Consider the following 111412-nt stretch of genomic DNA (forward strand, 5'->3'; position numbering starts at 1 on the left):
CTTGTCATTGTCGCGGGGAACGGTGATCTGCGCGCCCTGGCTGATCTGGCGGGCGCGGTGGCCGGCGAGCAGCACGAGTTCGAAACGGTTATCGACCTTGTCGATGCAATCTTCAACGGTTACGCGGGCCATGGACTGCCCCTTTCATGCGATGGATGTGGTGGAAAACAAGCGCGCTCCATAACAAGGACGCCGCCGAAATACAAGCATTATGGCGGCAGCGGCCGAAGCGTACGCCTCTGCCCGGCTCAATAACCGGACGCTATCCGTCGCTCAGATAGTGCCGATCACAATTGCTTGCAATCGGCGCCGCGCCCTTGGATATCCATAAATCTGGCGTTATCTCGAAAAGAGCGCAAATCGGTCCATTGCCGGGCCGGCTGATAGCACTCACGCATTTAGACGACCGCCATTTTCGAAAAAGGATATTTTTGCATGTTCGATCCCCGTGAAAAGATCGCCCTTTTCATCGACGGTGCCAATCTCTATGCCACCTCGCGGGCGCTGGGCTTCGATATCGACTACCGCAAGCTTCTGTCGAGCTTCCAGAAGCGCGGCTATCTGCTCAGGGCCTATTATTACACCGCGCTGGTCGAAGACCAGGAATATTCCTCGATCCGGCCCTTGATCGACTGGCTTGACTACAACGGCTTCAAGGTGGTGACCAAGCCGGCCAAGGAGTTCACCGACTCCACCGGGCGGCGCAAGATCAAGGGCAACATGGATATCGAACTTACCGTCGATGCGCTGGAGCTTGCCGATGTCGTCGACCATTATGTCATCTTCTCCGGCGACGGCGACTTCCGCACCCTGGTGGAAGCGCTGCAGCGGCGCGGCCGAAAGGTGTCGATCATCTCGACCATGGCCTCGCAGCCACCGATGATCTCGGACGATCTGCGCCGCCAGGCCGACCATTTCATCGACCTGATGACGCTGAAGAACGAAGTCGGCCGCGACCCGTCGGAACGGCCGGTGCGCCGGCCGGAACCGGCTGAAGTCGACGAGGACGAGTATTGAGAAGCGGCGGCCTTGATCGCCGCGCCTTCCCCGGAACCTGATCGCGACTGCCCGCTCTGTCCGCGGCTGCATGATTTCATCGCGGCCTGGCGCGAGCGCGAGCCGGGCTGGTTCAACGCGCCGGTGCCGACCTTCCTGCCGCCCGAGGGTGAAGACTCGGTCCGGCTGCTGATCGTCGGCCTGGCGCCGGGCCTGCGCGGCGCCAACCGCACCGGGCGCCCCTTCACCGGCGACTTTGCCGGCGACCTGCTCTACGGCACGCTGATCGCGCACGGTTTGGCGCGCGGCGAATTCAAGGCGAGGCCCGATGACGGCTTGCAGCTTGTCGGCACGGCGATCACCAATGCGGTGCGCTGCGTGCCGCCGGAGAACAAGCCGGCAGGCGCCGAAATCGCCACCTGCCGGACTTTCCTCAAGCCGACCATCGCGCGCTTCCCCAATCTGCGCGCGGTGCTGACGCTGGGCGCGATCGCGCATCAGTCGACGGTGCGGGCGCTGGGCGAGCGCGTCGCCGGCCATCCGTTCCGCCATGGCGGACGGCAGGAGGCCGGTGGCATTACGCTGTTTTCCAGCTATCACTGCTCGCGCTACAACACCAACACCGGCGTGCTGACGGAGGCTATGTTCGTCAATGTCTTCAAGGAGATAGCGTCGTTTCTGAAGAGCTAGGTTCAGGAGCCGAGGCAAACAGCTCCGAGAGTCTCGCCGGCCCGCCCTTCAGCACATTCAAGTCGACGTCGCCGTCGATGCCGTCGACCCGGCCGGTGTCGAGATATTGCCAATAAATCCAATCCTGCTCTTTCGGCACCATCGCAATCGAGCGCAGCCAGTGCTGACGAACCGCGATATGAGAGGCATAAATCGGCGCCGCCTCGTCGGTGATGTAGATGATCGCCGGCTTGCCGTAGGCCGCCTCGACAGGGCCCAGGAATGCAAGCAGTTCCGCGTTGAGTTCGGCGGGCGAAGGTCGATTCGGACAATTGCCGTGGAACTCGATGTCGACCACCGGCGGCAAAAGCGGCTCGCCGCGCGGCACAGCCGAAAGGAAGTTCTTCGCCTGGTCGGCGCCCGAACGGCAGAAGGTGAAGAAATGATACGCGCCAACCGCGAGGCCTGCCGCGCGGGCTTGGTGCAAATTCTCGGCAAAGGCATTGTCGACATGATCGCCGCCCTCGGTCGCCTTGATGATGGCGAAGGCAACATCGTTAGCCGCAACGCGATGCCAATCGATATTGCCCTGGTGGTGCGAAACGTCGATGCCTCTGATGGGGAATTCGGCGCGATCCGGTGGAAAAGCGCGGGACCGGAAAAAGCCCTCTGCCCATACGGCAAGCCCCAGAAAGACGAAAGCCAGGGCCAGGACAATCAAGCGGTTCCTCAAGCCTCGGTTCCCCTGCCCGCCTCGCCCGGATACAGCCGGCGCTTTTACCCGCGCTCCTTGAGCAACCGCCCCTTTTCGCGCGACCAGTCGCGCTGCTTTTCGGTCTCGCGCTTGTCGTGCAATTTCTTGCCGCGAGCCACCGCGAGCAACAGCTTGGCGCGGCCGCGATCGTTGAAATAGATCTTCAGCGGCACCAGCGTCATGCCCTCGCGCTCGACGCTTTGCGACAGCCTGGCCATCTCGCGTTTCGACACCAGGAGTTTCCGGCGCCGGCGCGGCTCGTGGTTGAAACGGTTGGCCTGCAGATATTCCGGCAGATAGGAATTGATCAGCCAGATCTCGCCGCCTTCGGCCGAGGCGTAGCTTTCCTGGATATTGGCCTGGCCCTGGCGCAAGGATTTCACCTCGGTGCCGGTCAGCACCAGGCCGGTCTCGATCGTGTCGAGCACCTCGTAGGAAAAGCGCGCCTTGCGGTTTTCGGCGACCGTCCTGTTGTTGGGATCGGCTTTCTTAACTTGATTCATAATGCGGAGAGGTGGCGCCTCGTCCCTAATTAATCAAGCCGGCGAATTTCATCGCCTGATCGATCTTGTCGGCCGTCGACTGTTCGACGGTGACCAGCGGCGAACGGACCACGTTCTCGACCTTGCCCAACTTCGACAGCGCATATTTGGCGCCGGAGACGCCGGGCTCCATGAAGATCGCCTTGTGCAGGGGCAAAAGGCGATCCTGCAAATCGAGCGCCCTGGCGCTGTCGCCGGACAGCGTGGCTTCCTGGAATTCGGCGCACAGGCGCGGCGCGACATTCGACGTCACCGAGATGCAGCCGACGCCGCCATGCGCGTTGAAGCCGAGAGCCGAGGCGTCCTCGCCGGAAAGCTGGATAAAATCCTTGCCGCAGGTGGCGCGCTGTTCCGAAACGCGCTCGACCTTGCCGGTCGCATCCTTGACGCCGACGATATTCTTGAAGTCGTGAGCAAGCCTGCCCATCGTCTCCGGCATCATATCGATGACCGAACGCGGCGGGATGTTGTAGATGATGATCGGCAGCTTGGTCGCCCTGGCGACGGCGGCGAAATGCTCATAAAGGCCGCGCTGCGTCGGCTTATTGTAATAGGGCGTGACGACCAGGGCGGCGTCGGCGCCGGCCTTTTCGGCATATTGCACCAGGCCGACCGCTTCCTCGGTGTTGTTGGAGCCGGCGCCGGCGACCACGGGGGCACGGCCCTTGGACACCTCGATGCAGACCTTGACGACATGGCGGTGCTCGTCATGCGACAGCGTCGGCGACTCGCCGGTGGTGCCGACCGGAACGAGGCCTTTGGTGCCCTCGGCGAGCTGCCATTCGATAAACAGGCGAAAGGCTTTCTCGTCGAAACGCCCGCTCTTTTCGAACGGTGTGACGAGCGCGGTCAGCGAGCCTCTCAGCATGTCGGGACTTTCCTGGGTTCATGCGTGTCGTCGCCCCAAAACCGGTACCCACTTTTGGGGCGACATGCATTGGTGTTTTGTCGTTTCGGTTATCTGCGCGCCTTCTAACCGAAAGCGAAGCGGCGCACCATAGTCTCGACATGGTTGCACGGCAAGCATCGCCTTGATGCCAGCAAGCGCAATTGGAACGGCCTCGGTAATCTTTTGTTCACAGGCCCTTCACGACCTGAGTTTAAGCTCCGTCGGGCTTTGAGAGCTCGCACCTGCTGGCGGTGAGCTGGGACAGAAGAATGCCGAAGAGGCGGCCTCATCTTTTGGCGCTTTTGGGAGCTGTCGTCGTGCTGGTGCCGGGCATGGCGATCAGCGGCAGCGCCGATGTGCGCATTACCGCGGCGGTCCCGACGCCCGGTGCGCCGCAGGCTCCAGGCCAGTCACAGCCCTCCCCGCCTTCGCAGAGCGTCGCCCAGTTGAAGAGCGGCCTCGATGCGCTCGCCGCCAACGACATCGCCGGCGCGCGCAATGCGCGCGATACGCTGCCCGCCACGTCGCTCGACCGGCACATCCTTGCCTGGGCGATCGCGCTCTACAGCGGCAACCAGGTGCCGAGCGGCGAGATCGCCGATGCAGCCAGGATGCTGCCGGGCTGGCCGGGCACGATCGAGCTGCGCAAGAACAGCGAACGCGCGCTCTACCGCGAAAACCCGCCGCCGCAAGTGGTGGTGCAGGCCTTCGGCCTCAGCCAACCGCTGACGCCGGAGGGCGTGATGATCCTCGCCCGCTCCCAGGTCGCGCTGGGCAATGCGGCCGCGGCGCGCGCGGTGCTGGTGCCGTTCTGGCGCAGCGAGAAATTGGCGGCAAAGGATGAGGCAGCCATCATCAAGGAGTTCGCCGCGCTGATCCCGGCGGCGGACCATCGTTACCGCATGGAGCGCATGTTCTATGCCGACCGGCCGGCCTCGGCGCTGCGCATCGCGGGCCTTGCCGGCGCGCAGCAGCTGGCCGATGCCTGGGCGGCGGTCGACAGAGGCGACAAGAACGCGGCCAAGCTGTTGAAGGCGGTGCCTGAAGCGCAGCATTCGGCCGGCTATTATTTCGCCGAGGCCGAATATCTGCGCAAGCAGCGGAAATTCGCCGATGCGGCTGCTGTCGTGATGACGGCGCCGACGGATCGCGATGCGCTGGTCGACCCTGACGCCTGGTGGGTGGAGCGGCGGGTTCTGTCGCGCGAGCTGGTCGATGAGGGCGACGTGAAGACCGCCTACAGAATTGTGTCCATGCATGCGGCCGAAAACCCGGAGAATGCCGCCGAGGCCGAGTTCCACGCCGGCTGGTATGCGCTGCGCGGCCTGAACGACCCGGCAACCGCCGCCACGCATTTCGCCAGGATTGCCGGCCTCGCCCGCGGACCGGTGTCGTTGTCGCGCGCCTATTATTGGCTCGGCCGCGCCGCCGAAGTCGGCGGCCCTGGCAACGCCCGGGATTATTTCGCCCGCGCCGCCGCGTATGGAACGACCTTCTATGGCCAGCTGGCGGGCGAGCGCGCCGGCCTTCGGACGCTCAATATCGCCTATCCCAAACCCAGCGCCGCCGACCGGCAGAGTTTCGAAGGCCGCGAGGCCGTCAACGCCATCAGGCGGCTGCAGGAAGCGGGCTACGACCGCTATGCCGAGACGCTCTATCGCGACCTCGCCGGGCAATTGTCCAGTCCGGGCGAGCTGGCGCTGCTTGCGATGCTGGCGGAAAAGCAGGACAACCACTTCATGGCGCTGAAGGTCGGCAAGATCGCCGCCCAGCGCGGCATTGATGTCGGCGCGCTGTCGCATCCGCTGGGCGTCATCCCCGACACGGCCGACATTTCCGGCTCCGGCAAGGCGCTTGCCTATGCCATTGCGCGCCAGGAAAGCGAGTTCAATATCGGCGCCGTTTCGAGCGCCGGCGCGCGCGGCCTGCTGCAACTGATGCCGGACACCGCCAAGCAACTGGCGAAGAAGGCCGGTATGATTTTTTCGCAGGCTCGGCTGACGAGCGATGCCGGCTATAATGCGACGCTGGGTTCGGCCTTCCTCGGCGAGCAGCTCGACCGCTTCGGCGGCTCTTATGTGCTGACCTTCGCCGGCTACAATGCCGGTCCCGGCCGCGCCGCCCAATGGGTGGCGAAATACGGCGATCCGCGCGGCAAGGACGTCGATGCCGTCGTCGACTGGATCGAGCGCATTCCCTACACGGAAACAAGAAGCTACGTGCAGCGCGTGGTGGAGAACTACGAAGTCTACAAGATGCGTATTTCGGGGAAATACGACATCGTTGGCGATCTGGTGAACGGGCGGAGTTGAGGCCTCTTTCCCTTCTCCTCTTGTGGGAGAAGGCGGCCGAGCGAAGCTCGGTCGGATGAGGGGTTTTGGAAGGATCGCTACTTTGAAGGCATAAGCACCTGAAAGCGCCAGATTCTTCCTTGCCTCGTTCCTTCGCGCATCCCTCATCCGTCTCGACGCTACGCGTCGATCCACCTTCTCCCGCAAAGGGAGAAGGAAAGGCATTTGACCATCACGGCCCTCGCCTTTAGCTGTCGGATCAATCCAGCGGGACAGCATGCAAATGGCGAGCGACGACGGTTTCTCCGACTTCTTCTACACCGCGCCCGACGGGCTCAGGCTCCACACTCGCATTTACGGCGAGGCCAACACCAGCGGCTGGCCGGTGGTGTGCCTGCCCGGCCTCACCCGCAATGCTTGCGATTTTCACGAGCTTGCGCTCTATCTATCCCAAGATGCGGAAAGGCCGCGCAAGGTCATCGCATTCGACTATCGCGGGCGCGGCCGGTCGGACTACGATCCCGATATCAGCCACTATAATGTCGGCGTCGAGGCCGGCGACGTGCTTGCCGGACTGTCGGTGCTCGGCATCGAGGCGGCGGCCTTCATCGGCACTTCGCGCGGCGGCCTGATCATCCATGTGCTCGGGGCGCTCAGGCCGGCCGTGTTGAAGGCCATCGTCCTCAACGACATCGGGCCGGTGATCGAGGCTGAGGGCCTTGCCTACATCAAGATCTATCTCGACCGCAGCCCGACACCGAAGTCATTTGACGAGGCGGTGGGCGCGCAACGACGTGTGCATGGCGGCGATTTCCCGGCGCTTGCCGACGCCGACTGGGCGCGGATGGTGGCCGCCATCTGCCGCGAGACCGAGGACGGGTGGGTGCCGGATTTCGATGCGGCGCTGGTCGACACGCTGGCCGGGGCCGATTTCAGCAAGCCGCTGCCGGATCTGTGGCCGCAGTTCGAAGCGCTCGCCGCCGTGCCGCTGCTGGCCATACGCGGCGGCAATTCGAAGCTGTTGTCCGCCGTGACGCTCGAAGACATGCAGAAACGTCACGCGAACATGGAGGCAATCACGGTCGAGGGCCAGGGCCATGCCCCGTTCCTCGAAACCGGCAATCTGCCGGAGCAGATTGCCGCGTTCCTCGATCGGGCCGAAAGCAAGTCATTTAACAGTAAAGCCTGAGACTAAATCAGTCCAAGGCTTTCTCATACAATATAGATTCGCCTTGAGAGGTGCCGCCCCGACGACCGGCCCTATTTGCCCTTCGAGCGCTTGCGAGGCGCCTTCGCCGGCTCCGATCCGCCCTTTTTGCGGGAGGTCGGCGCGGGTGACGGTGTGGTCAGGGGAGATGCAAACACCGAGTTTTCCGTCGAGCGTTGCGACTCATCGCTACGCGGTTTCTCGAGCACGACGACGCAACCATCGAGATCGTTGGTGGCAAGATGCGCGTAGCGCATGGTCATCGACAGCGTCTGGTGGCCAAGCCACATCTGCACGCGGCGGATGTCGATGCCGCCCTGGACGAGACGCGAGGCGCAAGTGTGGCGCAGGATATGCGGCACCACCTGGTCGTCGGCGCCGAGACCGATCTCGCCCTTCGCCTCATTCCAGATGGCGCGATACTGCGCCTGGGTGAGTTTGGTGAACGGGCCCTTCGGCCGGCGTCCTTCGGCGGTCGGCGGCAGCTTGATCACCTCCTTGACCCGTTCGGTCATCGGGATGGTGCGGCTGCGGCCGGATTTGGTGATCCAGAACGAGACGCGGTGTTCCTGGATGTCGTTCCAGATCAGGCCGAGAGCCTCGCCGAGACGGCAGCCGGTATCAACCAGGAAGACGGAAAGCCTGTAGGCATCCTCGCTGCGGCTCCGGATGGCGGCGAACAGCCTCGCCTCTTCGTCCCTTTCAAGGAAACGAATTCGTCCGGCCCGCTCCTTCTGGCGGCGGAACTCGGGCAGGCTGTGGATATCTCCCATCTTATGAGCCTTGCGCAGCAATTTGCTGAGGGCAGCCATCTTGCGGTTGATGGTTGCATTGCTGTTCCCGCGCTGGCGCAAGGTACCGATAAGATTGTCCAGGGTATTCTGGTCAAAGGTGCTGAAACGCTCTCCCAGAAGGATCTCGTCTATTTCACCGATGAACGAGCTGACATTGTATTTATGCCGCCCGTCATCCCAGAGAATATCTCGATAAGCTGTAAAAAGCTCTCCGATCTTGTGGGACTTTACTTCTCTGACCTTGTTGTAAGTGTACCTAAACTTCGAATTCTGAGAAGAAAATACCGCAAAATGACCAGAGGGCTCACCCTCTTGAATCGCTTCGTTCGACATTTTTAGCCACACCCCCTGTGGTTAAGCGATCAGCCCTAACCGTTCGGAGGCGTCCTTTCAAGAGTTTTCGAGTCCTATGGCCGACCTCATCCACCGATGGCGGATCCCACAAAATCGCTCCACAGACCCAATCAGCTTACCGTTTTCACCCCCATCCTTTCGTTTGCCTCGACCAATCGCGAAAACAAAACGGCCCGGGCATTGAGATGCCCGGGCCGGATTTCACCTGTGTAATTCCAGCCCTTAGAAGGAGCGCTGGAAGCGGAGGAGTCCGCCGACGCTGTTCTTCTTGTCGGCGTTGGTCCAGTTGCCGTAGATCGTCGGGCTGTCGAAGTTGCCGTAGTGGTCATAGTCCACTTCAGCCGTGATCGTCATGCCCTTAACGATGTCGTAGGCGATGTTCGCCGCAACGCCGTAGTTCTTGTCGTCGTCACCCGACACCTGGAGGTTGAACGAGGTCTTCTCGTTGAACTTGTAGGTGCCGCCAGCCCACCAGGCCCAGTTGCCGCCCCACTGCTTGTAGAAGCCGCGGCCATGGGCGTCGATGGGGTTGGTCGCGTCGTCGTTAAGCTTGCCATCATTGCCGTAGCCGAACATGCCGAACAGCGAGATCTGGTCGTTGACGTTGACGTCCAAGCGGACCTTGCCAGTCACTTGCTCGTAGTTGCTGTCGTAAGCGACAACACCGGTGATGGCGCCCCAGCCCTGCGTGTATTTCACGCCGCCGACGACATGCGGAACATAGCTGTCGATCGTGCCCTTGATGCCCGAACCTTCTTCGAGCGAGACGACGGCCGAGAAGCCGTTGCCGGCGTCGAAGTAGTACTGGACGACATTGGTGTCGAAGTCGCCGTAGGGGACCAGCGTGTCCTGGATGACGTTGCCGGCGTAGCCGATGAACGTATCGAAGGCCGATTCGTCCTTACCGACGCGCAGACCACCGAGCTGGATCCAGGCAAAGTTCAGCGAAACGCCCTTGTTGTGGGCGTAATTTAAGTCGCCATTGGTCCGAATGCCATAGTCGTTGTGGTCGCCGAAGTTGAAGCGGGTCTCGGTGTAGGTCTTCAACGTGCCGAGCTCGGTTTCCTGGCCGGTCCAGGTCTTCAGCGTGAAGCGGGCCTGCTTGTAGTAGGTGCCCTGCTCTTTCACTGGAACCTTCGTATGATCGAACGCCTTCGCGCCGTCGAACGAGCCGACGTCGCCGATGCCGATGTCGTAACGGACATAGCCGCCGATGCGCAGGCAGGTCTCGGTGCCGGGGATGTAGAAATAGCCGGCTCCATAAACGTCGCAGATCTTGACGTATTCAGCCGGTTCCGGCTCGGCGACGACGACGGCGTCGGCGGCGCGCGCACCGGAAACTGCGATCAGGGCCGCAGCTGAGCCGAGAAGAAGGCTCTTGATGTTCATTTTCTGACCTCCAGTCAAAAGTTAAAAAACGGGTCTGGGTATTTTTTGCTGAAGGACAGCGTTCCCTGCCCCATCCCCACTAACCGAAAAAGATGCGCACCGCGCCGCTCCTTCGAACCTGACATTACCCATGAGGCGGCGGCGTTCAACAACGATCGTACCGGCGGAAGGGCCGTCGGGACGCTATCCCCCACGGTTGTTGCACAAATGACACGATTTGGCCTCACTCTGAAAGCTCTCGTTAACCATCGAGGGCCGCGCACAGTTAATTCCAGCCGAATCCGGCGATGACCCGGCCGAATTGCGGCGCCTGGCGAGTCGCCGGCAGGCGAGCTGCCGCAGAATCGCCTTACGGAGCCGCCGCATTGAGCCGGTCCGCCGATTTTTCGGCGATTATGGCGCCCGCTTGTTGATTGTGCCGGCGCTTTTCTTTATCCAGCGGCGCGACGGAGAGGTGGCCGAGTGGTCGAAGGCGCTCCCCTGCTAAGGGAGTAGAGGTCAAAAGCTTCTCGTGGGTTCGAATCCCATCCTCTCCGCCATCCTGCTTCTGTACGGCCCGGAGACATAGGTAACAGTTCGTACCTAAGACATGGGTGACAATCTCGTGCCGAACGGATTGTCGATCGTCTGCAAGGTCCTCTGCTCCAGGTCGACATATCCCAGATCATAATGCATGAAGCTGACGAGCCAAATGCCGTCGTCGACTTCCTTGATTCCGAGCCTCTGACCGGCGAGCACGGTCGAGACGTTGATCTTCTTCCTCATCATGCAGATGCGGCCGCAGGCGGTGACCATGGTGTCCTTGTCATGGAAGGGGTAGGTCAGCTCCGGCAGGCCATCATAGGGCCGTGACGAGGGGCTATAGAGTTCGGCCGGCACCTTCATGGCGATGGCTTCGTGGGGCCGTTCCTCATTGAATTCGCTGATGAAAGCGTCGAACCTGGCCTGCTGCTGGAGGGCATTCATGCCCGGCGGCCGCGTGGTCTCCTGCTTCAAGGTGCGGTGCATGCGCTCGTGGCGGCCGTTCTGCTGCGGATGACCGGGCCTGATGCGCTCGATCGCGATCCCCAGCCGCAGCCACCAGACGGAGAGCCTCGAGAGGTTGTAGAGGCCGTTGGGGGAAGCGAAGGGGACGCCGTTGTCGGAGCGGATGGCATGCGGCAGGCCGCGTTCCTTGAAGAGCCGGACGAAGGCCTCGATGACCGGAGCTTCCTTTGTCGCTTCAAGCGCTTCGGCGAGAAGCAGGTAGCGTGAGGCCTGATCGGTGACCGTCAGGGGGTAACAGTAGCGGCCGTCGCCGAGTTTGAACTCGCCCTTGAAGTCGGCGCACCACAGGTCATTGGGCTGGACAGCCTGCGAGAGCGGCGTGCCCTCGGCCTTGTTCGCCCGGTTCCTCTTGCGGGCCTGGCTCACAAGGCCGTGACGGTCGAGCACCGCGTGCACCGTGCTCTTGGCGGGAATACGCACGTCCCCGGCCAGCTTGCGCACCAGGAGCTCTCTGATCTTGCGGGCGCCCCAATGCGGCTTGTCGCGCTTGGCCTCGACGATCAGCCGCTCGACCGGGTCGGGCAGCTGGTTGGCGTAGCGGACCGGCCGGCGCGAGCGGTCGCATAGGGCTTCGAGCCCTTCCTCCCTATAGCGGCCGAAGATCTTGTAGCCGGTCTTGCGGGAAATCCCGAACTCCCGACACACTTCGCTCATGCCTTCGCCATCCAGAAGGCGGGCGACAAAACGTAGACGTTCCTCCATCACCGAACACTCTCTCCACGGCATCAACACCTCCGGCCAAAAGCCAAAAGTGTTACCCATGTGTCCGGTACAAATCGTCACCTATGTCTCGGGTCGCTCATTCGCGCTGCGCGCTTCGCAGGACAAGCCCCAACGGTTCGTGCGAAGCAGGATGGCGGAGAGGATGCCCTCCGAAGCCTTGGCGAAGGAGGGCCGGTTCGTGTGGTATGTCTATCTGCTTGAGAGCGAGGCTTTGGAAGGCGAGCGCTATATCGGCATAACGTCCGATTTGAAGAGGCGGATTGCCGATCACAACGCCGGAAAGTCCAGTCACACTTCCAAATTTCTCCCGTGGCGAATCGTGACCTACGTGGCCTTTTCAAGCCGAGCAAAGGCGACTTCATTCGAGCGCTATCTCAAATCGGGATCCGGGCATGCGTTCGCCAGCAAACGTCTTTGGTAGCGTTCACCCGATCGAAAAGCCTAGCAATAACAAAGCATTGATAAGGATTATGATCGAGTGAATGGCTCTCCCTCGTTCGATTCTGACTGGAGGTCAGAAAATGAACATCAAGAGCCTTCTTCTCGGCTCAGCTGCGGCCCTGATCGCAGTTTCCGGTGCGCGCGCCGCCGACGCCGTCGTCGTCGCCGAGCCGGAACCGGCTGAATACGTCAAGATCTGCGACGTCTACGGCTCGGGCTACTTCTACATCCCCGGCACCGAGACCTGCCTGCGCATCGGCGGCTATGTCCGCTACGACATCGGCCTCGGCGACGTCGGCTCGTTCGACGGCGCGAAGAACGTCGACCACCAGGACGGCGATATCCACAGCACTTGGTACAAGAACACCCGCTTCACGCTGAAGACGTGGACCGGCCAGGAAACTGAACTCGGCACGTTGAAGACCTACACCGAGACCCGCTTCAACTTCGGCAACAACAATCGCGGCGCCTCTGTTTCACGCACCACTGGTGGCGCCGTCACCAGCTTCACCGACAATCCTGCGGGCAACAAGAACGTCTCGCTGAACTTCGCCTGGATCCAGCTCGGTGGTCTCCGCGTCGGCAAGGACGAGTCGGCCTTCGATACGTTCATCGGCTATGCCGGCAACGTCATCCAGGATACGCTGGTCCCCTACGGCGACTTCGACACCAACGTCGTCCAGTACTATTTCGACGCCGGCAACGGCTTCTCGGCCGTAGTCTCGCTCGAAGAAGGCGCAGGCACTGTCGGCACGATCGACAGCTATGTCCCGCATGTCGTCGGCGGCGTGAAGTACACGCAGGGCTGGGGCGCCATCACCGGCGTCGTGGCCTATGACAGCAACTACGAGGAAGTCGCCGGTAAGGTCCGCCTAGACGTCAACGTCACCAACGAACTGTCGCTGTTCGGCATGTTCGGCTATGGCAGCGACGACAACCTCAATGACCCGACCAATGTCATCGACGCTCGTGGCCGCGGCTTCTACAAGATCTGGGGCGGCAACTGGGCGTTCTGGGCCGGCGGCACCTACAAGTTCAACGAGAAGACCTCGTTCAACCTCCAGGTGTCGGGCGATGAGGACAAGAACTACGGCGTGGCGGCGAACGTCGCCTACGACATCGTTCCCGGCTTCACGGTCACCGCCGAAGTCGACTACGATCACTTTGGCAAGTTTGACGAATGGAACGCCGACCACTCATCGACCGTCAACTTCACCGGCGCCGACAAGAAGAACAGCGTGGGCGGACTGCTCCGCTTCCAGCGCTCGTTCTAACGGGCTTTGTCTGAGTGAAATCGAAAAAAACCCGGCGGACGTCCGCCGGGTTTTTCTCTGAATTGGATGGCCGTTAGATCAAGCTGCTACGACAGTATTGAAAACCTGACGGCTATCATCCACCAAAATCGAACTGCCAACTAAAACTTATGGTCAGGTGTCGGCCAGATCTCCCAACGCGTCGATCAAGGGCTGGATCTCGCTTTCGTAATTCTTCCATCGCTTGACGGAGGACGTATAGATCGGCTGGCGGACCTGCCAGTTGCTATAGGTGTTTACGGAGCCGCCCCTCTCAAAAAAACGCAAGCAGGCTTCGTCCCAGGGGAGTCCGAGATAATTTATTAGACGCCTCGATTGCTCCTCTTGATCTTCAATCAATGTCTCATAGCAGTTTTCGAAGATCCGACCCGGGAAAATTTTGTCCCAATGCCGCATCAAGCGATCATATTCCCTGTAGTAAAGCCCCAGCGTCTCGAGATCGACGCTGTAACTATGCGCTTCATTGAATTGCAGCACGAAGCAGGAGACGCAATTGTCGATGGCGTCGCGGCGACAATGAATGATACGCGCATTGGGGAAAAGAATGCCGATCAGGCCGATCAGCTCGAAATTGTGAGGCATCTTGTCGACAATTCGCAGCGCATCGGGAGCCCGCTCGCGCAGATAGGCAAGGTGCGCTTCGGCTAAAGTCCTGGTCAGATCGGGAGTGATCGTCGCGATCGATTTGCCGAGGTTCACGTTGGAACGGTCTGCAAGGCCGAGGCCATCGGCTGTTCGTCTGAGCTTGCTGAGCTCGCCGGCGCCATGAACATTGGGATGACTGGCACAGATCTGCTCGGTCAGCGTCGTGCCCGAGCGAGGCATGCCGACCACGAATACTGGCACCTCCGATGAATTGCCATAAACGGCCCCTGAAGCCACCAGTTCCGGTGTAAAAGTTTCGATCATGGCATCGACCCAGCGACGGTAGCCTTCCAGATCGAATTTTTGGGCCCCCGCTTGATTTCCTTTCTTATAGTGATCCATCGCCTCTTTGTAGCGACGGACGTCGGTGAGCACCTTTCCGGCGGCGTGGTGGAGCGCCGTCGCTCCTTCCGATCCGTGATCCGGGTCTTGAAGCTCCGTTAGGATTGCCGCGAGTTCCGGCGGCTCTTCGGCGAATTTGCGCGTGCGTACAAGCGCATTGTACGCAGCCGGCACCGCTATGCGCCGTGCTATTGCATCTTTCAGAAGAGCTGCCGCTTCGTCCATACGACCGAGGCTTGCGAGTGCACGGGGCAGCCCCAACCGGGCCTGAGGATGATCTCGATTGATCTTGAGCGCCTTCTCAAAAAGAGGCAGCGCCATTTCTCCTTTGTCAAACGAATTGTAGGCGTCGCCCAAGGCGCAAAGCGCTTCCACCAGATCCGGCTTCAAGGCCAAGGCTTGCTGAAAGTGCCTGATTGCCGGTGTAAATTCGCTGAGCTTCAGATAGGTTTCGCCAAGGCTAAGGTGGTAGTAAGGATTTCGCGGCTCCTCTCCGACCGCCCGAGCAAAATACCGCAAGGCTTTCTCGTTGTCGTATCCGATACCGAGAGTTCCCAGGATATAAAAAGCCAGCGGATGGTTTGGCGTTCTTGCCAGAACCTTGAGACAGAGTTCCTCGGCCTCCGGCAGCCGCTCGGCTTTTTGCAACTCGAGCGCCTGTCTCAATAGCATGTCGTCGGCGTGCGCTCGCGATGGACCGGCCTGCAGCGCGGCTTTCGGAGGTGCAGCTTTCGGCGATACCGCTTTCGCCGAGGGATGTGTCTTGAGGTGCTTTGCCCAGGCGGGCGGTAATCGATTGCTCATCCTGTCTCGCTAGCAAAATCGACCGGCGAAATCCAGCGCGGCATTGTCACCGACAACTTGCGCCAACTCGCCCGTCACGCTAGCAAGAAGCCCGTTTCAGTCGAGCCTTTGCCATGCGCCTACGCCCTCCCCTTACGCCGATTGTCGGCGCGCTTCCCACCACGGTGCCGTTCGTCGGTCCCGAAGCGCAGGAGCGCGACCGCGGCCGGTCCTTCCGCGCCCGCATCGGCGCCAATGAGAGCAGCTTCGGTCCTTCGCCGCGCGTCATTGCCCGCATGGAAAGCGTGGCGCGCGACCAGTGGATGTATTGCGACCCCGACAATTTCGACCTGAAGGTGGTGGCGGCCGCTCATCTTGGCGTCGGCGTCGAAAACGTGGTCGTCGGCGAGGGCATTGACGGGCTGCTCGGCCTGGTGGCGCGCATGTATGTCGCGCCGGGCAATGCGGTGGTGACCTCGCTCGGTGCCTACCCGACCTTCAACTTCCACATCGCCGGCGTCGGCGGCCGACTGGTCACGGTGCCTTACGCCAACGACAAGGAAGACCTCGACGGGCTGCTCGCCGCGGTGCGCCGGGAAAAAGCGCCGCTGGTCTATCTTTCCAACCCGGACAATCCGATGGGCAGTTGGTGGGAGACGCCGGATCTCGTTCGCTTCATCGGGGCGTTGCCGGAAACCACTATGCTGGTGCTCGACGAAGCCTATGGCGAGTTGGGACCAGCCTCGGCGCTGCCGCCGATCGACGTCTCGCGGCCGAACGTCATCCGCATGCGCACCTTCTCCAAGGCTTACGGGCTTGCCGGCATACGCTGCGGCTATGCCGTCGCCCAAGCAGAGGTGATCCGCGACTTCGAGAAGATCCGCAACCATTACGGCGTCAGCCGCATGGCGCAGATCGCCGGCGTCGAAGCGCTCGCCGACCAGGATTATCTGCAGAGCGTGGTGGCGCGCGTCGCCGCCGGGCGCCGCCGCATTGCCGGCATTGCCGAGCAGAATGGCCTGACGCCGCTGCCGTCGGCGACCAATTTCGTCACCATCGATTGCGGCAGCGATGGCGCCTTCGCGCTGAAGGTGATGCAAGGCCTGTTGTCGCGCGACGTCTTCATCCGCAAGCCGATGGCGCCAGTCCTCGACCGTTGCATCAGGGTCAGCGTCGGACTCGACCATGAGCTCGATATGTTTGCCGAGGAACTGCCGGGCGCATTGGCAGCAGCGCGCGGCAACTAGGAACGGCTGATCCGCGTCCAGCAGGCCATCTAACATATCGTCCTGTTATCGAGCCTTTGCCTTTGACGCGACCTGCTCCAGATTGATGGAATGCAGGGAGACACCATGCAGGACCAGCAGAGAGCCGTGCGGGCACGCATTTCCGGCAGGGTGCAGGGCGTCAGCTACCGGGTCTGGACGCGCGGCGAAGCCGTGCGTCTGGGGCTGACGGGCTGGGTCCGCAACGAAGGCGATGGCTCGGTGTCGGCGCTGATCGCTGGAACCGATACCGCCGTCAACGCGATGATCGACCGGCTTTGGCAAGGCCCGCGCGGCGCATCGGTTTCGAAGGTCGCGATCGAGCCGGTTGTCGACGATGATTTGCCGACCGACTTCCGGATCATTGCCTGAGCATCAGGGTGAAGTTGAATAATTCTTGAATTAATTGAACGTTCGTTTTATTATCGCCTCACGAGGCAAAGATGGCGCGCACCACAGGTTCCGACGGCGAAAAAACCGAGGCGGCGGTCCGCGAGGCGGCGATCAGCCTGATCGCGCGTCTCGGATACGAGGCGATGTCGATGCGCCAGCTGGGAGCGGAAGTCGGCGTGCAGGCAGCTGCGCTCTACCGCTATTTTCCGACCAAGGAAGAGCTGCTGTTCACGTTGATGCGCGAGCACATGGAAGGCCTGCTGGACGCCTGGGACAGGGCGCGCCCGGTCAGCGCGGACCCAATCGCACGGCTCTCCGCCTTTGTCGAAAACCACATCGCCTTCCACGTCGAGCGCCGCCACGCCACGCATGTCTCCAACATGGAATTGCGCAGCCTCTCGCATGAGAGGCTGACGCAGATCCTTAAGCTGCGCACGGCCTATGAGAAGGAACTGCGCACGATCCTGCGCGACGGCGCCGAAGCGGGCGTCTTCGAGATCGACGACACCGGGCTCACCGCCATGGCGCTGATCCAGATGCTGACCGGCGTCATCGTCTGGTTCCGGCCGGGCGAGAGGCTGTCGATCGCCGAAGTCACCGCGACATATCTTTCAATGACAATGCGGCTCGTCGGCGCGAAGATCGAAGGGAGGGAGGAACGTCATGTACACCAACACGCTGAGCTTCGGACTTGATGCCGATATCGAGGCGCTGCGCGACACCGTGCGGCGCTTCGCCCAGGACAGGATCGCGCCGATCGCTGCCGACATCGACCGCTCGAATGAATTCCCGGCGCATCTGTGGGCGGAGCTTGGCGCGCTCGGCCTGCTCGGCATCACCGCCGACCCGGATTTCGGCGGTACCGGCATGGGCTATCTCGCACATGTCGTTGCGGTCGAAGAGATTTCGCGCGCGTCCGCTTCGGTGGGCCTCTCCTACGGTGCCCATTCCAACCTCTGCGTCAACCAGATCAACCGCTGGGCAACGCCGGCGCAGAAGGAAAAATACCTGCCGGCGCTGTGCAGCGGCGAAAAAGTCGGCGCGCTGGCGATGTCGGAATCCGGCGCCGGCTCCGACGTGGTGTCGCTGCGGCTGCGCGCCGAAAAGCGCAACGACCGCTATGTGCTCAACGGCTCGAAAATGTGGATCACCAATGGTCCGGACGCCGAAACGCTGGTGGTCTACGCCAAGACCGATCCGGAGCGCCATTCGCGCGGCATCACCGCCTTCGTCGTCGAGAAGGCCTTTGCCGGCTTTTCGGTGGCGCAGAAACTCGACAAGCTCGGCATGCGCGGCTCCAACACCGGCGAACTGGTTTTCGAGGATGTCGAGGTGCCGTATGAGAATGTGCTGCACGAGGAAGGCCGCGGCGTCGAGGTGCTGATGTCGGGCCTCGACTATGAGCGCACGGTACTGGCCGGAGGCCCGGTCGGGCTGATGGCGGCCTGCCTAGACGTCGCGATCCCTTATGTGCATGAGCGCAAGCAGTTCGGCCAGCCGATCGGCGAGTTCCAGCTGGTGCAGGGCAAGCTCGCCGATATGTACGCGACGCTGAACGCCGCGCGCGCCTATGTCTACGCCGTTGCGGCCGCCTGCGACCGCGGCGAGACGACCCGCAAGGACGCCGCCGGCTGCGTTTTGTTCGCCGCCGAAAAGGCGACGCAGATGGCGCTCGACGCGCTGCAGCTTCTGGGCGGCAACGGCTACATCAACGATTATCCGACCGGCCGGCTTTTGCGCGACGCCAAGCTCTACGAGATCGGCGCCGGCACCAGCGAAATTCGCCGATGGCTGATCGGCCGCGAGATCATGGCGGAGGTGATTTAATGCGCGCGGCTCGTCACTTTCGTCGAGCCTTCGTCGATCCGCTTGCGTGCAGCTTCGGCGAGCGTGTCCGACACCCATTGATTAACGGATTTGCCGTCGCTGGCGGCCGCCCGGCTGACAAGACGGTGGACTTCCGGCGTGGTGCGCAACGCAAGCTTGCCGGAAAAAGGCTTCTGGGGGTCGATGCCACGCTCCTTGCAAAAGGCAAGGTAGTCATCGACGCTGTCGTGAAACGACTTTACCAGTTCTTCGGCAGTCTCGGCCTCGAACGTAATAATGTCTCGAATGCCAAGGATGCGGCCATGGAACACCATGTCCTCGTCGTCGAACTCGATCGATCCGGCATATCCCTTATAAAGCTTCATGGGCTTATTCCAATGTTCGTCAAAAACTCCCGAATGTCCCTGATTGCCCATCGTTTGGTGTCAGGCGATGGATGGGGCCGATGCAGGAACAGTTTCTGGCCCGCGATGATGAACCGCACCCGCGAGCCACTGCCTTCCGAAACCTCGGCTCCAAGCGCGACCAGCAACGCCTCGACATCGCGCCATTTGATCGAAGCGCTGACCGGATTGGAAAATATCTTATCCAGAGTCTCCCGGTGCGCGGCTTTCATTGCTTTCGCCCTCCCCAAATCGAATACCTTGATGGCCGGCTCCTCTCGGGTCAGGGCGAGAGCCAAGTGATAGTAAAATATGATATCATCCGAGGTTCGTCAATGCCTGCCCTGACCTCCCAGATCTCCCCCGCCTCCGACAGCTTCCGCGCCAATGCCGAGCGCATGCGCGCGCTGGTCGACGACATCGCGGAGACGGCTGCAACCGTCGAGCGCGGCGGCTCGGAGGAAGCGCGCGAGCGGCATGTCTCGCGCGGCAAACTTCTGCCGCGCGAGCGGCTGGCGCAATTGCTGGACACCGGCTCGCCCTTCCTCGAGATCGGCCAGTTCGCGGCTTGGGCGATGTACGGCGAGGACATTCACTCGGCCGGCATCATCACCGGCATCGGCCGCGTCGAGGGCACGGAGGTGATGGTCGTCGTCAACGACGCCACGGTGAAGGGCGGCACCTATTATCCGCTGACAGTGAAGAAGCATCTGCGGGCCCAGGAGATCGCGTTGCAGAACAACCTGCCCTGCGTCTATCTGGTCGACTCAGGCGGCGCCAATCTGCCCAACCAGGACGAAGTGTTTCCCGACCGTGAGCATTTCGGCCGCATCTTCTACAACCAGGCCAACATGTCGGCGGCCGGCATCCCGCAGATCGCCTGCGTCATGGGCTCGTGCACGGCGGGCGGCGCCTATGTGCCGGCGATGTCGGACGAGACCATCATGGTGCGCAACCAGGCGACCATCTTCCTCGGCGGGCCGCCGCTGGTGAAGGCGGCGACAGGTGAGGACGTGACCGGCGAGGAACTCGGCGGCGCCGACGTGCACACCAGGCTTTCGGGCGTCGCCGACCACTATGCGATTGACGACGAACATGCGCTGGCCATTTGCCGGCGCATCATCAAAAACCTCAATCGGAACAAGACAGTAAGGCTGAACTTACAGAAATCGAGTCCGCCCCTTCATGCCGCGGATGAGCTCTACGGCATCGTGCCGACCGACCTGCGCCAGCCCTATGATGTGCGCGAGGTGATCGCACGCCTGGTCGATGGCTCGGAGTTCGATGAGTTCAAGCAGAATTACGGCGCCACTTTGGTCGCCGGTTTTGCCCATCTGCACGGCATGCCGGTCGGCATCATCGGCAACAATGGTGTGCTGTTTTCGGAAAGCGCGCTGAAGGGCGCGCATTTCATCGAGCTCTGCTGCCAGCGCGGCATTCCACTGATCTTCCTGCAGAACATCACCGGCTTCATGGTCGGGCGAAAGTACGAGGCCGGCGGCATCGCCAAGGACGGCGCCAAGCTGGTGATGGCGGTTGCCAACGCCAAGGTGCCGAAAGTCACGGTCATTATCGGCGGCTCGTTCGGCGCCGGCAATTACGGCATGTGCGGCCGCGCCTATTCGCCTCGCTTCCTGTGGATGTGGCCGAACGCGCGCATCTCGGTGATGGGCGGCGAGCAGGCGGCAACAGTGCTGGCCATGGTCAGGCGCGAGGGCATCGAGCGCAAGGGCGGGCAGTGGAGCGCCGAGGAGGAAGCAAAATTCCGCAAGCCGATCCTGATGAAATACGAGCATGAGGGCCATCCGCTCTATTCCTCGGCAAGGCTTTGGGACGACGGCATCATCGATCCGGCAAAGACGCGCGAGGTGCTGGCACTCAGCCTGTCGGCCGCGCTCAATGCCGAGATCGAGGAAACGAAATTCGGCGTGTTCAGGATGTGAGATGAGCGATACCGGCGACAGGATCCGCATCCATACCGGCGACATCACCAGGCTCGCGGTCGACGCCATCGTCAACGCCGCCAATTCCTCGCTGCTTGGCGGCGGTGGAGTCGACGGCGCCATCCACCGCGCCGCCGGACCGGAGCTGGTCGCCGAGTGCCGTACGCTTCACGGCTGCAAAACCGGCGACGCCAAGCTGACCAAAGGCTATCGCCTGCCGGCGCATTACGTCATCCACACGGTCGGGCCTGTCTGGCAAGGCGGCGGCAAGGGCGAAGCCGAGCTGCTCGCCTCCTGCTACCGGCGCTCGCTCGAAATCGCCGGCGCTCATGATTGCCGAACGATAGCCTTTCCGGCGATCTCGACCGGCGTCTACCGCTTCCCGAAGGAGCAAGCGGCAAACATTGCCGTTGGCACCATCAGCAGCTTCATTGCACAAAATCCATTGCCGGAAATCGTGACTTTCTGCTGCTTCGACGAGCAGACCGCGGAACTATACCGGCGAGCCATTGCTGACCATGGGGAAAGCTGAACTCGATGGACCAATCGATTCATCAGCACAGGCAAATGCGATTTTTGTTTAACCAACTAGCGGTTGCAAAAAATATTTGCTATTGCTCACCCTGCATTGGGGATTCGGGGTGGGGAAGACATGATTTCGGAATATTGTGGCAAGTCGGCCGCGCCGATGCTTGCAGGGTTGCTAATGTTGGTAGCCCCGGCCGCCGAGGCGGCCGGATCGCTGGCCGGCAGCAAGGGTCATGTTCGTTTTCCGGTCTACTCCGCACCCGGCTCGACCGGCGGCTGCGGCAAACACTACCGGGAATACATCGCGGCCGGAGGCCATTCCGCATACGCAATGACGCCGTTCAACTGGGCGACGGAATTCACCATCTGCGGCATCTCGCTCAACGCGCCGTCGCAGCAGGCGGCCGAAGCCAAGGCACTCAACTCCTGCGAATCCGGCCGCAAAAAGTGGAAGGTTTCCACGGCTGGTGCCTGCAGTGTCGCCGCATCCAAATAGGCGGTTGGCCGCCAGCAGCTTTTTTTCGGGGGGAGCAGAATGAAATCCATCACCATCAAACGGGTGGTCGCAGCGGTGCTGGCTGGGGCGTTTATTTCAGCGATGCCGGGTGCCGAGGCGGCCGGTTCGCTGGCAGGCAGCGTGGGCGACAAGCGCTTTCCGCCGCCCTTGTCTGGAAATCCCAAGGACCAATGCACCAGCGCCTACAGGTCCTATGTCGCGGCGAGCGGCCATTCGGCCTATGCCACGACTTTCTATACGCGCGTGGTGGACCTGTATGTCGTTTGCGGCAAGGCGCTCAACGCACCGTCGCAGAAGGCCGCGGAGAACATGGCGATGGCCAACTGCCAGGGTGGCCTGAAGAAGTGGCGACTCAACACGGCAAGCGGCGGCTGCGCGATCGCGGCGTCGAAATAGGCAGGCGCCCGCCAGGCTGGTGCCGCCCGATGCAAAACGGGAGGGCACCATGTTCGGCAAGATCCTGATCGCCAATCGCGGCGAGATCGCCTGCCGCGTCATCCGCACCGCCCGCAAGCTCGGCGTGCGCACCGTGGCCGTCTATTCGGACGCCGACGCGCGTGCCCTGCATGTCGAGATGGCCGACGAAGCGGTGCATATCGGCCCCTCGCCCGCCGGCGAAAGCTATCTGCGCGGCGACCGGATCGTCGCGGCCGCACTCGCCACCGGCGCGGAGGCCATCCATCCCGGCTACGGCTTTCTGTCGGAGAACCCCGATTTCGTCGACCAGGTGACGGCGGCCGGGCTCATCTTCGTCGGCCCGTCGGCGGCCTCGATCCGCGCCATGGGCCTGAAGGACGCCGCCAAGCGGCTGATGGAAAAGGCCGGCGTGCCGGTGGTGCCCGGCTACCACGGCGAGGCGCAGGAGATCGTGCTGCTTGCCTCCAAGGCGCGCGAGATCGGCTACCCGGTGCTGATCAAGGCGCGCGCCGGCGGCGGCGGCAAGGGCATGCGGCGCGTCGACCACCCGGATGATTTCTCCGAGGCGCTATCCGGCGCGCGGCGCGAAGCCAAGGCCGCCTTCGGCGACGACCGCGTGCTGGTGGAAAAGTATGTCGACAAGCCGCGCCACATCGAGGTGCAGGTGTTCGGCGACAATTTTGGCAATGCCGTGCATCTCTACGAACGCGATTGCTCGGCGCAGCGCCGCCACCAGAAGGTGATCGAGGAAGCGCCGGCGCCGGGCATGACGCCGGCGTTGCGCAAGGCGATGACGGAAGCGGCGGTGAAGGCCGCCAAGGCGATCGGCTATTCCGGCGCCGGCACCATCGAGTTCATCGTCGATGCCTCGCAGGGGCTCAAGGCCGACCGCTTCTGGTTCATGGAGATGAACACGCGCCTCCAGGTCGAGCACCCCGTCACCGAGATGGTCACCGGCGTCGATCTGGTGGAATGGCAATTGCGCGTGGCGGCCGGCGAAAAGCTGCCGAAGGCGCAAGCCGAGATCGGGCTTGCCGGCCACGCCTTCGAGGCGCGCATCTATGCCGAGGACGCGGCGAAAGGCTTCCTGCCGGCGACGGGCACGCTTTATCACCTGAAATTCCCAGACGCGGCCCCGGAGGGTGCCGCAATGCGCATCGAGGCCGGCGTGCGGGCCGGCGATGCGATCTCGCCCTTCTACGACCCGATGATCGCCAAGCTGGTGGTGCAAGGCAAGGATAGGGCCGCAGCACTTGCCGCGCTGCGCAAAACGCTGGCGCAAACCGAAGTGGCCGGCTCGACGGTCAACACCGGCTTTCTCGCCGCCCTTGCCGCCGACGCCGATTTCCAGGCGGGCGACGTGGATACCGGCCTGATCGGCAGGCATCAGGAAGCACTGGTCGCCATACCACCTCCCGGCGACGAGGTAATCGCCGCGGCAGCGCTTGCGGCGACCGGCGCTGATGCGCCGGGCATCGCTGCCGATCCGTGGTCCGCGCTTGCCGGCTACGCGCATTTCCACACGCTGGCGCGGCGCACCCGCCTGCGCTACGGCGAGGAGAACATCCTGGCGCGGGTCTCGGCGCGGCCGGACGGACGCTTCCAGGTGGCGCTGGAAGCGCCGCATGACGCAATCAATTCACATGACCTCAGGAATATGCCGCGCGCCGCCCGCTGGCCCGGCCACGTCACCGTATTCGAAGGCGCGATCGGCTATGCCTTCGCGGTTCCCGATCCGCTCGCCAAGGCCGACGAAGCGGGTGCCGCGTCAGGCAGCCTGCGCGCGCCGATGCCTGGCCTTGTCAAGCTGGTGCGGGCGGCAGCGGGCGATGCGGTGATGAAGGGCCAACCCCTGCTGATTCTCGAGGCGATGAAGATGGAGCACACCATCGCCGCCCCGCATGACGGGGTGATCGCCGAGATTGCAGCCGAAGGCGCGCAGGTGAGCGACGGCACCGTGCTGGTGCGCTTCGAGGACGGCCAGGGCTAAAAGAAATGGCCGGGACGAGCCCGGCCATTTCCCATTTCCATTTGTTCTGCCGAAGCGATTACGGCTTGATCGGCGCGTATTTGCCGTCGTGCCACTGGTTGATGTCATAGCTGGCGTTCTTCAGGTCGCCCTTCTCGTCGAAGGTGACATCGCCGACAACGGTGCTGAACGGCGTGCCGTTCTTCAAGGCTGCGGCGACCTTGGCCGGATCGTCGGTTCCGGCGCGCTTGACGCCCTCGGCGACGGCCTGAATCACCGCGTAGGAGAACAGCGTGAAGCCTTCCGGCGTGAAGCCGCCGGCCTTGATCTTGGCGACGGCGTCCTTGGCTTCGGGCTTGGCCTGCGGGTCCGACGGGAACACGAACAGCGTGCCTTCACCGGCCGGGCCGGCGACCTGCCAGAATTCCGGCGAGGCGATCGAGTCCGGCATGATCAGCTGGAACTTGACGTTCTGTTCGGCCGACTGACGCAGGATGAGGCCGGCCTCGGGGTGATAGCCACCGAAATAGACGACATCCGCTTTGAGCTCCTTCAGCTTGGTGACCAGAGCCGAATAATCCTTCTCGCCGGCATTGATGCCTTCATAGTCGACTTCCTTGAGGCCATTGGCATTCATGGTCGCCTTCACGGCATCGGCAACGCCCTGCCCGTAGGCGCTCTTGTCGTGCAGGATGACGACGTTCTTGCCGGCATATTTCTTGGCGATCCACGGGCCGATGAAGGCGCCCTGCGCATCGTCACGCGTATAAAGGCGCATGATCGTCGGCCAGCCGGACTTGGCCGCGTCGTCAGTAAGCTTCGGGTTGGACGAAGCCGGACTCATCATCAGCGTGCCTGCCTCGGCATAGACGGCGGAGGCCGGAATGCTCGAGCCCGAACAGGCATGGCCGTCGACGAATTTGACGCTGTTGGCGACGATCCGGTTGGCGACCGACACCGCCTGCTTCGGATCGCACTGATCGTCCTCGATGTCGAGCTTGATCATCGAGCCGTTGACGCCGCCCGCCGCGTTGATGGCGTCGGCGGCGGCCTGCGCGCCCTGCTTGAACTGGTCACCGATGTTGGCGAGCTGCCCGGTCATCGGGCCGACCACCGCAATGGTGATGTCGTCAGCGAAGGCAACCGGCGCACTCATCATCAGGCCCAATGCGGCCGCGCTCAAAATACCCAATTTTTTCATGACAATAAGAACTCCTCCACTTGCGCGCGGCCGCCGGCCGCGCTTCTTCCAGAAGCCGGGACAATTTCACCCTTCGCTGAAACTGTCGAGAGGACAACTCCGCAGATTTTGGTTCATTGCGATGAGGATTTCTTGGGCCAAGGGCTTGGAAGCCGACCGGGCGCAAAATGCAAAAGCCGCGCCAGCCTGTTCCGGCCGGTCGCGGCTTTTTGCGATCGAGCTTCCCCGGCGCCTCGGCGCGTGAACCCGCTCGCTTCCCTGTTTTGTTGCACGGCTTGAGTTCGTCGAGCTGCCGCGTTCTTGGTCTTGATGATCGGCCGTCTTGTCGCGGCCTTGCCCCTGTTTAGCCTTCGGTCGTTGCGCCGGAGATCAGTGCATCGTCATCCATTCGCGCGCTTCGCGCAGCGCCCTGGCGATCTCGACCTTCGACATCGTGGCCGACAGTTCCGAGCGCAGCTCGGCGGCGCGGGCCGAGCCCTTGATCGCGGCGATGTTGAACCATTTGTGGGCGGCAACGACGTCGGCCGCGCAATCGCGGCCGGTTGCATACATTATGCCCAGTTCGAAAAGAATGTCGGCCTGGGCAGTTGCCCCCATGGCGCCGAAGCCGGCTTCAAGCATTTCAAAACGTGCCATTTCAATCCCCTGTCTGCTCCCGAGAGCTGCCTCCTTCTGTCCCTTGATTTCCCTTGGGGCGGGCCGCTCTTTCGATGCTTTGGAGGATGACGGCTGGCGTTGAATCCGTCGTTAAATGGCTTGCTTAATTTGAGGAAAACAAAGCTAAAACAAGAAGTAAACACGAAAAACTGTTAAGCATAGGAAGCGCGCAATTCTGCCTTTTCGCGTCAAATTCGACGAAAATTTCGAACCCGTGAATCAAGACTTCGCTAACCACGGAAACCGAAGACTTTTCCGCAGTTGGTTTGTTTCGAGCCCGTCGCCCACGCGAAAATCCCTGCAACCTTCCGTGGCGGCACCGCTTTCGTTTTGGCAACGGCTGGATTAGCCTTCCGTATGCGTAAGGGGCGGAAGGGCGGATGGAGTCCCGACGGAACCTATAGGGAGGACAGAGATGTTTCGAAAAGTGAGCCTGGCCCTGGCGGCCACCTTGATCATGGCAGGCGCAGCCTGGGCCGACCCGATCGAAGGCAATTGGAAAACGCAATCCGGCGAGACCGCCACGATCGACGGCGGCGGAACATTCACTATTACGCTCAAGACCGGCAAATATGCCGGCAAGACCATCGGGTCGCTGAAGGCGGCCGGCGACAACAAATATGCCGGCAACATCACCGATCCGGCCAACGACAAGACCTATTCCGGCAAGGCGACGCTCTCCGGCGCTTCGCTCAAGATGAGCGGCTGCGTGCTGGGCGGCCTCATCTGCAAGAGCCAGACCTGGCACAAGCTCTGAAAGCCTGTCCAAAGACGATGTGAAAACGGGGCCCGGGCGGCCCCGTTCTTCTTTATGTTTGAGGAGCGCCGGACAGGCATACCCGGTGCCCACCCGCGCTTAAAACCCTCATCAATCAAGTTGAACCGCGGATGAATACCGGTCTCAGAACCGGTTCAGAGGGGTTCGGGCATTCTCTCCCGCATCGAAGGAGAGAAACCCAATGCTTGCCCGCCGCTTCACCATCGTCTGTCTGCTGATGAGCCTGTTCGGCATGTTCTTCGCCATTCTGGTGGCCGAAGCCGGCCGGCCCGACCGCTCCTTGGACAGGCCCTGCCAGTTCGGCTGCATGAACCATTTCAGCCGCTGAAACGACCAATCCTCGAAACCGGGAAACAACCACCATGGACCGCATCGCCCCCAGTATAATCGACACTCTCCGGCTCCTGCCGCGGGCGATGCTCATCCTGATGCTGTTTATCGTCCCTGTATTGGCCGTGCCGATGATGCGCGCCGACACCGAGGCGCCGAAAAAGGGCGTCGGTTTTGTGCTGCTGGTCAGCCTGCAGCGCGGATAACACGGTCAAAGAAAAACGACACGCCAGGCCAGCTTCCCGTTCGCTACCCCTCCCAAGCGCTCGCCTAAGTCTCTATATTGGGCCATGGAAAAGCGAATCTACCCCCAAGCCATCGAATCGGTCGTCATGCCGGAGCCTTTCGGCAGGCAGAGTTTCGACAACGCCCGCAAAGCGGTCGAAGCGTTGCAAATGCTCTACGATCGCAACACCAAATTCCTGCGCGATTCCTTCGCCGCGCTTGCCGCCGGCGGCGACGAGAGCAAGCGCTACCGGGCTTTCTACCCGCAGATCGGCGTCACCACGACCTCGTTCACCCAGATCGACTCGCGCCAGGCCTATGGCCATATGCCGACGCCCGGCCACTTCGCCACCACCATCACCCAGCCGTTGCTGTTTGAAAACTACCTCATCGAGCAGCTTCGCCTGATCATGCGCAATCACGGCGTGTCGGTGACGGTCTCGGAATCGACTACACCGATCCCGCTGCATTTCGCCTTCCTTGAGGGCACCTATGTCGACGGCGCGGCTGCCGAGCGCATCAAGCGGCCGATCCGCGACCTGTTCGATGTGCCGGACCTCGACGGCACCGACGACCAGATCGCCAATGGCACGTTCGAGGTGGCGTTCGGTGAACCGAGGCCGCTGGCGCCGTTCACGGCGCAACGCATCGATTATTCGCTGCATCGCATGACGCATTACACGGCGACCAGTCCGCAGCATTTCCAGAACTTCGTGCTGTTCACCAACTATCAGTTCTACATCGACGAGTTCGTCGCGCGCGCCCGCGACCTGATGGAGAAAGGCGGTGACGGCTACAGCGAATTCATCGAGCCGGGCAATGTCGTGACCCGCGCCGGCGCCGGCCTGGCGAGCGAAGGCACGCCGCCGCAGCGCCTGCCGCAGATGCCGGCCTATCATCTGAAGAAACCCGACCATGGCGGCATCACCATGGTCAATATCGGCGTCGGCCCGTCCAATGCCAAGACCATCACCGACCATATCGCGGTGCTTCGGCCGCATGCCTGGGTGATGCTCGGCCACTGCGCGGGCCTGCGCAACACGCAGGCGCTGGGCGACTATGTGCTGGCGCATGCCTATGTGCGCGAGGACCATGTGCTGGACGACGATCTGCCGGTCTGGGTGCCGATCCCGCCGCTGGCGGAAATCCAGGTGGCGCTACAGGAGGCGGTGGCCGAAGTGACGGGGCTTTCCGGCTATGATCTGAAGCGCATCATGCGCACCGGCACTGTCGCCACCATCGATAACCGCAACTGGGAGCTGCGCGACCAGCGTGGGCCGGTGCAGCGCCTGTCGCAGTCACGCGCTATCGCGCTCGACATGGAATCGGCAACGATCGCCGCCAACGGCTTCCGCTTCCGCGTGCCTTACGGCACGCTGCTGTGCGTCTCCGACAAACCGCTGCATGGCGAGCTGAAGCTGCCCGGCATGGCGACCGAATTCTACAAGCGGCAGGTGGCGCAGCATCTCACCATCGGCATCAAGGCGATGGAGAAGCTGGCCGAGATGCCGATGGAACGGCTGCATTCGCGCAAGCTCAGAAGTTTTTCCGAGACGGCCTTCCAATAGCCGGCCGGCGCACCAAATCCAGCGAGGCTAATCGTCTTGCGAATTCGTCTTGCCGATTCGTCGTCTTGCTTGAGCCGCAATTTGGCCGATAAGCAGGCCGAACAGATTGCCGGCGGCATCAGCAGACCACGACCTCGATGACAACAGGCGGCGCGCGCTCGAATATGGTGGCTGGGGTGGCATTCCTGGCGATGATGGCATGCTCGGCCGCCTTGCTGGCCGGGTTCTTCGGCACGCTGCACCCGGCTTTCGATTCCTTCTCGCATTTCCGCATTCATCTCTGCGTGCTGACGGCGCTGCTGGCGCTGCCGCTGCTCGCCAGCTCGTATCGGCTGCAGGCGGCTGCGGCGCTCGTCTTTGCGATCGCCAGTCTCGCCACGACGATAAACGCGCTGCCCAGGCTGTGGCCGGTGCAGGCGGTCGCCAGGCCCGCCGACCAGATCGTCTACACCCTGCTGCAGATGAATTTGCGCTTCGACAATCCGACGCCGAAGAAAGTGCTGTCGCTGATCGGCCGGACCAATCCCGACGTGATCACCCTCGACGAGGTATCGGGTATGTGGACGACCGAGCTTGGCTACATAACCAGCGCCTATCCGTACCGGATCCTGTGCCCCTATCCCAACGGCATATTCGGCGTCGCTCTGCTCTCGCGCCGGCCCTTCGCAGCCGGGACAGAGCCGCGCTGCGAACCGCGCGGCGCGATGGCGACCGCGACGGTCGATTTCGGCGGCACCGGCGTCGATGTCGCCGCGATCCATTTGAGCTGGCCCTGGCCGCGCGAGCAGTACTGGCAAATCGGTGAATTGGCGGAGCGGCTTTCCTCGCTCGGCGACACGGCGATCGTGGCCGGCGACTGTAATGCGGCGCCGTGGAGCGCCGCGGTGCGGCGCGTCGCCTCGCTCGGCGGACTGACAATCATGCCCTCGGCCGGGCCGACCTGGATGCATCGGAAATTGCCTGACTTCCTGCGGCGCTATGCCGGACTGCCGATCGATCAGGTGTTCAGCAAGGGCGGCGTGAGGATCCATTCGTCGACGCGGCTGGAAGACACCGGCTCGGACCATCTTCCCGTGCTGGTCGAATTCTCGGTCGGATCAGCGGATAAAAAGCCCGGCGACGAGCATGAGACAGCACTGGCGGCGAGCGAAGTGTCGCAAAAATCAAAAACAGAGCCGCTGTGAGCCTTCACACCAGGGCGCCCCTCCAGCATCAACGATCCTTCAAGGCTTCCCCATCAGAGCCGCGATGAGGTGCTCGACATGCCCGCCGTCGCGATGTTGGCTGGCGTCGAAGGCGTTCTGTCTGGCTTCATACTCGGCGAAGACGTCCCTGATGCGGCGCTGCGCCTCGCTGCGCGTCTTGTAGCAAAACGGGTCGTCGGCAAGCCTGAGGCCGGTGATCGACTTCTCGGTGGCCTGCATCATCTGCCGGGCGATACGGCCATGGGTCTCCTCATGGGCACGAACGCCGGCGAAAAACCGGTTCCAGCGCTTTCTCAGCGCCGGTGTGGTGGCTGAAGCGACGCGCGGATAGGTGTAGAAGAGATTGAGCGTGCCATTGGCCCGGCGCAGCCGGCAGAAGCCGTTGTCCTGGCCGGTGTCGAAGTCCCAGTTGACTGTGTAAGCAGTTTGCGCGATGGCCCGCGTCGTGAAACCGTGCTTCGGCCCCTTGCTGTCCATCGCCTCGATCAGGGCGGCTCCGGAGTTGCCCGCGATATCGTAGTTCCGCGTCTGGACCAGCACCCTGGAGGCGGCCGAGGCCGCAGGTGCGCACAGGGCGCCGATCGCCACAAGGCATACCAGAACCGGCAGGCGCATGGCCGTTTCCTCCCTATCCGAGAAGAAGGGAACCACAAGCCGGTCGCAGTTTCAACAGTCCTGGCTTAAATGCCCTGACGGATCGGCCCTTCGATGGCTTCGGACGCGCCGCTCACACGCCCTGATAGATCGGCCTCCGGCTTTTCACTTTGGCGCGGCGGTCGAGACGGCCCGGTCGGACGCTTCGCTCACATGCCCTGATAGACCGGGCCTTCGCCGCCTTGTGGCGGCACCCAGGTGATGTTCCGGTTCGGGTCCTTGATGTCGCAGGTCTTGCAGTGGACGCAGTTCTGCGCGTTGATGACGAAGCGCACATCCTTCGCCGCCGGATCGGCGGCGGCATTGCCGTCCTTGTCCACCCATTCATAGACGCCGGCCGGGCAGTAGCGGGTCGAGGGACCGGCGAAGACGTCGTGCTCGGAGCGCTGCAGCAGCGCCGCGTCGCCGACGATGAGATGCACCGGTTCGTTTTCCTCATGGTTGGTGTTTGACAGGAAGACCGAGGAGAGCCGGTCGAAGGTGAGCACGCCATCCGCCTTCGGATAGGCGATCTTCTGATGCTTGGACGCGGGCTCGAGCGTCGCGTAGTCGGCCTTGCCGTGCTTCAGCGTGCCGAAGGGCGAGAAGCCGAACAGCGTATTCAGCCACATGTCGAGACCGCCGATTCCGACTCCGACGATGGTGCCGAAGCGTGACCACAGCGGCTTGACGTTGCGAACCTTTTTCAGATCCTTGCCGATGTCGCTGCCGCGCCAGGCTTCCTCGTAGGACGCAAGCTCGTCATTGGCGCGGCCGGCGCCGATCGCCTGGGCGACATGCTCGGCCGCCAGCATTCCCGACAGCACCGCGTTGTGGGAACCCTTGATGCGCGGCACGTTGACGAAGCCCGCAGCACAGCCCATCAGCACGCCGCCCGGGAAGGACAGTTTCGGCACCGACTGCCAGCCGCCCTCGGTGATGGCCCGCGCGCCATAGCCGATCCGCCTGGCGCCTTCGAAGGTGCCCGCGATCGCCGGATGCGTCTTGAAGCGCTGGAACTCTTCGAAGGGCGACAGATACGGATTCTTGTAGTTGAGATGGACGACGAAGCCGACCGCCACCTGGTTGTCTTCCAGATGGTAGAGGAAGGAGCCGCCGCCGGTCTTCATGTCGAGCGGCCAGCCGAAGGAGTGCTGCACCAGTCCCGGCCTGTGGTTCTCCGGCTTGACCTGCCACAGTTCCTTGAGGCCGATGCCGAATTTGCCCGGCTCGCGGCCGTCCGACAGCTTGTATCTGGCGATCAGCTGCTTGGCGAGCGAGCCGCGCGCGCCCTCGCCGATCAGCACATATTTGCCCATCAGCGCCATGCCCGGCGCGTAAGCCGGTCCGTGCGTGCCGTCCCTCTCGACGCCCATGTCGCCGGTGACGACGCCGGTGACCGCGCCGGCATCGTTGTAGACGAGGCTGGCCGCGGCGAAGCCTGGATAGATCTCGACGCCGAGCGCCTCGGCCTTGGCCGCCAGCCAGCGGCAGACATTGCCAAGCGAGACGATGTAGTTGCCGTGATTGTTCATCAGCGGCGGCATCAGCATGTTGGGCAGGCGGAACGAGCCGGCGGGGCCAAGCACCAGGAAATGGTCCGCCGTTACCGGCGTCTTGAACGGATGGCCTTCCTCCTCGCGCCAGCCCGGCAGCAGGCGGTCGATGCCGATCGGGTCGACGACTGCGCCGGACAGAATATGGGCGCCGACTTCGCCGCCTTTTTCCAAAACGACGACGGAAAGGTCGGGATTGAGCTGCTTCAGGCGGATCGCAGCGGCGAGGCCGGCGGGACCCGCGCCGACGATCACCACGTCGAATTCCATGCTCTCGCGTTCGATTTCGCTCATCGGCCCCTCACTGGCTTGCCTTTGCCGGGCATTTTGCTGGCTCACGCGCTGCATAGCGCATCAATTCGCGACGCGAAACCGGCGTTGGCGTGACAACGGGGATTTCGACAAAAAGCCGCGCTGTTTGCCGCGGATAGCCCATATTATGGGGCCGCTGCAAGCATCGGCCACGACAATCCGATTGGAAGGCCAGGCGCCGCCCGCACGTTTTTTAATTGTTCGGCGGCTTGCTTATCGGCAATACTTGGGTCCATGCGCACCCTCAAGCCATCCGGCTTTTCATCGAAGCGCTTTCTCTTGACACCCGGCACGCTTTGCCGCGCGGGTCTTCTCACCCTCCTTTCGCTCGGCACCGCCCATGCCGATCCGCAGAAAGTCTGGGCGACCGGCGCCTATTCCTTTTCCGACGAGCTTGGCGGCTTCCGCATCACCGGCGCTTCCGGCATCGGCACCAAGGAGGATCCGCTGGTCATCACCGAGGAATTGAACTCGGCGACGCCGGTAACGCTGACCATTCGCGCGACCAAGCCGATCGAGGCCTTCGGCAAAGCGGGCGACGTCGCCAATGGCATCATGTACATGCGCATCGACGTGCTCAACAACAGCGCCCTGCCTTGGGTGGAATTCCAGTTCGAGCTGCAGGAGATCCTCGACCAGCCGAGCGTGTTCGGCGACGGGCTTTCCTTCGACCAGCGCAACAAGACGCCCGATAATGTCTGGTCGAGCAACTTCGCCGATTTCGACCGCCAATTCGAACCCTATGACCGGCTGCTGTTCAAGAATGGCAAGGTCGATCCGCTGAAGACGGCGACCTTCGATTTCTTAGTCACCGACTACACGCCGCGCTGGACGTTTTATCTGGTGCAGGATCCACGCATACCGACCGGGTGAAGGGAGGCGGAAGGCGATTGGCGAAGCGGCGGAGCGCGTGATCTCCCCCCTCGAGGCAGGGCTGTCCGGGGAAAGTTATTCATAATCGAAGCCCAACTGGTTTGGGGATGTTCGATCCCTTCGGCGGCTCGAATTGATCGGAGGCGGCTTGTTGATGGCCTCGATTCTTCGGCGCTCGAGCAGGCATTGGCTAACCAGATCGGTGAAGCGCAGGATGGGCATGGCGATGCGGTAGGTCCGGGCGGCGATGCGCAGCAGCGCATAGGCGATCATGGCGGCGAAGAGCTGCAGGCGGATGGCGTTGTCGTTGTTGCCGAGGAACCTGCGTATCTTGAGATGCTGTTTGATCCAACGGAACAAGAGTTCGATCTGCCAGCGGCCCTTATAGAGCGCGGCAATCTCAACGGCCGGGCGCTTGAGATCGTTGGTCAGCAGCGTGATGGTGTCGCCGTCCTGGCGCTTGACGATCAGGCGGCGCAATTTGATCGGCAGCTTGCAGTGGGTTTTGCCGGCAAGGCTCACCTCAGCGTCGTCGAGAACGGTGAAGCCGTCGCCCCGCGCGACCTTGACGGGACGTTCGGAGAGCACCTCGAGCCCCATGTTGGATTTGGGTCGGGTGACGAAGAAAGCTTGGGCTGCGGCGATCTGCGTCGTCCACCAGCCGTAATGGCAATAACCCTTGTCGAACACATAGGTCGCGCCCTTCTCGATGGCGATCGTGCGGCCGACCTGGGCATCGTTGACGTTGGCATCGGTGATGTCGAGGATGCGCGGGCAATCGGCGTTGGGATCATAGACGACGTGCATCTTCATGCCGCGGATGCGACCGTTCGACTTGGCCCAGCCGCACAACTTGCCGAGCGGGATCGGTGTGGAATCGATCAGCCGCAGCATAGCGGTGCCCTCACGGCGTGTCTGCCGGTCGAGTTGGTTGGCGAGCAGGCCGAAGATCTCGGCAAAGACGGCGACGGGGCGCCTGCGGCCGGCATCCGACAAGGTCGAGCGCCGCAACACGTCACTGCCCAGATGGTAATGATGCTGGCCGTTGGCGTTCCAGCCGGCTTCCAGGCTGCGAAGGCTCGCACTACCGCTGAGCTGGGCATAGATCAGCACCATGAGATGGTCCCAACTTCTGAACGACTTGTCGTAGGCGTCCCCGCCATGGCTATCCACAATCGTCTGGAAGCGGCGGCGATTGATCGGTTCAACCAGCTTGCCAAGAATGCTAGGCGTAAAGCGCATGCCCCGTCCCCTTTCTGAGTCTCGACAACCAGAAGGTAGACGGAAAATCCCCGTCTTACGGGGCATGCGCCTGCGGCATTTCGATTCACCAAACACTTTCCCCGGACAGCCCTGCCCTCGAGGGAGAGATGGCCGGCAGGCCAGAGGGGGTCGCCGCGCGCAGAGCGCCAACCTCATCCGTTAGCGATTTGGCGTGGCGTCCAGTCGAACCGACCCCCTCTGTCGCCTTCGGCGACATCTCCCCCTCGAGGGCAGGGGAATCGCACATGAGTAGAAAAGGACTCTTGTGCGGCATGTGGAAATCGATTCTGAGGGACCTCTGAATGATCGGAGGTCGCGATGGTATTTCTGGATGTATTCGGCGAGGTCCCGGACCCGCGGGACTTGACCGCGCAGCACCCGTTGCCGGAGATTTTGTTCGTAGCGCTTGCGGCGGTGCTTTGCGGGGCCACGCACTGCACGGAAATGGAGCTGTTTGCCAAGAACCGGCTCGATCTGTTGCGGCAGTTCATCCCGCTCGAATGCGGCGCGCCCAGCCACGACACCTTCAGCCGGGTGCTGGCGGCTCTCGATCCTGTTGCCCTCAACGATGCCTTCATGCGCTTCATGGCCGCTTTCGGCGCGCAGGCGCGCATCGATGCGCCCACAGGCCAACTCGCCATCGACGGCAAGAGCCTCAGACGCGCCTACGCCAAGGGCCGCTCGCATATGCCGCCTCTGGTGGTGACCGCCTTTGGCTGCGACACCTTCATGAGCCTGGCCCAGACCGTGGCGCAGGAGGGCGGCGAGGTCCAGGCCGCAATCGCGGCGCTCGAACTGCTGTCGCTCAAGGGGTTGACCGTCACCGCCGATGCCTTGCACTGCCATCGACGCATGACCAAGACTGTGCGCGAGGGCGGCGGCCACTACGTGATCGCCATCAAGGGCAACCAGTCGAAACTGGCCACCGAGGCCAATGCCACGCTCGACAAGGCGGCGGCCAGCAAGGCAACCAAGTTCCATCAGACCGAAGAGCAAGCGCATGGTCGTCACGAGGTCAGGCGCGCCTTCGTCATTCCCTTCGCGCAGACGCCGGGCAAGAATGCCCTTCTCGACCTTTGCGCCATCGCCCGCGTCGAAAGCTGGCGCACCGTCGAAGGCAAGACCACACACAAGGTCCGCTGCTATGCGCTGTCGCGCAAAATGCCGGCACACGAACTGCTCGCCACAGTACGCCGCCACTGGAGCATCGAGAATGACCTGCACTGGCAACTCGACGTCCTGCTCGTCGAAGACAACATCAGAGGCCGCAAGAACAACACAGCCGCCAATCACGCCATACTTCGGCGCCTCGCCCTCAATGTTCTTAGAGCCGATCCCGAAAAGATTCCTCTCAGCCACAAACGTCTCAAAGCACGGTGGGCCGATCAAGACCTGCTCCGCCTCTTTACTCATATGCGATAGCCCTACCCTCAAGGGGGAGAATGCCGTCGCCAACCTTGCAAAATACTGCCACCCGGACGATGGTGGCGGCATGACTGCCGCCTCCCCCAACACCTCAGCCGACATCGCCGAGCTGCTCGCTTTTTATGCCAGCGCCGGTGTCGACGAGGCGCTGGAAGAGGCGCCGGTGAACCGCTTCGCCGAGGCAGCGCCCAAGCCGGCCGCGCGCCCGCCGGCACCGGCCTCAGCGCCGCGCCAAAGCAGTCCTCAGGACCGATTGGCATCCGAGCAACGTCTGACGCCGGAGCGGCCGGCGGCTGGATTCGACGCGAGCCGAGTTCCGGATGCGCCGGCTCGCCTGATGCCGGCCACCGCCGCGGTGCCCGATGAGGCGCAGGCGGCCCTGGCGCGGCAATTGGCGTCGAGCGCGGCGACGCTGGACGAGCTTCGCCAGCACATGGCGGCCTTCGACGGATGCAACCTCAAATTCACCGCCAAGAACCTGGTTTTTGCCGACGGCAACCCGGAAGCCGACCTGATGCTGGTCGGTGAAGCCCCGGGCCGCGACGAGGACCTCGAAGGCCTGCCCTTCGTCGGCCGCTCCGGCCGGCTGCTCGACCGCATGCTGGCGGCGATCGGGCTCGACCGCAATTCGGCTTATATCGCCAACGTCATCCCGTGGCGGCCGCCGGGCAACCGCACGCCGACGCCGCACGAGACCGAGATCTGCCGCCCGTTCATCGAAAGGCAGATCGAACTGGTCAATCCGAAGGTGCTGGTCAATCTCGGCGGCCCGTCGGCAAAAACCTTGCTCAACACCAGCGAGGGCATCCTCAGGCTGCGCGGCAACTGGCGCGTCCACACGACGGCGTCGGGCATCGCCATTCCAGCGATGCCGACGCTGCACCCGGCCTATCTCCTGCGCACACCGGCGCACAAGAAGCTCGCCTGGCGGGACTTTCTCGAGGTGAAGGCGAAGCTGGGGAGTTTGGCGACTAGCTGATTTCGCCCCTCGAGGGGGAGATGGCCGAGAAGCGGCCAGAGGGGCGCGGTTCGACTGGGCTCGACCCCTTGTCGCAGACGAAAGAGGTTGGCGCTCCGCGCGAGGCGACCCCCACTGGCCTGCCCGTCCTCCGCAGCAGCTGCGCTGCAGCTGCGGAGGGTGGTGTCCAGCCGATAGATGGGTAACACTTTGAACCGGATACATGGGTTACAGTTTTCTCCCTGAGTTGCTGTCCGCCGCAGTGCCGTCTGGTCGGGGTTGAACGGCACTGCGGCGGACCAGTTTCTTGTGTCGGCCGTCAATGAAGCCGAGCGGATGGGCATAGAAGTGGAGTGCCCATTCCCCATTCTCGGTCTCGGTTGCGGCAATCGCTTCACCGGCCAGCGCTTTTGAGACGTAGATGAAGTCGCCGTTCCACTTGATCTCGCCGTTTTGGCGCACGCTGCGCACCGCAGCTTCGGCCGGATAGTCCGGCTCTGGTGTCGTCTTCGGCATGGCGCGGGTCGAGGGGCGGTAATGCTGTGCCGGCGTGTCCATACCCAGCGCCTCGTGCGGGCGCTCCTCGTTATACTCGCGCCGGAAAGCCTCGAAAGCCCGAGCCTGGGCGGCCCTGTCGGCCTCCGGCGCCTTGGCCAGCGGCAGCATGGTCAGGTGGAAGCGCTCATGGCATCCGTTCTGCTGCGGTTTGCCCGGCTGAATGCGCTCCAGCACGATACCGAGCTTGATGAAGCGCACCGCAAGCGGCGTCAGCCCGGTGACGCCGGCTGACGCGAACGGCGCCCCATTGTCGCTTCTGAACCGATCCGGCAGGCCATGCTCCTCGAATGTCCGTTCAAACACCGGCCAGGCTTCACCCTCCGACGTCGAGCCGATCGCCGCCAGCGCCAACAGGTAGCGGCACGCCCCATCCATCACCGTCAGCGGCTCGCAGCGCCAGCCGTCGCCGGTCCGGAACCAGCCCTTGTGATCTCCCGTCCACAGCGCGTTCGCCGCCTCAGGCTCCGGCCATGGACCGTTGCCCGCCGCTCTCCAGCGCGCGCGCCGACGCGACGCCCGACAAGGCCATGCCGCTTCAGAATCTCGCCGGCTGTCGACACCGCCGGCCAGCTGCAGCTGGGCTCCGCCCGCTTCAGCCGGGCCATGATCTTCTTCGGCCCCCACAGCGGATGCGCTTCCTTCTGCGCCACGATCCGCTCCACCAGCTCCGCTGCCGTGGCACGGCCGTGCTCGAGCGGCGCCCGCGGCTGGTCGTGCAGGCCTTCCGGCCCGAACGCCCGGTAACGTCCAAGCCATTTGTAACCGGTCTTGCGCGAGATCTCGAAGGCAGCACAAAGCTGCGTCATCGTCTCCTCGCCAGATAGGCATTCCGCAACAAAACGAAGCCGCTCATCCATGAGCCCAGTCTCTCGCCAAACCATCGCCGGTCCTCCCGGCGGACAAGAAAACTGTCACCCATCTAATCGGTCCATTCTGTTACCTATCTATCCGGTTCGGACAGTGGACCGGCCATCTCCCCCTCAAGGGGGGAGATCCGGCGCCGCTGCCTTCGCCAATCTGCAAGGAAGAAGCTTTGCCCATAACCTCCCAGGTAATTGAATTGCTGCCCTCGCCACCTTAGTCATTCCCCCATGACCACATCCGAAACCTCCGCCGGCGGCCTCATCCGCGAATGGCGTACGCGTCGGCGCATGAGCCAGCTCGACCTCGCCATGGAGGCCGAGATTTCGCAGCGGCATCTCTCCTTCGTCGAGAGCGGCCGCGCCCAGCCGTCGCGCGAGATGGTGCTGCATCTGGCCGAACAGCTGTCGATTCCGCTCAGGCAGCGCAACCGGCTGCTGCTGGCGGCCGGCTTCGCGCCGAGCTTCAGCGAAAAGCCGCTGACCGACGCCACGCTGGCGCCCGCAATGGCGGCGGTGGAGACTGTGCTGCGAGGACACGAGCCCTTCCCTGCGCTGGCGGTCGATCGGCACTGGAACCTCGTTTCCGCCAATGCGGCGATCGGCCCGTTCTTGGCCGACGTGTCGGAGCCGTCGCTGCTCGAGCCGCCGGTCAATGTGCTCAGGCTCAGCCTGCATCCGGGCGGCGTGGCGCCGCGCATCGTCAACCTGGCGGAATGGCGCGCACATCTGCTGGAGCGGCTGAAGCACCAGAACGATGCGACCGGCGACCCGGTGCTGATCGAACTGGAACGCGAGCTGCGCGGCTATCCGTCAGGGATGAAGAGCGGCCTGCCGGCGCCGGTCGAGCCGAACGGCATCGTGCATCCGCTGAGGCTCGCGTCTGGCGATCAGGTGCTGTCCTTCATCAGCACGATCACGACGTTCGGCACGCCGCTCGACGTCACGCTGTCGGAACTGGCGATCGAGTCTTTTTTCCCGGCCGACGAGCAGACGCGGACGGTGCTGGTGCGGCTGGCGAAACAGCGGGCCGGATGATCACCCCTGCGGCGGTGCGGCCTTCCTGGTGCGCGTGCGCTCCAGACCGAGTTGCCGCTCGCGCCAGATGATGAAGATGCCGGCGGCGACGACGATCAGGCCGCCGGCCAGCGTGTTCACGGTTGCGATATCACCGAAGAGAAAATAGCCGACGACGACGCCGAGGATCATCGAGGTATATTCGAAGGGAGCGACGACCGAGGCCTCGGCATGGCGATAGGCGGCCGTCATCAGAATCTGCGCCAGTCCGCCGCAAAAGCCGGATGCAACCAGCAGCCCGGCCTGCTGGGTCGTCGGCGCCTGCCAGCCGAACGGCAGCGAAAACAGCGCCATGACACTCGCAGTGGCCGAGAACCACAGCACGATCGTCGCCGTCCTTTCGGTCTGGACGAGGTTGCGCACCAGAAGGATCGCATTGGCCGAGATCGCCGCGGAAGCGAGCGCCGCGACGACGCCAAGCACCTCCTGGTCACCGAGTGCAGCGCCCGACCGCAGCAGCGTCAGTTCCGGCCAAGAGATGATCAGCACGCCGACCATGCCGACCGCTACCGCGCTCCAGCGATAGATGCGGATGGCCTCGCCGAGGAAGAGCGAGGAAAACACCACCACCAAAAGCGGCTGGGCATAGTTCAGCGTGATCGCCTCCGGCAGCGGCAGCCTGGTCAGCGCGAAGAAGCCGAGGCCCATGGCGCAGACGCCGACGACGCCGCGGGCGATGTGGTTGAGCGGGCGCCTGGTCGAGAATGCGGTGCCGAGTTCCCCCTTGAAGGCCAGAAAGGCAATGATCGGGAACATGGCAAAAAAGGAGCGGAAGAAGACGATCTCTCCGGCCGGAACGGTGCCGGCCAGCTTGATACAGGACTGCATGCCGACAAACACCGTCACCGACATGATCTTGAGCATGATGCCGGTCAAGACGCGACCAGGGTGATCCGATAGTTTGGCGGCCGCTTCGCCCCCCGGCCTGGCGCTCACTTTGGCGATACGTCCCGCAGGACACCGTCAGGTCGAAAGTTGTCGCTACGGCGCCGCAACGCGGCGGCCACCATGCCGAATTTCAGTGTGACGACGATCATCATGCCTCATGAGATGAGTGGAAAACGCGGCCAGAAATTGGCCCTGGCGCAGTTTTGTCGAGTGAGCGTTTCGTGTAAAGAGCGCCGACTTCAATTTTCTTGGACCAGCGGACCAGAGCTTCCGCAGCGAAAATCGATAGGAAACGCCACGGAATGCGCACCGATACCGGCCAGGTCTTCAAGCTCGAAGACTACCGCCCCAGCGACTACCTTATTCCGCGGACCAATCTCCATTTCCGCCTCTCCCCCGATGCGACCCGCGTCACCGCGGTGCTCACCATCGAGCGTCGCGACGGCGTCGCCGTATCGACGCCGCTGGTGCTCGACGGCGACGGACTGACGCTGCTTGGCGTTTCCGTCGACGGGCAGGCGCTTTCGCCGGCGGATTATGAGGCAACGCCGGACCAGTTGATCATCGCGAAACCACCGGCGGCATCGCGCTTCGAGCTTCGCCTTGAAACCGAAATCGCGCCGGCCGGCAACGAAACGCTGATGGGCCTCTATCGCTCCAGCAATGTCTATTGCACGCAGTGCGAGGCCGAGGGCTTTCGCCGCATCACCTATTTCCTCGACCGGCCCGATATCCTGTCGGTCTACACGGTGCGCATCGAGGCCCAGCACAATGAGGCGCCGCTGCTGCTCTCCAACGGCAACCCCGTGGAACGCGGGGCGCTGGCCGACGGCTGGCACTATGCGGTCTGGCACGACCCCTTCCCCAAGCCGTCCTATCTCTTCGCGCTGGTGGCCGGCGCGCTTGGCAAGGTCGCGGGCAGCTTCATCACCATGTCAGGCCGCGAGGTCGAGCTCGGCATCTATGTCGAGCCCGGCAAGGAACGTCTGGCCGGGTATGCCATGGATGCGCTGAAGCGCTCGATGAAATGGGACGAGGATGCCTTCGGCCGCGAATACGATCTCGATGTCTTCAACATCGTCGCCGTGTCCGACTTCAACATGGGCGCGATGGAGAACAAGGGCCTCAACATCTTCAACGACAAATATGTGCTGGCCGACGAGGAGACCGCGACGGACGCCGACTTCGCCAATATCGAGGCGATCATCGCGCACGAGTATTTCCACAATTGGACAGGCAACAGAATCACTTGCCGCGACTGGTTCCAGCTCTGCCTGAAGGAAGGGCTGACCGTTTACCGCGACCATGAATTCTCCGCCGACCAGCGCTCGCGGGCGGTCAAGCGCATCGCCGAAGTGCGCACGCTGCGCGCGCACCAGTTCCCCGAGGACCAAGGTCCGCTGGCGCATCCGGTCAGGCCACGCCGCTACCGCGAGATCAACAACTTCTACACCGCGACCGTCTACGAAAAGGGCTCGGAGGTGGTGCGCATGATCCGCACCATTCTCGGGCCCGAGACCTTCCGCGCCGGCATTGACCTCTATTTCGAGCGGCATGACGGCGAGGCGGCGACCATTGAAGACTTTCTCAAAGTGTTCGAGGACGTCTCCGGCCGCGACCTGGCGCAGTTCGCGCTCTGGTATCATCAGGCCGGCACGCCGAACCTGACGGTGAGTTCCTCGCACAATGCGGCGGCAAAGGAGTTCACGCTCGAGATCGAGCAATCGGTGCCGCCGACGCCGTCGGAGAGCCGCAAGCGGCTGATGCACATTCCGCTGGCCTTCGGCCTGGTCGGCGCCGGCGGCAAGCCTGTCGCGTGGGCAACTGCCGAGGGCGCAACCGTCGAAGACGGCATCATCCATCTCCGCAAGCGGCGGCATCTGGTGCGTTTCACCGGCGTCACCGAGCGGCCGGCGGTGTCGCTCAATCGGGGTTTCTCGGCGCCGGTCACGCTCGCGGTCGAGCAGAAGGCCGACGACCAGTTCTTCCTTGCCAGCCACGACGACGACAGCTTCTCGCGCTGGCAGGCGTTCAACACGCTGCTCACCGATGCGCTGATCGCCGCCTTCCGCCAGATCCTCGGCGGCAAGATGCCGGTCTTCGCGGCACAGCTTGCCGAGCTTGCCGGCAGGATCGCCGGCGACGAGACGCTGGAGCCCGCCTACCGCGCGCTGGCGCTGGCGTTGCCGGGCGAAGCCGACATTGCCCGCGACATCGGCAAGGGCATCGACCCGGACGCCATCTTTGCCGCCCGCGAGGCGCTGGCGCGGGCGATCGCCCAGGCAAACCGTGGGGCCTTCTCGGCGCTCCACGCCAGCCTTGCCGACAACGGCCCGTTCAGCCCCGACGCGGCGAGCGCCGGACGGCGCGCGCTGCGCAATATCCTGCTCGACTATCTCGCGCTGCTGCCGGAAGGGGCTGCGCTGGCCGCCGGAGATTTCCGCTCGGCCACCAATATGACCGACCGGGCCGCGGCACTGACCGTGCTGGCACACCGCCATTCCGGATCGCCGGAAGCGGCAGAGGCACTGACGAGTTTCGAGGCGAGATACCGCGGGGATGCGCTGGTACTCGACAAATGGTTCCTGATCCAGGCCGGCGTGCCCGGCCCGCAAACCGTCGAAACGGTGCGCGCGCTGATGCGGCATCCGGCGTTTTCGATCGCCAATCCCAACCGGGTGCGCGCGCTGGTCGGCACCTTCTCAAGCGCCAACCAGACCGGCTTCCACCGCACCGATGGCGAGGGCTACCGCTTGTTCGTCGAGACGGTGCTGGAGGTCGAGAAGCGCAATCCACAAGTGGCAGCCAGGCTGGCGACGGCGCTGAGATCCTGGCGCTCGCTGGAGCCCATTCGGCAGGCGAAGGCAAGGCAGGCGCTACTCACGATGGCGAATGCCGAAAACCTGTCGGCCGATTTGCGCGATATCGTGGAGCGCACGCTGGCTTGACCCTCCCCTTTGAAGGGACGATGCCGAACCCGAAAGCCGCGCACTGCCGCAACGACCCCACCCGTCCATCCGCCTCCGGCGGCTGTCCACCCTCCTCTCAACGGTGAGGGAAAGACCGTTATTTTAGTCGATTTTTAATCTTTTTTGGCCGCGCCTCTGGACAAGGCGAATCACCTTTGATTCTTTAATGACGATTCGGACGTGCGGTGTAGCCGGATCGTCAAGAATGCGGCAAATCGGGGAGTGCCATTTATGGCCAAGACGGACGCGTGGGGCGCGCCCGGCGGGAAGGCCTTTGCGCGTCGTGCGGCAAGGGGCGACGGGCTTGCCGGCAATGCGCGTCTGATCGCCGAACCGGCCTATCAGCGGCTGCTGGCGGCAGAGCCGCTGCTGCGCCGCTCGATACCGGCGCTGATCATCATCTTCCTCATCGTCATCGCTGCCCTGCGCGTGCTGTCGCTGATGAACGAGCGCGACGAGGTCGAGCGCGACGCCAGAGCGGTGTTGGCGCTTGCCGCCGGCCAGATGGCGCAGGCAATTACCGCCGACCCCAACGCGGCTACCAATACGGCCATGGATCTTCTGGTGAACACCAGCCGTCAGGGCGCCATGGGCCGCGCCCATGTGCTGGCCATCACCGACGACGCTTTCAAGGTCATCGCGGTGTCGCCAATGTCGACGGGCTGGCAGGGCCGCACGCTGGACAGCCTTGTGCTCGGCGGCCAGCCGCTGTTCATGTTCGGCGACCGCGCCGGCGTCATGGACGTCAGCATCGGCGGACAGGACTGGTTCGCGGCCGTAAGCCTCACCGGCAACCGCAGACACGCCGCTGCCGCGATGGTGCCCAAGGAAGCGGTGTTCGACAGCTGGCGCAAAATGGTCTCGCTCAACGTCACCCTGTTCGTTTTGACCGCCGGCGTTTTGATCGTCATCCTTTACGCCTATTTCGGCCAGGCGGCGCGTGCCCAGGCCGCCGACCGTATCTACCTCGAAGCGCATCAGCGCATCGACATGGCGCTGGTGCGCGGCCGCTGCGGCCTGTGGGACTGGGACATGGTGCGCGGCAAGATGTACTGGTCGCGCTCGATGTACGACATGCTGGGTTACGAGCCCTGCGACACGATGCTGTCCTTCGGCGAGGTCGACGAGATCATCCATCCCGAGGATGGCGACCTGTTCGAGCTCGCCAACCGCATCGTCGAGCGCGAGATCGACCATATCGACCAGGTGTTCCGCATGCGTCATGCCGACGGGCAATGGGTGTGGATGCGGGCGCGGGCCCAGGTGATCGACCCGGAAGCGCCGGAGATCCAGCTGATCGGCATCGCCGTCGATGTCACCGAGCAGCGGCATCTGGCGCTGCGCTCGGAAGCCGCCGACCTCAGGCTGAGGACAGCGATCGAGAACATCAACGAATCCTTCGTGCTGTGGGACGCCGCCGAGCGGCTGATCATGTGCAATTCCAAATTCCAGAAGGATAACGGCCTATCGGACCGCGACGTGATGCCGGGCGCCGCCCGCACGGCGCTCGAGGAGCGGATGCTGGCCTTCGCCTCAGAGCGGCGGCTGGCCAATGCCAACGGGCCGCAAGGCGGCGTCACTTTCGAGCGCCAGCTTTCGGACGGCCGCTGGCTGCAGGTCAACGAGTTGAAGACCAGGGACGGCGGCATCGTCTCGGTCGGCTCCGACATCACCCAGATCAAGCTGCACCAGGAAAAGCTGGTCGACAGCGAGCGCCGGCTGATGGCGACCATCCACGACCTCAGCCTCGCCCGCCGCGCCGAGGAGGAACGCGCCAAGGAGCTGGTCGAACTCAACCGCAAATACATGAAAGAGACCGAGCGCGCCGAGGCTGCCAACCGGGCCAAATCCGAATTCCTCGCCAATATGTCGCACGAACTGCGCACGCCGCTCAACGCCATCATCGGCTTTTCCGAGCTGATGCAGCAGGGCCTGTTCGGGCCGCTGGGCTCGTCGCGCTACGAGGAATATGCCGGCGACATCAACGGCAGTGGCAAGTACCTGCTCGGCGTCATCAACGACATCCTCGACATGTCGAAGATCGAAGCCGGCCAGTTCTCGCTGGACCGCGAGGAAATCGACCTCTGCCCGCTGATCAAGGAGACGGTGCGCGTCATCTCGCTGCAGGCGGCGGAAAAGTCGATCACGGTGGAAACGCGCATCGCCGATACGATGCGGCTCTTCGCCGACCGGCGGGCTATCAAACAGATCGCCATCAATCTGTTGTCCAACGCGGTGAAGTTCACCGGCCAGGACGGCCATATCACAGTGCGGGCGCGCCACGCCTCAGGCGCGCTGGTGCTGACCATCGAGGACAATGGCTGCGGCATCCCCAAACAGGCGCTGGGCAAGCTCGGGCGGCCGTTCGAGCAGGTGCAGAACCAGTTCTCCAAGAACCACGCCGGCTCCGGCCTCGGCCTTGCAATTTCGCGCTCGCTGGCCGAACTGCAAGGCGGCGCGCTGAAGATCCGCTCGACCGAAGGCGTCGGCACCATCGTGTCGGTACGCATCCCGCTGAAGAAGTCGCCGCCGTCGGTGAAGGCGGCGGCGTAAATTTCATTGAAAAATCCGCTACGTCGGCGGGACAGCACCCCCTCTGTCCTGCCGGACAGATGGGGTGTGAAGGAATGAGACGTGGATTAACCTTGCGAAGTCGGTGCTCCCACGCGAAGCAGAATCTCGAAATCCTTTCTGACCTTCCGCGACGTCTCCTTGAGGTGTGCTTCCAGCACACCGAAATCCGGCAGGTCGGTGACCGCCAGAAGCAGATCCGACAGCCCCGGCGGGACATCGTCCCGCTGGAACTCACCGGTGAGGCAGAGCCTGATCATCTGGGTCAGCGCCAGATAGAGACTGTAGGCCTCGCAAAGCTCCTGCCGAACATCGATCCCTGCGAAACCGGGAGCCAGCCGCGCGAGCACATCGGCCGTTGCGGTCGCCCGGCGGCCGGGCTCGACATTGCCCGATATGACCGCCACCTGGGCGATGAATTCGAGGTCAATGAGACCGCCGGGAATGAGCTTGATGTCCCAAACGTCGTGCGGCGGCTTCTCCTTCTCGATCAGCGCCCGCATCTCGGAAGCTTCCGCCTTGACCCTAGCCGCGTCGCGCGGCAGCGCCAGAATCGCGGCCACCTCGGCGTCAAGCTCGGCGCAAAGCGCCGGATCGCCGCCGATGGCGCGTGCTCTTGCCAGCGCCATATGCTCCCAGGTCCAGGCGTCCTGGCGCTGATATTTCTTGAACGCATCGATATGGGTGGCGACCGGGCCTTTGTTGCCTGAAGGGCGCAGGCGCAGGTCGAGCTCATAGAGCACACCTTCAGCCGTCGGCGCCGAAACGGCGGCGATCAGGCGCTGCGTCATGCGGGTATAGTAGTGCGAGGGCGCCAGCGGCTTTTCGCCATCAGAGTCTTCCGCATCCGCATCGTGGTCATAGAGCAGGATGAGGTCGACGTCGGAACCGGCGGTCAGCTCACGGCTGCCGAGCTTGCCCATGCCGAGCAGCGCCACTCTGGCCCCTGCGATCCTGCCGTGACGCAATGCGAACTCGGCGATCACCGCGTTGAGCGCCGCCTCGATGGTGAGGTCGGCGAGATCGGAAAAGGCGCGGCCGGCGCGGGCCGGATCGATCGAGCCGGCAAGCAGCCTGACGCCGATCAGGAATTTCTGTTCGGAGGCAAAGATGCGCAGCCGGTCGAGCACGTCTTCATAGGCGCGGTCGCCCTCGATGAAGGCGGCAAGGCGTGCCGAGAGATAGGCGCGGTCCGGCAGCTCCGTCAGCAGCGCCGGATCGAGCAGTCCGTCGAAGACATGCGGGCGGCGCGTGATGATGGCGGCGAGCCGAGGCGCGGCGCCCATGATCGTCGCCATCAGCTTGAGCAGCGCTGGGTTCGACTGCAGAAGCGAGAACAGCTGGATGCCGGCCGGCAGGCCGGCGAGGAACTCATCGAAACGGATCAGCGCTTCATCGGCGCGGCGCGTCTGGCCGAAACTTTTTAGCATCGCCGGCGTCAGCTCCGTCAACCGCTCGCGCGCTTCCGCCGACCGGGTGACGCGGTAGCGGCCGAAATGCCAGCCGCGGATAACGCGGCAAATGTCGCTCGGCCGCTGGAAGCCAAGGCGATGCAAGGTCCGCAGCGTATCGGGATCGTCGACATCCCCGGTGAAAACGAGATTGCCGATACCGGCCGACAGTTCGGGCGCGGTTTCGAATAGCGCCGCATAATGGCGCTCGACCTGCTGCAGCGATGCGCGGAAAGTTTCGGCGAATTCCGCCTCGCCGGCAAAGCCGAGCATCAGCGCGATGCGCTCCAGCTCCTCGTCATCGTCGGGCAGGATATGGCTCTGCTCGTCGGCAACCATCTGGATGGCATGCTCGACGCGGCGCAGGAACCAGTATTGCCGGGCCAGCGCATCGCGCGCATCGGCGGTAATCCAGCCGCGCGCCGCAAGCTGGCCAAGCATCGGCACCGTCTCACGGCCGCGCAGCTCCGGGAAGCGGCCGCCGGCAATCAGCTGCTGCGTCTGGACGAAGAACTCGATCTCGCGAATGCCGCCGCGGCCGAGCTTGACGTTGTGGCCCTTAACCGCGATCTCGCCATGGCCCTTGTGGGCGTGGATCTGGCGCTTGATCGAATGGACGTCGGCGATCGCCGCATAGTCCATGTATTTGCGCCAGACATAGGGCTGCAATTCCTTGAGGAAGACCGCACCCGCGCGTCGGATCGCCGGCCACCGGCCGCGCCTTGATCATGGCGGCGCGCTCCCAGTTCTGGCCGCGCGCCTCGTAGTAGCGAAGTGCAGCCTCGACCGGGATGGCCAGCGGCGTCGAGCCGGGATCGGGGCGCAGCCTCAGATCGGTGCGGAAGACATAGCCGTGCTCGGTACGGTCCTGCAGGATGCGCACCAGCCGCCGCGTGAGACGCGAAAACAGCTCGGTAGCGTCGAGCGGATCGATGACGGCCGGCGCCTCGGGGTCGAAGAAGGCGATGAGGTCGATATCGGAGGAAAAATTCAGCTCATGCGCCCCGAGCTTGCCCATGCCGAGCAGGATCCAGCCCGAACCACGCGCGGGATGTTTCGGATCGGGCAATTTGAGCTTGCCTTGGCCATGCGCGTCGAGCAGCAGGAAATCGACAGCGGCGCGCGTGCAAGCATCGGCCAGTTCGCTGAGGCGGCGCACGGTAAGGCGGGTTTCGGCCTCGCCGGCAAGATCGGCCAGCGCAATCAGGAAATGCGCCTCGGTCTTCCACTGCCTGAGTTGCATCATCAGACTCGATTCCGAGACGGCATCAGCCTGCGCCACGCGGCCGACCGCCTCGCCGATGGCGTTCAGCCGCGCCTCGATGGACCCGTCGAACAATGTGTCGAGGATCGCGGGGCGTCTTCGCGCTATGTCGCGCAGGAAGGGCGAGAGGTCGAAGACGGCGGCGAGCAGATCCTGCCACGGTCCCTCGCCCGCCAGAAAAGCAGCGAGACGGGAAAGACCTTCTTCCTCCGCAGCGTCGGCGATTTCCGACAGTTCCCGCCTGGCATGGTCCTTATCTAGCGGACGAAGCGCCAGCGTTGGGCTGAGTTGCCATTCCTGTTGCCTGGGTTTTTTGGCCATCGTCACCGCCATCAGTGCGTCTCCCGTGCAGGGAAACTCATGACCACGGACAATCCGGGATTGGCTGGCAAAAGATCAAGCCTGCCGTTGTGAAAAGTCATGATGGCCTTGGCGAGGCTCAAGCCCAGCCCGGAGCCCGGCTGCGAGCGGCTCTTCTCCAGCCGCACGAAGCGCTCGGTGGCGCGGGCGCGATCGGCGTCGTCGGGGATACCATGGCCATTGTCGGTGACGGCAAGCTTGATCTCGTTGCCAGCGCGCTCCAGCACCACCCGCACTTTCGGCGTCTCGGCTGCGTCGGTCGAGTATTTGATCGCATTGTCGACGATGTTGGACAGCGCCTGGCCGATCAGCTCGCGGTTGCCGTTGATCGTGAGGGCCTCCGCTACGGTCGTTTCCAGCGCGACCCCCGCCTCCTCCGCCACCGGCTCGTAGAGCTCGGCGACGTCGCTTACCGTGGCGGCGAGATCGACGGGACCGGTCTGTTCGGAGGAGTAGCCGGCCTCCAAGCGCGAGATCATCAGGATGGCGTTGAACGTCTTGATGAGCTGGTCGGACTCCGCGATCGTGCCTTCGAGCGCCTGGCGGTAGTCCTCCGTCTTGTGCCTGCCGGCAAGCGTCGCCTCCGCGCGGTTGCGAAGCCTGGTCAGCGGCGTCTTCAGATCATGGGCGATGTTGTCGGAGACCTGCTTCAGGCCCTCGTTCAGCATGGCGATCCTGGCCAGCATCGAATTGAGGTTTTCTGACAGGCGGTCGAATTCGTCGCCGGCGCCGGTGACCGGCAGCCGTCCGCTGAGATCGCCGCCCATGATGCGGCGGCTGGCGTCGGAGACGCTGTCGATGCGCTTCAGCGCGGCGCGCCCGACAAAGAACCAGATCAGGATGCCGCCAAGGCCCATCATGCCGAGCGCCAGGGTCAGCGCGCGGCTGATGACGGCGCGGAAGCGCTCGGGCTCGCCGAGGTCGCGGCCGACCAGCATGATCATCTGGTTAGGCAGCCTCAGCACCAGCGCGATGGCGTTGTGACCCTTCTCACCTGTCGATTGTGGTGTGTTGCCCTCGTTGGCCGGGGGCGCGGACTGGTCCGAACCGCCGCTGCGCAGACGATCGAGCTCGCCCTCGCCGAAGCGCTGGTAGGAAAAGGGCTCGGTCGTCCAACCCTCCGTCTCGATGACTCCCGGCTCCAGGCTCTGCACATTGCCGGTCAGGATCTGGCCGTTGGCGTCGGCGATCAGATAGAGATTGGCGCCGGGCTGACGCGAGCGGGCTTCGACGACACGCACCAGCACCGGCAGGCCGCCGCGCTGATAGGCGCGGGCCAGGCCCAGCACCTCGTCGTTGATGGTCTCCTGCGTCTGCGCAGTCAGCATGCGCGCCGACAGCGACGTCATGTAGAGGACGAGCAGCACCGCGCAGAGCGCGAAAAGCAGAAGATAAAGCGCCGAAAGCCGGGCCGCCGTCGTCTTCATGATGGCCGGCAGGGAAAGAGCCATCTTGCTCCCTAGCCGCCCTTCAGCATGTAGCCGGCGCCGCGGATCGTGTGCAGGATCGGCTTGTCGAAGCCCTTCTCGATCTTGCCGCGCAGCCGCGAGACATGGACGTCGATGACGTTGGTCTGCGGATCGAAGTGATAATCCCAGACATTCTCGAGCAGCATGGTGCGCGTCACCACCTGGCCGGCATGGCGCATCAGATATTCGAGCAGGCGGAACTCGCGCGGCTGCAGCGTGATGTCGCGGCCGGCGCGCTTGACCGAATGCGAAAGCCGGTCGAGCTCGAGGTCGCCGACCCGGTAGACGGTCTCGGATTCACGTGCGCCGGCGCGCCGGTTCAGCACCTCGACGCGGGCAAGCAGTTCGGAAAAGGCATAGGGTTTGGTCAGATAGTCGTCGCCGCCGGCGCGCAGGCCGGTGACGCGGTCGTCGACTTCGCCCAGCGCCGACAGGATCAGCACCGGCGTGGTGTTGCCGCGGGAGCGCAGGGCTGCGATCACCGACAGGCCGTCGCGGCGCGGCATCATGCGATCGATCACCATGACGTCATAGTCGCCGGCATCGGCCAGCGCGAAGCCGGTCTCGCCGTCGCCGGCGACATGGGCGGTATGGCCGGCCTCGGCGAAGGCCTTCTGCAGATAGTCCGCCGCCTCGCGATCGTCTTCCATGACCAGAATCTTCATGGAGCCGTTATACGCGATTTCACTTGAAGGTTGAGGGGCAGCCATTGCACTGAGCCCTTTTGGCCGTCGTCGTCCTGAGCGGCGCCACGACATGCTCTTTGTCTCGCATGTCGTTATCCCAAAACCGGTTTCCACTTTTGGGCGACGTGCTTTGTTAAAGCGGCAGCGGGGATGGGAACCCGCTGCCGCCAGGAGCGAAACACGGTGACTGACTAACGTGTTCGGCCCCATGTTTTCCCGGCGATGGCTCGGGGGTGTTGATCCACCACAGGGAAAAGCCGCTTAGAGCGCCGCGCATCTCCTTGGGCGCGCAGCGCCCTAACATTTTGAAGCGATCAGCCTTTGCCGACCGGCAGCGCGACGAAGCGGTTCGAGTCGTCGCGGGTGATCTGCATCAGCACAGCCTTGCGGCCCGCCTTGGCGGCGTCCGCCATTGCCTTGGAGACGTCGTCGGTGCCATTCACCTCGACCGAATTGATCGAGGTGATGGTGTCGCCGGGCTGGATGCCGCGGTCGGCGGCGTCGCTGTCGGGATCGACATCGGTGACCACCAGGCCCTTGCCATTTTCCGACTTAGTGACGGTGAGGCCGAGATCGGCGAGCGTGTCGGCCTTGGCCGGTGCGGCTGGCTTGCTGTCGTTGTTCGAGGCCTGCTTGTCGCTCGACGGCAGCGTGCCGAGGTCGACCTTGACGGTTTCGGTCTTGCCGTCGCGCAGCACGGTGACATCGACCGACTTGCCCGGCGGGTAGGCGCCGATCAGGCGGGCGAGTTCCTTCGGCGAGGCAACGTCCTTGCCGTCGACCTGGGTGATCACGTCGCCGGCGGCGATGCCGGCCTTCTTGCCGGGACCGGCATCCTGGGCGCTCGAAACCAGCGCGCCCTTTTCCGACTTCAGGCCGAGCGACTCGGCAATGTCGGAGGTGACCGGCTGGATCTCGACGCCGAGCCAGCCGCGCTGCACGGAGCCGTTCTTCATCAGGTCTTCGACGACCTGCCTGGCGGTCGAGGCCGGGATGTCGAAGGCGATGCCGACGCTGCCGCCCGAGGGCGAGAAGATGGCGGTGTTGATGCCGATCACCTGGCCGTTGAGATTGAAGCTCGGGCCGCCCGAATTGCCGCGGTTGACCGAAGCGTCGATCTGGATGAAGTCGTCGTACGGACCGGCGCCGATATCGCGGCCGCGGGCCGAGACGATGCCGGCAGTGACGGTGCCGCCGAGGCCGAACGGGTTGCCGACGGCGACGACCCAATCACCGATACGGATCTTGGAATCGTCGGCGAAGTCGACATAGGTGAACTTGCTGCCGCCGCCATCGACCTTCAGCACCGCGAGGTCGGTGCGCGGATCGGTGCCGATCAGCTTGGCGTCGAGCTCCTTGCCGTCATTGGTGACGACGCTGAAGTTCGAGCCTTCCGAGACGACGTGATTGTTGGTGACGAGGTAACCGTCCTCGGAGATGAAGAAGCCGGAGCCTTGCGCGACCGGGCGCGGCTCGCCATTGCCGCGGTTGCGATGGCCGAAGGGCCGCATGCCGAACTGCTGGCCGCCCTGGTCGCCGAAGCCGCGGAACTCCTTGAAGAAGCGGCGCAGCTGCGGATTGTCGGGCAAATTGTCGAAGCCGTCCTGGTCATCGGAACCGTCATCGGCGGTCGGCTGGATCTTGGCCTTGACCTTGACGCTGACGACCGCCGGCGAGACGCGCTCGACGACATCGGCGAAGCTCGGTACCTGCGGAGCCTGGACGCGCACCGCATCGGCCAGCACGGGGGCGGTGCCGGTAGCGAGCGCGCCCGCGCCAACCGCGCCGACAACAGCCAGGGAGGCGACGGCCGCCAACAGGCGCTTGCGGGTACGGGAATATGAATCGGGGGCAATGTTCATGGGGTCTCTTATCCTCTTTAGAGTGGATGCGCTCAGGCGAAGCATCCTCGGGCAAGAGGATTAGAGAGCCGCACATTACGGCGCCATTTCCGATACATGAAAGTTTTGTAATGTTGAGGAGCGGCAGGGATGCATTGGGATCACGAGGTTCAAAATGACCAAAGGCCGTACGATGCGAATTCGAGTCTCAATCGATTCGGAGACTAAGATGATCGAAGGCATCAAGCGCGGGATAGCCGATGCAAAGGCGGGCCGTGTTGTGCCTCACGAAGTTGCGATGGTGGAAATCGACGCTGTGATCGAGGCCGTGGAAGCCGAGCGTAAAGACAAGGGATGAGGTATGCCGCGCTCTGAGGCTTGGCGGACGCACCCGCGACGTCGTCATCCCAGGGCAAAGCAGGAGCGAAGCTCCGTCGCGGAGACCCTGGGATCCATTCCGTTACCTCGCGCGAGGGGTGCCACGGAGCAGAATTCTGGACGGCCGCGACGCCTCGAAGTCACGGAATGGATCCTCGGGTCTGCGCCGCGTCGCTTCGCTCCTTGCTTCGCCCGTGGATGACGAGACGACGGCGCAGGCGTTTCGACTAACCTCCGCATTGCTCACTTCGTGCCCTAATCCCGCAGCATCTTGTCCAGCGCCGCCTGTTCCTCGGCGTTCAGGGGGCTATCGGGCGCGGCGCGGCGCGAGCGGGCACTGATGACGATGAAGGCTCCGCCGACGAGCAGCAGAAGCACCGGCGTGCCCCACAAAAGCGCGTTGCGCAGGCTGAAGCGTGGCTTCAACAGCACGAATTCGCCGTAACGCGAAACGATGTAATCCATCACCTGCTGGTCGGTATCGCCGGCAACGAGGCGCTGGCGCACCAGGACGCGCAGGTCGCGGGCGAGGTCGGCATCGGACTCGTCGATCGACTGGTTCTGGCAGACCATGCAGCGCAAACCTTCGGACAGCGCGCGGGCGCGGGCCTCCAAGGCCGGGTCCTGCAGCACCTCGTCGGGCTTCACCGCCTGGGCGACGCCGGCGAAGAGAAGCGCCAGCAGCAGCACCAGGGAGGCGAGCGAAAATCTCGCCTTCATATCGGGCTCGCGGACACGGCCGCAGTGGCTGTCTTGCGCCGCCTTGCGGGCGCTCCGACGCGCAGACGGCGGTCCATCAGCGACATGGCTGCGCCGGCCATCATCACCAGTCCGCCGCCCCAGATCAGCGTCACCAGCGGCTTCCACCACAGGCGCACAACGACGGAGCCGTCATTGGCCTCGTCGCCGAGCGACAGGTAGAGCTGGCTGAGGCCCAGCGTCCTGATGCCGGACTCGGTCGTCACCGTCTGCCGCACCGGATAGAAGCGCTTGGCAGAAGTGATCTCGCCATCCGGATTGCCGTCGGCGCCGATCAGCAGGAAGCGGCCGCGGTCCTCAGAGTAATTCGGGCCCTTCTGCGGGAAAAGCCCCTCGAAGCGCACCGAATGGCCGGAAAGTTCGATCGTCTCGCCGGGGCGCATGGTGGTGATCTTTTCGGTGCCGAAGGAGAGCGTGCCGACGATGCCAAGCAAGGTCAGCCCAAGGCCGAGATGGGCAAGCGCGGTGCCGAAGACCGAGCGCGGCAGTCCGGCAAAGCGCCTCAGCATTACGGCAGGCGCCACCAAGCCGGCCCCGGACTTCACCGCAAGGTCGGTCAACGCGCCGGAAACCAGCCAGACGGCAAGGCCGACGCCGAGCGCAGCAAACACCGAGGCGCCATCGATGAACAGGCCGGTGACCAGCATCGCTGCGAGCGCAATCGCGAAGGCCGCCATCAGGCGCTGTGAGGCGGCAAAGACATCGCCGCGCTTCCAGGCAAGCAGCGGCCCGAATGGCACGATGGCAAGCAGCGGCAGCATCAGCGGGCCGAAGGTGAGGTCGAAGAACGGCGCGCCGACCGAGATCTTGCCGCCGGTCAGCGCTTCCAGCGCCAGTGGGTAGAGCGTGCCGACCAGCACCGTTGCGGTGGCGGTGGTGAGGAACAGATTGTTGAGCACCAGCGCGCCCTCGCGCGAGATCGGCTGGAACAGGCCGCCGGCGGTGAGCCTCGAGGCGCGCAATGCAAACAGCGCCAGCGAGCCGCCGATGAACAGCGTCAGGATGCAAAGGATGAAGACGCCGCGTGTCGGGTCGGTGGCAAAGGCGTGCACGGAGGTGAGCACGCCGGAGCGCACCAGGAAAGTGCCGAGCAGCGACAGCGAGAAGGTGAGGATGGCGAGCAGCAGCGTCCAGATCTTCAGCGCCGAGCGCTTCTCCATGACGATGGCCGAATGCAGCAGCGCGGTGCCGGCAAGCCATGGCATGAAGGAAGCGTTTTCGACCGGATCCCAGAACCAGAAGCCGCCCCAGCCGAGTTCGTAATAGGCCCAGTAAGAGCCCATGGCGATGCCGCCGGTCAAAAACATCCAGGCGACCAGCGTCCATGGCCGCACCCAGCGCGCCCAGGAGGCGTCGATGCGGCCCTCGATCAGGGCGGCGACCGAGAAGGAAAAGCAGATCGAGAAGCCGACATAGCCGAGATAGAGCAGCGGCGGATGGATGGCGAGGCCGAGATCCTGCAGGACCGGGTTGAGATCGCGGCCCTCGATAGGCGCCGGGTTGAGCCGGATGAAAGGGTTGGATGTCGCCAGGATGAACAGGAAGAAGGCGGCGCCGATCATGCCCTGGACGGCCAGCACATTGGCTTTCAGCGTCGCCGGCAGGTTGGCGCCGAAGACGGCGACAAGCGCCCCGAAGAAAGTCAGGATCAGCACCCAGAGCAGCATCGAGCCTTCGTGGTTTCCCCAGGTGCCGGTGATCTTGTAGATCATCGGCTGCAGCGAATGCGAATTCTCCCACACGCTCGCCACCGAGAAGTCGGAGCCGGCATAGGCGGCCGCAAGTGCGGCGAAGGAGAGCGCGGTGAGCGCAAAGCCGGTGACGGCGACCGGGCCGCCGACCACCATCAAGCGCTGGTTGCCGGTGCGGGCGCCGACCAGCGGCACCAGCATCTGCACCAGCGACAGTGCGAAGGCCAGCACGAGGGCGAAATGTCCGGTTTCAACCATCTTTTACCTGTTTGCCGCAGGTTCTGATCGCAAAACCGCGTGGCACTTTTGCGGAACCCGCTTATTCACTCTTGCTTTCCTGCCACACGCCCTTGGCCTTCAGGCCGTCGGCGACTTCCTTGGGCATATAGCGCTCGTCATGCTTGGCCAGCACGCTGTCGGCGACGAAGACCCCGTCCGGGCCAAAGGCGCCCTCGGTGATGACGCCCTGCTCCTCGCGGAACAAATCTGGCAGGATGCCGGTGTAGGTGACCTTGACAGATTTCTGCTTGTCGGTGACCGAGAAGCCGACGGTAGCGCCCTGCCCGCGCACGAAAGTTCCCTTTTCGACCAGGCCGCCGAGACGGATGCGCTGGCCGGGCGGGATGGTTGCCGTGGCGAGATCGGCCGGCATGTAGAAATAGGACGCCTTCTGGCCGAGCGCGTAGAAGGTGAGCCCGGTAGCGGCGGCAAGAAAGGCCAGCCCCGCCAGGATCACCGACAATCGCTTCTGCTTACGCGTCATCCTTTACTCCGTCGCCGTCACGCCGAGCGAGGCGGCAAGGGCGGTTAATTTTTTTGCTTCCTCGCTGTCGGCGCCAAAAACGGCGACAGCGCGGCCGAGGGCGTCGCGCGCCTGGTCGGCCTTGCCGAGCACGGCATAGGAACGAATGAGCCGCATCCATCCTTCCTCATCGCGGGGATTTTGCTTCAGCCTGTCGTCGAGGCCGGCGACCATGGTTTCGATCATCGCCTGCCGGTCCTGCGGCGACATCTGCTGCGCCGCCTCGACTTGCTGGGCGTCTGGTCCGCTGGCCGGCGCGCCTGCTGCAACCGCGGGCTCCGTCGTCTCGGCCAGTGCCTGCTGGACGGCGCTGTGCCAGGGCGAATCCGGCGCAAGCTGGCCAAGCATTTTTTGCCAGGCTGCCGCGGCTTCGGCCTTCTTACCTTCCTGCGCCAGGCCCATTGCCAGATAGAAGCTCGCCTTGGCGTTGGCCGGGTCGAGCTTCAGCGCCGCCTCGAAGGCGGCCTGTGCGTCGGCCGAGACGATGCCGCCGGCAGCGTTGGCGATTGCCTCGCCAAGACCGGCCCGGCGGGTGGCGCTGTCGCCGTCGAGCCTGATGGCGTTGCGATAGGCCGTCACCGCGTCGGGGAAACGCTGCAGGCGCAGATAAACCGGCGCCAGTATGTCCCAGCCCCTGCCATCGGACGGGTTGGCGGCGAGATGCGCCTCGGCGCGGGCGACAAGCTCATCGACCGAGGAGTCTGCCGGGTTCTTGGCGAGCCGTTCGGCAAGCGGCTGCGACGGCAGGTCCGGCGAGCCGAGCTCGCCATAAAGCCCCCAGCTCACCAGCGGCACCGCCAGCACGGCGGCGGTGGCGATCAATCTTGCGGCGCGCGAGGATCGCCGCGCTTCTGCGCCGGGCTGAGCAGCCGCGCCGAGACGCAGGATGCGGCGGCCAATCTCGGCGCGCGCTTCTTCCGCCTCAGCCGGCTGGATCAGGCCGCGCGCTACATCGCGCTCGAGTTCCGACAGCTGGTCGCGATAGACTTCGAGGTCGTGGTCGCCGGCAGCCGATGCGCCCCTGGTGCCGCCGGCAAGCGGCAATAGCACCGCCAGGCTGGCGCCCAGCGTGAGGATTGCGGCTATGACCCAGAACAGCATGGTTCTTCCAATAAAGGCAGAGCCCCGCCCTGCCAACACAGGCGCACTGCGACGCTTTGACGGCGGATGCGCCGCCCGGCCTTGATCGACATCAATGGCGCCGACTAAAGCATGTCGCGTGAAAAAGGATTCACGCGACATGCTTTAGGTCTTATGCATGTCGTTGTCCCAAAACCGAGGTCACTTTTGGGCGACATGCATTAGACTGTGATGGCGTTTCGTTGAATCGCCATCACAGTCTAACTCTTTGTTGGAGCATGATCTTCTCCGAAAACCGGTTCCCACTTTTCGGGATCATGCTCTAAGGCGCCGTCAGGTCAGCGGCGTCCAGCTGCCGTCGGCATTGCGGCAGGCGGTGCCGCGTGCGGTGACGCCCGAGGTGCCGGTAAAGACGGTGTGGGTGTACTGGCGGCAATCCTGCGAGCCGACCCGGTAAGGCTGGGCGGCGACGACCTCGCCCGAGTGATTGGAACTGTCGCTCTTCCACGTCACCTTCTGGCCGCTGGTGTTGTATTCCAGCGCCTTGTACTCCGCCTCCAGCCCCTTGCGCTTTTCGGCGTCGCTCAGGCCTGAGCCGATCGATCCGCCGATGAGCCCGCCATTCATCGCCGAGACGATGCCGGTCGACACCTTGCCGCCGGCCGGCGGCGTGGCGACGGGCGTCAGCGGAGAGGCAGGGCCACCGCTGCCGAGCGTGGTGCAGCCCGAAACGGCCAGCAAAGCGGAAACGAGCGCGACGCAAATCTTCATGCCAGCAACCGGTTCTCTTGAGCGAGATGGACTTTTTGGTCGGGATGGATTTCTTGAGCGAGATGGACTGGCGGCCGCGCCGTCGGGGAAACTGGCGTGCGCATAGTATTGATATTTGTCGGAAATTTGGCCGCAGCTGCCCTCACGCAAATCGATAAAATACATTATTGAAGGCTCCGCAATCTCACCACCGCCCTCAAGCCGCCCATGCCGGACCGTTCCAGCGCCAGGGCGCCTCCATACTCGTTGACGAGGTCGGCGACAATGGCAAGCCCAAGCCCCGTCCCCGGCTTTGTCTCGTCGAGCCTCCTGCCGCGCTTCAGCACTTCCCGCGCACTGTCCTCGGGAATGCCCGGACCATCATCCTCTATAACGATGTCGAACAGGTTGGCGCTTCCCATCGCCGGAGCAACGGAAACGGCGACAGCGCTCTTCGCCCATTTCATCGCGTTGTCGAGCAGGTTGCCGAGCAACTCCTCCAGATCCTCGCGCTCGCCGGCAAAAATGATCTCGGCCGGCGGCAGCGACAGCGAAAGCCTGGTTTGCGGATTGAGCTTGCGCAGCACGCGCACCATACGCTCGACCAGAGGCGCCACCGGCGTGCGGAAAACGACACTGTCGCGCTGGGCCGCAACGCGCGCCCGCTGCAGATAATGGTCGACCTGCTTTTGCATCGAGGCCGCCTGTTCGGCGATGAGACTGCCCTTGGCGCCGCCGAGCGCGCGGCCCTCGTTGATCAGCACGGCAAGCGGCGTCTTCAGCGAATGGGCGAGATTGCCAACCTGCGTGCGCGAGCGCTCGACGATGCGCCTGTTGTTCTCGATCAACGCGTTGGTCTCGCTGGCCAAAGGCTCGATCTCGGCCGGGAAGCGCCCGTCGAGCCGCTGCGCCGTGCCCTCGCGCACCATGGCCAACGCATTGCGCACACGGCGCAAAGGCTGCAGCCCAATCAGGATGGCGATGGCGTTGATGGCGATCATGCCGACGCCGAACAGCGACAGATAGGTGAGCAAACGACGCTGGAAGCTGGCGATCTCCTGCTCGAGCTCGCTGTGGTTGCCCATGACGCGGAAGCGGGCGGCGCGGTTCTTGGCATCGAGCACGAATTCGCTCTCGAACACGTGCAACTGCTCGCCCTTGATGCCGTCTGAGGCGTAGCTGCGCTGGAAGTTCGCGTTGAAGGGCACTTCGGCGACGCTCGGCGACGGGATCGAGGTCGTCATCGAGGAGGAATGGATCTCGCCATGCACGCCCTCCGAGGCCGGCTCCACCGACCAGTACCAGCCCGAATTCGGTTCGGAGAAGCGCAGGTCGCCAAGGTCCGGCGAGCCGGTGAGCGCGCCGTTGTCGGAAATGCCGACAGAGCCGATCAGGTTGAACAGATGCGCCGACAGCAGGCTGTCGAAGCCGCGCTCGCTGGCCTGGCGGTAAAGCGTGGTAATCAAGGTGAAGATGACGACCAGCGTCAGTATCGCCCAGATGGTGGAAAAGGCGATGACGCGAAAGGTCAGCGAGCGCGGCCAGAGCCGCAGCACGCGTGTCCTCATGGTTGTCGGCTGCAGCGGTTCCGCGTCACGCCTCCGGCTCACGCATGCGATAGCCCATGCCACGCACGGTCTCGATCATGTCAATGCCCATCTTTTTGCGCAGCCGGCCAACAAACACCTCTATGGTATTGGAATCGCGATCGAAATCCTGGTCATAGAGGTGCTCGACCAGCTCCGTCCTCGACACCACCTCGCCCATATGATGCATCAGATAGGCCAACAGCCGGAACTCGTGCGAGGTCAGCTTCAGCGGCACACCGTCGACATCGGCCTTGGAGGCCTTTGTGTCCAGCCTGAGCGGGCCGCAGGTGAGCTCCGATGAGGCGTGGCCGGCGGCGCGCCGGATCAGCGCCCTCACCCGGGCCAGCACCTCCTCGATGTGGAAGGGTTTTGTCACATAGTCATCGGCGCCGGCGTCGATGCCCGACACCTTGTCGCTCCAGCGGTCGCGGGCGGTCAGGATCAGCACCGGCATCTTGCGGCCGCCGCGACGCCAGCGTTCGACGACGCTGATGCCGTCCATCTGCGGCAGGCCGATGTCGAGGACGACGGCGTCGTAAGGCTCGGTGTCGCCAAGGAAATGCCCCTCCTCGCCGTCATAAGCACGGTCGACCACATAGCCGGCATCGACCAGCGCATCCGCCAGCTGCCGGTTGAGATCCTTGTCATCCTCGACGACGAGCACGCGCATGGGTTGAAGCCTGTTGACGGGTTGAAATATAGGCCGATTCCGCCGGCCTGGGAAACTCGAGCCTGTTCAAAGGCAAAAGGAGCGTCAGTTCATCGGGACGACGATTTCCGAACGGCGCGGGCGCTGCCCGTCCTTGCCGGGAACCAGGACGACAATGACGCAGACCTGCTGGCCGCCGCGCGTCGACTGCGAGGCCTTGGCGAGCGTGCCGCCATTCTGCGCCGCGACCTGCTGACCGATGGCGTAGCAATCGCCGGCGGCGAGCACGACCGGCCGTTCGACCGACGGCTCGATGAGCGGCATCGCCCTCGCCTGCGATGCAAACAGTCCGGCTGTGGCAAGCGCCAGCATGGCGGTTCGGAGGTTAGAGCCAAAATTTTTCATGATCACGGTTCTAACGCATACGTGCTGAACGTGAAATGAACGGTGAACGGCCGAAAATCCATGCCCGCCATACCCCCGTAACGCGAGACAACCGATTGCATTCCTGCCGCCCAAATCCCTCAAGCCGGCTCCAGATTCATAACCGCAAAACCAGCTGCACGGCTATGATTTTTATGGTTTTCGCGTGCCGGGTCCGGCACTAGTTAACGTGCTGAACGCCGATGACAATGGAGCGCGCCGTGACGAGCGAGGAACTCGCCGACCTTTACAAAAGCTACATCGCCTGCCTGAACGCTGAGGACTGGGCCAGTCTCGGCCGCTTCGTCGGCGAGGAGGTGCAGTATAATGGCGAGACGGTCGGACTGGCGGGCTATCGCCGCATGCTTGAGAGCGATTTCCAGGCCATTCCGGATCTGCGTTTCAACATCGAGCTCCTGGTTAGCCAGCCGCCGCGCGTGGCCGCCCGCCTGCATTTCGACTGCAGGCCGAAGGGCATGCTGTTCGGCCTGCCGGTCAACGGCAAGCGCGTCGCCTTTGCCGAAAATGTCTTTTATGAATTTCACGACGGCCGAATCCGCGAGGTCTGGTCGGTCATCGACAAGGCCGCCATCCAGGCGCAGATTTAGAGCAATTCCAGGAAAAGTGTGACACGGTTTTCCGTCCGGAATTGCGTAAAAACAAACAGATAGAGTGTTTCGCCGTTTCCGTGAAACGGTGAAACGCTCTAGAGCGGGGAGTTGGATCGAGCTGGCTGTCAGGCGGTTTCCTGCGTGACGGCGCGAAAGCGCAGCAGCCCGTGATGGACGGCGAGGTCCTCGTCATAGCGCGCCTCGGCGAATTCCAGCGACAGGCGTGTTTGTCCGCGCGGGCCGATAGAAAGCGCAGCACCGTCGAGGCGCGACCTGATGCTATCCATGATCAGTCGCGTCTCGGCCTCGCCTTGCGCCTTCGACCAGACATGCAGCGTGACGAGCTGATCTTTGTCGTCATCGGCGCCGCTTTCGAGATCGAACGCGCTGGTGCGGCCGTAAGTGACATGCGGAAAGGCGGCATTCTGGCTTGCCCGCTCGAGCAGGCCAGCGCCGCCGAGCAGGGCCGACAGCGAGGAATCGCTTTTCAGCCTGAGGAACAAGGCCTGCATCAAATCGCCAGGCGCCGTCATTTATCGTCCCATCGCCTGACACGCCCTGAACAAATCTTACGCCGGCAGTTTCGCACCCACCGTAACCGCGTTGCGCTCACTTCGCCAGATCGACGGGCCCGATCCGAGACCCGCTTTCTGGAAGTCGGCGCGGCTCACCGCTGATCAACTCCGCGTGGTCCTTGATTACGGCGGCCACGAAGCGGATGACGGCGCGCACCGGCGCCTCATCACCGATCTCGCGGCGATAGACAAGCGAAACTGGGTGGCTGCCGATAATATCGGGGGTGAGCCGCACCATACGCGGTTCGGGTTCCGCCAGCATGCAGGGCATCGCCGCCAACCCGGCGCCGCCGAGCGCCGCCGCCAGCATCTCGGTCATTTCCGCAACGCGAAACACGATCGTCGCGCCGTTGCCGTACGCTTCGACCCAGCGGGCACCGGGCACGCCAGCAAGGTTCTCGTGAAAGCCGATGATGTCGTGCCCGAACAGTCGATGTGGATCGATCGGCATTGGATGGCGATCAAGGTAGACCCGGGAGGCGTAGAGCGACCAGCCCGAGACGCAAAGCTTGCGTGCAACAAGCGTTTCGTCGATAACAGGCCCAATCCTGACTGCGAGGTCGGCCTCGCCATGCTGGAGATCGACGGGGCGGCTGCCGCTGGTCAATTCGAGGCTGATTTCGGGACAGGCCTTGCGGAAAGCCGCCGTGCGCTCGGTAAAGAAGGGGCTGAACCCGGTCGGCAGCGCCAGCCTGACGCGGTGCGTACCCGAGCGGGCCAAGGCGGTCATCGCCTCAATGGCGCGTTCCAGATCCTCGCCGAGCGGCAGTAATTTCTGGCCAAGCGGCGTCACCTCGACGCCTTGCGGGCGGCGCACCACCAGCGCGACCCCAAGCGCAGCCTCGAGTGCGGCCAGGCGCCGGCTGACCGTGGTGTGCCGCACGCCCGCCGCGCGGGCCGCGCCTGACAGCGTTCCCGCCCGCGCGGTGGCGAGAAAGTAGCGCAGATCGTTCCAGTCGGGTTCGCCGGTTGTCATCACGGGCTCATTCTAGACCAGCTCGGCGCCGGATGCTTGTGCCGTTCCGCACAGGCTTGCGCGAAAATCGCCAATGGCGGGATCACGCCGGCGGCGCCAGAATCGGCATGATCCGTATCAGAAGAGCTGAGCCATGGGCATGGAAAACCTGCGAGCGGTAGTGGCGCGGCACGCGGCATCGTTAAACGCGCTCGTGGCGCTCGGCCTTGCGCTGGAGGCGCGGCTGCGTGGCACGGCACTGGACGATGAAGCGGCTCGGCGCACCGAAGCTGTACTCGGCAGCCTCGGCGTATCGGACGTGGTTGCCGACGCCAGCGCCGCCGAGCTTTTGCCCGTGCTGGCGAGCATCAAGGTCGACCTGTTGTCGGGCGGCAAGCTCCTGTCGGCGCCATCCGCCGGCGCGGAGACCGCGGAAGCCAGCCTGCGGCAGGCCCTCGGCGACGTTTCCGCCGGTTTCCCTGTGCTGCTCAAGCGATCAATCGCGCCGCAGCTTGCCGGTCTGCCGGAGAGGCTCGACAAGCCAGGTGCTGCTTTCCTCGATATAGGCGTCGGCGTCGGCGCACTGTCGGTATCTATGCTGCGGGAGTGGCCGGAACTGCGGGCCGTCGGCATCGACCCGTCGGCCGACGCCATCGCCCAGGCACACGCCAATGTGAAAGCGGCCGGGCACGCGGACCGTATCACACTGCGCATCGGTCTCGGCCAGGAGGTTGAGCTGGAGGAAGTGTTCGACCTCGCTTTCGTACCCAGCGCCTTCATCCCGGAAGCACATGTCAGAGCAATCGTCCCGCGCTGCCGGGCGGCCCTGAAGGCGGGCGGCTGGTTGCTGCTGGCAATGGTCAATCCCGGGCCGGATGCACTGGGACACGCGCTCGCAGGTTTTCGCACCACGATGTGGGGCGGCACAGTTTTCGAGAACGGTGCAGCGCAGGCCCTGGTCGAGGAATGCGGCTATGCCGACACAAAGCTGCTGCCCGGTCCGGCGGGAGCACCCGTCGCTTTCGTTGCCGGGCGCAAACCGCGCTGACGATAACCGGGAGACTGACGATGAGATTGTTGATCTTTGGCGCCTCCGGCGCGACGGGGCGCGGCCTCGTCTCGGCGGCGTTGGCGGAGGGCCACATGGTGACTGCCTTCGTCCGCACGCCGAGCAAATTTGCCGTCAGCGACGAGCATCTGAGGGTAATCATCGGAGACGTCGCTGACCGCCAGGCGGTGGACGGCGCGATTCGCGGCCACGACGCGGTGCTCAGTTGTCTCGGGGTCAGCGTGCCGCTGAAGCACGATGCGGCGGTGATTGCCGGCATCGGCTTCATCGTCGAGGCGATGCAGCGGACCGGTCCCGCGCGGCTCATCTATCAATCGTTCCTGGGCGTCAGCGACAGCCGTCGACAATTGGGGCCGCTGCTCGGCGGCATCATCGCGCCGCTCGTGCTGCGTCATGAGGTGGCTGATCACGAAGCGAAAGAAAGACTAATCGCGCAGTCCGGCCTCGACTGGACGATCGTTCGGCCGCCCAGGCTTGGCAATGGCCCCGCTACTGGCCGGTTCCGCCACGGCAACGGCATTCGGGCAAAATCGCTGCTGCCGATCCTGCCTCGCGCCGACGTGGCGGCCTTCATGCTTGCCCAGGTCAGCAACGCCACATATTCGCGCAAAGCCGTCTCGCTGCTCGACTGATCTTACGACACCGGAGCGGCCCCGCCCTCTTCGGTGCGCCGCGCGATGAACGCGTCGAGCACGCCGGCGGTGGCGGCGGCCGAAGGCGGCGGCTGGAAGTCGGCGAGCAGACGCTTCCAGATGCCGGTGGCGCGTTCGGTGGCATTTTTCGAGCCGGCTTGCGTCCAATTGCCGAAATTCGACCAGTCGGCGACCAGCGGCTCGTAAAAGGCGGTGCGGTAGCGGGCCATGGTGTGGCCGGCCGAGAAGAAATGCCCGCCGGGTTGCACCTCGGCGATGGCCTCGAAACCGATGGCTTCGGCATCGCCCGGCGTGCTCACGCAAAGCTCGGCGATCGTCTGCAGCGCTTCCATGTCGGTGATCAGCTTCTCGAAGGAGACGCTCAAGCCGCCTTCCAGCCAGCCGGCGGCATGGATGCAGACGGTGGCGCCGGCAAGCACCGAGCCCCACAGCGCGAACTGCGTCTCATGCGCTGCCTGCGCATCGGATGTGTTGGCGGCGCTGCCGCCGCCGGACCGCCAGGGCAGGCCGGTGAAGCGCGCCAGCTGGCCGGCGCCAAGCGTCGCCTTGACGTGCTCCGGCGTGCCGAAAGCCGGCGCGCCGGACTTCATGTCGACATTGGAAGAGAAGGAACCATAGACCACCGGCGCGCCGGGACGCACGATCTGGGCGAGGGTCAGGCCCGCCAGCGCCTCGGCATGCTGCAGCGTCAGCGCGCCGGCCACCGTGATCGGCGCCATGGCGCCGGCCAGGCAGAAGGGCGTGATGATCAGCACCTGGCCGGCCTTGGCAAAGTCGATGATGCCTTGCGCCATCGGGATGTCGAGCTGGCGCGGCGAGTTGGTGTTGATGACGGTATAACAATAGGCGCCGGTGCGGAACTCATCCTGCGAAAGGCCGCGCGCCAGCCTGATCATCTCGAAGCCGTCCTCGACCTGCGGCGTGCCGCGCGCGAAGATGAAGGGGAACTTGTCGGACAGGGTTAGCTGCGCCCGATTGACCGCATAGTGGCGGACACGATTGTCGACGTCCTGCGGCTCGATGCAGGGGCCGAGCATATGCAGCACGTCGAAATGCTGGATCAGCTTGGTCAGTTGCTCGAAGGCGGCGAGCGTGCCCGGCCTGCGGCCGCGTTCGAGATCGGTGACGTTCGGCGCGCCTGAGCCGGCCAGAAAGGTCATCGAGCCGAGTTCGAGCATCAGGTCGCGAGAGCGGTCGCCGCCGAAGGCGGGAATGGAGCGCGGCGCCGAGGCAAGGGCTGCCTCGACCATATCGCGGCCGATGCGCACCATCTGGCTGTCCTCGTCGACCAGCGCGCCGGACCTGGCAAGAATGGCGCGCGCCTGCGGCAGCAGCACCTTGATGCCTAGCTCTTCCAGCACCCGCAGCGCCGTGTCGTGAATGGCGGCGACCCGGTCGTCGGAAAAGACCGGCTGCGGCAGGAACGGGTTCTTCAGCGAGCGATAATTTGGACGGCGGCTCGATTCGCTGCCCGCCTCGCCGGCGCGTCCGCGCCGACGCTCGCGCCTAAGATCACGTGCGGCCTCATCAATCATGGCACAACCTCCTCATTGCCGCATCGCCTGCCTTGCGGGTTGTAGGGCGAGGCCGCAATACGCGCGCCGGCCGCTCGACGCCGACAATATGCACCGACAGCGCCGTCCCTTTCCCCGGCGAAATCGTCGTCCGCCAACGCCAGCGCGACGCCGCGGAAGTTCCCATCTGTTCGTTCAAGCGGACGGCGGTCGGAGACCCACGTCTCGCGGCCTTACGAAGAATCGGATGCATTTGGAACAATTGAAGATTGTTTCAGTTCAAGGTGCATCACAGACACGCAGTCATTTCAAGGCAGCGAGTTGACGGCATCCAATGGCGACGGACGAGGGCAAGACCAGTGATCAAACCCTGCAATGCCTCACGACCGAACATTTCGTGTTGCAGACGGCGCGGTCGGCCACCATCCAGGAGGCCAATTCGCGCGCCGTCCTTTTCCTGACCGCCGTTTCCAGCGCCACCGTCGCGCTGGCCTTCGTCGCTCAAGTGACGAGCATGGGCCAGCCATTCGTTCTTTTCAGCCTGATCCTGCTTCCCTGCCTGTATTTCATCGGCATCGTCACCTTCGTTCGGGCGGTCCAGGTCGCAATCGAGGACATGGTCCTTGCACGTGGCATGGCTCGCATCCGGCATTATTTCGTGGAGACGGCTCCCGGCGTGGAGAAATACTTGATCCACTCCCGTCACGACGACGAGGAGGCATTGCTCGTCAGCAAAGCCCTTCATTCCTCGCACTGGCAATCATTCATGAGCACTGCGGGGATGGTGAGCGTCATCGCCAGTGTCATCGCAGGTGTTTTCACCGGCGTGCTGGCGAAAGCCGTCGCAGTCCCGGGTATCGTCGCGGCAACCGGAATTGGCATGTTGGTGTTCGCCGTCAGCATCTTCGCCCTTCGTCAATACCAGGAGGCTAGATGGAATGCTGCCGAACATATGCTGGACGTGCGGTTCCCAAGCACCACAGCGGCCTCCCGTGGCGCCGGCCGTTCAGATGAACGGGGTCGAGAGCACCCCGAACCATAATGGTGGTCGGTGCGCTTCCAATCAACAAAGCTGTGCTGTGGCTTCGCTGCTCTTGTGAGCAGTGATAAAATGGTCGAATAGTTTGACAGGGTGCTCCCCCTGAAACTGCCCGCATCCTGTTTCGGGCGAAAGCACGCTCGGCGGGAAATCTGGAATGGCAAGTCCTTCGAAACCACGCAAGAGAAGAGGCCGGATCGCCTCCGCGCTGCTTGCCGTCGACGCTTGGCTCGATTCCTCGCTCTACGAGATCAGCTTCAAGGCGCGCGAGTTCTGGGAAGCCGCCACCATCTTTTCGCGTCGTTTCCGGCTGCATGGCTGGCGCCGCAGCATCATCGAGGTGCTGAGCGAAGGCTTCACCATGGGCGCCGGCGGCTTCGTCGTGCTGCTCGCGCTTGCCATGCCCGCCTTCCAGATCACCGCGAGCGACTGGCGCGGCCAGGGCGACTTCGCCGTCACCTTCCTCGACCGCTACGGCAACGAGATCGGCCAGCGCGGCATCATCCAGCGCGATTCCGTGCCGGTCGACGAGATGCCCGACCACGTCATCAAGGCGGTGCTGGCGACCGAGGACCGGCGTTTCTTCGACCATTACGGCATTGATATTCTTGGTCTCTCCCGCGCGATCTTCGAGAATGTGCGGGCCAATTCGGTCGTGCAGGGCGGCTCCAGCATCACCCAGCAGCTCGCCAAGAACCTGTTCCTTTCCAACGAGCGCACCCTCGAGCGCAAGATCAAGGAAGCCTTCCTGTCGTTGTGGCTGGAGGCCAACCTCTCCAAAAAGGAGATCCTGCAGCTCTATCTCGACCGCGCCTACATGGGCGGCGGCACGTTCGGCATCGAGGCGGCGGCGGATTTCTACTTCGGCAAGAGCGTCAAGGACCTGAACCTGGCCGAAGCGGCCATGCTTGCCGGCCTGTTCAAGGCGCCGACCAAATACGCCCCGCACATCAACCTGCCGGCGGCGCGCGCCCGCGCCAACGTGGTGCTTTCCAACCTCGTCGACGCCGGCTTCATGACCGAGGGCCAGGTGCTGCAGGCGAGGCTGCATCCGGCCGATGTCGTCGACCGCGGCGAGCAGAAGAGCCCGGACTATTTCCTCGACTGGGCCTTCGACGAGGTCAAGAAGATCGCCAAGCCCGGCCAGCACTCGCTGGTGGCGCACACCACGTTCGATGCCAACATCCAGAAGGCGGCGGAGGAGTCGGTCGAGTTCCACCTGCGCCAGTTCGGCAAGGAATACAACGTCACCGAAGGCGCGGTGGTGGTGATCGAGACCAATGGCGCGGTGCGCGCCATCGTCGGCGGCCGCGACTACGGCACCAGCCAGTTCAACCGCGCCACCAAGGCGCTGCGCCAGACCGGCTCCTCGTTCAAGCCTTACGTCTATGCCACCGCGATGGAGCACGGCTTCACGCCGGATTCAGTCGTGTCCGGCGGCCCGATCAGCTGGGGCAGCTGGTCGCCGCACAATTACAATGGCGGCTCGGCCGGCAACGTGACGCTGATCACGGCGATCGCCAAATCGATCAATACCGTGCCGGTGCGGCTCGCCAAGGATTATCTCGGCGTCGGCCCGATCAAGGCGATGGCCGAATCGATGGGCGTCGAATCGCCGCTGGAATCGCATAAGACCATGGTGCTCGGCACCTCCGGCATGACGGTGATGGACCAGGCGACAGGATATAGCGTGTTTGCACAGAACGGCTTCGTCGGCTCCCGCCACGGCATCACGCAGCTCGTCACGCGCACCGGCGAGGTGGTCTATGACTGGGCCAAGGACGCGCCGCCTCCGCACCGCGTGCTGTCGGAACAGGCGCTGAAATACATGAACACCATGCTGGCGGCGGTGCCGGCGATCGGCACGGCCAGACGCGCGCAGTTGCCCAATATCGTCGTCGCCGGCAAGACCGGGACGACGCAGTCCTATCGCGACGCCTGGTTCGTCGGCTTCACCGGCAATTACACGGCCGCCGTCTGGCTCGGCAACGACGACTTTACGGCAACCAACAAAATGACGGGCGGCACGCTGCCGGCAATGGTCTGGCAGCGGCTGATGGTCTACGCGCACCAGAACATCGACCTGAAGCCGATCCCGGGCATCGAGCATCCGTGGGTCGATCCGGAAGTCGCCGCCAAGGCCGAGGAGGCGGCGAAGAAGGAGGCTGACGCGGCGGCTGCGCAAGCCGAGGCCGAGCGCCCGCCGGTGCTTTCCAGCCGGACCACGCAGACGCTGAGGGAAATGACCAAGCTGTTCGAGGCTGCACACGTGCTCGACGCGCCCGCCCCGCGGGAGACGCTGTCGGCGCTCTAACCGGCCTCAAATCAAGCCGGCTTGCCACATGGCCCCGCGTCGCGATATCCCGAGCAACCTCCTCTGTTGCGGCCCCTCATGCTCAAGAATGCCTTCCTCACGCTGCTGTCGCTTGCCATGGCCATCGGGCTGGGTGGCGGCAGCGTCTGGTACGCGCTCAACGCGCAGGATGGCGTCGGCGCGATCCGCATCGGCCAATGGACAGCGTTTCCCGAAGTGGGCATGCTGGCCGCCGATCCCTATTCGAAGGCGCGCGTGGCGCGCGAGGGTGTTTTGGCGCTCGGCCGGGCCGAGGGCCTGTCCTTCGTGGCCGAGCGCGACGAGGCGGGCGAGCCGCTGAAGCGGGAATGCGCCTACACGATCGAAGGCGGCTATCCGACGGCCAGGTTCTGGACGCTTTATGCCGCCGACCAGTCGCTCGGCGTCATCGACACCGGCAAGGCAAGGCCTGCCGCGCTGCAATCCTACGAGGTGCTGCGCCAGCCCGACAATACGGTCGACATTTCGGTCGGCAATCGCCCTGCCCCCGGCAACTGGCTGCTCACCAACGGCTTCGGCCAGATGTATTTCGTGCTCACCTTCTACGATACGCCGATTGCCTCGAGCACGGGCCTCTCCGACGTGACGCTGCCGCGCATCCTGAAGGCGGGCTGCAATGCGTAGCCTGCTGCACGCCCTGATCCTCGGCCTGCTCGGCGCCGGCATCGTGCACATCGTCGTGCTGTTCCTGGTGCCGGAATTTTCCGAGCGCGACGCCTGGTCGCGGCTGGCGATGGCCTCCGATCTCTACAAGATGGCGCGACTGGACGCCGAAGCCGGCGGCGCGCCGGTGGTGAAGTCGGTCGACCCGCTGTTCTACGCCGCCGCCTGCCGCTTCGACCTGGCCGACGGGCTGGTGCGGATCAGGGCGCCCGGCGACGTGCCGTTCTGGTCGGCCTCGGTTTATGATCGCAACGGCCACAACATCTATTCCTTCAACGACCACAACGCCAACGGCGAAAAGCTCGACGCCGTGGTGCTGACGCCGGCGCAGATGATAGATGTCCGGCGCGATCTTCCGGAGGATCTGCAGGGCGCGATCTTCGTCGAAGCGCCGATCGAGGAAGGCATTTTCGTCGTCCGCGCCTTCGTGCCGGACGAGAGCTGGAAGCCGACCGTGTCGCGCTTTCTCGAGCAGAGTGCCTGCGAGCTACAGGACTACTGACAATCCAAGCCGATCAGTGGTGCGGGACTGGCGGTTGCGGCGAAACCGGCTTGTCCGCCGGACGCGCCTCGCCGATCAGCGGCTTCTGCTCGTAGCGAACGCCGGGGAAAATAATGACCGCCGACGCCGTGCCGGTGTCGTGACTTGCTCGATTGACTGGTGCCGGTCGCGGCACGAAAGACAGTACCATGCCCATGGTTCGCGCATTCCTCTCGGTTGCCCCGGAGCACAACGCTACGCCTCCAAGTCGATTAAGGCGGGCAGAGGGTTAACGGAGCGCTAACGGATCGTCGCTAAGTTGATCTTTGTTCCCTGGAGACGCCAAACCGGCACGGCTGGATTGCGCGGGCCAGGGTCGTGTCGAGTGTCGGGCGTATCTTCCGTGTCTTCTTCCGATTTCAGGCAAATCGCTATCCGGACCGAAGCGGGAAAAGCCGAAAGGCTGTTCCGCGCCGCCGTGTCGGCATTCTGCTCGCTGACACGCCCCTCGCGCCGCGAGATCGCCCAGCTCGAGGATCTGACGCTGCCGCTGTTCAACGACGTCTCGGTCGAATCCCGTCGCTATGTCGCCGCCGCGCTCTCCGAATGCGAATACGCGCCGGCCGCGCTGGTGCGGCGGCTGGCCGAGGAGCCGGTCGAGATCGCGGCCCCCCTGCTCACCCGCTCCAACGCGCTGAGCGACATCGACCTCATCGCTTTGATCGGTCGTCACGGCCTGCCGCATGCGCGCGCCATCGCGCGGCGCAAGGCGCTCAACCCGACGATTGCCGACCTGGTCCGCGCGCTGGAGAAGCCAACCCTGGTAAGGACGCGGCCGCCGGAGACCGTCGCCAAACCTGCGCCGGCGAAGCCGGAGCCGGTTGCCACTCGGGACACCGCGCGCCCGGTTCCCGGCGGGGCAGCGGAAAATGCGCGGCACCGGCTGCGCTCGATCATGCGCCCGGCCGGTGAAGGCGCCGCCGTTGATACGTTCCTCGGCCAATCGGCCTATGTGAAGCTGCGCGAGACCGCGCTGACGGGGAACGCCGCCTTCTTCCAGACCGCCCTTTCAGATGCCCTGGAGATCGACTTTCAAACCGCCCGTGCGGTGACCGGGCAGTCGAGCTACACTGCCTTGCTTGCGGCGCTCAGGGCGCTCGATCTGACCGAGGACAGGGCGTTCCTGATCGCGGTCGCCGTCTATCCCGCGGAGTTCCCGCATCCGCAGGCGATCCGGCTGTTCCTCGACCGCTACCAGCAGCTCAATCGCGAGGCGGCGCTGGACAAGGTGCGTGCCTGGAAGGCCGAGACGCTGTCGCGGGCAATCCGCGGCAATGCGCCGGAGGGCTCCGAGCGCCGCCAGGCGTCGAACAGCGACGAGGCCAGCCTGAAGGCTTCCTGATCCTGCCTCATTCAGTCTTGACGGATAGAAGCTCCTCGGCGGGAACGGCACCCGCCTCGATCTCGACCACCCAGATATCGGGATCGAATCTTTTTTCCTTCTCCAGGCGCGCATCGAAGGCGGCGCCTTCGTCGCCGGAGCCGAGCAAAGTGAAGAAGCGCTCGTCGGGCTTTGCCGAATCGTAGCTCGTCTGCGGCGCCGGCCCGTAGAGGGCAACCTCCCCCAGCCGGCCGCGCGACAGCACGAAGACGGCGCCTGCCTCGATCGCGCCGCGCTTGACCACGGCGGCAAAGCCGCCGGCGGCGAACACCCGGCGCAACAGGGCCGATACCCACAAATCGGTGGTCACGCGCATGACAGGGTTCCGGACGACATCCGCGGTTCCTTACAGCACTGAGCCGGTGACAGGAACGGTTGTCGCCGCTTGGCGCCGTACCTGCAGGATTGGCTCAGGCCTTATAACCGCTCCCCTAACAATTCCGGCGTGATGTTTCGCCCACCATAAAAGATGCCCAAGATCAGCACGCGTTCGCTCTCGACGGCAAAGGCGATGCTGACAGCGCGGCGATAGCCGACAATGCGCAACCCCTGCATAATCTCGGTCCGCTCGGTGCCCCGCGCAGGAAACGTTGAGAGGTTTTGGCAATGATCGCGAATACCGGCAACGAAATTCCAAGCGATTGTGGGCGAGGCGCGCTCCGCGATGTGCTCTAGAGTTCCTCCAGCTCTGCCTTTGCCTGAGGATGGAAAATTACCTCATGCCCCATCGTCACTTGGCTTTCGCCAACTTCACACGATGACGCGTTTCCAGTTCAGAAAAGACCTTGTCGGCCGGGATGCCCTTCGCTGGATCCTGCCGAAGCTCGGCAAGACGGGATGGGATTTCGACACGCAGCCACTTCTCCCGCTCCGCCTCGAAATCTTCCAGCATTCGCAGGCCCGCGCGGACCACTTCGCTGGCATTGTTGTAGCGGCCGGATTCGAGCTGCTTGCGGATGAAGTTCTCGTAGTGTTCGCTGAGGGCGTAGTTTGGCATGGTGACCTCCTGCCTGGACCGCCGCAATATAGCAATAGATGTCAACTATTGAAATCGGCTTCAGCGATTGCGTTGCCTTGCGACGGCTGCGTACCTGTCAGTTCGTCAGGCCGATCTCGCGCATCTTGACGTAGACCGCCTCGTCCGGCTCGCCGGTCTCCGGCAGGCCGAACAGCGCCTGGAATTCCTTAATCGCGGACTTGGTGCGGGCGCCGACCATGCCGTCGAGCTGCATGTCGTTATTGCCGAAGGCCTTGAGACCGGCCTGGATCTTGACGATGCGGGCGTCCGGAGCCTGCGTCGCGCCATTGGCCGTGGCGGAGACCGGGATCGCGGCCGGCTTGGCGGCCGCGGCGGTTGCGGTTGCGGCATCGACCGGGCGCGGCATCGGATGCGGGATGGCCGCCGTCGTCTGCCTGGCGCCGAGCTGGTCGAGCAGCGTGCCGTCAATCTCGCCGGATGCCGTCAGCCCGACCTTGATCTGGTAGGCCTGGATGGCCTTGCGCGTGGCGGGGCCGGAAATGCCGTCAACCGTGCCGTCATAGAAATTAAGATCTTTCAAAATGCCCTGCACCTGCTGGACGACCGGGTCGGGCTTGGCCGGCGGCGGCGGCGGCACCTGGCGCACGATGTTGATGGTGGTCTCCGGCTCGTTGGAGGCGTGCGGAAAATTCTCGATGCTGCGGGTGGCGAAGAAGGCGCCCGCGTGCGGAAAAGGCTGGTACCAGAGCGCGTTGGCGGACACGTAGAAGAGCGTCACCAGGAAGGCGGTCGAGCCGCCAACCAGCACCGGATTGCGCGAGATCAGCTGGCCGATGGCCACCGCCCCTTCGCCAAGGACCCCGCGCTCGGGTTCGACGACCTTAGGCCGTTTTGCGGAGCGCGCCATTTCTCTCCCCATTTGCATCCCCCTTCGGCTTAGCCGCGGGCATGGGCAGCACGCCTGAGGGCGCGCCCGAGCGCCGCTTCGGCCCGTTCACCGGCAGGCTGATCGTCACCGTGGTGCCCTCGCCCGGCGCGCTTTCGATCGACATCGTGCCCTCGTGCAGCGCCACCAGGCCCTTGACCAGCGACAGGCCAAGTCCGGTTCCCTCGAAACGGCGCGTGTAGTCACTCTGGATCTGCATGAACGGCTTGCCGAGGTTGGCGAAATCCTCCTCGGCGATGCCGATGCCGGTGTCGCTCACCCAAAAATGCAGCCGCGAGCCGACGCGCTTGGCGCCGATCACCACATTGCCGCCATCGGGGGTGAACTTCACGGCATTGGAAACGAGATTGATCAGGATCTGCTGCACGGCGCGGCGGTCGGCATTGATCTCGCCGGCATCCGGCGCGACCTGCGCGTCGAGCGCGATGCTCTTTGCCTGGGCCAGCGGCAGCATCATCGAGCGGCACATGTCAACCGCCTCGACGAAGCGGAACGGCTCCGGCTCCGTCGCATAGGCGCCTGCCTCGATGCGCGAAACATCGAGGATCGAGGTGACGACCGACAGAAGATGCTGGCCGGAATCCCGGACAAGACCGACATATTCCTTCTGGCGCGGATCGCTGAAGCCACCGAACATTTCATGCAGCAGCATGTCGGAAAAGCCGATGATGGCATTGAGCGGCGTGCGCAATTCGTGGCTGACCACCGCCAGGAAGCGGCCCTTGGCCACTTCGGCAGCGGCGGCTGCCTCTTTGGCGACGGCGACTTCCTCGCGCAATGCGGCAACGTCATCATTCTCGCGTAGCATCAGGGTGAAGAGGTCCTGGTCGAACTCGCCGCGCATCAATTCCAGGCGGAACGGCCGGAAATTGCCGGCGGACTGGCCGGTGCCGCCGTCGCGCGGCAGCCGGATGCGCAGGTCGAGCCGGCGCATCAGCACCCCGTCGCGCATGTCGGCGAGCGCGGTGAGGTAGGCGACGCGGTCGGAAAGATGGATGCGGTCGAACAGGCCGGTGCCGAACAGCAGCTCCGGCGCCAGCTTGAGGATCGAGCGTGACTTGGCGGAGGCATCGAGCACCTCGCCCTGGCGGGCGACGCGCAGGATAACGGCGTCGATGACATCCTCGAGGCGATCGCCGGCATGCTGCGCCGGCCGCGCGTCGACCGCATTGCTGAAAGCCGCCGCACGCGGAAGCAGCGTCAGCACCCAGGCGAGCGGCAGCAGCCAGTGCCAGGTGGCGATCTCCGTCGCGCCGAGCGGCGGGAGGTGGCCGGCCAAGGGCTGCAGCAGAATGGCGGCGAGTGCCGCAAGCACTCCCGATAAGGCCGCGCGGCGTGATCCGGTGATCCACCACGCTTCGACCGGTAACGCGACCGCCAAAAGAGCGACCGGCGAGGCAAGCCCGCCTGCCGACGTGATGGCGCCGGCAAGGGCGAGGCCGCCCATCGCGATCGCCGCCCGGCTGGCGAACGCCATGTGGCCGGTGGCCGCCACCAGAAGCGCGGCGAACCAGCACAGGCCGAAGGCGGCGAAGATCGCGGCGACCGTGACGGCCGCGCCGAGGCTCGACGTGACCAAAGTCACCGCCGCACCCGCCGCAAGGAAGGGAGCAGCGAGCATGACGCCGATGAAGCGGCGCTGGCGCAAGCGCTCGCCCGGCTCCGTGATGGTCGGGTGAACCATGCGTTCGCAGCCGGCAGCCATCGCACCAGGCAATTGAACGTATCTGGCCGAAATCGAACTCAACGCACTCGTACCCGGTCGTGAAACTGCCCTGCTCATGCAGGTGACTCTTAATTGGCTTGAAATTCGCATTCAGCGTTTAAGGAATGGATAAGGCTAACGCGGCGAACGCCTTGCCCACGTCAAATATCGGGACGCCGGACCAACAAAGCGCGTCGAGTTGCCGCCATGGTAAACGGAGCGTTAGCCGCGACGGGGTACCCGAGCCCTGCAAAGTTGGCCGATCGCTTCGTCTATTTCCATAAATTTCTCTTTATAATCAACTAGATATATGGTTATCATAAAGTTAATGCAATTGGTGAGATTTGAGACAAATCGATTGCAAAACCAGTCGTTTCGAATTTGCCTAAAATTTGAGGAAAATGCATGGCTTCTGCGCAAGCCGTCCTTTGCGCGCCCGTGCCATTATCCCCCCATAAAGAGGTCATGCCGATGATGCATGATCCGCTCACGGACGAGAGGCATTGAGATGGGCTTTCTGATCAGGATGGCTTTCTGGTTTTCGCTGGTGCTGCTGGCGCTGCCGCTTGGCGTCGGCTCCGACGAGGATGGCCGCGAGAGCGTCGGCCCGATCCAGGCGCTGTTTGCGGCGCGCGAGGCGGTCGGCGACATCGCCGGCATATGCGAGCGCAAGCCCGATGTCTGCGAGACGGGCAAATCGGCCATGCACACCATCACCGTCCGAGCCAAGGAAACCGCAAAGATCGCCGCCGCGATGCTGGACGACCAGCGGGCAGGCGCGCCGGAGACGAAGATTGCCGACACATCGGTTGAAACCACCGGCAGCGTCGCCGAAGACATCGTGCTGCCGGCCAAGGTCAACATCCCGGTGACGCTGACGGCGAAGAACTGATGTCCTTTTTCAGCCGCTCACCTGGCTCTTTAGTTTGGCGCGATCCCGGACGGAGAGTTACGGCGAAGTCGCCGAACCCAACCGTTTCACACTTTTCCTGGAATTGCTCTAACGCCGCGGACCCGTCCGACCTCTCGACGTCCGCGGCGTCTTTGTTTTTCCGTGACGCGGCAGCGCCGGGCCACTATATGCGGGGTAATGACGACCTCGATCCGAACGATCCGCGACGACTTTTCCCTGCTCGATGAGTGGGAAGACCGCTACCGCTATGTGATCGAGCTCGGCGAGGCGTTGCCGCCGTTCCCCGAACAGGAACGGACCGCCGCCAACAAGGTGCCGGGCTGTGTCAGCCAGGTCTGGCTGACTACCCAGCAGGGACCGGGTGCCGATCCGGTGATCGACTTCAGGGGCGATTCCGACGCCCATATCGTACGCGGCCTCGTCGCCATCATGCTGGCGCTGTTTTCGGGCCGGCCAGCGAGCGAAATCCAGAACACCGATGCGGAAGCGACGCTGAGGGAACTCGGCCTCGACGAGCATCTGTCGCCGCAGCGCGCCAACGGCCTTCGCTCGATGGTCAAGCGCATCAAGCGCGACGCGGAAGCGGCGTTGAAGCAGACCGCCTGATCTCCGCTATTGTTTTTGCGCAATTCCGGCCGGAAAACCGCTGCGCAGTTTTTCTGGAATTGCTCCGGCGCCCGCCAAAATCTTCCTCAAAGGCAAAACGGCGCCCGCAGGCGCCGTCGAATTCCGGAATTCCGGGCGGCTGCGGTCAGCGGCCCTTGCGCTTGCGGCCGAGGCCCATCTTTTTGGCGAGCTGCGAACGGGCCGCGGCATAGTTGGGGGCGACCATCGGATAGTTGGCGTCCAGGCCCCACTTCTCGCGGTATTCTTCCGGTGTGAGGTTGTAGTGGGTCATCAAATGGCGCTTCAGCGACTTGAACTTCTTGCCGTCCTCGAGACAGACGATGTAGTCGTCATGGACGGACCGCTTCGGATTGACGGCCGGCTTCTGCTTCTCGGCCGAAGGCTGCTCCGTCGTGCCGCCGACGCGGCCGAGAGCGGCATGGACATCGGCTATCAGGTTCGGCAGCTCGCCGACCGGCACCGGGTTGTTGCTGACATAAGCGGCGACGACATCGGCCGTCAGCTCGATCAGCGCGTCACTGTTTTTTGAAGGTGTTTCGGCGATATCCATTGTGTTCAGGCCCCAACGAGATTGTTTCTAACTGCGCCCGTTTTCTAGGATCGGGCATCGCGCGAATTTTCCCGCAGGAAAAGCCCCCTGCGATTCGCGTCGCGTTATCTTAATGCCGCTAGAAAGCAAGTAAGTCAATTCGCATATTGACTTATATTGAGCGATATTCATCAAACATTGCTGATTCAGCTTCAAAAATTCGTGTGGGGTGTAACTTAGCGAGATTTTTCTGGTCAGACCAGTGTAGCCTGACGCAGCGTCAAGCAAGCTTTAACGACGTGGCGACCATCAAGGTCGAACGCTTATGCTTGACCAATGCTTGCGCATCCATGCAACCGGCACAAGGAATCCGGCATATATCCCAGGTTGCCGAACATTGAAGCATTGAGGCCGTCGATCAATAAGGCATGATGCGCGCGTTGAGCGTGTCGCCGAACGGCACACCGGCCACTTGCCAGGCGGCAAACGCGGTTGCATGAGATTGGGCGGAAAAACTCAAGACAGTCACAGCGACGGCAAGAGCCGCGGCAACCAGAATACAGGACTTCGTCTTTCCCCCTCAACTTAGCTTCTGCAGACTTGAACCCCGCCCCTTGGACCGCTGCTGAGCGGTGTGTCCATTCGCCATTCAAGCCAATTCGACAGCGAGACGTAATGACCAGACCTTCCTTCCCGACCGCCAGCCCGCCGCAGCCCGAGAAGCACCCGATCTTCGATACGCATCACGGCTTCACCCGCACCGACGACTATGCCTGGATGCGGGCTGATAACTGGCAGGCGATGTTCAGGGATCCTTCCCTGCTCGACAGCCGCATCCGCGCCCATCTCGAAGCCGAGAACGCCTATCAGGCGACGCTGATGGCCGACACGACCGGACTCAGAAGCAAGCTATTCGCTGAGATGAAGGGGCGCATCAAGGAGGACGACTCCACCGTGCCGATGAGGGACGGTCCCTACGCCTATGGCTCGTCCTTCCGCCTGGGCGGCGAGCAGCCGCGCTATTTCCGCACGCCGCGCGACGGCGGGGCGGACGAGATCCTGCTCGACGGCGACGCGGAGGCCGAAGGCAAACCCTATTTCCGGCTCGGCGGCGTCGATCATTCGGCCGACCACAAAAAGCTGCTCTGGGCTTTCGACGACAAGGGGTCGGAATTCTACACGCTGCGCGTCCGCGACCTCGCCAGCGGCGGCGAGCTTGCGGACGAGATTGCAAGCACCGGCGGCGGCGGTGTGTGGAACGCCGGCGACGACGGTTTCTTCTACACCCGCCTCGACGACAACCACCGTCCCTCGAAAGTATTCTTCCACGCGCTCGGCGACGGCGCGGAGAACGACCGGCTGATCTATGAGGAGACCGATCCGGGTTTCTTCATGGATGTCGGCGGCACCCGCTCCAACGAGTGGATCATGATCGGCATCAACGATCACGAGACTTCCGAATACCGGTTGCTGCGGGCGGACGAGCCATTCGCCGAACCGAAGCTGGTGGCGATGCGCGAAACCGGCCTGCAATACGATATCGAGGAAGGCGGCGATATCTTCTTCATCCTCACCAATGCCGATGGGGCCAAGGACTTCAAGATCATGACGGCGCCGGTCGAAAATCCGGTGCGCGCCAACTGGCAGGAACTTGTGCCCCACGAGCCCGGCCGGCTGATCCTGTCGGTCCTCGGCTTCAAGCACCATCTGGTCAGGCTGGAGCGCAAGGACGGCCTGCCGCGCATCGTCGTGCGCGACCGCGCAAGCGGCCAGGAGCATTTCATCTCCTTCGACGAGGAGGCGTTCTCCCTCGGTCTCTCCGGCTCCTACGAATACGACACCGAGACGATGCGCTTTACCTATTCGTCGATGACGACGCCGGCGCAAGTCTTCGACTACAACATGCGCACCCGCGAGCGCGTGCTTCTGAAGACGCAGGAAGTGCCCTCCGGCCACGATCCCGAGCACTATGTCACGCGCCGGCTGATGGCGCCCGCCGCCGACGGCGAACTGGTGCCGATCTCGCTGATGCATCATCGCGACACGCAGCTCGACGGCTCGGCGCCTTGCCTGCTCTATGGCTACGGATCTTACGGCATTACAGTTCCCGCCGCCTTCAACACCAACTGCCTGTCGCTGGTCGACCGCGGCTTCGTCTATGCCATCGCCCATATCCGCGGCGGCAAGGACAAGGGCTATGGCTGGTATGACGATGGCAAGCGGGCGCGAAAGATGAACACGTTTACCGATTTCATCGCTTGCGCACGCCACCTGGTGTCCGAGCGCTACACAAGCCACGACCGCATCGTCGCGCAAGGCGGCTCTGCAGGGGGCATGCTGATGGGCGCGGTCGCCAACATGGCGCCTGAGAGTTTTGGCGGCATCGTCGCCGAGGTACCGTTCGTCGACGTGCTGACCACCATGCTCGACGCCAGCCTGCCGCTGACGCCGCCGGAATGGCCGGAATGGGGCAATCCGGTCGCCTCGGCCGACGATTACAACACGATCCGAGCGTATTCGCCCTATGACAATGTCGCAGCGCTCGCCTATCCGCCGATCCTGGCGTTGGCAGGGCTTACCGATCCGCGCGTCACCTATTGGGAGCCGGCGAAATGGGTGGCGCGGCTGCGCGACCGCAAGGCCGGCGACAATCCGGTGCTGTTCAAGATCAACATGGAGTCCGGCCATGCCGGCGCCTCCGGCCGATTCTCCAGGCTGGAGGAGATCGCCTATATCTACGCCTATGCCCTGAAAGTGACGGGCAAGGCCTGATTTTTCTCTCGCAATCGCCAGTATGGCGCGCTAGGCAGTGCGCCGTCCTTGGGCGCGGCCTTTGCCCGCTCGTCATAGAATTCCGCAAGGGTCCTTCATGCTGCTCGTCGACGTCTATCTCGACAAATCGCCGATCCAGGGTATCGGCGTCTTCGCGAAGCACCGCATCGCCAAGGGCACGCTGGTCTGGAAGCTCGACCCACGGTTCGACCGGCGCATTCCCGTCGAGACCTATGAAAGCCAGACCGGTCCGGTGAAGTCGTACCTCGACCGCTATGCCTATCCGGACCGGCGCGATCCCAACTTCATCGTTTTCGAGGCCGATGACGCGCGCTATATGAACCACGCCGACGACCCGAACTGCGACGTCTCTTCCTCCGAGGAGGCCTATGCATTGCGCGACATTGCGCCGGGCGAGGAAATGACCTGCAACTACAACCATTTCTTCGAAAATGGCTTCGATTTCCTCGGTGACCGCCACCCGTAAGGGAGATCGCGACGCGCCTTAGAGAGTTCAGCGTCGGGTAGGCCGAACTGCCTTAAACGTTTGATTTTTTTCGCAATTCCGGACGGAAAACCGTTACACGCTTAGTCTAGGCAGAGCGCAATTCCGGCTGGCGCCCAATACCAAATCTGCCACGCAGGGTACGGACGCCTGCCAGAGCCTTGCCGGCGATGATGCCCACACCGATCCCGCCGGCAATCGCCAGCACATGAAAGACCGGCGCCGGTAGCGTGTCCACGAGCGGTGCCATCAACAGCTCCGGAACGAAGCGGTGAAACAGATAAATCGGAAACGCCGAGGCTGCGATCAGCACCACTCCCCGCCCGACCATCGCCGGAAGGCGAATGCGCGGCACATAAAGAAGGGCAAGGAGCGCGGCGAAGACCAACAAATATTTGATCGTGGTCCCGAACCGGACCGAGTCCCAGAAGGCGAGATAGCCCAGCACCACAGCGGCAACCCCAGTCAAAGCAAGTCTTCTTGCAGCGTTGTCGGCAAAACCCGCACACCAACCGAAGGCGGCGAGGTGAAAGACCCAGTAAATCGCAAAGATCTGGCGATTGCCGATGTCGACGAGCAGCGGGATCACAAGGCGCGCAGCGACGGCAAACCCGAGTAGGCCGACGGAGACGGCGAAGCTGTGCAACCGTGCGAGCCTGCGCATGGCAGGCACCAGGAAGATGAAAGAAAAGACGAGAACGGTCTGCGTATAGGCCTCGATGAACCAGTAAAGATAGGGAATCATCTCGTGGCGTTCGGGCTCGGCGTAGCCGAAATTGCCGGTAAGCGTTATCGAAGCCCAAGGCATAGCCTGCCAGGCGACCGCGTAGGCGGCCACGATGAGGACATAGGGAATCAGGACGTCGATCACAGGCCTCAGCGCTAGTTGGAGCCGACCGCTCAGGAAATGGGTTGACTGGAAGCGTGCCAGACTGAAGCCGACGAGCAGCATCATTACGCCCGATCCGCCGGGGATGGGCCACAGCGTCTCGTGATGTACCACCACCAGCAGGATGGCCATTACCCTCAGCACCAAGTCGGTTGGGAATCCGCTGGCCTCATTGCGCTTGCCGGGCATCAGCCCACGGCGGCCCCCAAGTTCGGCGATCCTCAGGTGCTCCCAGCCGTCCGGCAGGTCCACGCCAAGCCGCTCTAACTCCATGATCAGTTGCAGATAGCGGAGGGAATCCCCGCCGAGCGAGACGAAGCTGTCGTTGCGGCCAACTGTGATCGGATAGAAGACGCGACCATAAGCTTCGAGCACGCCACCCGCCTCAGATCGGGTCTCGGTCGGCCTCTTCAGCCTCTCCTGGTCCAGGCATGCATAGTCGATCTTGCCCGAGTCCAGCCTGGGCAAGCTCGCGCGCGCCGTAACGAAAATCAGATTGGCCGGGAGGCGGCTGGCCTCGGCGAGGATGCTATGCGCCCTTGCCGTTGCGCCAGCATCGGTCACGAAGACATACAACCCGCGATCGTCCCCCAGCACCGCGGCGGCGACGCCTGCCCGGTTCAGCGCCTGCTCCATAATATCGAAGCCGATCCTGAGACCTGCAATCTTGGCGAAGCGGCTCTTGCGCCCGACGATGCGGAAGAAACCCTGGTCGTCGCGTATCGCGATGTCGCCGGTATTGAGCGCCTTGAGTTCGGCACCTCGCGCGAGGTCGCAGCGCCGCGCGCCGTAACCCATCATCACGTTCGGGCCGCGATAGACGAGTTCACCAGGCGTGCCCGGCTGCCAGATCGCCTTTCCTTCATCATCGATGAGGATCAGACTGCCCCCGGGGATGGGCAGGCCGATCCGCTCCTCCCTGTCAGAAAGGCTTTCCGGTGGAACGAAGGCGATGCGCGCCGTAGCCTCGGTCTGGCCATACATGACGAAGAAGCGGCCACCCCTGGCGAGCATGTGGTCCCGATAAAGGCGGATGAGGTCGGGGCTGAGCTGTCCGCCGGCCACCGTCATCATGCGCAGCGCCTTCAGATCGGCGGCACGGAAGCGCGCCCGCTCGAGGAGTTCGTAGGAATACGGCACGCCGGAAAGATTCGTGCAGCCGGCATCGGCGATTGTCCCCGGGAAATCGCCGCTCATGACCGAGACACCGGGAAACAGGACGCTGCCGCCGGCAATCAGATGCGAATTGAGAACCGACAGCCCGTAGGAATAGTGTAGCGGCAGGACCAACGCCGCCCGGTCGGCCGAGGAGAGTTCGAGATAGTTTGCAATCGAATGCGCATTGGCATTGAGATTGTCGTAGGAAAGCCGCACCGCCTTGGCAGCGCCCGAGCTACCTGAGGTCATGAGCAGCAGTGCGAGATCGGGATGGAGTGGCTCTGCGTTTCCTGCCGACCGAGTTCCCTTGACGAGACGCCAGCGGCCATCGGTTGGGCGGTACGTGAAATCTGGCTCGAAGGCCGCAACAAAGTCGTCCCATAGCCTCTCATCGCAAGGCGGCAGCATGGCCACCGCATGCCCGGCCCGCAGAGACGCGAGATAAGCGACGACCGCATGCTCGGACGATTCGGCTGAGACGGCCACGAGCTGCTTTTCCGCTTGTCCCAGCCGCGAGGCGAACTGCAGCGTCAGGCGGTTGAGCTCCGCATAAAAGAGCGTCCGCCCGTCGGCAAAGACAAGCGCGGTGCGATGCTCGCCGCGGGCGATTTCGGACACAAGGTCAATGGAGGGCATGGGCAAGCTTCGGGCTGTCGGAGAAACTGGCCGAAGCGCCTATTATACATGAGTATTAAAGTCAACTAATGCGCTATGAGCGCGATCTCAGCTTGCCGGCTTGCGCGCCGGATACCCGTTGGGATGCGGCGGGACGGCCTTGAGATAGGCAGCGATCGCGGCGCGGTCGTCGGCCGTCAGCTGGGCGATGTTGCGCTGCACGTCGACCATGGCGCCGCCGACGGAATCGAAATCGGGCGTGAAGCCGGTTTCGAGATAGTTGACGATGTCTGCCTCGGACCAGCCGTTGATGCGAGCCCCGCCGGGCGTGATGTTGGGCACGACGCCTTTGCCTTCGGCGGCCACGGCGCCCGCCAGCCACTCGGCCTTCTTGACGCCGCCGGCGAAATCGCGCGGCGTGTGGCATTCGCCGCAGTGGCCCGGCCCCTCGACCAGATAGCGGCCGGCGAGCACGTTGGCCGGCGTGCCTTCAGGCAGCGCGATCACCGGTTCGGGGCTGAGATAGAGCCGCTTCCACAAGCCGATGCCGCGGCGAATGTTGAAGGGGAAGCCGAGCCTGTGGCCGGGCGCCTTGCCGGCGATCGGGGGCAATGTCTTCATGAAGGCGTAGAGGTCGGCGATATCGGCCGGCTTCATGCGCGTGTAGGAGGCATAGGGAAAGGCCGGATAAAAGTGCTCGCCGGAGGGTGAGACCCCCTTCAGCATGGCGTTGGCGAAATCTTCTTCGCTCCAGGCGCCGATGCCGTCCTTTGGGTCCTGCGAGATGTTGGGCGGCACGAAAGTGCCGAACGGCGTCTTGAGCTCCAGGCCGCCGGTCAGTTGCAAGCGGGCATCGCCCTGTGATCCCGGTTTGGCGTGACACGACGTGCAGCCGCCGGCGTAAAAGATGCGCTTGCCCCTGGCGGGGTCGCCAGGGCCGAGTTGCGCGACGGTCGCAGCATCAAGCCGGACCGGGGCCGACACGACCCAGCCGGCAGCTGCGCCGGCGCCGCCCAGCACGATGACGACGCCGACGAGCTTGCCCAGCCAGGACATATCGGGCGATCAGCTCTTCTTGATCCTGTAGGTCTGATGACAGGTGCCGCAGTCGCCGCCGATCGTGTTGAGCTGCGTCTTCAATGCGTCGACATCGGCCGGAGGGGCCGCGACCGCGGCCCTGACGTCGGCGAGGTACTTGTCTCCGGCCGCCTTAAAGCCGGCCATGTCTTCCCAGATCTTGGGCGAGGCCGTCGTTTTGCCCTGGTCGGTGCCGGCCGGGAACAGCGTCTCGGCATCGAACTTCTCGGCATTTGCCTGCAGCGCCTGCAGGGTCGTCAGCACCGCGGCGGCGTCGAAAGGCTCGTCGCCCTTGACGATTTTCGACACCTGGCCGGCGAGCTTGCCGCGTTCCTTCATCAGGGCCTGGCGATCCTGTAGCGGATCGGCTGCCGCCATCGTACCGGCAAAGGCGAGCATAGAGATGGCGATGACAAGCTTTCTCATTCAATTGGCTCCATGATGAAGAGAGTTCGCGACGAAATGCTAACGGACGTGGCGGCGGGATTATTCCCGGCGTTTTTGCCGGCCTGGGCGGTGAATCCTCTTTGATCAAAAAGAAAGCCCCGGTGCGCCGGGGCTTTTCAGGGATCGATCAGGCCATTACAGCGCCGCGCGCCTTTTCAGGCGCGCGAAGGACGCTGCAACGCTTTGGTTTCGCGCATGATCCTTTCCGAAAATTGTTTCCGATTTTTGCTGCGCTGACCTTCGGTTCGGGGTCATGCGCTGGCCTTTTCGTACATTTCGAGGACATGGTCCCAGTTGATGAGGCTGTCGACGAAGGCTTCGAGATATTTCGGCCGCGCGTTGCGGTAGTCGATGTAATAGGAGTGCTCCCACACGTCGACGCCGAGGATCGGCGCGCCGCCATGGACCAGCGGGTTCTCGCCATTCGGGGTCTTGGAGATTGCCAGCTTGCCATCCTTGACCGAGAGCCAGGCCCAGCCGGAGCCGAACTGGGTGGTGCCGGCGGCGATGAAGTCCGCCTTGAACTTGTCGTAGCCGCCAAGATCGCTGTCTACGGCCTTCTGCAGCACGCCTGGCAGCTTGTTGCCGCCGCCGCCCTTCTTCATCCACTGCCAGAAGTGGATATGGTTGTAGTGCTGGCCAGCGTTGTTGAAGAGCCCGGCATTCTTGCCGAAGGACTGCTTCACGACCTCTTCGACCGACAGGTCGCCCATTCCAGCCTCCGCGGCGAGCTTGTTGCCGTTGTCGACATAGGCCTTGTGGTGCTTGTCGTGGTGGTATTCCAGCGTTTCCTTCGACATGTAAGGCTGCAGCGCCTCGTAGTCGTAAGGCAAAGCGGGCAACTCGAAAGCCATGGATGGTACTCCCTCGTGGAAAAGTCCGGTGAAACTACCGGACTAACATAGGTCTGGAATGGATTGGGGCAACTCCGGAATGGAACGCCGATCGCCTTTTTAGCCGCTCAGGCGGCGGAAGTCGAATGCGCCCAATCCCAATAGAGTTCGCGCGCCTTCTTGGCCACCGGCCCGGGCTGCAGGTTACGGTCCTCGATGCGGGTGATCGGCACGACCTTGGAATGGTTTCCGGTCGAGAAGATCTCGTCGGCTTCGAGGAAATCGCGGATCGACAACGCCTTCTCCGTGGTCTTGAAGCCGTAATCGCCGAGCAAATTGATGGTGCGCGAGCGAGTGATGCCGGACAGGAACGTGCCGTTCGGCGCCGGCGTCAGCACATGGCCGTCCTTGACCAGGAAAATGTTGGAGGTGCCGGTCTCGGCGACATTGCCCAGCATGTCGAGCACCAGCGCATTGTCGAAGCCGCGCATCTTGGCCTCGAGGATGGCGCGGCCATTGTTGGGATAGAGGCAGCCCGCCTTGGCGTTGGTCGGCATGGTCTCGATGGTCGGCCGCCGGAATGGCGAGACGGTGATCGAGAAGCCGGAAGGCGAGATCATCGGCGATTCATAGAGGCAGAGGCAGAAGCGGGTCGAGGCCGGGTCGGCCGGCACGCCCATGTAGCCGCCATGCTCGGCCCAGTACATCGGCCTGATGTAGACGGCGGTCTGGCCGTCGAATTTCTTCAGACCATCCCAGGTCAGGCCGACGATCTTGTCGGTGGTCATGGACGGCTTCAGCCCGAGCGCGATCGCCGAGGCGTTGACGCGCGCGGCGTGGCGGTCGAGGTCGGGCGCGACGCCTTCGAACCAGCGGGCGCCGTCAAAGACGCTGGTGCCCAGCCACATCGCATGGCTGCGCGGTCCGAGGATGGCGACATTGCCCTCGTACCAGTCGCCGTCCACATAGGTCCATGTCGCGGATTGCGCCGCAGCCGCCAGTGTCATCGTTGGTGTCCGTGTGGCTGATTTCCGGCCGCCATAGGACGATGCTTTGGCCGCCGGCGTCAACCGACATCGGCGAAATTCGTTGAGGCCAGAGGCACTTGAGCGCAATCAGCACTTGCGTAGCGCGCCGCCGCGCCGCAAAACTCTTGACATGCACCACGCGGCCTATGTCTTCGACGCCTATGGCACGTTGTTCGACGTGCATGCCGCCGTGCGCCGCCATGCCGGCGAGATCGGCCCGGACGGCCAGCTGCTCTCCGACATCTGGCGCGCCAAGCAGCTCGAATATTCCTGGGTCAGGACGCTGATGGGCGCCTATGCCGATTTCTGGCAGTTGACCGAGCAGGCGCTGGATTTCGCCTTCAGCAAAGTGCCTTCGGCCGACCCCACGCTGAAGGCCACGCTGCTGGAGGCCTATTGGCGGCTGGACTGCTACCCGGAAGTGCCGGCGGTGTTGAAGGCGCTCAAGGCATCGGGGGCAAAGCTCGCGATCCTCTCCAACGGCTCTCCGGCAATGCTGGACGCGGCGGTCAAATCGGCCGCGCTCGACCAGATCCTCGACGACATCTTTTCGGTCGATCAGGTCAAGCGCTTCAAGACCGAGCCGTCGGTCTATGACATGGTGGTCACTTCCTGGCGGCTCTATCCGGGCGCGGTGTCGTTCCAGTCCTCCAATCGCTGGGACATTGCGGGTGCGGCCAAATTCGGATTCCGCACCGTCTGGATCAACCGGACCAACCAGCCGGACGAATACCGGGATTTCGCGCCGGGGTTGATTCTGCCCTCGCTCGAGGGCCTGCTGGCCGGCGCCTGAACCGCATGTTGCTGCGGCGCAACAGAGGCATGGCGGTCACAGCTTCGCCTTTGTTTGTCCACCCTGAGGCCAGAATTGGAACCGCCTATCGCCGCCGACTGTTATTGCAGCTGCCGGAGGCCGCCCGGCGGATTCATGCTTTCCTGCGAATTGCGACCCAGAAAAGGCAACCATGTCCACCGACGAGACCGAATCTTTCCGCCTCAGCCGCCGGGCCTTCCTCAATTTCACCGCCCTTGGCGCCGCCTCAGTCGCGGTTTCCGCCTGCGCCACCACCGGTCCAGGTCCCGTCCAGCCGCCACCGCCGGCCTATGTGGAGCCCCCGCTCGGCGACTATGAGACGATATATGGGGCGATGTCCGACAACGGCTTCGAGCTGCCCGCCATCCCGGTCAACAAGATCGACCACAGGTATCTGCGCCAGATCGTTCCCGATCCGACCGGGCAGCGCCCTGGCACCATCGTCGTCGATACCACCAACCACTTCCTCTATCTGGTGCGCGAAGGCGGCCAGGCGATCCGCTACGGCGTCGGTCTCGGCCGCGCCGGCTTCGAATGGTCCGGCGATGCGGTCGTGCAGTGGAAGCAGAAGTGGCCGAAATGGACGCCGCCGGACGAGATGATCGCCCGCCAGCCGGAGTTGAAGCCCTACAGCGCCGACAATGGCGGCATGCCGGGCGGGCTGAAGAACCCGCTCGGCGCACGCGCGCTCTATCTCTTCCAGGGCAATCAGGACACGCTCTACCGCCTGCACGGCTCGCCGGAATGGTGGTCGATCGGCAAGTCGGTTTCGTCGGGCTGCGTGCGGCTGATCAACCAGGACATTATCGATCTCTATGACCGCGTGCCGAACAAGACCCCTGTCGTGGTGACCGCCGACATCGGCGCGCCGGTGGCCGACATGCCGGAGCGCAAGGCCATCCCGATCGATAACGGCGTGCCGACCGGCTCGATCCTGCTCGGCCCGGTCAAACGGCTCGGCGACGCGATCTTCTGATTCGATCGCTGTGCAGGGCGGCGGACCGCGCCGCCCGCCATCGGTTTTCCGATGAACCAACCGGGAAAAATTAGTAGCCCCGACGCTAGCGGGGCATTAGTGACGTCCGGCTGCAACAGAGAGAGTTCCGCCTGCAAGGTCGCCAACGCTCCTGTAGAGGACATAGCCCGCGACGACAAAGACGAGTGCGGCAAAAATTCGGTTGAGCGCATTCTTGTAGGACGCTAAGCGCGTCGCCGCCAACATGCCGATCAAGCCACCGCCAACACCACCGATGATGAATTCGGCAGCCAAATTCCAGTCAACCATTCCCGACAGAGCATAGTTGAAGGTAGTCGCGAGGCCGAAGGCCGTGACGGCGAGCAAGGACGTGCCGATCGCATTGATCGTCGGCATTCCCGTGGCAAGGATCAGCCCGGGAACGATGAGGAAGCCACCGCCAATGCCGAAGAAGCCGGAGGCCATGCCGGCAACAACGGCGACCGCGGCCGTCATCGCACACATTTTGGCATCGGCGGGCCGGACAGCCGTCGACATGCTTAGCCGCGGACGAACCATCAATGCACCAACCACCATCATGAGCAGGCCGAAGAAGAAAAGCAGACGCGTTCCATCAATCGACATTCCCAGCGTCGATCCGGCCAGGGCACCAACGGAGCCCAGTGCCGCGAAGACAAGCGCGCAGCGCCACCAGACGTGGCCCTTCAGGGCGTGGCCCCCGAAATTCGCAAATGCGTTGGCGGCCACTGCAAGCGAGCCTGTGCCGATGGCAAGGTGTGGTTGGGCAACGCCGACAACATAGAGCAAGAGCGGCGTAGCAAGGATCGATCCGCCGCCGCCTACCAAACCAAGAGTAAAGCCGACCAGGCCGCCAGAGCCGACGGCGGCAAACAATGTACCGGTCATGATGTTCTCCCGACAAGAAGGCGGTCATGGGCAAACATCCCCGCCAGCATAGAGGCTACGAAGACGAGCGTTGGCGTTAGGCCAAGCGACAACGAAGCGATCGCCGGGCCAGGGCAAAACCCGCCTAGGCCCCATCCAAGGCCAAAGATTGCCGAGCCGATGACCAAAGGGGCGTCAATCCGCGAGTTCTCTGGCAGATAGAATCTATCCGCCAGCAGTGGTCGCGACATCCGTTGGATCCAGGCCACGCCTCCCGTTGCAACTGTAACGGCACCGCCCAGCACGAACGCCAGAGTCGGATCCCAGGCGCCGAAACCGTCGAGAAATCCCTGAACCCGGGCAGGATCAAGCATCCCCGACAGTGCCAGACCAAGGCCAAATATGGTGCCCGCTGCGAAGGCGACCAAAACTCGTAATTGGGTGTGTTTCATAAGACTGTTCCATGGAGAAGCGCTACAGCCAGGACGCCGCTCGCAACGAACGTCAAAACCGCGACGATTGAACGCGGCGATAGCCGTGCCAAGCCCATGACGCCATGACCACTGGTGCAACCCGAACCCATCCGGGATCCGAAGCCGACCAACAATCCCGCGATCATTATCAACGGCAGCGACGCCGTCATGGTCACTGGCGGCCGGTGATGAAAAGCCCCGATGTACACGACTGGGCCAAGCAACAATCCGACGACGAAGGCAGCGTTTGTCCAAGCATCGATGCCCTGGACTAGCCTGCCGACGATCCCGCTTATGCCGGCGATCTTCCCGTTCAGGATGAGGAGCATTGCCGAAGAAAGGCCGATCAGAGCCCCACCCAGGAGGGAAACGAGATAGGAGGTCACGGCCGACCTTCCGGACAGAAGATCGTGTAAAGCGCCGCGACCAATTGAGCGGCCTTCTCGGCGGTCAGCCGGTAGAAGATCTGTTTGCCTTCGCGCCGCGTCTCCACAATCTTGGCGTCTCGCAGCACCGTGAGCTGCTGGGAAAGGTTCGGTTGATGGATGTCGAGCACCTCTTCCAGCTGGCTGACCGAATGCTCCCCTTCGACAAGGGTGCATACGAGCATCAGCCGCATTGGATGCGCCAGTGTCTTCAACAAAGCCGCTACTTCGTTGGCGCGGGATTCCATGGCGGTAGGCGACATGCTCATGGCATCAGGCTGGATCTCGCTCACCATGCTGCTCCTTCCAGTGCATCCAAGGGAAATTTCAGATAGCGCCTGCCGTTTGCTTCCGGCTCCGGCAGGCGCCCCGCCTGAATGTTGACCTGCAAGGCATGCAAGATCAGTTTCGGCATCGGCAGCGTACGGTCGCGCGCTTCGCGCAGTCCGGCGAAGGCCTCTTCGCTCACGCCGGCCAAGTGTGCATTGGCGCGTTTCTGCTCGCCGACCGTGCTTTCCCACTTCGGCGCGCGGCCGCCCGGCTGGTAGTCATGGCCCGTAAACAAGCGGGTTCCGCCCGGAAGCTCCAGAATGTTCTGGATCGATTTCCACAAGGTGCGAGCGTCACCACCAGGAAAATCGGCTCGAGCCGTGCCGCTGTCGGGCATGAAGATGGTGTCGTGGACAAAAGCCGCATCGCCAATCAGGTAGGTGATCGACGCCAGGGTGTGACCAGGCGAAAGCATCACCCGAGCCTCGATGGAACCAAGCTTGAAAGTGTCGCCATCCGAGAACAGCCTGTCCCACTGCGATCCGTCTATACGAAGTTCAGGCCAGTTGTAGATGCCTCGCCATAAGCGCTGGACATCGATCACCCGCGCTCCTATCGCGGTCGGCGCGCCCGTCTTCTCCTTGAGGTATTGCGCTGCCGAAAAGTGGTCGGCATGAGGGTGAGTGTCGAGAATCCATTCGACGGTCAGACCGCTCTCCGCAACATAGGAAAGGATCGTGTCGGCACTGCGTGTCGTGATCGCTCCGGACTTCTCGTCAAAATCAAGAACCGGATCGATAATGGCACATTTTCGGGTATCGGAATCTGAAACGACATATTGCACGCTCCGTGTCCGGGGGTCGAAGAACCCGCTAACTTCCGGTCGAAATTGCCTGTGCGCATCGAGCCATCTGGACGCAGCGCTCAGGTCGATTCCCAGCCGCTGGCCAAGATCCGTGATTTCCACGGACGCCATGCGGCCGTCGAGGGCCTCGCCAAGTACATGCAGGGTCAGAGCACGTGCGCCGGTTTTGCAATGTGCAAAGACCGTGCCGCCCGCATCGACCATAGCCGCCTGGAAGGCTCTCACGTCGGCCTCCGTGATGGTCGCCATTGTTACGGGTATGAAGTTGTAGGAAATACCGGCGTGACCGGCAGCCTCTCGTTCCGCGTCGTTTCCAGGCTGGGCGGGCTCTTCCCTGTCAGGGCGAGCGTTGATCAGTCCGGCGAACCCATGGTCCGCAAGCGACCGGACCTCGGAGGTCGAGGGTTGGGGGCCTACGGCCAGCATGTCATTTATGCGGATCATATTCATAATTGGTTGCCTGCGTCCGTTATCAATATATAATTTCATATAATGTATAATGATTCGTGTCAACAGGTAAACACCTTTCTGCGAATCCAACCTCACAACGGCTATGAGTAGCTTCTTGCCACTGGATCGACCTAACGCCGCGGTCGTCGGCAAGGCTGGGCATGGCTCGACAACCGACGAGCAGACCCATCATGATCAAATGGATAATCCATTGGCCGACAACCCGGACAGCGTCGCGACGCCGATCGAAAAGCACGCCGGCGAAGGCGCGCGTTGACCGGCCTCGAAACCAGCCGATGCCGGTGACCGAACAAGCGATCGAAGTGGTGCTCGGCGTGAGCTGCGGCCGGTGCCTATTAGACCGCGTTACCGCCCTCGCGCCAGGCTTCCCAGGATGCCGCGCACGATGGCGCGGCCGACCGACGAGCCGACCGAGCGCACCACCGATTTGATCGCGGCCTCGGCCACTGTCTGACGGTTAGAGGAGCGCGGCGCCGGGGCGCGCCTGCCGCCTGGCTGTGGCGGCGGGTCGTCATTGCCGAAGCCGGGAATGGTCCAGCGCGAGCGACCGGTGTCGGCCTGTTGAGCCTGTGCTTCAGCGGCCTGGGCCTGCTGAGCCTTTTTCTGCAGCATCTCGAATGCCGATTCGCGGTCGATCACCTGATCGTACTGGCCGGCGACCGGGCTCCCGGCGATGATCTTGCGGCGCTCTTCCGGCGTGATCGTGCCGAGCCGCGAGGATGGCGGCCGGATCAGCGTGCGCTGGACCATGGCCGGTACGCCCTTGTCTTCCAGCGTCGAGACCAGCGCCTGGCCGGTGGCAAGCTGGGTGATGGCGGTGGCGCAGTCGAAATCGGGATTGGGCCGGAAGGTATCGGCTGCCGTGCGCACCGCCTGCTGCTCGCGCGGCGTATAGGCGCGCAGCGCGTGCTGGACGCGGTTGCCGAGCTGGGCCAGTACCTTTTCGGGGATATCCAGCGGGTTCTGGGTGACGAAATAGACGCCGACGCCCTTGGAGCGGATCAGGCGGACCACCTGCTCGACCCGGTCGATCAGCACCTTCGGCGCCTCGTCGAAAAGCAGGTGCGCCTCATCAAAGAAGAAAACGAGCTTCGGCTTGTCCGGATCACCGACTTCGGGCAGTTCCTCGAACAGTTCCGACATCAGCCAGAGCAGGAACGTCGCGTAGAGCCTGGGATTCATCATCAGCTTGTCGGCGGCAAGCACGCTGATGGCGCCACGGCCGTCGCGCGTGGTTCGCATGAGATCGGCGATGCGCAGCGCCGGCTCGCCGAAGAAGTTCGCCGCGCCCTGCTGTTCCAGCACCAGCAAGGTGCGCTGGATGGCGCCGACCGATGGCCTGGTGACATTGCCGTAGCGGGCGCTAAGCTCGTCGGCGCGCTCGGCGATGTTGGCAAGCAATGCCTGCAGGTCTTTCAGGTCGAGCAGCAGCAGGCCCTCTTCGTCGGCGATGCGGAAGGCGATGTTCATGATGCCTTCCTGAGCTTCCGAAAGGTCCATCAGCCGCGACAACAGCAGCGGTCCCATTTCCGAGATGGTAGCGCGAATCGGGTGGCCCTGTTCGCCGAACAGGTCCCAGAAGATGACCGGGAATTCCTGGAACTGGTAGGGATCAAGTCTCACCTGTTCGGCCCGTTTGACCAGGAAATCCTTGGCCTCGCCCATCATGGCGATGCCGGAAAGATCGCCCTTGATGTCGGCGCAGAATACCGGCACGCCGGCGTTCGAAAAGCCTTCGGCGAGGATCTGCAAGCTCACCGTCTTGCCGGTGCCGGTAGCGCCGGTGATCAGGCCGTGGCGGTTGCCATAGCGCAGCAGAAGCTCTTCGGCCTTCTGGTAGGAATCGTCGGTCTTGCGGCTGGCGCCGATGAAGATGCTGGTGTCGTCAGCCATAGGTCCGGTCTCCGCAATCTGTTCCGTCGAAAAGCCTCATCCGAGGTATAGTGAGGCTATCGCGCAGCGACAATGGCCCAGGATGGGCGGCGCCGAAATCGGCGTGTTGGTGCTTGCGGATTTTGCGCATGTTTGGCAATCGGTTAGCGGGCCGCCAAGGCCATGGGGCCAATACCGCATTGTGATATCTGGCGCAGGACCCTAGATTGACTGAACCCGGCCGACGTGGCCGAGAAAACGGGGAGAGCGATGGCCGCCGGCACCTTGACCAGGGATGTCGATCTACCGAACCCGGACGCCAAACGCTGGCGGGCGCTGGCGGAAAAAGCGATTGCGGGCGGCTCCTTTGAGGAAAAGCTTGTTTCCCGCACCGATGACGGCATCCGCATCGAGCCGCTCAGCCAGCGCTCGTCCACGGCCGAGCCGCTGTTGCGCACCAATCCGAGGTCGCCGTGGATCGTCAGCCAACGCGTCGACGATCCCGACATTGCCCGCGCCAGCGCCCAGGCGCTGGAGGATATCGCGCAGGGAGCGACGGGGCTGTCGCTGGTTTTCGAAGGCGCGCCGAATGCTTTTGGCTATGGCCTGCCAAGGACAGCCGAGGCACTGGAAACCGTGCTCGACGGCGTGCCGCTCAATCGCATTCAGGTGCGCATCGACGCGCATCCGTGGAGCCGCGCCGTTGCCGACTGGCTGCTTGCCTTCCTGACCAGGCGCCGCTCCGATCCGGCCAAGCTCAACCTCTCCTTCGGCATCGACCCGGCGGCGATCTTTGCCGGCACCGGACGGCTGCGCATGTCGATCGAGGCGCTGCAGGAATCAATGCCGCAATCGCTGGCGCATTTCTTCTCGATGGACGTGCCTGGCGTGCTCTTGGAGGCAGACGGCCGCGTCTTCCACAATGCCGGCGCCACCGAAGCGCAGGAACTCGGCGCGATGATGGCCTCGGCCGTTTCCTATCTCAGGATGTTCGAGAACGCGCGCCAACCGCTCGTCTATGCGGCACCGCATATCGGCTTCGCGCTCAGCGTCGACCAGGACCAGTTCCTGTCGATGGCCAAGGTGCGAGCCTTGCGCAAGCTCTGGGCGCGCATCCAGGAGGCCTGCTCCATCTCGGGCTCGACCGCCAGCATTCATGCCGAGACATCTTATCGCATGATGACGACAGCGGATGCCGAGACCAACATCCTGCGCACGGCGATCGCCGGTTTCGCGGCGGCCGCCGGCGGCGCCGATTCGATCGCGATCCTGCCGCACACGATAGCGCACGGGCTGCCGGCGGGGTTTGCCCGCCGCGTTGCCCGCAATGCGCAATTGATCATGACGCATGAGAGCCATATCCACCATGTCGCCGACCCGGCCAGCGGCTCGGGCGCCGTCGAGGCGCTGACCGACAATCTCTGCGCGGCCGCCTGGGAGGAATTCCAGCGCATCGAGGCCGAAGGCGGCGTGCTCGCCAGCCTGCAGCAGGGTTATATCCAGAATCGCGTCCGGACGGCTTCCGCCAAGCGCAATGCCGCATATCGCTCCGGCGAGCGCGCCATCATCGGCACGACGCTGTTTCGCGCCGGCAGCGAACGCCCGGCCGAGACGCTGCCGGCGGAGCGTCGGCCGGCGCTGACGGAAGGCGTTGCGGTCTGCGAGCCGCTGTTCCCGGTGCGCATCGACCAGTCGATCGGAGCCGGATCGTGATCCCCGACTTCAGCCAGATCGGCTGGTCGGCGCCGCGGCGTGCGCCGGTCGAGCTCAAGGGCCAGCGGATGACGCCGGAAGCCATCGCGGTCAAGCATCTTTACACGCAAGGCGACCTCAAAGGTCTGGCCAATCTCGACACCTATCCGGGCCTGCCACCCTTCGTGCGCGGCCCCTACCCTACCATGTATGTCCAGCAGCCGTGGACGATCCGGCAATATGCCGGCTTCTCGACGGCAGAGGAATCCAACGCCTTCTACCGGCGCAACCTCGCCGCCGGACAGAAAGGGCTGTCGGTCGCCTTCGACCTTGCCACCCATCGCGGCTACGACAGCGACCATCCGCGAGTCGCCGGCGATGTCGGCATGGCCGGCGTGGCGATCGATTCCATCCTCGACATGCGCCAGCTGTTCGATGGCATTCCGCTCGGCGACATGACGGTATCGATGACGATGAACGGCGCCGTGCTGCCGATCATGGCGCTTTATATCGTGGCGGCGGAGGAACAGGGCGTCGCGCCGAAGGACCTTGCGGGCACCATTCAGAACGACATCCTGAAGGAGTTCATGGTCCGCAACACCTATATCTATCCGCCGAAGCCATCGATGCGGATCGTGTCGGACATCTTCTCCTACACGTCCAAGCACATGCCGAAGTTCAATTCGATCTCGATCTCCGGCTATCACATGCAGGAAGCGGGCGCGACGGCCGATCTCGAGCTCGCCTATACCATCGCCGACGGCATCGAATATGCCCGCGCCGGCGTCGCCGCCGGCCTCGACATCGATCGTTTCGCGCCGCGGCTTTCCTTCTTCTGGGCAATCGGCATGAACTTCTTCATGGAGGTCGCCAAGCTCAGGGCGGCGCGGCTGTTGTGGTCGAGCCTGATGCAGAAGAATTTTGCGCCGAAGGACGAGCGCTCGCTGTCGCTGCGCACCCATTGCCAGACCTCGGGCTGGTCGCTGACGGCGCAGGACCCCTACAACAACATCACCCGCACGATGATCGAGGCGATGGCGGCGACGCAGGGCCACACGCAGTCGCTGCACACCAATTCCTTCGACGAGGCGATGGCGCTGCCGACCGACCACTCGGCGCGCATCGCCCGCAACACGCAACTCGTCCTGCAGAAGGAATCCGGCACCACGCGCATCATCGATCCGTGGGGCGGCTCGACCTATGTCGAGCGGCTGACGCATGATCTCGCCGCGCGCGCGCTCGCCCATATAGAAGAGGTGGAGAGCCTCGGCGGCATGGCTGCGGCGATCGAGAAAGGCATTCCGAAGCTGCGCATCGAGGAAGCAGCCGCCCGTACCCAGGCGCGCATCGATTCCGGCGAGCAAATTCTGGTCGGCGTCAATGCGCACCGGCCTGAGGCGGACATCGAAGTCGATGTGCTGAAGATCGACAATGCCGAGGTCAAGGCCCGGCAATTGACGAAGCTGCAGCGGCTGAAGGGCACGCGCGACGTCGGTGCGGTCGAGAGTGCGCTTGCCGCCCTCACCCGCGCGGCCGAGAGCGGCGGCAACCTGCTTGAATTCGCCATCCGCGCGGCGCGCGCCAGCGCAACGGTCGGCGAGATCTCGCTGGCGCTGGAAAAGGTCTTCGGTCGCCATACCGCGGCGGTGCAGACAATCTCCGGCGTCTATCGCGACGCGCTCGGTGACAATCCGGCGGTCGAGCGGCTGCAGGACAAGATCGCGGCATTCGAGCAAAAGTCCGGCGCCAGGCCGCGCATCCTTGTCGCCAAGATGGGACAGGACGGCCACGACCGCGGCCAGAAGGTGATCGCCACCGCCTTTGCCGATCTCGGCTTCGACGTCACCGTCGGACCGATGTTCCAGACGCCGGAGGAGATCGCGAAACTGGCGGTCCAGCACGACGTCGACATCATCGGCGCTTCCTCGCTCGCGGCCGGGCATCTGACGCTGATTCCCGAGCTCAAGGAAGCGCTGAGGAAGCTCGGCCATGGTGAAATGCTGATCGTCGCCGGCGGCGTCATCCCGCCGCAGGACTATGATGCCGTGCTGAAAGCGGGCGCGTCGGAGATCTTCCCGCCGGGAACCGTGATCCCGGAAGCGGCGGACCGGCTGATGGATCGGCTGCTGGCTGCCAGATGAGGGTTCGGTGGCCAATGTCCGCGACTTGCGGAAGCATCCCTCCCCTTCGTCATGTATGGACATGACGAAGGGATGGGTGTCGCGGCTGGTCGTGGACGTTGGCCGGTTCATAAGATTGTGTTGGGTTATAATACCAGTTGCAACGATACGGCGCTCAGGTTATAATTAGTGTTGCAACAAGGATGCAGCACCATGAACACCACCATCCGCAAGATCGGCAATTCCGAAGGCGTGATCCTGCCCAAGGATCTTCTCGATCGCCTGAACATGAAAACGGGCGACCAGCTTCAGATCGTCGAAACGGACAAGGGCATTGCCCTTGAGCCCGTGGACGACAGCTTCGAACGACAGATGGAAGCTGCCCGCAAGGTCATGGACAAGTACAAGGTCGCGCTTCAGAAGCTCGCAGAATGAGCTGGGAGTTTCTGTCGCGGCGCGCCGTCGAAGCGATGCATGCCGAGCAGTTGCGCCGGCATGGCGGCGCGCAGGGTTTGAGGGATGAGAATGCTCTCGAATCCGCGCTGGCCCGTGCCGAGAACAAGGCCAACTATGGTGATCCGTCGATCGAGGATCTGGCGGCAGCCTATATCTTCGGCATTGCCAGAAATCACGCTTTTGTCGATGGCAACAAGCGCACAGCCATGGTCGCGGCGGGCGCTTTCCTGATCATCAATGGCTACGGACTTACCGCCGACAACGGCACCATTTACGAATTCGTGATGGGCATCGCAGCGGGCGAAATCGACGAGGCAGGCGCCGCGGCATTCTTCCACGACCACGTCGTCAAGCTTGAAGGCTAACTCTCGGAGAGCTTGACGATCTCCCACTCCTTGCCGTTGACGGTGACGACCTCGCCGACCTTCTTGCCGAACAGCGCCATAGCCATCGGCGAGACGTGGGAAATCGAACCCTTTGACGGATCGGCCTCGTCCTCGCCGACGATCTTCCAGTGCACTTTCTTGCTATCATCGCTTTCCAGCGTGACGCCCATGCCGAAGCGGACCACATCGCTGCCGGGCTCGGGCACCGAAAGCTCGGCGCTTTCGCGCCGCGCGGTCCAGTAGCGCAGGTCGCGCGACACGACAGCCAGGCGTTCACGATCGCCGCGCCTTTCGGCCTTGGCCATCAGGTCGCGCAGGTCGGCCAGATTCTCCTCGATCATCGCCAGGCCGCGCTCCGTGACCAGATTGCGGTGCTGACTGACCGGCCGCTCGCCGACGCCGGCGATGGCATTTTCGCTGTCTTCCTCGCGGGTAAAGGCTCTGCTCATCGAATGAACTTAGGCTTGGCGCGACGACTGCACAAGCAATTTGCCGGACGGCAGCTTTGGCACGATTCCTGCGAGAGGTCAGGCGAACGCCGAGACCCTGTGCCGATGTTGAACAGACGAACCCTGCTTGCCCGGACTGCCGGCCTCGCTGTTGCCGGGCTCTTTGCCGGCAAGGCATCGGCAAAGGTGCTGCCCGGCATCGAGAAGGCCGCCATGCGCGGTTCGATCAATGCCACCGAGATCGGCGTGCAGCCGGGCGCGCTGGACGACCAGAGCAAGGCTTTCGCCAGGATGCTTGCCGAGGCCAGCGACCGCGATGCGCCGGTGTTTTTGCCGCCCGGCACCTATTTCGTCTCCAATTTGAAGCTGCCTGCGCGCCTGCGCCTGTCCGGCGTGCCGGGCGCAACGCGCATCGTCTATGGCGGTAACGGCCATCTGATGATGGCCGAACAGGCCGAGCATATCGAGCTCAGCGGGCTGGTGCTCGATGGCAGCAATCGCTGGCTGGCCGACTACACGCAAGGGCTGCTCGATCTGCGCCGCGTCGCTCATCTCACCATCGACAATTGCCAGGTCACCGGCAGCCGCAAGAATGGGCTGGCGCTCGAGCATGTGACCGGCCGTGTCGGGCGCTCCGACATTTCCGGCGCAGCGGACGCCGGCATCTATTCGGTCGAGGCCGGCGGGCTGGAGATTTCCGGCAACACGGTGTCCGACTGCGCCAATGGCGGCATCCTCGTGCATCGCTGGCAACATGCCGAGGACGGCACCATCGTCACCGGCAACCGCGTGCAGCGGATCGGCGCGCGCAGCGGCGGCACCGGCCAGAACGGCAACGGCATCAATGCCTTCCGCGCCGGCAATGCCGTCATTTCCGGCAATATCGTCTCCGATTGCGCCTTCACGGCGATCCGCGCCAACAGCGCCAGCAATCTGCAGATCACCGGCAACACCTGCTCGCGTTCGGGCGAAACGGGCATCTATTCGGAATTCTCCTTCGAAGGCGCGATCCTCAGCAACAACCTGGTCGACGGCGCCGCCAACGGTATCTCGATCGTCAATTTCAACGAGGGCGGCCGCATGGCCGTCTGCTCGAACAACATCGTGCGCAACCTGACGACGGTCGGCCCCTACACTGCCGATCCGCCCGGCTTCGGCGTCGGAATCAGCGCCGAGGCCGATACCACGGTCTCCGGCAATGTGATCGAGAACGCGCCGCTCTACGGCATGCAGATCGGCTGGGGACCCTATCTGCGCAATGTGATTGCGACCGGAAACATCATCCGCAAGGCGGGCACAGGTATTGTGGTCTCCGTGGTCGAAGGCTCCGGCACCGCCGTCATCTCGGACAATGTCATCGACGGCGCGCAGAACGGCGCCATCATCGGCCAGCGCTGGGCCGACCCGGTGACCGGCGACCTCGCCCGTTCAACCGACACCGGCTACGCTCATCTCACCGTCGAGCGCAACAAGGTGAGCTAGGTGTGAGCCTTCAGGAGGTTGTCCATCAGGCCACGGCCACGATAATGTGCGCCTGGATTTTTGCGGCAATTTCGCCGCGGCCATGTCTGTCAGCGATGACCGATTCGGCATAGTCGGTCGCAGATGCCAATCGTCCTGCCTCCCTGGCTTCGATCTCGTTGCGAAGAAGGGTTCCCTGGCAATAAGCAACGGCCGGAACGCGCGGCGAGGATGCCCGGCTCTGCTCGACTCGGGTATCGATTGTCACATCGGAAAACCCTGCGGCCTCGAGATCGCTGCGGATCAGTGCCTTGTCGTGGTAGCCATGCGGCGTGCGCGCCAGGAAGCGCGGCGGATCGTGCGGAAAAATCCTCGCCAGAGCATTCGTCACGTCATCCGCGAATATATTCTCCTCGATGCGATCCCATACGCTAAGCAGGAAATGCCCGCCGGGCTTCAGGACCCGCTTTGCCTCGCGATAGGCGGCGGGACGGTCGGGAAAGAACATTGCGCCAAACTGGCAGCAGACGAGATCGAAGGCCGCATCTTCGAATGGCAACTTCAGGGCATCAGCCTGACGCCATGCGATGCGGCTATCTGAGCCCTGGCGCGAAGCCGCATAGTCGAGCATCGGCTGGTTGAGGTCGGTCACGGTGTAGCTGGCGCCGGGGGCGAGCTTTGGCGCCAGCGCTCGGGTGACGACCCCCGTGCCCGCGGCGGTTTCCAAAATGGCGCCGGGCGAGAAGGACGCTGCCCGCGATGCGAGATCCGCGGCATATGGCTCGAAAATCAACGGCACCATATGGCGATCGTAATTTTCCGGGATCGACCCGGCAAACACCTTGTCCGCTTCCAGCATGGCTAGCACCCGCCGTCCGTTTGATGGGAAAGGAGACTAGCACACACTTGTATGTCCTGGCTGGTTTTCGCAGGAGAGGCGGTCAACGGCACAGGCGCGTCAGTGGGTCAACGCTAGTTCAGCGCCGCCGTCGGTCGCAGAAAGCCGACCTTGGCGCCGATCCGGCTTTCGACCGGCGGATGTGCAAGTTCGATTAGCTTTGCAGCCAAGGCTTCATCCGCTGCCAACAGCTTGGCCAGCACCGCGGCGATCATCACCTCGGCGGCGCGGCCGGCGCCGTCGTCACATTTCAGCGCGATGCCGAATCCAAGTTCAGGAACAGCGGCGCAATAGACCCCTTCGGCGCCGGTCTTGACGAAGATGCGGCCGGGGCCGGCCTTCGTCAGCGCGACGTCCGCCTTGCCGGTGCCGGCGACCAGGAAGGGCTCGGCCATACAGGCCGAAAGCAGCCGTTTCGCCGCCTTGGCTCGCTCCGGCGCGAAGCCACGGCCCGTCGCCATGCGGGCAAAGCCCAGCGCAAAGCTTTTCAGCGGAACAGCATAGGTCGGGATCGAGCAGCCATCGGTGCCGCAATGGTCGACATTATGGGCCGCACCGGTCACGGACTGCATGGCGTCGCGCACCATCTCCTGCAAGGCATGCCCTGCCCTAACGTAACCCCGATGCGCGATGCCGGCGTGCACGCAGGTGCAGAGGAAACCCGAATGCTTGCCTGAGCAGTTGTTGTGCAACGCATTCGGTGTGCCGCCGGCGCGGGCGAGCGCGATGGTGGCGCCATGGCTCGACGGCCAATGCGCGCCGCATTCGAGCGCGGTCTTGTCAAGGCCGGCCTTTGCCAGCATCGCCTGTGCCAGTTCGACATGCGCGGGTTCGCCCGAATGCGAAGCGCAGGCCAGCGCCAGCTCGCGATTGCCGAAGCCATAGGCATCGGCAGCACCCGATTCGACCAGCGGCAGCGCCTGGATCGCCTTCACCGCCGAGCGCGGGAAGACCGGACGGGCCGTGTCGCCGATCTCCCAGACCGGTCTGCCGTCGGCATCGAAGACGGAAACCGCGCCGCGATGGGCGCTCTCGACCACTGCGCCACGCAGAACCTCGACCAGGACCGGATTCGTCATGCTGTCTCCCGCACGCGCCGCCCAAGGGGGCGCGCTTTAATGCGAGGTGCTTCTATCTGATCCGATCGAGGATGGAAACGTAGTTGGCGACGGCGGCGCCGCCCATGTTGAAGATGCCGCCGAGCTTGGCGCCCGGCACCTGGATGCCGCCGGCCTCGCCGGTGAGCTGCATTGCGGTCAGCACATGCATCGACACGCCGGTGGCGCCAATCGGATGGCCCTTTGCCTTCAGCCCGCCGGAAGGATTGACCGGCAGCCGCCCGTCCTTGGCGGTCGTGCCGTCCAGCGCCAGCCTGGCGCCCTCGCCTGGCTTGGCCATGCCCATCGCCTCATATTCGATCAGCTCGGCGATGGTGAAGCAGTCATGCGTCTCGACGAAGGAGAGGTCGTCCAGCGTCACGCCGGCCTTCTTCAGCGCCTGGTTCCAGGCCTGCTCGCAGCCTTCGAAGGCAAGGATGTCGCGCTTCGACATCGGCAGGAAATCCTGGACATGCTCGTTGGCGCGGAAGGTGACGGCGCGGCGCATCCTCAATGCGGTCGCGGTATCGGTCAGCACAAGAGCGGCGGCACCGTCGGAGACCAGCGAACAGTCGGTGCGCTTCAGCGGACCGGCGACGAACGGGTTCTTGTCGCTTTCCTGGCGGCAGAACTCATAGCCGAAATCCTTGCGCATCTGCGCATAGGGATTGTCGACACCGTTCTTGTGGTTCTTGGCGGCAATCGTGGCCAGCGCATCCGACTGGTCGCCATAGCGCTGGAAATAGGCTTGCGCGATCTTGCCGAAGACGCCGGCGAAACCGGCCGGCGTCTCGCCATCCTCGGGCAGATAGGAGGCCTTGAGCAGGTTCTTGCCGATCTCGGGACCGGGCGTGGTCGTCATCTGCTCGGCGCCGACCACCAGCACGATGCGGGCGGCATGGGCGTCGATGGCGCGGATGCCTTGCCTCACCGCGGCCGAGCCGGTGGCGCAGGCATTCTCGACGCGGGTCGCCGGCTTGAAGCGCAGCCGGTCGTCGGCCTGCAGCACCAGGCTGGCGGTGAAATCCTGCGGAGAAAAGCCGGCGTTGAAATGGCCGAGCACGATCTCGTCGACATCGTCCGGGCCGATGCCGGCATGGTCGAGCGCCTCGACGGCGACCTTGGTGATCAGGCCCTCCAGCGTCTCGCCCTCGAGCTTGCCGAAGCGTGAATGCGCCCAGCCGACGATGCATGCGGTCATGACAACCTCCGTTTGCCGCAAGCCTAGCATAGGCGGGCACGGCATCAGTCTTTAATATTGTTCAATGGTGAACCGCTTTCCAGTCCAGGAGATGGGCCAGAGCGACACGATCAGTTGATCTCCGGTCGGATTTTTATTGATTGATCCGTCAATAAAAAATAATCTCACCACAATCGGACCCGCAAAATGCCGAAAATCGGAATGGAACCACTGCGCCGCAGGGCGCTCATCGACGCGACGATCTCAGCGATCGGCGAGCGCGGCTCGCTGGACGTGACCATGTCGGAGATCGCCGGCCGTGCCGGCGTATCGTCGGCGCTGGCGCATCATTATTTCGGCGCCAAGGACGAGTTGCTGTTCGCCACGATGCGGCACATCCTTTCCGAGCTCAACACCGACACGCGGCGTGTGCTCAGCGTAGCGATGTCGCCGCGCCAGCGCGTCTCGGCCGTCGTCGCGGTGAATTTCTCCGACGCCCAGTTCCAGCCCGAGATCATCGCCGCCTGGCTCGCCTTCTATGTCGAGGCTCAGAAGTCCCCGGCCTTGCGGCGGCTGCTCAAGGTCTATGCGCGGCGGCTGCACTCCAATCTGATGAGCGGGCTGACCGCCATCCTGCCGCGCAGCGAAGCCGACCGCGTGGCGGAAGCAACCGCAGCGCTGATCGACGGGCTCTACATCCGGCGCGCGCTGAAGGACGGCGTGCCCGACGCCCAGACCGCGATCGCGCTGATCGAAGATTATCTCGAAACCAAGCTTACAAGACGGAGCATGCCTTGACGGCCAGACGACCCAATTTCCTGATCCTCATGGTCGATCAGCTCAACGGTACGCTGTTCCCGGACGGGCCAGCCGAGTTCCTGCATGCGCCGCACCTCAGGGCGCTGGCCGCCCGCTCTGCGCGCTTTGCCAATACCTATACCGCCTCACCGCTCTGCGCTCCCGGTCGCGCCTCGTTCATGAGCGGTCAGCTACCGTCGCGCACCGGCGTCTACGACAACGCGGCCGAATTCGCCTCCTCCATCCCGACCTTTGCCCATCATCTGCGCGCCGATGGCTACTACACCTGCCTGTCGGGCAAGATGCATTTCGTCGGGCCGGACCAGTTGCACGGTTTCGAGGAGCGGCTGACCACCGACATCTACCCGGCCGATTTCGGCTGGACGCCGGACTACCGCAAGCCCGGCGAGCGCATCGAGTGGTGGTACCACAATCTGGGTTCAGTGACCGGCGCGGGTGTGGCCGAGACGACCAACCAGATGGAATATGATGACGAGGTCGTCTTCATGGCGACGCAAAAACTCTATCAGCTGTCGCGGGAACAGGACGACGCGCACCATCGGCCTTGGTGTCTCACGGTTTCGCTGTCGCACCCCCACGATCCCTACGTGGCGCGCAAGCAGTATTGGGATCTTTACGAGCATTGCCAGGCGCTCGACCCGGAAACGGGGTTCATCGCGCATGACGAGCAGGATCAGCATTCACAGCGGCTTTACCACGCCAGCGACTATCCTTCGTTCGAGATCACACCCGAACAGGTGCGCTGCTCGCGGCGCGGCTATTTCGCCAACATCTCCTATGTCGACGACAAGCTCGGCGAGGTCCTGGACGTGCTCGAACGAACGCGCATGGCCGACGACACGATCATCCTGTTCTGCTCCGACCATGGCGACATGCTCGGCGAACGCGGCCTGTGGTTCAAGATGAGCTTCTTCGAAGGCTCGGTGCGGGTACCGCTGATGATCGCCGGCAAGGGCGTGCAGGTCGGGCTGATCGAAGCGCCGATCTCCAATCTAGACGTGACGCCGACGCTTTGCGACCTCGCCGGCATCGACATCGGTGCAATTGCGGCCTGGACCGACGGACAGTCGCTGCTGCCGCTGCTCGACGGCAAACAACGCACGGCACCGGTGCTGATCGAATATGCCGCCGAGGGCTCCTACGCGCCGCTGGTGGCGATCCGCGAGGGCCGCTACAAATTTGTCCATTGCGAACTCGACCCGCCGCAGCTGTTCGATCTCGAAACCGACCCGCTCGAGCGGAACAATCTTGCAGCCGATCCGGCCAATGCGGCGCTGGTCGCCGCCTTCACGGACAAGGTCAAAGCGCGCTGGGACATGGCCGGTTTCGATGCCGCCGTGCGCGAGAGCCAGGCGCGCCGCTGGGTCGTCTATCCGGCGCTGCGCAACGGCGCCTACTACCCGTGGGACTTCCAGCCGCTGCAGAAGGCCTCGGAACGCTACATGCGCAACCACATGAATCTCGATAATCTCGAAGAAAGCAAACGCTATCCACGAGGCGAATGATGACTGATGTTCTTGTCCCCTCCCTCGATCATCTCCGGCAGGCCTATGCCGCAACCTCGGCCGCCACGCAGGTGACGCCGCTGCTGGAATCGACAGCACTGGCAAAAGAAACGGGTGCCGCGCGGGTCTTCGTCAAGCCGGAGTCGCTGCAATGGGCCGGCTCCTTCAAGGTGCGCGGCGCCTATTGGCGGCTGAAGCGGCTGTCGCCGGCTGAGGCGAAGAAGGGGGTCGTCGCCTATTCTTCCGGCAACTTCGCGCAAGGGCTGGCTGCCGCCGGCCAGTCGCTCGGAATTCCTGTCACCATCGTCATGCCGATCGACGCGCCCGCCGCCAAGCGCGACGCCACGGCGGGCTACGGCGCGCGCGTCGTGCTGACCGACCATGGCGAGCGCGCGCGTGAGGAAGTCGCGGCCGAAAAGGCCAGGGACATCGCCGCGACCGAAGGGCTCACCCTGCTGCACCCCTTCGACGACCCGGAAATCGTCGCCGGCCAGGCGGGCGCCGGTCTGGAGGCGCTCGACCAGCTGGCGGCCAAGGATGCGCATGCCGACCTGCTGTTCTGCGCGGTCGGCGGAGGCGGTCTGATTGGCGGCGTGTCGCTCGCCTTCCATTATCTGTCGCCGTCGACCGAGATCATCGGCGTCGAGCCGGAAGGCTTCGACGGCATGGGCTCTTCGCTCCGGCATGGCAGCATCGAGACGATGCCGATCGGGCCGAAATCGATCTGCGACGGGTTGATGGCGCGCAAACCCGGCGAGGCGCCCTTCGCGGCCGTGAGCACGGCCGGCGTGCGCGGCGCCACCGTCGACGATGCTTCGGTGCGCCGCGCCATGAAGATCGCCTTCGAGCGGATGAAGCTGGTGCTTGAGCCTTCCGGCGCGGCGTCGCTTGCCGCGCTCCTCGGCGGCAAGGTGGATGTGGCGGGCAAAACCGTCCTCGTGGTGGCAACCGGCGGCAATGTCTCGCTCGCCGATTTCATCTCGCATATGAACGATGGGCGCATGTGAACAATGCTTGAAGCGGATTTCGTCATCATCGGTTCCGGCTCCGCCGGCTCGGCCATGGCCTACAGGCTGTCGGAAGACGGCAAGCATTCGGTGATCGTCATCGAGTTCGGCGGCACCGATCTCGGGCCGCTGATCCAGATGCCGTCGGCACTGTCGATCCCGCTCAACATGAGCCTCTACGACTGGGGCTTTGCCAGCGAGCCGGAGCCGCATCTCGGAGGCCGCGTGCTGGCGACGCCGCGCGGCAAGGTGATCGGCGGCTCGTCGTCGATCAACGGCATGGTCTATGTGCGCGGCCATGCGCGCGACTTCGACCATTGGGCCGAACAAGGCGCTGCCGGCTGGGGTTTTGCCGACGTGCTTCCCTATTTCAAGCGCATGGAGGATTCCAATGGCGGCGAAGATGGCTGGCGGGGCCACGGCGGTCCGCTGCATGTGCAGCGCGGCTCGCGCCGGAACCCGCTCTACGGCGCTTTCGTCGAGGCCGGACGCCAGGCCGGCTTCGAGCTGACCGACGACTACAACGGCGCCAAGCAGGAAGGCTTTGGGCCGATGGAGCAGACCATCCGCGGCGGCCGCCGCTGGTCGGCGGCGAGCGCCTATCTGAAGCCGGCTCTCAAACGCAAGAATGTTATCCTGCTCAAGGGTTTCGCGCGCCGGGTAATCATCGAGAATCAACGCGCCACTGGCGTTGAAATCGAAGCTCACAAACAGATTCAAGTGGTTAAGGCGCGACGTGAGGTGATCGTCGCGGCGTCCTCGATCAACTCGCCCAAAATCCTGATGCTGTCTGGCATCGGCCCGGCTGAGCATCTCAAGGAAAACGGCATCCAGGTGGTCGCCGACCGGCCCGGCGTCGGCCGCAACCTGCAGGATCACATGGAACTCTACATCCAGCAGGAATCGACCAGGCCGATCACGCTGAACTCGGTGCTCAACCCCTTCTCCAAGGCAATGATCGGAGCGCAGTGGCTGTTTTTCAAGACCGGCCTCGGCGCGACCAACCATTTCGAGGCGGCCGCCTTCGTGCGCTCGCAGGCCGGCGTCGACTATCCCGACATTCAGTACCACTTCATCCCGGCGGCGGTGCGTTATGACGGCAAAGCGGCGGCGAAAGCGCATGGCTTCCAGGCGCATGTCGGGCCGATGCGCTCGAAGTCGCGCGGCTCGGTGACATTGCGCTCGCCCGATCCGAAGGCCAAGCCGGTGATCCGCTTCAACTATATGTCGCATCCCGACGACTGGAGCGAGTTCCGCCACTGCATCAGGCTGACGCGCGAGATTTTCGGCCAACAGGCCTTCGACGGTTTCCGTGGCAAGGAGATTTCGCCCGGCAGCCATGTGCAGTCCGACGACGAGCTCGACGCCTTCATCCGCGACCACGCCGAAAGCGCCTACCATCCGTGCGGCACCTGCAAGATGGGCCGAGCCGATGACGCCATGAGCGTCGTCGATCCGGAATGCCGGGTCATCGGCATCGATGGCTTGCGCGTCGCCGATTCCTCGATCTTCCCGCGGGTGACCAACGGCAATCTCAACGCGCCCTCGATCATGACCGGCGAGAAGGCCTCCGACCACATTCTCGGCCGGACGCCGCTGGCGCCGTCCAACCAGGAACCGTGGATCAATCCGCGCTGGCAGGTGGCGGACCGATAGAGCATTGTCGGGCGAAGTGCTCTGCACCAGACATTGGAGAAAGCCATGCGCGCCCAGCCGACGGCATCGCACTATGTCAACGGCCGCTACATCGAGGATGAAGGTGGCGCGCCACTGCCGGTGATCTATCCGGCGACGGGCGAAACGATCGCCACGCTGCATTCGGCGACGCCTAACGTGCTGGAAATCGCCATCGAGGCGGCGCGCGCCGCGCAGCCGGCCTGGGCGCGGCTGAAGCCGGTGGAGCGCGGCCGCATCCTGCGCCGCGCCGCCGACATTTTGCGCGCCCGCAACGCCGACCTTGCGCGCATCGAGACGCTTGATACCGGCAAGGCGATCCAGGAAACGCTGGTGGCGGACGCGCCCTCGGCGGCGGATTGCCTCGAATATTTCGGCGGCGCGGTCGCCGCCTTCAACGGCGAGGCCGTCGATCTCGGCGGGCCTTTCGCCTACACGCGGCGCGAAGCGCTCGGTGTCTGCGTCGGCATCGGCGCCTGGAACTATCCGATCCAGATCGCCGGCTGGAAGTCGGCGCCGGCGCTCGCCATGGGCAACGCCATGGTGTTCAAACCGTCGGAGAACACGCCGCTTTCGGCGCTGGCGCTGGCAGAGATCTACTCGGAGGCAGGCCTGCCCGACGGGCTGTTCAACGTCGTCCAGGGCTATGGCGATGTCGGCGCCAGCCTTGTCGACCACGATGTCGTGGCAAAAGTTTCGGTGACCGGCTCGGTGCCGACCGGCCGCAAGGTGCTGTCATTAGCCGGCTCGAAGATGAAGCACGCCACCATGGAGTTGGGCGGCAAGTCGCCGCTGATCGTCTTCGACGACGCCGATCTCGAAAACGCCATCGGCGGCGCCATGCTCGGCAATTTCTACTCCACCGGCCAGATCTGCTCCAACGGCACCCGCGTCTTCGTGCAGAGCGGCGTTCACGACCGTTTCGTCGAACGGCTGGTCGAGCGGACGAAGAAGATCCGCATCGGCGACCCGCTCGATCCGGACACGCAGATGGGGCCGCTGGTCAACAAGGCGCAGCAGGTGAAGGTGATCGGCTATATCGAGGCAGGCAGGCAGGAAGGGGCGACGCTCGCCTGCGGCGGCAACGTGCCCTCCTTGCAAGGTTTCGACGGCGGTTTCTTCGTCGAGCCGACGGTGTTCACCGGCGTGACCGATGGGATGCGCATTGCCCGCGAGGAGATTTTCGGGCCGGTGATGAGCGTGCTCAAATTCGATGGCGAGGACGAGGTGATCGACCGCGCCAACGACACCGAATTCGGCCTGGCGGCGGGCGTATTCACGCGCGACCTGCCGCGCGCCCACCGCGTCATCGCCGAGTTGCAGGCCGGCACCTGCTGGATCAATGCCTACAATCTGACGCCGGTGGAAATCCCCTTCGGCGGCGTCAAGCAATCGGGCATCGGCCGCGAGAATTCGCTTGCGGCGCTGGCGCTCTACTCGCAGCTGAAATCGGTCTATGTCGAGACGGGGGACGTGGCGAGCCCGTACTGATTGGCGAAATCGGGCGAGCTGGTAATCTCCCCCCTTGAGGGGGAGATGTCGCCGAAGGCGACAGAGGGGGTCGTTGCGCGTGGAGCGCCAGCCTTCATTCGTCGCCAGGGGAAGGTCGCATCCAGTCGAACCGACCCCTCTGCCCTGCCGGGCATCTCCCCCGCAAGGGAGGAGATTGGCAGCTTCAGCGCCTCACCCCCTCTCGGCCGTCCCATCCAGATACTGCGTC

105 protein-coding genes, 1 tRNA gene and 2 pseudogenes (2 of these 108 running past the window's edge) are annotated in these 111412 nt (G+C 63.6%); 53 read left to right on the forward strand and 55 right to left on the reverse strand.

What is annotated here, in order from left to right:
- Nucleotides 1–132, reverse strand: the start of a protein-coding gene (gene rpoZ, locus FJ974_RS23335) for a DNA-directed RNA polymerase subunit omega (RefSeq protein ID WP_140538744.1). Its footprint begins 270 nt before the window's first position; only the first 132 of its 402 coding nucleotides appear in the window; the start codon lies at nt 130–132; the stop codon falls past the left edge of the window.
- 303 nt (nt 133–435) lie between these two features.
- Between rpoZ and FJ974_RS23340 the strand changes: the two genes are divergently transcribed.
- Together FJ974_RS23340 and FJ974_RS23345 are read left to right on the forward strand one after the other, a co-directional pair.
- On the forward strand, nt 436–1017 hold the full coding sequence (locus FJ974_RS23340) for an NYN domain-containing protein (RefSeq protein ID WP_140538743.1): 582 nt from the start codon (nt 436–438) through the stop codon (nt 1015–1017).
- 15 nt (nt 1018–1032) lie between these two features.
- The gene (locus tag FJ974_RS23345) at nt 1033–1686 is read left to right on the forward strand and encodes a uracil-DNA glycosylase (RefSeq protein ID WP_181177322.1); all 654 of its coding nucleotides are present in this window, start codon (nt 1033–1035) and stop codon (nt 1684–1686) included.
- Here FJ974_RS23345 and FJ974_RS23350 read toward each other — a convergent pair.
- Genes FJ974_RS23350 through dapA form a run of 3 tightly spaced genes read right to left on the reverse strand, consistent with a single transcriptional unit; the run spans nt 1655 to nt 3829 of the window.
- Entirely contained in the window at nt 1655–2398 is a 744-nt protein-coding gene (locus tag FJ974_RS23350; protein ID WP_140538741.1) for a GH25 family lysozyme, read from the reverse strand. The genes FJ974_RS23345 and FJ974_RS23350 overlap by 32 nt on opposite strands.
- 44 nt (nt 2399–2442) lie before the next feature.
- Nucleotides 2443–2922: an SsrA-binding protein SmpB gene (gene smpB / locus FJ974_RS23355; RefSeq protein WP_140538740.1), complete on the reverse strand. Its 480-nt coding sequence runs from the start codon at nt 2920–2922 to the stop codon at nt 2443–2445.
- Nucleotides 2923–2947: 25 nt separating this feature from the next.
- Nucleotides 2948–3829 carry a 4-hydroxy-tetrahydrodipicolinate synthase gene (gene dapA / locus FJ974_RS23360; protein ID WP_140538739.1) on the reverse strand — a complete coding sequence of 294 codons (882 nt, stop codon included), beginning with the start codon at nt 3827–3829 and terminating at the stop codon, nt 2948–2950.
- Between the two features lie 290 nt (nt 3830–4119).
- Between dapA and FJ974_RS23365 the strand changes: the two genes are divergently transcribed.
- Nucleotides 4120–6162 (forward strand): lytic transglycosylase domain-containing protein, encoded by a 2043-nt coding sequence (locus FJ974_RS23365; protein ID WP_140538738.1) that lies wholly within the window; start codon nt 4120–4122, stop codon nt 6160–6162.
- Nucleotides 6163–6424: 262 nt separating this feature from the next.
- Complete coding sequence (locus FJ974_RS23370) at nt 6425–7330, forward strand: alpha/beta fold hydrolase (protein WP_140538737.1); 906 nt, start codon at nt 6425–6427, stop codon at nt 7328–7330.
- A gap of 71 nt (nt 7331–7401) precedes the next feature.
- On the opposite strand, the gene FJ974_RS23375 is transcribed toward FJ974_RS23370, so the two are convergent.
- Together FJ974_RS23375 and FJ974_RS23380 are read right to left on the reverse strand one after the other, a co-directional pair.
- A complete protein-coding gene (locus FJ974_RS23375; RefSeq protein ID WP_140538736.1) occupies nt 7402–8475 on the reverse strand; it encodes a tyrosine-type recombinase/integrase in 1074 nt (357 codons plus the stop codon).
- Between the two features lie 243 nt (nt 8476–8718).
- The gene (locus FJ974_RS23380) at nt 8719–9885 is read right to left on the reverse strand and encodes a porin (RefSeq protein ID WP_140538735.1); all 1167 of its coding nucleotides are present in this window, start codon (nt 9883–9885) and stop codon (nt 8719–8721) included.
- 448 nt (nt 9886–10333) lie between these two features.
- On the opposite strand from FJ974_RS23380, the gene FJ974_RS23385 reads away from it, so the two are divergent.
- A tRNA-Ser gene (locus FJ974_RS23385) sits at nt 10334–10424 on the forward strand.
- Between the two features lie 43 nt (nt 10425–10467).
- Here FJ974_RS23385 and FJ974_RS23390 read toward each other — a convergent pair.
- Nucleotides 10468–11658 carry an IS481 family transposase gene (locus tag FJ974_RS23390; RefSeq protein WP_226891360.1) on the reverse strand — a complete coding sequence of 397 codons (1191 nt, stop codon included), beginning with the start codon at nt 11656–11658 and terminating at the stop codon, nt 10468–10470.
- A gap of 175 nt (nt 11659–11833) precedes the next feature.
- On the opposite strand from FJ974_RS23390, the gene FJ974_RS23395 reads away from it, so the two are divergent.
- Nucleotides 11834–12076, forward strand: a complete 243-nt coding sequence (locus tag FJ974_RS23395) for a GIY-YIG nuclease family protein (RefSeq protein WP_126095995.1) — start codon at nt 11834–11836, stop codon at nt 12074–12076.
- A gap of 100 nt (nt 12077–12176) precedes the next feature.
- Entirely contained in the window at nt 12177–13370 is a 1194-nt protein-coding gene (locus tag FJ974_RS23400) for a porin (RefSeq protein WP_226891362.1), read from the forward strand.
- A gap of 153 nt (nt 13371–13523) precedes the next feature.
- On the opposite strand, the gene FJ974_RS23405 is transcribed toward FJ974_RS23400, so the two are convergent.
- Nucleotides 13524–15200 carry a tetratricopeptide repeat-containing sulfotransferase family protein gene (locus tag FJ974_RS23405; protein ID WP_140539232.1) on the reverse strand — a complete coding sequence of 559 codons (1677 nt, stop codon included), beginning with the start codon at nt 15198–15200 and terminating at the stop codon, nt 13524–13526.
- A 113-nt stretch (nt 15201–15313) separates the two neighbouring features.
- On the opposite strand from FJ974_RS23405, the gene FJ974_RS23410 reads away from it, so the two are divergent.
- From FJ974_RS23410 to FJ974_RS23425, 4 genes are all read left to right on the forward strand, one after another.
- The gene (locus FJ974_RS23410) at nt 15314–16426 is read left to right on the forward strand and encodes a pyridoxal phosphate-dependent aminotransferase (RefSeq protein WP_140539233.1); all 1113 of its coding nucleotides are present in this window, start codon (nt 15314–15316) and stop codon (nt 16424–16426) included.
- Between the two features lie 105 nt (nt 16427–16531).
- Entirely contained in the window at nt 16532–16816 is a 285-nt protein-coding gene (locus tag FJ974_RS23415) for an acylphosphatase (protein ID WP_140539234.1), read from the forward strand.
- 71 nt (nt 16817–16887) lie between these two features.
- On the forward strand, nt 16888–17532 hold the full coding sequence (locus FJ974_RS23420; protein ID WP_140539235.1) for a TetR/AcrR family transcriptional regulator: 645 nt from the start codon (nt 16888–16890) through the stop codon (nt 17530–17532).
- Nucleotides 17501–18664: an isovaleryl-CoA dehydrogenase gene (locus FJ974_RS23425; RefSeq protein ID WP_140539236.1), complete on the forward strand. Its 1164-nt coding sequence runs from the start codon at nt 17501–17503 to the stop codon at nt 18662–18664. The genes FJ974_RS23420 and FJ974_RS23425 overlap by 32 nt, the downstream gene beginning before the upstream one ends.
- Here the strand turns inward: FJ974_RS23425 and FJ974_RS23430 are convergent.
- A complete protein-coding gene (locus FJ974_RS23430) occupies nt 18661–19029 on the reverse strand; it encodes a type II toxin-antitoxin system HicB family antitoxin (RefSeq protein WP_140539237.1) in 369 nt (122 codons plus the stop codon). The two genes, FJ974_RS23425 and FJ974_RS23430, sit on opposite strands and share 4 nt — an antisense overlap.
- Nucleotides 19026–19280 (reverse strand): type II toxin-antitoxin system HicA family toxin, encoded by a 255-nt coding sequence (locus FJ974_RS23435; protein WP_140539238.1) that lies wholly within the window; start codon nt 19278–19280, stop codon nt 19026–19028. Before FJ974_RS23435 ends, FJ974_RS23430 begins: the two co-directional genes overlap by 4 nt.
- Before the next feature lie 102 nt (nt 19281–19382).
- Between FJ974_RS23435 and FJ974_RS23440 the strand changes: the two genes are divergently transcribed.
- The 5 genes from FJ974_RS23440 to FJ974_RS23460 all read left to right on the forward strand — a co-directional run bounded on the left by FJ974_RS23440 (nt 19383) and on the right by FJ974_RS23460 (nt 24442).
- The gene (locus FJ974_RS23440) at nt 19383–20990 is read left to right on the forward strand and encodes a carboxyl transferase domain-containing protein (protein ID WP_140539239.1); all 1608 of its coding nucleotides are present in this window, start codon (nt 19383–19385) and stop codon (nt 20988–20990) included.
- Between the two features lies 1 nt (nt 20991).
- A complete protein-coding gene (locus FJ974_RS23445; protein WP_140539240.1) occupies nt 20992–21522 on the forward strand; it encodes an O-acetyl-ADP-ribose deacetylase in 531 nt (176 codons plus the stop codon).
- A 120-nt stretch (nt 21523–21642) separates the two neighbouring features.
- A complete protein-coding gene (locus tag FJ974_RS23450) occupies nt 21643–22014 on the forward strand; it encodes a hypothetical protein (protein WP_140539241.1) in 372 nt (123 codons plus the stop codon).
- Between the two features lie 39 nt (nt 22015–22053).
- Nucleotides 22054–22431: a hypothetical protein gene (locus tag FJ974_RS23455; RefSeq protein WP_140539242.1), complete on the forward strand. Its 378-nt coding sequence runs from the start codon at nt 22054–22056 to the stop codon at nt 22429–22431.
- 49 nt (nt 22432–22480) lie between these two features.
- Complete coding sequence (locus FJ974_RS23460; RefSeq protein ID WP_140539243.1) at nt 22481–24442, forward strand: acetyl/propionyl/methylcrotonyl-CoA carboxylase subunit alpha; 1962 nt, start codon at nt 22481–22483, stop codon at nt 24440–24442.
- 58 nt (nt 24443–24500) lie between these two features.
- Here the strand turns inward: FJ974_RS23460 and FJ974_RS23465 are convergent, their stop codons facing one another.
- The gene (locus tag FJ974_RS23465) at nt 24501–25622 is read right to left on the reverse strand and encodes an ABC transporter substrate-binding protein (protein ID WP_140539244.1); all 1122 of its coding nucleotides are present in this window, start codon (nt 25620–25622) and stop codon (nt 24501–24503) included.
- 369 nt (nt 25623–25991) lie between these two features.
- The gene (locus FJ974_RS23470; protein ID WP_140539245.1) at nt 25992–26258 is read right to left on the reverse strand and encodes a sel1 repeat family protein; all 267 of its coding nucleotides are present in this window, start codon (nt 26256–26258) and stop codon (nt 25992–25994) included.
- A 436-nt stretch (nt 26259–26694) separates the two neighbouring features.
- Between FJ974_RS23470 and FJ974_RS23475 the strand changes: the two genes are divergently transcribed.
- The 5 genes from FJ974_RS23475 (at nt 26695) to FJ974_RS23495 (ending at nt 30364) form a co-directional block, all read left to right on the forward strand.
- Nucleotides 26695–27036, forward strand: a complete 342-nt coding sequence (locus tag FJ974_RS23475; RefSeq protein WP_140539246.1) for a DUF2147 domain-containing protein — start codon at nt 26695–26697, stop codon at nt 27034–27036.
- Between the two features lie 202 nt (nt 27037–27238).
- A complete protein-coding gene (locus FJ974_RS23480) occupies nt 27239–27385 on the forward strand; it encodes a hypothetical protein (RefSeq protein WP_181177347.1) in 147 nt (48 codons plus the stop codon).
- A 34-nt stretch (nt 27386–27419) separates the two neighbouring features.
- Complete coding sequence (locus FJ974_RS23485; protein WP_181177348.1) at nt 27420–27593, forward strand: hypothetical protein; 174 nt, start codon at nt 27420–27422, stop codon at nt 27591–27593.
- 126 nt (nt 27594–27719) lie between these two features.
- Nucleotides 27720–29180, forward strand: a complete 1461-nt coding sequence (locus FJ974_RS23490) for an AMP nucleosidase (RefSeq protein WP_226891364.1) — start codon at nt 27720–27722, stop codon at nt 29178–29180.
- A 164-nt stretch (nt 29181–29344) separates the two neighbouring features.
- Nucleotides 29345–30364 carry an endonuclease/exonuclease/phosphatase family protein gene (locus FJ974_RS23495; protein WP_140539251.1) on the forward strand — a complete coding sequence of 340 codons (1020 nt, stop codon included), beginning with the start codon at nt 29345–29347 and terminating at the stop codon, nt 30362–30364.
- Nucleotides 30365–30403: 39 nt separating this feature from the next.
- Here FJ974_RS23495 and FJ974_RS23500 read toward each other — a convergent pair whose 3' ends face one another.
- Both FJ974_RS23500 and FJ974_RS23505 read right to left on the reverse strand, forming a co-directional pair.
- Nucleotides 30404–31000, reverse strand: coding sequence for a DUF922 domain-containing protein (locus FJ974_RS23500; protein WP_140539248.1), 597 nt, complete (start codon nt 30998–31000; stop codon nt 30404–30406).
- A gap of 188 nt (nt 31001–31188) precedes the next feature.
- Nucleotides 31189–32868 (reverse strand): electron transfer flavoprotein-ubiquinone oxidoreductase, encoded by a 1680-nt coding sequence (locus FJ974_RS23505; protein WP_140539249.1) that lies wholly within the window; start codon nt 32866–32868, stop codon nt 31189–31191.
- Between the two features lie 252 nt (nt 32869–33120).
- On the opposite strand from FJ974_RS23505, the gene FJ974_RS23510 reads away from it, so the two are divergent.
- The gene (locus FJ974_RS23510) at nt 33121–33759 is read left to right on the forward strand and encodes a hypothetical protein (RefSeq protein WP_140539250.1); all 639 of its coding nucleotides are present in this window, start codon (nt 33121–33123) and stop codon (nt 33757–33759) included.
- 75 nt (nt 33760–33834) lie between these two features.
- Here FJ974_RS23510 and FJ974_RS23515 read toward each other — a convergent pair whose 3' ends face one another.
- On the reverse strand, nt 33835–35001 hold the full coding sequence (locus FJ974_RS23515) for an IS4 family transposase (RefSeq protein WP_226891366.1): 1167 nt from the start codon (nt 34999–35001) through the stop codon (nt 33835–33837).
- Nucleotides 35002–35340: 339 nt separating this feature from the next.
- Here FJ974_RS23515 and FJ974_RS23520 point away from each other — a divergent pair, with 339 nt between their 5' ends.
- Nucleotides 35341–36444, forward strand: a complete 1104-nt coding sequence (locus FJ974_RS23520) for an ISAs1 family transposase (protein ID WP_226891367.1) — start codon at nt 35341–35343, stop codon at nt 36442–36444.
- A gap of 70 nt (nt 36445–36514) precedes the next feature.
- The gene (locus tag FJ974_RS23525) at nt 36515–37426 is read left to right on the forward strand and encodes a uracil-DNA glycosylase (RefSeq protein WP_140539331.1); all 912 of its coding nucleotides are present in this window, start codon (nt 36515–36517) and stop codon (nt 37424–37426) included.
- 207 nt (nt 37427–37633) lie between these two features.
- On the opposite strand, the pseudogene FJ974_RS30450 reads toward FJ974_RS23525, so the two are convergent.
- Nucleotides 37634–38844, reverse strand: a pseudogene (locus tag FJ974_RS30450) (integrase core domain-containing protein).
- Between the two features lie 210 nt (nt 38845–39054).
- Between FJ974_RS30450 and FJ974_RS23540 the strand changes: the two are divergent.
- Nucleotides 39055–39861, forward strand: a complete 807-nt coding sequence (locus tag FJ974_RS23540) for a helix-turn-helix domain-containing protein (protein ID WP_140532737.1) — start codon at nt 39055–39057, stop codon at nt 39859–39861.
- Here FJ974_RS23540 and FJ974_RS23545 read toward each other — a convergent pair whose 3' ends face one another.
- Entirely contained in the window at nt 39862–40764 is a 903-nt protein-coding gene (locus FJ974_RS23545) for a DMT family transporter (protein WP_140532749.1), read from the reverse strand.
- A gap of 326 nt (nt 40765–41090) precedes the next feature.
- Between FJ974_RS23545 and pepN the strand changes: the two genes are divergently transcribed.
- Together pepN and FJ974_RS23555 are read left to right on the forward strand one after the other, a co-directional pair.
- Nucleotides 41091–43736, forward strand: a complete 2646-nt coding sequence (pepN, locus tag FJ974_RS23550) for an aminopeptidase N (RefSeq protein ID WP_140532736.1) — start codon at nt 41091–41093, stop codon at nt 43734–43736.
- A gap of 252 nt (nt 43737–43988) precedes the next feature.
- Entirely contained in the window at nt 43989–46310 is a 2322-nt protein-coding gene (locus FJ974_RS23555) for a PAS domain-containing sensor histidine kinase (RefSeq protein ID WP_140532735.1), read from the forward strand.
- Between the two features lie 86 nt (nt 46311–46396).
- Here the strand turns inward: FJ974_RS23555 and FJ974_RS23560 are convergent.
- The 4 genes and pseudogenes from FJ974_RS23560 to FJ974_RS23575 form a co-directional block, all read right to left on the reverse strand.
- Nucleotides 46397–49364: pseudogene (locus tag FJ974_RS23560) on the reverse strand (bifunctional [glutamine synthetase] adenylyltransferase/[glutamine synthetase]-adenylyl-L-tyrosine phosphorylase).
- 11 nt (nt 49365–49375) lie between these two features.
- Nucleotides 49376–50854: a sensor histidine kinase gene (locus tag FJ974_RS23565; RefSeq protein ID WP_140532734.1), complete on the reverse strand. Its 1479-nt coding sequence runs from the start codon at nt 50852–50854 to the stop codon at nt 49376–49378.
- Nucleotides 50855–50862: 8 nt separating this feature from the next.
- Nucleotides 50863–51537: a response regulator transcription factor gene (locus tag FJ974_RS23570; protein ID WP_140532733.1), complete on the reverse strand. Its 675-nt coding sequence runs from the start codon at nt 51535–51537 to the stop codon at nt 50863–50865.
- Between the two features lie 335 nt (nt 51538–51872).
- Nucleotides 51873–53420, reverse strand: coding sequence for a Do family serine endopeptidase (locus FJ974_RS23575; protein ID WP_140532732.1), 1548 nt, complete (start codon nt 53418–53420; stop codon nt 51873–51875).
- Nucleotides 53421–53628: 208 nt separating this feature from the next.
- Between FJ974_RS23575 and FJ974_RS30215 the strand changes: the two genes are divergently transcribed.
- Nucleotides 53629–53757: a hypothetical protein gene (locus tag FJ974_RS30215; protein WP_264296789.1), complete on the forward strand. Its 129-nt coding sequence runs from the start codon at nt 53629–53631 to the stop codon at nt 53755–53757.
- 275 nt (nt 53758–54032) lie between these two features.
- Here FJ974_RS30215 and FJ974_RS23580 read toward each other — a convergent pair whose 3' ends face one another.
- The 8 genes from FJ974_RS23580 to FJ974_RS23615 all read right to left on the reverse strand — a co-directional run bounded on the left by FJ974_RS23580 (nt 54033) and on the right by FJ974_RS23615 (nt 61502).
- The gene (locus FJ974_RS23580) at nt 54033–54497 is read right to left on the reverse strand and encodes a cytochrome c-type biogenesis protein CcmH (RefSeq protein WP_140532730.1); all 465 of its coding nucleotides are present in this window, start codon (nt 54495–54497) and stop codon (nt 54033–54035) included.
- Complete coding sequence (locus FJ974_RS23585; protein WP_140532729.1) at nt 54494–56485, reverse strand: heme lyase CcmF/NrfE family subunit; 1992 nt, start codon at nt 56483–56485, stop codon at nt 54494–54496. The genes FJ974_RS23580 and FJ974_RS23585 overlap by 4 nt, the downstream gene beginning before the upstream one ends.
- Nucleotides 56486–56546: 61 nt before the next feature.
- The gene (ccmE, locus tag FJ974_RS23590) at nt 56547–56990 is read right to left on the reverse strand and encodes a cytochrome c maturation protein CcmE (RefSeq protein ID WP_140532727.1); all 444 of its coding nucleotides are present in this window, start codon (nt 56988–56990) and stop codon (nt 56547–56549) included.
- Between the two features lie 3 nt (nt 56991–56993).
- Nucleotides 56994–58130, reverse strand: a complete 1137-nt coding sequence (gene ccmI, locus FJ974_RS23595) for a c-type cytochrome biogenesis protein CcmI (RefSeq protein WP_140532725.1) — start codon at nt 58128–58130, stop codon at nt 56994–56996.
- 312 nt (nt 58131–58442) lie between these two features.
- Nucleotides 58443–58880 carry a hypothetical protein gene (locus FJ974_RS23600; RefSeq protein ID WP_140532723.1) on the reverse strand — a complete coding sequence of 146 codons (438 nt, stop codon included), beginning with the start codon at nt 58878–58880 and terminating at the stop codon, nt 58443–58445.
- A 164-nt stretch (nt 58881–59044) separates the two neighbouring features.
- Nucleotides 59045–60427 (reverse strand): ATP-binding protein, encoded by a 1383-nt coding sequence (locus FJ974_RS23605; RefSeq protein ID WP_181177079.1) that lies wholly within the window; start codon nt 60425–60427, stop codon nt 59045–59047.
- A gap of 25 nt (nt 60428–60452) precedes the next feature.
- Entirely contained in the window at nt 60453–61118 is a 666-nt protein-coding gene (locus FJ974_RS23610) for a response regulator transcription factor (protein ID WP_140532719.1), read from the reverse strand.
- Nucleotides 61119–61202: 84 nt separating this feature from the next.
- Entirely contained in the window at nt 61203–61502 is a 300-nt protein-coding gene (locus tag FJ974_RS23615) for a hypothetical protein (protein ID WP_140532717.1), read from the reverse strand.
- Between the two features lie 227 nt (nt 61503–61729).
- Between FJ974_RS23615 and FJ974_RS23620 the strand changes: the two genes are divergently transcribed.
- The gene (locus FJ974_RS23620) at nt 61730–62128 is read left to right on the forward strand and encodes an ester cyclase (protein ID WP_140532747.1); all 399 of its coding nucleotides are present in this window, start codon (nt 61730–61732) and stop codon (nt 62126–62128) included.
- A gap of 128 nt (nt 62129–62256) precedes the next feature.
- Here the strand turns inward: FJ974_RS23620 and FJ974_RS23625 are convergent, their stop codons facing one another.
- Together FJ974_RS23625 and FJ974_RS23630 are read right to left on the reverse strand one after the other, a co-directional pair.
- Complete coding sequence (locus FJ974_RS23625; RefSeq protein ID WP_140532715.1) at nt 62257–62664, reverse strand: DUF3168 domain-containing protein; 408 nt, start codon at nt 62662–62664, stop codon at nt 62257–62259.
- 76 nt (nt 62665–62740) lie between these two features.
- Nucleotides 62741–63682 carry a LysR family transcriptional regulator gene (locus FJ974_RS23630; protein WP_140532713.1) on the reverse strand — a complete coding sequence of 314 codons (942 nt, stop codon included), beginning with the start codon at nt 63680–63682 and terminating at the stop codon, nt 62741–62743.
- A 133-nt stretch (nt 63683–63815) separates the two neighbouring features.
- Between FJ974_RS23630 and FJ974_RS23635 the strand changes: the two genes are divergently transcribed.
- Complete coding sequence (locus FJ974_RS23635) at nt 63816–64709, forward strand: SAM-dependent methyltransferase (protein ID WP_140532711.1); 894 nt, start codon at nt 63816–63818, stop codon at nt 64707–64709.
- A 20-nt stretch (nt 64710–64729) separates the two neighbouring features.
- Nucleotides 64730–65362 (forward strand): NAD(P)-dependent oxidoreductase, encoded by a 633-nt coding sequence (locus FJ974_RS23640; protein ID WP_181177077.1) that lies wholly within the window; start codon nt 64730–64732, stop codon nt 65360–65362.
- Nucleotides 65363–65364: 2 nt separating this feature from the next.
- Here FJ974_RS23640 and FJ974_RS23645 read toward each other — a convergent pair whose 3' ends face one another.
- Nucleotides 65365–66918 carry a trimethylamine methyltransferase family protein gene (locus tag FJ974_RS23645; RefSeq protein WP_140532707.1) on the reverse strand — a complete coding sequence of 518 codons (1554 nt, stop codon included), beginning with the start codon at nt 66916–66918 and terminating at the stop codon, nt 65365–65367.
- 313 nt (nt 66919–67231) lie between these two features.
- Between FJ974_RS23645 and FJ974_RS23650 the strand changes: the two genes are divergently transcribed.
- The 4 genes from FJ974_RS23650 (at nt 67232) to FJ974_RS23665 (ending at nt 71454) form a co-directional block, all read left to right on the forward strand.
- Nucleotides 67232–67939: a hypothetical protein gene (locus FJ974_RS23650; RefSeq protein ID WP_181177076.1), complete on the forward strand. Its 708-nt coding sequence runs from the start codon at nt 67232–67234 to the stop codon at nt 67937–67939.
- Between the two features lie 154 nt (nt 67940–68093).
- On the forward strand, nt 68094–70250 hold the full coding sequence (locus FJ974_RS23655; protein WP_140532705.1) for a transglycosylase domain-containing protein: 2157 nt from the start codon (nt 68094–68096) through the stop codon (nt 70248–70250).
- Nucleotides 70251–70328: 78 nt separating this feature from the next.
- On the forward strand, nt 70329–70913 hold the full coding sequence (locus FJ974_RS23660; RefSeq protein ID WP_140532703.1) for a DUF1214 domain-containing protein: 585 nt from the start codon (nt 70329–70331) through the stop codon (nt 70911–70913).
- Nucleotides 70906–71454 carry a DUF1254 domain-containing protein gene (locus tag FJ974_RS23665; RefSeq protein WP_140532701.1) on the forward strand — a complete coding sequence of 183 codons (549 nt, stop codon included), beginning with the start codon at nt 70906–70908 and terminating at the stop codon, nt 71452–71454. Before FJ974_RS23660 ends, FJ974_RS23665 begins: the two co-directional genes overlap by 8 nt.
- A 13-nt stretch (nt 71455–71467) precedes the next feature.
- Here the strand turns inward: FJ974_RS23665 and FJ974_RS23670 are convergent, their stop codons facing one another.
- The gene (locus FJ974_RS23670) at nt 71468–71650 is read right to left on the reverse strand and encodes a hypothetical protein (RefSeq protein ID WP_140532699.1); all 183 of its coding nucleotides are present in this window, start codon (nt 71648–71650) and stop codon (nt 71468–71470) included.
- A 186-nt stretch (nt 71651–71836) separates the two neighbouring features.
- Here FJ974_RS23670 and FJ974_RS23675 point away from each other — a divergent pair, with 186 nt between their 5' ends.
- Entirely contained in the window at nt 71837–72835 is a 999-nt protein-coding gene (locus tag FJ974_RS23675; RefSeq protein WP_140532697.1) for a DUF2336 domain-containing protein, read from the forward strand.
- Nucleotides 72836–72842: 7 nt separating this feature from the next.
- On the opposite strand, the gene FJ974_RS23680 is transcribed toward FJ974_RS23675, so the two are convergent.
- The 5 genes from FJ974_RS23680 to FJ974_RS23700 form a co-directional block, all read right to left on the reverse strand.
- Nucleotides 72843–73190: a DUF1491 family protein gene (locus FJ974_RS23680; RefSeq protein WP_140532695.1), complete on the reverse strand. Its 348-nt coding sequence runs from the start codon at nt 73188–73190 to the stop codon at nt 72843–72845.
- Between the two features lie 101 nt (nt 73191–73291).
- Nucleotides 73292–73429, reverse strand: coding sequence for a hypothetical protein (locus tag FJ974_RS30310; RefSeq protein WP_319023043.1), 138 nt, complete (start codon nt 73427–73429; stop codon nt 73292–73294).
- Nucleotides 73430–73604: 175 nt separating this feature from the next.
- The gene (locus FJ974_RS23690; RefSeq protein ID WP_140532693.1) at nt 73605–73871 is read right to left on the reverse strand and encodes a type II toxin-antitoxin system ParD family antitoxin; all 267 of its coding nucleotides are present in this window, start codon (nt 73869–73871) and stop codon (nt 73605–73607) included.
- A gap of 97 nt (nt 73872–73968) precedes the next feature.
- Nucleotides 73969–74760, reverse strand: a complete 792-nt coding sequence (locus tag FJ974_RS23695) for a peptidoglycan-binding protein (protein ID WP_140532691.1) — start codon at nt 74758–74760, stop codon at nt 73969–73971.
- Nucleotides 74735–76483, reverse strand: coding sequence for a sensor histidine kinase (locus tag FJ974_RS23700; protein ID WP_140532689.1), 1749 nt, complete (start codon nt 76481–76483; stop codon nt 74735–74737). The genes FJ974_RS23695 and FJ974_RS23700 overlap by 26 nt, the downstream gene beginning before the upstream one ends.
- 529 nt (nt 76484–77012) lie before the next feature.
- Here FJ974_RS23700 and FJ974_RS23705 point away from each other — a divergent pair.
- Both FJ974_RS23705 and FJ974_RS23710 read left to right on the forward strand, forming a co-directional pair.
- On the forward strand, nt 77013–77396 hold the full coding sequence (locus FJ974_RS23705) for a DUF5330 domain-containing protein (RefSeq protein WP_140532687.1): 384 nt from the start codon (nt 77013–77015) through the stop codon (nt 77394–77396).
- 198 nt (nt 77397–77594) lie between these two features.
- A complete protein-coding gene (locus tag FJ974_RS23710) occupies nt 77595–78023 on the forward strand; it encodes a SufE family protein (RefSeq protein ID WP_140532685.1) in 429 nt (142 codons plus the stop codon).
- Between the two features lie 145 nt (nt 78024–78168).
- Here FJ974_RS23710 and FJ974_RS23715 read toward each other — a convergent pair whose 3' ends face one another.
- Entirely contained in the window at nt 78169–78594 is a 426-nt protein-coding gene (locus FJ974_RS23715) for a MucR family transcriptional regulator (RefSeq protein WP_140532683.1), read from the reverse strand.
- A 654-nt stretch (nt 78595–79248) separates the two neighbouring features.
- Between FJ974_RS23715 and FJ974_RS23720 the strand changes: the two genes are divergently transcribed.
- Nucleotides 79249–81345 (forward strand): S9 family peptidase, encoded by a 2097-nt coding sequence (locus FJ974_RS23720; RefSeq protein ID WP_140532681.1) that lies wholly within the window; start codon nt 79249–79251, stop codon nt 81343–81345.
- A gap of 97 nt (nt 81346–81442) precedes the next feature.
- The gene (locus tag FJ974_RS23725) at nt 81443–81832 is read left to right on the forward strand and encodes an SET domain-containing protein (protein ID WP_140532679.1); all 390 of its coding nucleotides are present in this window, start codon (nt 81443–81445) and stop codon (nt 81830–81832) included.
- 106 nt (nt 81833–81938) lie between these two features.
- Here FJ974_RS23725 and FJ974_RS23730 read toward each other — a convergent pair whose 3' ends face one another.
- The 5 genes from FJ974_RS23730 to FJ974_RS23750 form a co-directional block, all read right to left on the reverse strand.
- The gene (locus FJ974_RS23730; protein WP_140532677.1) at nt 81939–84533 is read right to left on the reverse strand and encodes an AMP-binding protein; all 2595 of its coding nucleotides are present in this window, start codon (nt 84531–84533) and stop codon (nt 81939–81941) included.
- A gap of 87 nt (nt 84534–84620) precedes the next feature.
- A complete protein-coding gene (locus FJ974_RS23735; RefSeq protein ID WP_140532675.1) occupies nt 84621–85568 on the reverse strand; it encodes a cytochrome c in 948 nt (315 codons plus the stop codon).
- A gap of 9 nt (nt 85569–85577) precedes the next feature.
- Nucleotides 85578–86015: a c-type cytochrome gene (locus tag FJ974_RS23740; RefSeq protein WP_140532673.1), complete on the reverse strand. Its 438-nt coding sequence runs from the start codon at nt 86013–86015 to the stop codon at nt 85578–85580.
- Between the two features lie 272 nt (nt 86016–86287).
- The gene (locus tag FJ974_RS23745; protein ID WP_140532671.1) at nt 86288–86890 is read right to left on the reverse strand and encodes a superoxide dismutase; all 603 of its coding nucleotides are present in this window, start codon (nt 86888–86890) and stop codon (nt 86288–86290) included.
- 107 nt (nt 86891–86997) lie between these two features.
- On the reverse strand, nt 86998–87876 hold the full coding sequence (locus tag FJ974_RS23750; protein ID WP_140532669.1) for a branched-chain amino acid aminotransferase: 879 nt from the start codon (nt 87874–87876) through the stop codon (nt 86998–87000).
- 151 nt (nt 87877–88027) lie between these two features.
- On the opposite strand from FJ974_RS23750, the gene FJ974_RS23755 reads away from it, so the two are divergent.
- Both FJ974_RS23755 and FJ974_RS23760 read left to right on the forward strand, forming a co-directional pair.
- Complete coding sequence (locus FJ974_RS23755) at nt 88028–88690, forward strand: haloacid dehalogenase type II (protein ID WP_140532667.1); 663 nt, start codon at nt 88028–88030, stop codon at nt 88688–88690.
- Between the two features lie 172 nt (nt 88691–88862).
- Nucleotides 88863–89687: a L,D-transpeptidase gene (locus FJ974_RS23760; RefSeq protein ID WP_140532665.1), complete on the forward strand. Its 825-nt coding sequence runs from the start codon at nt 88863–88865 to the stop codon at nt 89685–89687.
- A 96-nt stretch (nt 89688–89783) separates the two neighbouring features.
- Here the strand turns inward: FJ974_RS23760 and FJ974_RS23765 are convergent, their stop codons facing one another.
- From FJ974_RS23765 to blh, 5 genes are read right to left on the reverse strand one after another with little or no spacing between them, the layout of a single operon-like run.
- The gene (locus FJ974_RS23765; protein WP_140532663.1) at nt 89784–90593 is read right to left on the reverse strand and encodes a sulfite exporter TauE/SafE family protein; all 810 of its coding nucleotides are present in this window, start codon (nt 90591–90593) and stop codon (nt 89784–89786) included.
- Nucleotides 90590–91024, reverse strand: coding sequence for a DUF6691 family protein (locus tag FJ974_RS23770; RefSeq protein ID WP_140532661.1), 435 nt, complete (start codon nt 91022–91024; stop codon nt 90590–90592). The genes FJ974_RS23765 and FJ974_RS23770 overlap by 4 nt, the downstream gene beginning before the upstream one ends.
- Nucleotides 91021–91431 carry a YeeE/YedE family protein gene (locus FJ974_RS23775; RefSeq protein WP_140532659.1) on the reverse strand — a complete coding sequence of 137 codons (411 nt, stop codon included), beginning with the start codon at nt 91429–91431 and terminating at the stop codon, nt 91021–91023. The genes FJ974_RS23770 and FJ974_RS23775 overlap by 4 nt, the downstream gene beginning before the upstream one ends.
- Nucleotides 91428–91766, reverse strand: coding sequence for a sulfite-sensing transcriptional repressor BigR (bigR, locus tag FJ974_RS23780; RefSeq protein WP_140532657.1), 339 nt, complete (start codon nt 91764–91766; stop codon nt 91428–91430). The genes FJ974_RS23775 and bigR overlap by 4 nt, the downstream gene beginning before the upstream one ends.
- A complete protein-coding gene (gene blh, locus FJ974_RS23785; RefSeq protein WP_140532655.1) occupies nt 91760–93055 on the reverse strand; it encodes a bifunctional sulfur transferase/dioxygenase Blh in 1296 nt (431 codons plus the stop codon). Before blh ends, bigR begins: the two co-directional genes overlap by 7 nt.
- 103 nt (nt 93056–93158) lie before the next feature.
- On the opposite strand from blh, the gene FJ974_RS23790 reads away from it, so the two are divergent.
- Entirely contained in the window at nt 93159–93332 is a 174-nt protein-coding gene (locus FJ974_RS23790) for a hypothetical protein (RefSeq protein ID WP_181177075.1), read from the forward strand.
- 89 nt (nt 93333–93421) lie between these two features.
- Here FJ974_RS23790 and FJ974_RS23795 read toward each other — a convergent pair whose 3' ends face one another.
- Nucleotides 93422–94969, reverse strand: coding sequence for a helicase HerA-like C-terminal domain-containing protein (locus FJ974_RS23795; protein ID WP_140532653.1), 1548 nt, complete (start codon nt 94967–94969; stop codon nt 93422–93424).
- 249 nt (nt 94970–95218) lie between these two features.
- Here FJ974_RS23795 and FJ974_RS23800 point away from each other — a divergent pair, with 249 nt between their 5' ends.
- The 4 genes from FJ974_RS23800 (at nt 95219) to FJ974_RS23815 (ending at nt 99581) form a co-directional block, all read left to right on the forward strand.
- The gene (locus FJ974_RS23800) at nt 95219–96661 is read left to right on the forward strand and encodes a methylmalonyl-CoA mutase subunit beta (protein WP_140532651.1); all 1443 of its coding nucleotides are present in this window, start codon (nt 95219–95221) and stop codon (nt 96659–96661) included.
- Nucleotides 96658–98781 (forward strand): methylmalonyl-CoA mutase, encoded by a 2124-nt coding sequence (gene scpA, locus FJ974_RS23805; protein ID WP_140532649.1) that lies wholly within the window; start codon nt 96658–96660, stop codon nt 98779–98781. Before FJ974_RS23800 ends, scpA begins: the two co-directional genes overlap by 4 nt.
- A gap of 192 nt (nt 98782–98973) precedes the next feature.
- Nucleotides 98974–99195, forward strand: coding sequence for an AbrB/MazE/SpoVT family DNA-binding domain-containing protein (locus FJ974_RS23810; RefSeq protein ID WP_135863661.1), 222 nt, complete (start codon nt 98974–98976; stop codon nt 99193–99195).
- Nucleotides 99192–99581 (forward strand): type II toxin-antitoxin system death-on-curing family toxin, encoded by a 390-nt coding sequence (locus FJ974_RS23815; RefSeq protein WP_140532647.1) that lies wholly within the window; start codon nt 99192–99194, stop codon nt 99579–99581. Before FJ974_RS23810 ends, FJ974_RS23815 begins: the two co-directional genes overlap by 4 nt.
- Here the strand turns inward: FJ974_RS23815 and greA are convergent.
- The gene (gene greA, locus FJ974_RS23820; protein WP_140532645.1) at nt 99578–100051 is read right to left on the reverse strand and encodes a transcription elongation factor GreA; all 474 of its coding nucleotides are present in this window, start codon (nt 100049–100051) and stop codon (nt 99578–99580) included. The two genes, FJ974_RS23815 and greA, sit on opposite strands and share 4 nt — an antisense overlap.
- Nucleotides 100052–100156: 105 nt before the next feature.
- On the opposite strand from greA, the gene FJ974_RS23825 reads away from it, so the two are divergent.
- Nucleotides 100157–101533: a TIGR03808 family TAT-translocated repetitive protein gene (locus FJ974_RS23825; protein WP_140532643.1), complete on the forward strand. Its 1377-nt coding sequence runs from the start codon at nt 100157–100159 to the stop codon at nt 101531–101533.
- Between the two features lie 25 nt (nt 101534–101558).
- On the opposite strand, the gene FJ974_RS23830 is transcribed toward FJ974_RS23825, so the two are convergent.
- From FJ974_RS23830 to FJ974_RS23840, 3 genes are all read right to left on the reverse strand, one after another.
- Entirely contained in the window at nt 101559–102371 is an 813-nt protein-coding gene (locus FJ974_RS23830; RefSeq protein ID WP_140532641.1) for a class I SAM-dependent methyltransferase, read from the reverse strand.
- 113 nt (nt 102372–102484) lie between these two features.
- Nucleotides 102485–103489, reverse strand: coding sequence for an asparaginase (locus FJ974_RS23835; RefSeq protein ID WP_140532639.1), 1005 nt, complete (start codon nt 103487–103489; stop codon nt 102485–102487).
- A 52-nt stretch (nt 103490–103541) separates the two neighbouring features.
- Entirely contained in the window at nt 103542–104708 is a 1167-nt protein-coding gene (locus FJ974_RS23840; protein ID WP_140532637.1) for an acetyl-CoA acetyltransferase, read from the reverse strand.
- 186 nt (nt 104709–104894) lie between these two features.
- On the opposite strand from FJ974_RS23840, the gene betI reads away from it, so the two are divergent.
- From betI to betB, 5 genes are read left to right on the forward strand one after another with little or no spacing between them, the layout of a single operon-like run.
- The gene (betI, locus tag FJ974_RS23845; RefSeq protein WP_140532635.1) at nt 104895–105485 is read left to right on the forward strand and encodes a choline-responsive transcriptional repressor BetI; all 591 of its coding nucleotides are present in this window, start codon (nt 104895–104897) and stop codon (nt 105483–105485) included.
- Nucleotides 105482–107011 carry a choline-sulfatase gene (gene betC, locus FJ974_RS23850; protein WP_140532633.1) on the forward strand — a complete coding sequence of 510 codons (1530 nt, stop codon included), beginning with the start codon at nt 105482–105484 and terminating at the stop codon, nt 107009–107011. Before betI ends, betC begins: the two co-directional genes overlap by 4 nt.
- Nucleotides 107011–108018, forward strand: coding sequence for a threonine/serine dehydratase (locus FJ974_RS23855; RefSeq protein WP_140532631.1), 1008 nt, complete (start codon nt 107011–107013; stop codon nt 108016–108018). The genes betC and FJ974_RS23855 overlap by 1 nt, the downstream gene beginning before the upstream one ends.
- Before the next feature lie 3 nt (nt 108019–108021).
- Nucleotides 108022–109674: a choline dehydrogenase gene (betA, locus tag FJ974_RS23860; RefSeq protein ID WP_140532629.1), complete on the forward strand. Its 1653-nt coding sequence runs from the start codon at nt 108022–108024 to the stop codon at nt 109672–109674.
- Nucleotides 109675–109719: 45 nt separating this feature from the next.
- On the forward strand, nt 109720–111183 hold the full coding sequence (gene betB / locus FJ974_RS23865; RefSeq protein ID WP_140532627.1) for a betaine-aldehyde dehydrogenase: 1464 nt from the start codon (nt 109720–109722) through the stop codon (nt 111181–111183).
- Nucleotides 111184–111375: 192 nt separating this feature from the next.
- Here the strand turns inward: betB and FJ974_RS23870 are convergent, their stop codons facing one another.
- On the reverse strand, nt 111376–111412 hold the final stretch of the coding sequence (locus tag FJ974_RS23870; RefSeq protein ID WP_140532625.1) for an AGE family epimerase/isomerase. It continues 2201 nt past the right edge of the window; only the last 37 of its 2238 coding nucleotides appear in the window; the start codon falls outside the window, past its right edge; it ends in the stop codon at nt 111376–111378.

This window comes from Mesorhizobium sp. B1-1-8 (assembly GCF_006442795.2).
GTDB lineage: Bacteria > Pseudomonadota > Alphaproteobacteria > Rhizobiales > Rhizobiaceae > Mesorhizobium.

What these genes read in the sequence shown, in the direction of transcription:
- FJ974_RS23520 (WP_226891367.1), top strand. Translation starts at nt 35,341, where the DNA reads ATGGTATTTCTGGATGTATTCGGCGAGGTCCCGGACCCGCGGGACTTG.
- FJ974_RS23740 (WP_140532673.1), bottom strand. Translation starts at nt 86,015, where the DNA reads ATGAGAAAGCTTGTCATCGCCATCTCTATGCTCGCCTTTGCCGGTACG.
- FJ974_RS23510 (WP_140539250.1), top strand. Translation starts at nt 33,121, where the DNA reads ATGCGCACCCTCAAGCCATCCGGCTTTTCATCGAAGCGCTTTCTCTTG.
- FJ974_RS23340 (WP_140538743.1), top strand. Translation starts at nt 436, where the DNA reads ATGTTCGATCCCCGTGAAAAGATCGCCCTTTTCATCGACGGTGCCAAT.
- FJ974_RS23825 (WP_140532643.1), top strand. Translation starts at nt 100,157, where the DNA reads ATGTTGAACAGACGAACCCTGCTTGCCCGGACTGCCGGCCTCGCTGTT.
- FJ974_RS23790 (WP_181177075.1), top strand. Translation starts at nt 93,159, where the DNA reads ATGAGTAGCTTCTTGCCACTGGATCGACCTAACGCCGCGGTCGTCGGC.
- FJ974_RS23525 (WP_140539331.1), top strand. Translation starts at nt 36,515, where the DNA reads ATGACTGCCGCCTCCCCCAACACCTCAGCCGACATCGCCGAGCTGCTC.
- FJ974_RS23400 (WP_226891362.1), top strand. Translation starts at nt 12,177, where the DNA reads ATGAACATCAAGAGCCTTCTTCTCGGCTCAGCTGCGGCCCTGATCGCA.
- FJ974_RS23765 (WP_140532663.1), bottom strand. Translation starts at nt 90,593, where the DNA reads ATGACCGGTACATTGTTTGCCGCCGTCGGCTCTGGCGGCCTGGTCGGC.
- FJ974_RS23760 (WP_140532665.1), top strand. Translation starts at nt 88,863, where the DNA reads ATGTCCACCGACGAGACCGAATCTTTCCGCCTCAGCCGCCGGGCCTTC.
- FJ974_RS23465 (WP_140539244.1), bottom strand. Translation starts at nt 25,622, where the DNA reads ATGAAAAAATTGGGTATTTTGAGCGCGGCCGCATTGGGCCTGATGATG.
- FJ974_RS23730 (WP_140532677.1), bottom strand. Translation starts at nt 84,533, where the DNA reads ATGCCCTCCATTGACCTTGTGTCCGAAATCGCCCGCGGCGAGCATCGC.
- FJ974_RS23655 (WP_140532705.1), top strand. Translation starts at nt 68,094, where the DNA reads ATGGCAAGTCCTTCGAAACCACGCAAGAGAAGAGGCCGGATCGCCTCC.
- FJ974_RS23815 (WP_140532647.1), top strand. Translation starts at nt 99,192, where the DNA reads ATGAGCTGGGAGTTTCTGTCGCGGCGCGCCGTCGAAGCGATGCATGCC.
- greA (WP_140532645.1), bottom strand. Translation starts at nt 100,051, where the DNA reads ATGAGCAGAGCCTTTACCCGCGAGGAAGACAGCGAAAATGCCATCGCC.
- FJ974_RS23405 (WP_140539232.1), bottom strand. Translation starts at nt 15,200, where the DNA reads ATGAGCAATCGATTACCGCCCGCCTGGGCAAAGCACCTCAAGACACAT.
- ccmE (WP_140532727.1), bottom strand. Translation starts at nt 56,990, where the DNA reads ATGACGCGTAAGCAGAAGCGATTGTCGGTGATCCTGGCGGGGCTGGCC.
- FJ974_RS23410 (WP_140539233.1), top strand. Translation starts at nt 15,314, where the DNA reads ATGCGCCTACGCCCTCCCCTTACGCCGATTGTCGGCGCGCTTCCCACC.
- FJ974_RS30215 (WP_264296789.1), top strand. Translation starts at nt 53,629, where the DNA reads ATGATCGAAGGCATCAAGCGCGGGATAGCCGATGCAAAGGCGGGCCGT.
- FJ974_RS23480 (WP_181177347.1), top strand. Translation starts at nt 27,239, where the DNA reads ATGCTTGCCCGCCGCTTCACCATCGTCTGTCTGCTGATGAGCCTGTTC.
- FJ974_RS23495 (WP_140539251.1), top strand. Translation starts at nt 29,345, where the DNA reads ATGGTGGCTGGGGTGGCATTCCTGGCGATGATGGCATGCTCGGCCGCC.
- FJ974_RS23575 (WP_140532732.1), bottom strand. Translation starts at nt 53,420, where the DNA reads ATGAACATTGCCCCCGATTCATATTCCCGTACCCGCAAGCGCCTGTTG.
- FJ974_RS23585 (WP_140532729.1), bottom strand. Translation starts at nt 56,485, where the DNA reads ATGGTTGAAACCGGACATTTCGCCCTCGTGCTGGCCTTCGCACTGTCG.
- bigR (WP_140532657.1), bottom strand. Translation starts at nt 91,766, where the DNA reads ATGGTGAGCGAGATCCAGCCTGATGCCATGAGCATGTCGCCTACCGCC.
- FJ974_RS23715 (WP_140532683.1), bottom strand. Translation starts at nt 78,594, where the DNA reads ATGGATATCGCCGAAACACCTTCAAAAAACAGTGACGCGCTGATCGAG.
- FJ974_RS23490 (WP_226891364.1), top strand. Translation starts at nt 27,720, where the DNA reads ATGCCGGAGCCTTTCGGCAGGCAGAGTTTCGACAACGCCCGCAAAGCG.
- FJ974_RS23435 (WP_140539238.1), bottom strand. Translation starts at nt 19,280, where the DNA reads ATGAAAGCCGCGCACCGGGAGACTCTGGATAAGATATTTTCCAATCCG.
- FJ974_RS23650 (WP_181177076.1), top strand. Translation starts at nt 67,232, where the DNA reads ATGGCGACGGACGAGGGCAAGACCAGTGATCAAACCCTGCAATGCCTC.
- FJ974_RS23680 (WP_140532695.1), bottom strand. Translation starts at nt 73,190, where the DNA reads ATGCGCGTGACCACCGATTTGTGGGTATCGGCCCTGTTGCGCCGGGTG.
- dapA (WP_140538739.1), bottom strand. Translation starts at nt 3,829, where the DNA reads ATGCTGAGAGGCTCGCTGACCGCGCTCGTCACACCGTTCGAAAAGAGC.
- FJ974_RS23600 (WP_140532723.1), bottom strand. Translation starts at nt 58,880, where the DNA reads ATGAAGATTTGCGTCGCGCTCGTTTCCGCTTTGCTGGCCGTTTCGGGC.
- FJ974_RS23485 (WP_181177348.1), top strand. Translation starts at nt 27,420, where the DNA reads ATGGACCGCATCGCCCCCAGTATAATCGACACTCTCCGGCTCCTGCCG.
- FJ974_RS23745 (WP_140532671.1), bottom strand. Translation starts at nt 86,890, where the DNA reads ATGGCTTTCGAGTTGCCCGCTTTGCCTTACGACTACGAGGCGCTGCAG.
- FJ974_RS23640 (WP_181177077.1), top strand. Translation starts at nt 64,730, where the DNA reads ATGAGATTGTTGATCTTTGGCGCCTCCGGCGCGACGGGGCGCGGCCTC.
- ccmI (WP_140532725.1), bottom strand. Translation starts at nt 58,130, where the DNA reads ATGCTGTTCTGGGTCATAGCCGCAATCCTCACGCTGGGCGCCAGCCTG.
- FJ974_RS23735 (WP_140532675.1), bottom strand. Translation starts at nt 85,568, where the DNA reads ATGTCCTGGCTGGGCAAGCTCGTCGGCGTCGTCATCGTGCTGGGCGGC.
- betB (WP_140532627.1), top strand. Translation starts at nt 109,720, where the DNA reads ATGCGCGCCCAGCCGACGGCATCGCACTATGTCAACGGCCGCTACATC.
- FJ974_RS30310 (WP_319023043.1), bottom strand. Translation starts at nt 73,429, where the DNA reads ATGCAGGGGTTGCGCATTGTCGGCTATCGCCGCGCTGTCAGCATCGCC.
- FJ974_RS23750 (WP_140532669.1), bottom strand. Translation starts at nt 87,876, where the DNA reads ATGACACTGGCGGCTGCGGCGCAATCCGCGACATGGACCTATGTGGAC.
- FJ974_RS23720 (WP_140532681.1), top strand. Translation starts at nt 79,249, where the DNA reads ATGACCAGACCTTCCTTCCCGACCGCCAGCCCGCCGCAGCCCGAGAAG.
- FJ974_RS23415 (WP_140539234.1), top strand. Translation starts at nt 16,532, where the DNA reads ATGCAGGACCAGCAGAGAGCCGTGCGGGCACGCATTTCCGGCAGGGTG.
- smpB (WP_140538740.1), bottom strand. Translation starts at nt 2,922, where the DNA reads ATGAATCAAGTTAAGAAAGCCGATCCCAACAACAGGACGGTCGCCGAA.
- FJ974_RS23470 (WP_140539245.1), bottom strand. Translation starts at nt 26,258, where the DNA reads ATGGCACGTTTTGAAATGCTTGAAGCCGGCTTCGGCGCCATGGGGGCA.
- FJ974_RS23540 (WP_140532737.1), top strand. Translation starts at nt 39,055, where the DNA reads ATGACCACATCCGAAACCTCCGCCGGCGGCCTCATCCGCGAATGGCGT.
- FJ974_RS23635 (WP_140532711.1), top strand. Translation starts at nt 63,816, where the DNA reads ATGGGCATGGAAAACCTGCGAGCGGTAGTGGCGCGGCACGCGGCATCG.
- FJ974_RS23515 (WP_226891366.1), bottom strand. Translation starts at nt 35,001, where the DNA reads ATGCGCTTTACGCCTAGCATTCTTGGCAAGCTGGTTGAACCGATCAAT.
- FJ974_RS23610 (WP_140532719.1), bottom strand. Translation starts at nt 61,118, where the DNA reads ATGCGCGTGCTCGTCGTCGAGGATGACAAGGATCTCAACCGGCAGCTG.
- FJ974_RS23795 (WP_140532653.1), bottom strand. Translation starts at nt 94,969, where the DNA reads ATGGCTGACGACACCAGCATCTTCATCGGCGCCAGCCGCAAGACCGAC.
- FJ974_RS23565 (WP_140532734.1), bottom strand. Translation starts at nt 50,854, where the DNA reads ATGGCTCTTTCCCTGCCGGCCATCATGAAGACGACGGCGGCCCGGCTT.
- FJ974_RS23695 (WP_140532691.1), bottom strand. Translation starts at nt 74,760, where the DNA reads ATGGCGCGCTCCGCAAAACGGCCTAAGGTCGTCGAACCCGAGCGCGGG.
- FJ974_RS23380 (WP_140538735.1), bottom strand. Translation starts at nt 9,885, where the DNA reads ATGAACATCAAGAGCCTTCTTCTCGGCTCAGCTGCGGCCCTGATCGCA.
- FJ974_RS23665 (WP_140532701.1), top strand. Translation starts at nt 70,906, where the DNA reads ATGCGTAGCCTGCTGCACGCCCTGATCCTCGGCCTGCTCGGCGCCGGC.
- FJ974_RS23615 (WP_140532717.1), bottom strand. Translation starts at nt 61,502, where the DNA reads ATGAAAAATTTTGGCTCTAACCTCCGAACCGCCATGCTGGCGCTTGCC.
- betA (WP_140532629.1), top strand. Translation starts at nt 108,022, where the DNA reads ATGCTTGAAGCGGATTTCGTCATCATCGGTTCCGGCTCCGCCGGCTCG.
- FJ974_RS23445 (WP_140539240.1), top strand. Translation starts at nt 20,992, where the DNA reads ATGAGCGATACCGGCGACAGGATCCGCATCCATACCGGCGACATCACC.
- FJ974_RS23800 (WP_140532651.1), top strand. Translation starts at nt 95,219, where the DNA reads ATGGCCGCCGGCACCTTGACCAGGGATGTCGATCTACCGAACCCGGAC.
- FJ974_RS23710 (WP_140532685.1), top strand. Translation starts at nt 77,595, where the DNA reads ATGACGACCTCGATCCGAACGATCCGCGACGACTTTTCCCTGCTCGAT.
- blh (WP_140532655.1), bottom strand. Translation starts at nt 93,055, where the DNA reads ATGAATATGATCCGCATAAATGACATGCTGGCCGTAGGCCCCCAACCC.
- FJ974_RS23620 (WP_140532747.1), top strand. Translation starts at nt 61,730, where the DNA reads ATGGAGCGCGCCGTGACGAGCGAGGAACTCGCCGACCTTTACAAAAGC.
- FJ974_RS23810 (WP_135863661.1), top strand. Translation starts at nt 98,974, where the DNA reads ATGAACACCACCATCCGCAAGATCGGCAATTCCGAAGGCGTGATCCTG.
- FJ974_RS23430 (WP_140539237.1), bottom strand. Translation starts at nt 19,029, where the DNA reads ATGAAGCTTTATAAGGGATATGCCGGATCGATCGAGTTCGACGACGAG.
- FJ974_RS23690 (WP_140532693.1), bottom strand. Translation starts at nt 73,871, where the DNA reads ATGCCAAACTACGCCCTCAGCGAACACTACGAGAACTTCATCCGCAAG.
- FJ974_RS23420 (WP_140539235.1), top strand. Translation starts at nt 16,888, where the DNA reads ATGGCGCGCACCACAGGTTCCGACGGCGAAAAAACCGAGGCGGCGGTC.
- FJ974_RS23855 (WP_140532631.1), top strand. Translation starts at nt 107,011, where the DNA reads ATGACTGATGTTCTTGTCCCCTCCCTCGATCATCTCCGGCAGGCCTAT.
- FJ974_RS23835 (WP_140532639.1), bottom strand. Translation starts at nt 103,489, where the DNA reads ATGACGAATCCGGTCCTGGTCGAGGTTCTGCGTGGCGCAGTGGTCGAG.
- FJ974_RS23770 (WP_140532661.1), bottom strand. Translation starts at nt 91,024, where the DNA reads ATGAAACACACCCAATTACGAGTTTTGGTCGCCTTCGCAGCGGGCACC.
- FJ974_RS23725 (WP_140532679.1), top strand. Translation starts at nt 81,443, where the DNA reads ATGCTGCTCGTCGACGTCTATCTCGACAAATCGCCGATCCAGGGTATC.
- pepN (WP_140532736.1), top strand. Translation starts at nt 41,091, where the DNA reads ATGCGCACCGATACCGGCCAGGTCTTCAAGCTCGAAGACTACCGCCCC.
- FJ974_RS23505 (WP_140539249.1), bottom strand. Translation starts at nt 32,868, where the DNA reads ATGAGCGAAATCGAACGCGAGAGCATGGAATTCGACGTGGTGATCGTC.
- betI (WP_140532635.1), top strand. Translation starts at nt 104,895, where the DNA reads ATGCCGAAAATCGGAATGGAACCACTGCGCCGCAGGGCGCTCATCGAC.
- FJ974_RS23580 (WP_140532730.1), bottom strand. Translation starts at nt 54,497, where the DNA reads ATGAAGGCGAGATTTTCGCTCGCCTCCCTGGTGCTGCTGCTGGCGCTT.
- FJ974_RS23500 (WP_140539248.1), bottom strand. Translation starts at nt 31,000, where the DNA reads ATGCGCCTGCCGGTTCTGGTATGCCTTGTGGCGATCGGCGCCCTGTGC.
- FJ974_RS23605 (WP_181177079.1), bottom strand. Translation starts at nt 60,427, where the DNA reads ATGAGGACACGCGTGCTGCGGCTCTGGCCGCGCTCGCTGACCTTTCGC.
- FJ974_RS23475 (WP_140539246.1), top strand. Translation starts at nt 26,695, where the DNA reads ATGTTTCGAAAAGTGAGCCTGGCCCTGGCGGCCACCTTGATCATGGCA.
- FJ974_RS23390 (WP_226891360.1), bottom strand. Translation starts at nt 11,658, where the DNA reads ATGCCGTGGAGAGAGTGTTCGGTGATGGAGGAACGTCTACGTTTTGTC.
- FJ974_RS23570 (WP_140532733.1), bottom strand. Translation starts at nt 51,537, where the DNA reads ATGAAGATTCTGGTCATGGAAGACGATCGCGAGGCGGCGGACTATCTG.
- FJ974_RS23460 (WP_140539243.1), top strand. Translation starts at nt 22,481, where the DNA reads ATGTTCGGCAAGATCCTGATCGCCAATCGCGGCGAGATCGCCTGCCGC.
- FJ974_RS23625 (WP_140532715.1), bottom strand. Translation starts at nt 62,664, where the DNA reads ATGACGGCGCCTGGCGATTTGATGCAGGCCTTGTTCCTCAGGCTGAAA.
- FJ974_RS23630 (WP_140532713.1), bottom strand. Translation starts at nt 63,682, where the DNA reads ATGACAACCGGCGAACCCGACTGGAACGATCTGCGCTACTTTCTCGCC.
- FJ974_RS23705 (WP_140532687.1), top strand. Translation starts at nt 77,013, where the DNA reads ATGGGCTTTCTGATCAGGATGGCTTTCTGGTTTTCGCTGGTGCTGCTG.
- FJ974_RS23660 (WP_140532703.1), top strand. Translation starts at nt 70,329, where the DNA reads ATGCTCAAGAATGCCTTCCTCACGCTGCTGTCGCTTGCCATGGCCATC.
- FJ974_RS23645 (WP_140532707.1), bottom strand. Translation starts at nt 66,918, where the DNA reads ATGATTGATGAGGCCGCACGTGATCTTAGGCGCGAGCGTCGGCGCGGA.
- FJ974_RS23670 (WP_140532699.1), bottom strand. Translation starts at nt 71,650, where the DNA reads ATGGGCATGGTACTGTCTTTCGTGCCGCGACCGGCACCAGTCAATCGA.
- FJ974_RS23370 (WP_140538737.1), top strand. Translation starts at nt 6,425, where the DNA reads ATGGCGAGCGACGACGGTTTCTCCGACTTCTTCTACACCGCGCCCGAC.
- FJ974_RS23830 (WP_140532641.1), bottom strand. Translation starts at nt 102,371, where the DNA reads ATGCTGGAAGCGGACAAGGTGTTTGCCGGGTCGATCCCGGAAAATTAC.
- FJ974_RS23440 (WP_140539239.1), top strand. Translation starts at nt 19,383, where the DNA reads ATGCCTGCCCTGACCTCCCAGATCTCCCCCGCCTCCGACAGCTTCCGC.
- FJ974_RS23840 (WP_140532637.1), bottom strand. Translation starts at nt 104,708, where the DNA reads ATGACCGCATGCATCGTCGGCTGGGCGCATTCACGCTTCGGCAAGCTC.
- FJ974_RS23425 (WP_140539236.1), top strand. Translation starts at nt 17,501, where the DNA reads ATGTACACCAACACGCTGAGCTTCGGACTTGATGCCGATATCGAGGCG.
- FJ974_RS23375 (WP_140538736.1), bottom strand. Translation starts at nt 8,475, where the DNA reads ATGTCGAACGAAGCGATTCAAGAGGGTGAGCCCTCTGGTCATTTTGCG.
- FJ974_RS23450 (WP_140539241.1), top strand. Translation starts at nt 21,643, where the DNA reads ATGATTTCGGAATATTGTGGCAAGTCGGCCGCGCCGATGCTTGCAGGG.
- FJ974_RS23755 (WP_140532667.1), top strand. Translation starts at nt 88,028, where the DNA reads ATGCACCACGCGGCCTATGTCTTCGACGCCTATGGCACGTTGTTCGAC.
- FJ974_RS23555 (WP_140532735.1), top strand. Translation starts at nt 43,989, where the DNA reads ATGGCCAAGACGGACGCGTGGGGCGCGCCCGGCGGGAAGGCCTTTGCG.
- FJ974_RS23455 (WP_140539242.1), top strand. Translation starts at nt 22,054, where the DNA reads ATGAAATCCATCACCATCAAACGGGTGGTCGCAGCGGTGCTGGCTGGG.
- FJ974_RS23365 (WP_140538738.1), top strand. Translation starts at nt 4,120, where the DNA reads ATGCCGAAGAGGCGGCCTCATCTTTTGGCGCTTTTGGGAGCTGTCGTC.
- FJ974_RS23545 (WP_140532749.1), bottom strand. Translation starts at nt 40,764, where the DNA reads ATGCTCAAGATCATGTCGGTGACGGTGTTTGTCGGCATGCAGTCCTGT.
- FJ974_RS23700 (WP_140532689.1), bottom strand. Translation starts at nt 76,483, where the DNA reads ATGGTTCACCCGACCATCACGGAGCCGGGCGAGCGCTTGCGCCAGCGC.